72 protein-coding genes and 3 pseudogenes are annotated in these 84392 nt (G+C 56.8%); 36 read left to right on the top strand and 39 right to left on the bottom strand.

Annotated features, from left to right (window positions below):
• Positions 1 to 141 precede the first annotated feature (141 nt).
• A pseudogene (locus CAG47_RS21755) lies at positions 142 to 450 on the bottom strand (HlyD family secretion protein); the annotation flags it as partial.
• A 184-nt stretch (positions 451 to 634) separates the two neighbouring features.
• On the opposite strand from CAG47_RS21755, the gene CAG47_RS21750 reads away from it, so the two are divergent.
• From CAG47_RS21750 to CAG47_RS21730, 5 genes and pseudogenes are all read left to right on the top strand, one after another.
• Positions 635 to 1936, top strand: a complete 1302-nt coding sequence (locus CAG47_RS21750; RefSeq protein WP_158091329.1) for a tyrosine-type recombinase/integrase — start codon at positions 635 to 637, stop codon at positions 1934 to 1936.
• Entirely contained in the window at positions 1936 to 3744 is a 1809-nt protein-coding gene (locus CAG47_RS21745; protein WP_085727249.1) for a hypothetical protein, read from the top strand. Before CAG47_RS21750 ends, CAG47_RS21745 begins: the two co-directional genes overlap by 1 nt.
• 1 nt (position 3745) lies before the next feature.
• Positions 3746 to 5659, top strand: coding sequence for a hypothetical protein (locus CAG47_RS21740; RefSeq protein WP_085727247.1), 1914 nt, complete (start codon positions 3746 to 3748; stop codon positions 5657 to 5659).
• Between the two features lie 2 nt (positions 5660 to 5661).
• Complete coding sequence (locus tag CAG47_RS21735) at positions 5662 to 6114, top strand: hypothetical protein (protein ID WP_085727245.1); 453 nt, start codon at positions 5662 to 5664, stop codon at positions 6112 to 6114.
• 496 nt (positions 6115 to 6610) lie between these two features.
• Positions 6611 to 7477: pseudogene (locus CAG47_RS21730) on the top strand (plasmid partitioning protein RepB C-terminal domain-containing protein).
• A 23-nt stretch (positions 7478 to 7500) separates the two neighbouring features.
• On the opposite strand, the gene CAG47_RS21725 reads toward CAG47_RS21730, so the two are convergent.
• The gene (locus CAG47_RS21725; protein ID WP_085727243.1) at positions 7501 to 8379 is read right to left on the bottom strand and encodes a LysR family transcriptional regulator; all 879 of its coding nucleotides are present in this window, start codon (positions 8377 to 8379) and stop codon (positions 7501 to 7503) included.
• Positions 8380 to 8543: 164 nt separating this feature from the next.
• On the opposite strand from CAG47_RS21725, the gene CAG47_RS21720 reads away from it, so the two are divergent.
• Positions 8544 to 9530, top strand: a complete 987-nt coding sequence (locus CAG47_RS21720; RefSeq protein WP_085727265.1) for an NAD(P)H-quinone oxidoreductase — start codon at positions 8544 to 8546, stop codon at positions 9528 to 9530.
• A 57-nt stretch (positions 9531 to 9587) separates the two neighbouring features.
• On the opposite strand, the gene CAG47_RS21715 is transcribed toward CAG47_RS21720, so the two are convergent.
• The 5 genes from CAG47_RS21715 to CAG47_RS21695 are packed head-to-tail and all read right to left on the bottom strand — an operon-like array spanning position 9588 to position 13714.
• Positions 9588 to 10367, bottom strand: coding sequence for an SDR family NAD(P)-dependent oxidoreductase (locus CAG47_RS21715; protein ID WP_085727241.1), 780 nt, complete (start codon positions 10365 to 10367; stop codon positions 9588 to 9590).
• On the bottom strand, positions 10364 to 11539 hold the full coding sequence (locus tag CAG47_RS21710) for an acyl-CoA dehydrogenase family protein (RefSeq protein WP_085727239.1): 1176 nt from the start codon (positions 11537 to 11539) through the stop codon (positions 10364 to 10366). The genes CAG47_RS21715 and CAG47_RS21710 overlap by 4 nt, the downstream gene beginning before the upstream one ends.
• A gap of 27 nt (positions 11540 to 11566) precedes the next feature.
• Positions 11567 to 12286 (bottom strand): histidine phosphatase family protein, encoded by a 720-nt coding sequence (locus CAG47_RS21705; protein ID WP_085727237.1) that lies wholly within the window; start codon positions 12284 to 12286, stop codon positions 11567 to 11569.
• Entirely contained in the window at positions 12276 to 12659 is a 384-nt protein-coding gene (locus CAG47_RS21700; protein ID WP_085727235.1) for a DUF6285 domain-containing protein, read from the bottom strand. The genes CAG47_RS21705 and CAG47_RS21700 overlap by 11 nt, the downstream gene beginning before the upstream one ends.
• Positions 12659 to 13714, bottom strand: a complete 1056-nt coding sequence (locus tag CAG47_RS21695; RefSeq protein ID WP_085727263.1) for a phosphotransferase family protein — start codon at positions 13712 to 13714, stop codon at positions 12659 to 12661. The genes CAG47_RS21700 and CAG47_RS21695 overlap by 1 nt, the downstream gene beginning before the upstream one ends.
• Before the next feature lie 197 nt (positions 13715 to 13911).
• Here CAG47_RS21695 and prpR point away from each other — a divergent pair, with 197 nt between their 5' ends.
• The 6 genes from prpR (at position 13912) to CAG47_RS21665 (ending at position 23040) form a co-directional block, all read left to right on the top strand.
• Complete coding sequence (gene prpR, locus CAG47_RS21690; RefSeq protein WP_085727233.1) at positions 13912 to 15876, top strand: propionate catabolism operon regulatory protein PrpR; 1965 nt, start codon at positions 13912 to 13914, stop codon at positions 15874 to 15876.
• 251 nt (positions 15877 to 16127) lie between these two features.
• A complete protein-coding gene (locus CAG47_RS21685) occupies positions 16128 to 17729 on the top strand; it encodes a long-chain fatty acid--CoA ligase (RefSeq protein ID WP_256577510.1) in 1602 nt (533 codons plus the stop codon).
• A gap of 80 nt (positions 17730 to 17809) precedes the next feature.
• A complete protein-coding gene (locus CAG47_RS21680) occupies positions 17810 to 18139 on the top strand; it encodes a DUF485 domain-containing protein (protein ID WP_085727228.1) in 330 nt (109 codons plus the stop codon).
• Complete coding sequence (locus CAG47_RS21675) at positions 18136 to 19794, top strand: cation acetate symporter (RefSeq protein ID WP_085727226.1); 1659 nt, start codon at positions 18136 to 18138, stop codon at positions 19792 to 19794. The genes CAG47_RS21680 and CAG47_RS21675 overlap by 4 nt, the downstream gene beginning before the upstream one ends.
• Before the next feature lie 65 nt (positions 19795 to 19859).
• On the top strand, positions 19860 to 21632 hold the full coding sequence (locus tag CAG47_RS21670; RefSeq protein ID WP_085727224.1) for an acyl-CoA dehydrogenase C-terminal domain-containing protein: 1773 nt from the start codon (positions 19860 to 19862) through the stop codon (positions 21630 to 21632).
• A gap of 145 nt (positions 21633 to 21777) precedes the next feature.
• Positions 21778 to 23040 carry an OprD family porin gene (locus CAG47_RS21665; protein ID WP_085727221.1) on the top strand — a complete coding sequence of 421 codons (1263 nt, stop codon included), beginning with the start codon at positions 21778 to 21780 and terminating at the stop codon, positions 23038 to 23040.
• A gap of 15 nt (positions 23041 to 23055) precedes the next feature.
• Here CAG47_RS21665 and CAG47_RS21660 read toward each other — a convergent pair whose 3' ends face one another.
• The 13 genes from CAG47_RS21660 to CAG47_RS21600 form a co-directional block, all read right to left on the bottom strand.
• Positions 23056 to 23352 (bottom strand): putative quinol monooxygenase, encoded by a 297-nt coding sequence (locus CAG47_RS21660; RefSeq protein ID WP_085727219.1) that lies wholly within the window; start codon positions 23350 to 23352, stop codon positions 23056 to 23058.
• A gap of 99 nt (positions 23353 to 23451) precedes the next feature.
• Entirely contained in the window at positions 23452 to 24354 is a 903-nt protein-coding gene (locus tag CAG47_RS21655) for an acetoacetate decarboxylase (RefSeq protein WP_085727217.1), read from the bottom strand.
• 117 nt (positions 24355 to 24471) lie between these two features.
• Positions 24472 to 24894 carry a nuclear transport factor 2 family protein gene (locus CAG47_RS21650; protein ID WP_218190690.1) on the bottom strand — a complete coding sequence of 141 codons (423 nt, stop codon included), beginning with the start codon at positions 24892 to 24894 and terminating at the stop codon, positions 24472 to 24474.
• Between the two features lie 164 nt (positions 24895 to 25058).
• A complete protein-coding gene (gene hemB, locus CAG47_RS21645; protein WP_085727215.1) occupies positions 25059 to 26033 on the bottom strand; it encodes a porphobilinogen synthase in 975 nt (324 codons plus the stop codon).
• Positions 26034 to 26150: 117 nt separating this feature from the next.
• Entirely contained in the window at positions 26151 to 26924 is a 774-nt protein-coding gene (locus CAG47_RS21640) for an SDR family oxidoreductase (protein WP_085727259.1), read from the bottom strand.
• 13 nt (positions 26925 to 26937) lie between these two features.
• Positions 26938 to 27648, bottom strand: coding sequence for a PA1136 family autoinducer-binding transcriptional regulator (locus CAG47_RS21635; RefSeq protein ID WP_256577507.1), 711 nt, complete (start codon positions 27646 to 27648; stop codon positions 26938 to 26940).
• 8 nt (positions 27649 to 27656) lie between these two features.
• Positions 27657 to 28535 (bottom strand): glyoxalase III HchA, encoded by an 879-nt coding sequence (gene hchA / locus CAG47_RS21630; protein ID WP_085727211.1) that lies wholly within the window; start codon positions 28533 to 28535, stop codon positions 27657 to 27659.
• Between the two features lie 470 nt (positions 28536 to 29005).
• On the bottom strand, positions 29006 to 34531 hold the full coding sequence (locus CAG47_RS21625) for a DEAD/DEAH box helicase (protein WP_085727209.1): 5526 nt from the start codon (positions 34529 to 34531) through the stop codon (positions 29006 to 29008).
• Positions 34528 to 35298, bottom strand: coding sequence for a hypothetical protein (locus tag CAG47_RS21620; RefSeq protein WP_177409052.1), 771 nt, complete (start codon positions 35296 to 35298; stop codon positions 34528 to 34530). The genes CAG47_RS21625 and CAG47_RS21620 overlap by 4 nt, the downstream gene beginning before the upstream one ends.
• A 280-nt stretch (positions 35299 to 35578) precedes the next feature.
• Complete coding sequence (locus CAG47_RS21615) at positions 35579 to 37447, bottom strand: hypothetical protein (protein ID WP_085727205.1); 1869 nt, start codon at positions 37445 to 37447, stop codon at positions 35579 to 35581.
• The gene (locus CAG47_RS21610) at positions 37431 to 38867 is read right to left on the bottom strand and encodes a hypothetical protein (RefSeq protein WP_085727203.1); all 1437 of its coding nucleotides are present in this window, start codon (positions 38865 to 38867) and stop codon (positions 37431 to 37433) included. The genes CAG47_RS21615 and CAG47_RS21610 overlap by 17 nt, the downstream gene beginning before the upstream one ends.
• Positions 38868 to 39126: 259 nt before the next feature.
• Positions 39127 to 40356 (bottom strand): Druantia anti-phage system protein DruA, encoded by a 1230-nt coding sequence (locus tag CAG47_RS21605; RefSeq protein WP_085727201.1) that lies wholly within the window; start codon positions 40354 to 40356, stop codon positions 39127 to 39129.
• A gap of 438 nt (positions 40357 to 40794) precedes the next feature.
• The gene (locus CAG47_RS21600) at positions 40795 to 41070 is read right to left on the bottom strand and encodes a helix-turn-helix domain-containing protein (RefSeq protein WP_085727199.1); all 276 of its coding nucleotides are present in this window, start codon (positions 41068 to 41070) and stop codon (positions 40795 to 40797) included.
• 86 nt (positions 41071 to 41156) lie between these two features.
• Here CAG47_RS21600 and CAG47_RS21595 point away from each other — a divergent pair, with 86 nt between their 5' ends.
• Positions 41157 to 41606: a hypothetical protein gene (locus tag CAG47_RS21595; RefSeq protein WP_085727197.1), complete on the top strand. Its 450-nt coding sequence runs from the start codon at positions 41157 to 41159 to the stop codon at positions 41604 to 41606.
• Positions 41607 to 41732: 126 nt separating this feature from the next.
• On the opposite strand, the gene CAG47_RS21590 is transcribed toward CAG47_RS21595, so the two are convergent.
• Complete coding sequence (locus tag CAG47_RS21590; protein WP_085727195.1) at positions 41733 to 42695, bottom strand: HlyD family secretion protein; 963 nt, start codon at positions 42693 to 42695, stop codon at positions 41733 to 41735.
• 221 nt (positions 42696 to 42916) lie between these two features.
• Between CAG47_RS21590 and CAG47_RS21585 the strand changes: the two genes are divergently transcribed.
• A complete protein-coding gene (locus tag CAG47_RS21585; RefSeq protein ID WP_085727192.1) occupies positions 42917 to 43948 on the top strand; it encodes an IS110 family transposase in 1032 nt (343 codons plus the stop codon).
• 612 nt (positions 43949 to 44560) lie between these two features.
• Here the strand turns inward: CAG47_RS21585 and CAG47_RS21580 are convergent.
• From CAG47_RS21580 to CAG47_RS21570, 3 genes and pseudogenes are all read right to left on the bottom strand, one after another.
• Positions 44561 to 45208, bottom strand: a pseudogene (locus CAG47_RS21580) (HlyD family secretion protein); the annotation flags it as partial.
• A 4-nt stretch (positions 45209 to 45212) separates the two neighbouring features.
• Complete coding sequence (locus tag CAG47_RS21575; RefSeq protein WP_008001544.1) at positions 45213 to 45413, bottom strand: DUF1656 domain-containing protein; 201 nt, start codon at positions 45411 to 45413, stop codon at positions 45213 to 45215.
• Positions 45403 to 47538 (bottom strand): FUSC family protein, encoded by a 2136-nt coding sequence (locus tag CAG47_RS21570; protein ID WP_085727190.1) that lies wholly within the window; start codon positions 47536 to 47538, stop codon positions 45403 to 45405. The genes CAG47_RS21575 and CAG47_RS21570 overlap by 11 nt, the downstream gene beginning before the upstream one ends.
• A gap of 184 nt (positions 47539 to 47722) precedes the next feature.
• On the opposite strand from CAG47_RS21570, the gene CAG47_RS21565 reads away from it, so the two are divergent.
• Complete coding sequence (locus tag CAG47_RS21565) at positions 47723 to 48778, top strand: HEAT repeat domain-containing protein (RefSeq protein ID WP_085727188.1); 1056 nt, start codon at positions 47723 to 47725, stop codon at positions 48776 to 48778.
• Between the two features lie 351 nt (positions 48779 to 49129).
• On the opposite strand, the gene CAG47_RS21555 is transcribed toward CAG47_RS21565, so the two are convergent.
• The 6 genes from CAG47_RS21555 to CAG47_RS21535 form a co-directional block, all read right to left on the bottom strand.
• On the bottom strand, positions 49130 to 51997 hold the full coding sequence (locus CAG47_RS21555; RefSeq protein WP_256577506.1) for an RHS repeat-associated core domain-containing protein: 2868 nt from the start codon (positions 51995 to 51997) through the stop codon (positions 49130 to 49132).
• Between the two features lie 116 nt (positions 51998 to 52113).
• A complete protein-coding gene (locus CAG47_RS21550) occupies positions 52114 to 52491 on the bottom strand; it encodes a response regulator (RefSeq protein WP_085727185.1) in 378 nt (125 codons plus the stop codon).
• A 17-nt stretch (positions 52492 to 52508) separates the two neighbouring features.
• On the bottom strand, positions 52509 to 53750 hold the full coding sequence (locus tag CAG47_RS21545; RefSeq protein WP_085727183.1) for a hybrid sensor histidine kinase/response regulator: 1242 nt from the start codon (positions 53748 to 53750) through the stop codon (positions 52509 to 52511).
• The gene (locus CAG47_RS28330; RefSeq protein WP_256577505.1) at positions 53744 to 53887 is read right to left on the bottom strand and encodes a hypothetical protein; all 144 of its coding nucleotides are present in this window, start codon (positions 53885 to 53887) and stop codon (positions 53744 to 53746) included. The genes CAG47_RS21545 and CAG47_RS28330 overlap by 7 nt, the downstream gene beginning before the upstream one ends.
• Complete coding sequence (locus CAG47_RS21540) at positions 53884 to 54717, bottom strand: protein-glutamate O-methyltransferase CheR (protein ID WP_085727181.1); 834 nt, start codon at positions 54715 to 54717, stop codon at positions 53884 to 53886. The genes CAG47_RS28330 and CAG47_RS21540 overlap by 4 nt, the downstream gene beginning before the upstream one ends.
• Positions 54717 to 58208: a response regulator gene (locus CAG47_RS21535; protein ID WP_085727179.1), complete on the bottom strand. Its 3492-nt coding sequence runs from the start codon at positions 58206 to 58208 to the stop codon at positions 54717 to 54719. Before CAG47_RS21535 ends, CAG47_RS21540 begins: the two co-directional genes overlap by 1 nt.
• Positions 58209 to 58443: 235 nt before the next feature.
• On the opposite strand from CAG47_RS21535, the gene CAG47_RS21530 reads away from it, so the two are divergent.
• The 7 genes from CAG47_RS21530 to CAG47_RS21500 all read left to right on the top strand — a co-directional run bounded on the left by CAG47_RS21530 (position 58444) and on the right by CAG47_RS21500 (position 63931).
• Positions 58444 to 58806, top strand: coding sequence for a response regulator (locus CAG47_RS21530; RefSeq protein WP_085727177.1), 363 nt, complete (start codon positions 58444 to 58446; stop codon positions 58804 to 58806).
• A gap of 73 nt (positions 58807 to 58879) precedes the next feature.
• The gene (locus CAG47_RS21525; RefSeq protein WP_085727174.1) at positions 58880 to 60181 is read left to right on the top strand and encodes a glycosyltransferase; all 1302 of its coding nucleotides are present in this window, start codon (positions 58880 to 58882) and stop codon (positions 60179 to 60181) included.
• Positions 60182 to 60287: 106 nt separating this feature from the next.
• On the top strand, positions 60288 to 61157 hold the full coding sequence (locus CAG47_RS21520; RefSeq protein ID WP_085727172.1) for a phospholipase: 870 nt from the start codon (positions 60288 to 60290) through the stop codon (positions 61155 to 61157).
• A 337-nt stretch (positions 61158 to 61494) separates the two neighbouring features.
• The gene (locus CAG47_RS28325; protein ID WP_143515906.1) at positions 61495 to 61914 is read left to right on the top strand and encodes a hypothetical protein; all 420 of its coding nucleotides are present in this window, start codon (positions 61495 to 61497) and stop codon (positions 61912 to 61914) included.
• 78 nt (positions 61915 to 61992) lie between these two features.
• Positions 61993 to 62937 carry a carbohydrate kinase gene (locus CAG47_RS21510; protein WP_085727168.1) on the top strand — a complete coding sequence of 315 codons (945 nt, stop codon included), beginning with the start codon at positions 61993 to 61995 and terminating at the stop codon, positions 62935 to 62937.
• Positions 62938 to 63177: 240 nt separating this feature from the next.
• Positions 63178 to 63444, top strand: a complete 267-nt coding sequence (locus CAG47_RS21505; RefSeq protein ID WP_085727166.1) for a DUF2790 domain-containing protein — start codon at positions 63178 to 63180, stop codon at positions 63442 to 63444.
• 91 nt (positions 63445 to 63535) lie between these two features.
• The gene (locus CAG47_RS21500; RefSeq protein ID WP_085727164.1) at positions 63536 to 63931 is read left to right on the top strand and encodes a hypothetical protein; all 396 of its coding nucleotides are present in this window, start codon (positions 63536 to 63538) and stop codon (positions 63929 to 63931) included.
• On the opposite strand, the gene CAG47_RS21495 is transcribed toward CAG47_RS21500, so the two are convergent.
• Positions 63928 to 64194 carry a DUF1652 domain-containing protein gene (locus CAG47_RS21495; RefSeq protein WP_085727162.1) on the bottom strand — a complete coding sequence of 89 codons (267 nt, stop codon included), beginning with the start codon at positions 64192 to 64194 and terminating at the stop codon, positions 63928 to 63930. The two genes, CAG47_RS21500 and CAG47_RS21495, sit on opposite strands and share 4 nt — an antisense overlap.
• A 282-nt stretch (positions 64195 to 64476) precedes the next feature.
• Here CAG47_RS21495 and eco point away from each other — a divergent pair, with 282 nt between their 5' ends.
• Positions 64477 to 64959, top strand: coding sequence for a serine protease inhibitor ecotin (eco, locus tag CAG47_RS21490; protein ID WP_085727159.1), 483 nt, complete (start codon positions 64477 to 64479; stop codon positions 64957 to 64959).
• A 100-nt stretch (positions 64960 to 65059) separates the two neighbouring features.
• Here eco and CAG47_RS21485 read toward each other — a convergent pair whose 3' ends face one another.
• From CAG47_RS21485 to lpxO, 3 genes are all read right to left on the bottom strand, one after another.
• A complete protein-coding gene (locus tag CAG47_RS21485; RefSeq protein WP_085727157.1) occupies positions 65060 to 66211 on the bottom strand; it encodes a PQQ-dependent sugar dehydrogenase in 1152 nt (383 codons plus the stop codon).
• A gap of 67 nt (positions 66212 to 66278) precedes the next feature.
• Positions 66279 to 66620 carry a hypothetical protein gene (locus CAG47_RS21480; protein WP_085727155.1) on the bottom strand — a complete coding sequence of 114 codons (342 nt, stop codon included), beginning with the start codon at positions 66618 to 66620 and terminating at the stop codon, positions 66279 to 66281.
• A 202-nt stretch (positions 66621 to 66822) separates the two neighbouring features.
• Positions 66823 to 67722 carry a lipid A hydroxylase LpxO gene (gene lpxO, locus CAG47_RS21475; RefSeq protein ID WP_085727257.1) on the bottom strand — a complete coding sequence of 300 codons (900 nt, stop codon included), beginning with the start codon at positions 67720 to 67722 and terminating at the stop codon, positions 66823 to 66825.
• A gap of 475 nt (positions 67723 to 68197) precedes the next feature.
• On the opposite strand from lpxO, the gene CAG47_RS21470 reads away from it, so the two are divergent.
• Both CAG47_RS21470 and CAG47_RS21465 read left to right on the top strand, forming a co-directional pair.
• Positions 68198 to 69784 (top strand): ABC-F family ATPase, encoded by a 1587-nt coding sequence (locus CAG47_RS21470; RefSeq protein WP_085727153.1) that lies wholly within the window; start codon positions 68198 to 68200, stop codon positions 69782 to 69784.
• Positions 69785 to 70009: 225 nt separating this feature from the next.
• Positions 70010 to 71197 carry an MFS transporter gene (locus CAG47_RS21465; RefSeq protein WP_085727151.1) on the top strand — a complete coding sequence of 396 codons (1188 nt, stop codon included), beginning with the start codon at positions 70010 to 70012 and terminating at the stop codon, positions 71195 to 71197.
• Positions 71198 to 71327: 130 nt separating this feature from the next.
• Here the strand turns inward: CAG47_RS21465 and CAG47_RS21460 are convergent, their stop codons facing one another.
• Together CAG47_RS21460 and CAG47_RS21455 are read right to left on the bottom strand one after the other, a co-directional pair.
• Positions 71328 to 72365, bottom strand: coding sequence for a dienelactone hydrolase (locus CAG47_RS21460; protein WP_085727149.1), 1038 nt, complete (start codon positions 72363 to 72365; stop codon positions 71328 to 71330).
• Positions 72366 to 72533: 168 nt separating this feature from the next.
• Positions 72534 to 73145 carry an FMN-dependent NADH-azoreductase gene (locus CAG47_RS21455; RefSeq protein WP_085727147.1) on the bottom strand — a complete coding sequence of 204 codons (612 nt, stop codon included), beginning with the start codon at positions 73143 to 73145 and terminating at the stop codon, positions 72534 to 72536.
• Between the two features lie 131 nt (positions 73146 to 73276).
• Here CAG47_RS21455 and CAG47_RS21450 point away from each other — a divergent pair, with 131 nt between their 5' ends.
• A complete protein-coding gene (locus tag CAG47_RS21450; protein ID WP_085727145.1) occupies positions 73277 to 74185 on the top strand; it encodes a LysR substrate-binding domain-containing protein in 909 nt (302 codons plus the stop codon).
• Positions 74182 to 74541, top strand: coding sequence for an MmcQ/YjbR family DNA-binding protein (locus CAG47_RS21445; RefSeq protein WP_085727143.1), 360 nt, complete (start codon positions 74182 to 74184; stop codon positions 74539 to 74541). The genes CAG47_RS21450 and CAG47_RS21445 overlap by 4 nt, the downstream gene beginning before the upstream one ends.
• A 12-nt stretch (positions 74542 to 74553) precedes the next feature.
• Here the strand turns inward: CAG47_RS21445 and CAG47_RS21440 are convergent, their stop codons facing one another.
• Together CAG47_RS21440 and CAG47_RS21435 are read right to left on the bottom strand one after the other, a co-directional pair.
• Positions 74554 to 74982: a DUF1294 domain-containing protein gene (locus CAG47_RS21440; protein WP_085727141.1), complete on the bottom strand. Its 429-nt coding sequence runs from the start codon at positions 74980 to 74982 to the stop codon at positions 74554 to 74556.
• Complete coding sequence (locus CAG47_RS21435; protein ID WP_085727139.1) at positions 74979 to 75809, bottom strand: undecaprenyl-diphosphate phosphatase; 831 nt, start codon at positions 75807 to 75809, stop codon at positions 74979 to 74981. The genes CAG47_RS21440 and CAG47_RS21435 overlap by 4 nt, the downstream gene beginning before the upstream one ends.
• A gap of 233 nt (positions 75810 to 76042) precedes the next feature.
• Between CAG47_RS21435 and pnuC the strand changes: the two genes are divergently transcribed.
• From pnuC to CAG47_RS21395, 8 genes are all read left to right on the top strand, one after another.
• A complete protein-coding gene (gene pnuC, locus CAG47_RS21430) occupies positions 76043 to 76606 on the top strand; it encodes a nicotinamide riboside transporter PnuC (protein ID WP_085727137.1) in 564 nt (187 codons plus the stop codon).
• Positions 76603 to 77127 carry an AAA family ATPase gene (locus CAG47_RS21425; RefSeq protein ID WP_085727135.1) on the top strand — a complete coding sequence of 175 codons (525 nt, stop codon included), beginning with the start codon at positions 76603 to 76605 and terminating at the stop codon, positions 77125 to 77127. Before pnuC ends, CAG47_RS21425 begins: the two co-directional genes overlap by 4 nt.
• A 352-nt stretch (positions 77128 to 77479) precedes the next feature.
• Positions 77480 to 77917 carry a hypothetical protein gene (locus CAG47_RS21420; RefSeq protein ID WP_085727133.1) on the top strand — a complete coding sequence of 146 codons (438 nt, stop codon included), beginning with the start codon at positions 77480 to 77482 and terminating at the stop codon, positions 77915 to 77917.
• Position 77918: 1 nt separating this feature from the next.
• Complete coding sequence (locus CAG47_RS21415) at positions 77919 to 78497, top strand: adhesin (protein WP_085727131.1); 579 nt, start codon at positions 77919 to 77921, stop codon at positions 78495 to 78497.
• Positions 78498 to 78561: 64 nt separating this feature from the next.
• Positions 78562 to 79416 (top strand): heme utilization protein, encoded by an 855-nt coding sequence (locus CAG47_RS21410; RefSeq protein ID WP_085727129.1) that lies wholly within the window; start codon positions 78562 to 78564, stop codon positions 79414 to 79416.
• Positions 79417 to 79458: 42 nt separating this feature from the next.
• Positions 79459 to 80139 carry a C39 family peptidase gene (locus tag CAG47_RS21405; RefSeq protein ID WP_085727127.1) on the top strand — a complete coding sequence of 227 codons (681 nt, stop codon included), beginning with the start codon at positions 79459 to 79461 and terminating at the stop codon, positions 80137 to 80139.
• Between the two features lie 44 nt (positions 80140 to 80183).
• On the top strand, positions 80184 to 80927 hold the full coding sequence (locus CAG47_RS21400) for a hypothetical protein (RefSeq protein WP_085727125.1): 744 nt from the start codon (positions 80184 to 80186) through the stop codon (positions 80925 to 80927).
• Between the two features lie 46 nt (positions 80928 to 80973).
• Entirely contained in the window at positions 80974 to 82287 is a 1314-nt protein-coding gene (locus CAG47_RS21395; RefSeq protein ID WP_085727123.1) for a hypothetical protein, read from the top strand.
• A 58-nt stretch (positions 82288 to 82345) separates the two neighbouring features.
• Here the strand turns inward: CAG47_RS21395 and CAG47_RS21390 are convergent, their stop codons facing one another.
• Positions 82346 to 83671 carry a sigma-54 dependent transcriptional regulator gene (locus tag CAG47_RS21390; protein ID WP_085727121.1) on the bottom strand — a complete coding sequence of 442 codons (1326 nt, stop codon included), beginning with the start codon at positions 83669 to 83671 and terminating at the stop codon, positions 82346 to 82348.
• A gap of 342 nt (positions 83672 to 84013) precedes the next feature.
• Here CAG47_RS21390 and CAG47_RS21385 point away from each other — a divergent pair, with 342 nt between their 5' ends.
• Entirely contained in the window at positions 84014 to 84280 is a 267-nt protein-coding gene (locus tag CAG47_RS21385) for a hypothetical protein (protein WP_007970062.1), read from the top strand.
• Positions 84281 to 84392 lie beyond the last annotated feature (112 nt).

Here is an 84392-nt window from a genome sequence, read left to right as displayed (position 1 = left end):
CCACCACCACCACCACCACCACCACCACCAACAACAACAACAACAACTGTAGGAGCGAGCATGCTCGCGATGACGGACTAACATTCGAAGATGATGTCGACTGACACGCCGTCATCGCGAGCGTGCTCACTCCTACAGGGGTTATTTATGGTTTTCCTGGACGGTCACTGTAGCGGTGGTCCCCGCCCTCAAGTTGTGTTTACCGGCATAGTCGGCATCGATCTCGATCCGCACCGGCACCCGTTGCGCCAGTTTGATCCAGGTGTAACTGGGGTTGATGTTGGCCAGAAGGCGGCCGCCCGGCAGGTTTTCCCGGTCGGCGATGGCGAAGGCAATGCTCTGCACTTTGCCGCCGAACGTCTCGCCACTCATCAACTCGATCTTGACCCGGTCACCCTCCCCGATCCGTGGCAACTTGGTTTCTTCAAAGTAACCGCTGACATAGAACGATTTGGTTGACCGCTCAGACTGTCTCACCTGTCTGCGAGTGAACTGATGCCGACTGATTGCACGAGAAGGGAGCGGATAACCCAGACCAATTCCGTCACCTTGTGGATCAACGCTCCGCAGCTATTCTTTCCGGCTATGCGAGGAGTCGTATAACCCAATGCAACGGGCCGCCCGGGAGGGTGTCATGCATTTGTTTTACACTGATGTATCGCGTTTAAAAGACACCATCGAAATTGATGGATCACCTCTCTTGCTTGAAGGTGCACCGTACCAGTTAGCGGATGACCTTATAAAAGGCGCGATCAAAGTAATTGGTGTGTTCGACGGGCTCCCCTTTTATCTGGATGAAGCTGGGCACTTCGATCACGAATTGAGTGGATTTTTCAGCTTCGTATCTACAGATGGCGCTCGTAGTATCGGAACACTACGCGCCTATGCCGAGCAATTGGACATTTGGTTTCGCTGGTTGTTAGCACAGGGAAAAACGTGGCGTGAAGCCAAAAACCAAGACTTGCGCGCTTACTACCGAGTGAGACGTATGGTCGCTGGTGTTTCTCCAAGTACTTGGAACTTAGCTATGGCCGCCATTACCAGGTTCTATGATTGGGCGGTTTGGCAAAAGCTCATTTCCGAAACCCCGATTCCCTACAAGTGGAAACGAACGCTTTTGAATGGTGAGATCCACTTGGTCAAGCAAGGGGGCGCCATGCGCGACCGAGGCTCTGAGAATAGAGTCCGTTTTGTTACCGTCGAGCAGTTTCGAATCTTTGTAACAGGGCTACGCAATGTTGGTGGTTGTCGTTCAAGGACCTCCTCTCGAAATATTGTGTTATCCAAGCTTCTGATCCAGACAGGCATGCGCATTACGGAGGCATTAAAAATGCGCTATGACGAACTGCCTGATCCAGAGGATGCGCAGTTCACGCAGATGAAATCGGTACCCTTTCGGTTGAGGCGAGAAATAACCAAAGGAAAAAAGAGCAGGTTAATACGTATACCTAAACAGATACTTCGAGACATCCATCGTTACTGCCAGGACGAGAGGACTATTTATCTGGAGAGTCGCGAAGCGCATGACCCGCTGTTCAAGCCCCCAGAAGAGATATGGCTCAACGAAGAAGGTAATGCATTATCAAGGAATGCCGTCGAAAAGACATTCAAACGCGCGGCAATTGCCTCTGGTGTGGATTGTACTCCACACTTTCTACGTCACTCATTCGCGATCTATACCTTGTCAAAACTGATCCAGTTGATGGTGAACAAGACGCAAGAGGAAAACGTCTCTCTCGATAAACAGACCTACCTGCGAATCTGCGAGGACCCTGTCCGAAAAGTCCAACAGTTGCTCGGGCATGCTCAAATATCAACCACCTACAAATACCTTGATTACATCAATCTTCACGATAGGTTAACAGACCTTGCGATCAGCGAATGGTCAGCAGAGTTTTGCGACATCGAAGAATTGTTGTGCCAAGAGGAGGAGTGATGAAGGACAAGGCCGACCCACCCCTGCCTTCAGTACGTCAAAATCGGCTTACCTTCAAGGCGCTTCCCCAGGAAGATCCTTTGAACGCTAACGCGATCAGAGCGCTGCGTATCGAGCGCTCATTCCCGGACCGCGCCACGGGATGGATAGACCTCTCTGTGCTGGGCGAACGTTCCGGTTTAGCGCAGGCGCTTTTGATTGCCGTCGAACGGGCTGTCGACGTATGCCAGTCCCCATCCTCGATGCGCACCTACCACGACACTTTATGTGCATTCGCTAAGGTTATGCAGGCCCGCGAAGCGTCAGGTGCCAGCCCCATCAAAAAGCTTAGCGATCTTACGGTACCAGTACTGGAGGAACTGTCCGAAGGCCTCCTTTCTGTGACCGGTAGCAGCACCGGGTACCAGCGATTGAAACGGATGCAGCGATTCTTCCTAGAGATCGAGAACATTCATCCTGGTACTTATCCCGAAAATGTTCTTCAACACCTCTGTTTTGATTTTGGTAATAACAGACCGAAAAAAGCGGACCACAAACAACCTTATACCGATCATGAATTCCATCAAATTGAGAAAGCCTGTCGCGACGATATTAGAAAAACGGTTGTGCGCTTAGTTACGGATAAACAGGAACTTCGGCGACTGGGGAAAGACCCTCGAGAATATGGTTGGTCCACACTGGCGAATAAGGTCTGGTATCTGGAGAACGTGATCGCTGGGCGGTACGTTTCCTACAGTGAACTTCACAATCTAAGTAAAGGTGAATTTGGCAATATCACTGAGGCCTTTCGGGCAATTTACCCAACGCTGGAAGACATGCTGCCGTTCTATCTGTTGTTATGCATAAAAACAGGGTTGAATCCTGAGAGCGCTATGCGCCTTAAAAGAAACTGCCTCGACAAACAAAAGACCGCGGCGCATGAAACCCTGCTCCATTACGTTAAGTTGAGATCTGATGGGCCAATGACTCTACCCGTGCGAACCGAAGGAAACTTTAGTCCAGGAGGTTTAATACGAATGTATTTAAAACTTTCCCGTGACTGTGAATTCGTTAACGATAATTCACTATGGCTGGTAGCAAAACACAAGCGTGGTAATTTTATTTCATCACCCGCTGAAGTCACATTTGCCAGGGCTGTCTGCGCGTTTGCCAAACGACACAACCTTAAACACGACGATGGTACCCCTTTGCAGCTTCGCGCGGACCGACTGAGGACTACACGAAAGACACTTAGTTATCGGCACTCCAATGGCGATCTGCAGTTGGCAGGACACGACCACCGCAGAGACAGCACCACGGTTGAGTACGTCAATAACCGTATGAGTGAAGATGTCCATAATCGAGCCATCATGAATGGGCAACATCAGTTTCATGCATTTTTCTCGGGTGCGGTAGTGCCCGAAGGTAACAGCGCCGCCGAGGCAGCCTCAATCATTAAAACCGATATTGTTACAGCCGAAGCCATCCTCAACGGTCAACAGGAAATGCTAATTGCGGACTGTAAAGACATGTTTAACGCCCCGGGTGGTATACCGGGACAATTGTGCGGAAAGGTCTGGGCCTGTTTTGGCTGTCCCAACTCCATATGGACCAGTCGGAATCTCCCCAAAGTTCTATGGTATATGGATTTTTTCTTGGAACAGCGGCGTATGCTCTCGGAGCAAGAATGGGAAAAGAAATTCGGTTATCCCTACGCGCTTATCACCTCCTATATTCTGCCGGCGTTTTCCAACGAATCCATCACTTTGGCAAAGACTGCTGCAAAAGAGCTTAGCCCCTATGTGCCGCCTGAAATGAGGACATATTAAGATGGTTGTCAGCAGCGTTCACTCTCCTCTTCCCCGGGGTCAATCCTTGTCGCGACACGTCGAAGATTTGGCACCTGTTTCTAAGGTTTCACGATTTATCGATGATGTATGGGACTTCGAAAATGAGGTTCGATCCCCCAACGCCAGAACCCGGATCTATTGGCTCAAAATCTTCAGTCAGAACGAGAACGAAGTTATCGATACAGCGAATCATCAGTTTTACCGAACATTAAAGGAATTTGCTTATGCGCGAATTTTTGTAAGAGGTGCAGTATCAGGAGTAAAGAAAGTCAAAATTCAAACGGTCATCGAAGAGGTTTCATATCTCAGCATACTAGCTCGCTGGCTGGAGTCCGAGGGAAAATTGAGCTTTGCTGACACTACTCAACGTGATCTTGATCAGTATGTGGAGTGGCTGAAAAACGCACCCAAGCTTAACGGCGAAGGTACCCGGTCGTTCGCCTATGTGGTAACAGTAGTCCTTCCCATTCCAATTATGTTGCGTTACGCCCAATACATGGATTACGGCTTAAATTTCAGTCCTTGGAATGGCCGCGCGGTGACACGTGTCTTGGGTTATCAAAACACGGGGGAGAATCGGACTGAGATAATCCCAGACGAGGTAATGCAACCTTTATACAAGCTCTCAATACAGCTTACTCAAGCCGACGTCATTGACCCGCTCATCCGCGTGTTGCGCAAAGCGCCGCCTCGTCTATCCGAAAAGGTGTCCAACAAAGAAAAGAGTGAACGGTGCAAAAAATTCACTAAGCTGAGGTCTAAGTTAAAACGCCACCCTCTTTTCACTAACTTAGATGCAGGTGAAAGGACCAAATTTTACGACAACTGGCAAGATTTAGAAGCGGACATCGGAATTGTTTATGCCGCGTTTATGGTCATCATTGCCGGGTTGTCCGCCATGCGGGATAGCGAAGTGCGGTCGCTCGGTCCAAACTCGACGACCATCGAATACGACAGCGCAGGACAACCCAAAACCTATCGAGTCACGGGCCGCACGTTCAAAAATGCTGAAGAAGATATTTCCGATGAAATCGGCGGCGAAGAGCGGACGTGGGTGGTCATCAAAGAAGTTCATGACGCACTAAAGGCTCTGGAGAAGTTGGCGACCGCCGACCCCGCTTTTGATAAGATCCGATTGTTTTCCCGTTTTGGCGCCAACAGCACCACCACGAATAATCTGAGGCGCCTACTTGCCCTGGCCAAAAACAGCGATGGCTCTCCCGTGGTTAATGCAGATGGTAGCCAATGGGCACTTAAAACCTCCCAATTTCGGCGATCGCTGGCCCGATGGATCGTCTGGCAGCCGTTTGGCATCATCGCGGGCAAAAATCTATTCGGCCATGCTCGCATCACCACCACACAAGGCTATGCCGCCAGTGACCCCAGTTGGAACAAACTCGTAGCCCAAGAGGAGGCTGCCCTGATCGATGAGGTCATGACTGACTTGGCCTATGAGGTGTCGGAAGGTGCTGTCGCGGGGATCAAGTCCAAGGAAATCCTTGAATTGTTCGGTTCGGCAGGGGACCGGCGATTTGATGATGTCTTGTTCTATCTAAAGCACAATAAAAAAACATTTCACGTGGGACCTTACAGCTACTGTTTTTACGACCCCGATCGTGCAGCTTGCAAGCCGTATGCGCCGGCGGATAAGCCGAACCAACCGATTACTAGTTCTTGTAGCCCAGATCGGTGCGCCAACGCATGCATCTCTCGACGGCATTTACCTGCGTGGCAAGTGCTGGCGAGTGACCTTGGAGCGATGCTGCGCACAAAAGGAATAAACGATGCACAGAAAGAGGTGTTAGAACGGGAGCATAGGCGTATCGAATCAATCATAACTCCGTTGCTGCACGGATCAACGCCGCCAAACTCAGGTGATGCTATTGAGGGTTAAGCATGAAGAGGACAGACCAGACGAGGCAAAAGCTGATCGATGCGATGGATCGAATCATCCGCGGCTGCCCGGTTCGAACTGACGCCAAGCTGACGCCCAGTAACGTAGCAAGAGAAGCCAGTGTTGGCAGAGCCACGTTGTATCGTTTCCCGGACGTCTTGGCCGATATTGCTAGCGCCCAAAGCCATCTCTCTGAAAGCGAACCATCGAATCTCATGGACCAGATAAAGCGTCTCAAACACGAGCTTGAAGAACTGCGACGAACGGAAAACGCCAAGGCCAAAACATATAAGGAGGTGGCAGTACGGTGTGCACAGCATATTCAGGCATTGGCATTGACAGTGCGGCTGCGCGATGAGGAAGTGGCACAGCGGGATAAAATCATCGCTGAATTGCGAGCGACCCTACTTCTCGGTGGAAAAATGCCTTCAGTGATCAGTGGTCGGCCAGAGTAAAACAATTAGCAGGACAGGTTCTGCGATGGCAACATTGCAGCCCGAAGGCTGAAAACTGTCCGCAACCAATTCACCTGTTAGTCATTCCATAGCCCATTATCGCTGAGGCAGGTCCGCCATGATCCGAAAAGCCCCCATCCCATCAGCAGTCCACAATCTTGCAAAACCTGCATTGTTGTAATCCTGCTTTTAGCTTTGTTAACCACGGTGGTTAACAGCGTAAAAAACAGGGTTACAAGGGGCACTGATTCGAAACTGATGCGAGGGAGTCACTATTTGACTTGTTGATGGATACGCAAAGTCTCGCGTCCTCATACATCAATCAACAGCGACTACTGATTATCGTCACCGCGATGCGCAAACTGTTGACCGATGACTACTTCAGGACACTGCTTTGCAACGAAGATATTCCGGACATGCCCAAACCTTTGGCTAACCGGATTTTTGGAGATTCGCAGCGATGACTGAGGTCAAACAGGCATTCGAGCAATGAGTCATTGCAATTTCTCTGGAGCGAATCCTTCCCTCACGAAAGGTCGAGCAACTGATATCGGGAAGTAAAAAATACGCCAGCATTTTGAGTTCAATAAGGGAGCTAGGAGTCGTTGAACCCCTTGTGGTTCATCCCAAGCCGATCATCACCGGTGGATTATCTTCATTCATGCTTTTGGATGGGCACTTTCGCCTTGAGGCGCTCAAGGAACGGGGGGCCGTCAAGGCGCTATGCCTGACTTCTACCGATGATGAGGGGTTCACATACAACCGGCAAATCAACCGACTGACTCCGATCCAAGAACATAAAATGATCATTTCTGCACTGAAGAAAGGTATTGAAGCATCTCGAATTGCCGCAGTGCTTGGGATCAATGTCGATAGGGTTCACGAAAGAGAAAATCTGCTGAAGGGCATAGCGCCAGAAGTGGCTGAGATGCTCAAGGTGCGGATGGTATCGCAGGATGTGTTTCGGGCCCTTTGACTGATGAAACCAATACGCCAGATTGAAACTGTTGAAATGATGATTTCAGCCAACTGCTTCACACGGAATTATGAGCGAATGGTTTTGGCAGCATCGCGACCGGAGATGCTGGTTGAACAGAAGAAAAAACCCAGTGACATCAGTGCCGTTGATATCGCCCGTATGGAACGAGAAATGGAGAACCTTCGACATGATTACAAGCAGGTTGAAGATACGTTAGGTGAAACGATGCTGGTCTTGGTTGTGGCAAAAGGTTATCTCGTTCGGCTCCTTCGCAACGAGGCCATTGCTGGTTATCTCACTCGCTACTATGCGGAATTGCTTGAGGAACTAGTGTCCATCATGGAAGCGGTGGCTTCAGACGCCAGGCAGCTTGAACTGGAGTAGTGTCCGCCTGCTCCAACCAACTCTCAGTCAGCTTCCGATCCCGTGAAGGACTTCGCTAGGTAATTAATCACGAAGCGTAACCGCGCAGTGTGACGTAGATCCCTGTGGGTGACCATCCAGACTTCGTAGGGTCTGCTTCTTTTTCGTGAGGGCCATACTCGCTGGAGGCCATCACGCAGCCCCATCTCGATCGGTATCTCGCTGATGCCCAAACCCTCCGCTATCGAACGCCGGACCATCATGCTGGAATTCACCGCTACTACCACTCTGGCCTGATCTATAGGTTCGTCCACCAAAGTCGGATTTTGCCGGTCACGCCAGTACGGCTCATACATGACCAGATCATGACCTTTGAATCCATTACCTTCCTCTGGTATGCCATGACGTTGCAGGTACTCAATGGAAGCAAAAAGACCCATCGGCCAGTCCGCCAACTTTCGCAGAATCAGATCCGGATTGTCCGGGCGCTGATTTCTGATGGCGATGTCGGTTTCACGTTTCGACAGATTAACGACCTCGGAGGTGCTGTTGAGGACGATGCTGATGTCGGGATGTTCAAGATGCAGCGCCTTCAGCGCGGGTATCACGAAGTCGTAGGCTAAGGAGTCAGTGGTCGATATCCGGACTTCGCCGGCCAGCTCATTGTCCGCCCCACGCGTGCGTCGAGTCAGTTCCAGTGCCGCCTGCTCCATTTTCTCGGCCATTTCAAAGGCCATCTCACCAACGGTCGTCAATTGGTAGCCGGCGGGGGTCCGCAGGAACAACGTCGATCCCAGATCGGTCTCCATAGCGGCAATTCGACGCCCCACCGTAGCCTGGTCCACACGAAGCTCTCTCGCCGCCCGCCGTAATGTCAGCTCACGGCCCAGCGCAAGCAAGACCCGTGCATCATCCCAGTTCATCTGAATGCTCTCATGAAGAATCGTTGCAACAGAGCTTCGCAAAATCGCCGCGCGCCCCCGCTGCGAAGCTTGCGTACCCTTTGTGCAATCCAGCCAAAACGGCTGGAGCTCACATCTATCAGGATTATCCCATGAGTAGCTCCCGCAATAAGCAAGGTTCGCAAATGACGGCCATCGAGATAACTCAACCAGGTGGCCCGGACAAATTGAAACCCACTGAACGTCCGGTACCCACCCCCAACCCACGAGAAGTCCTGATCCGTGTTCACGCGGCTGGCGTCAACGGCCCGGATCTGCTCCAGCGCAAGGGGCTTTACGACCCACCACCGGGCGCGTCGGACATTCCGGGCCTGGAAATAGCCGGGGAAGTCATTGCTCTGGGCAAAGAGGTGACGCGCTTTAGGCTTGGCGACCCGGTCATTGCTCTGGTTCCGGGCGGCGGTTATGCCGAGTATGCCGTGGCGGATGAGCGCACCACCATTCATTTGCCCCACGGCCTGTCGATGAGCGAGGGCGCTGCGTTGCCCGAAACCTTCATGACTGTCTGGGTCAATCTCTTCCAGCGCGGCCAGTTCAAGGCAGGAGAGTCCGTCTTAATTCATGGTGGCGCCTCTGGTATTGGCACAACGGCGACGATGCTGGCCAAGGTATTTGGCGCCTCGAAGATATTTACGACTGTCGCCAATGCGCAGCAGCAGGCAGCTAGCTTGGCCCTTGGTGCCGATGTTGCCATCAACTACAACGAACAGGATTTCGTCGAACAGGTCATGCTGGGTACCAACAATCTTGGTGTAGATGTGATTGTCGACATCATTGCCGGGGACTACGTGTCGCGTAACTTCCAAGCCGCAGCCATGAATGCCAGAATCGTGCAAATCGGTGTGATCAAGGGACCGGCCACCCAGGTCGACCTGTTTCCAATGCTGGTCAAACGCCTTACCCATATTGGCTCTACGCTGCGCTCGCGTAGTCACGACGACAAGGCCAGCATCATTACCGAGCTCGAGTCCAAGGTTTGGCCCCATGTTCGTAGCAGAGCCATCAAGCCCTTGATATTCAAAACATTTCCCCTTAATGACGCCGCACAGGCGCATGCGCTGATGGAGTCCGGGCAGCACATTGGAAAGGTGGTGCTGACAGTGCCACATTAAGCCCGATGGCCAAGGTGAGGTTGCACACATCGCAACCTCACCTTTGCGCGACAGTCATCACAACCCTGAGCAGGCGTGGCCACCATCGACAATGATTTCCGCCCCAGTCATGCCTCGGCCCGCCCCAGAGGCCAACAACAACAAGGCGCCATCGAGGTCGCTCGCGCAACAGAATCTACGACTGGGTATGCGCGCTCGCAGGCGTTCACCGGCCTCGCTGCCAAGAAACGCCTCATTGATTTCCGTGGCAATGTAACCGGGCGCAATCGAATTTACGCGGATGCCATATCGGGCCAGTTCCAGCGCAAGGGAGCGTGTCAACTGACTGAGCCCGGCCTTAGCAGCCGAGTAAGGCCCAACACCTCCACCTACCCGGCTGGCCAGGATCGACGTGATGTTGATCAGGCTGCCTTCTCGTCCGCTTTTGACCATCCGCCTGGCAGCCTCCTGGGCCACCATCCAAGCGCCCCGCAGGTTGGTGTCAACGATTGCGTGCCAGTCCCGATCGTTATAGTCGAGCACCCGTTTGGTGTCGCTGACGCCAGCGTTGTTGACCACCACGTCCAAACCGCCCAGTTCCTCCTCGATAGCGTCCATGCACTCGATTACCGACTGCCTCGACGTAACGTCCAGCGCAAAGGCGCTAGCTTCATACCCTTGCGCGTTCAGTTCACCCACCACGTCATGCAGACGCTCAACTCGCCGTGCTGCGATGGCGACGCGGGCGCCGGCCGCCGCCAGGGTTTTGGCAAAATGCAACCCTAGGCCGCTCGAAGCCCCCGTCACCAGCACACGCTGCCCGGTCAGGTCAAACAGCTTCATAATCACCTCGCTCATTGCGCACCCCCGGCATCACGGGACAGGATTTTGCGCGCCAGGCTCATGCGGTGTACTTCATTCGGGCCGTCGTAAATGCGAAAGCCGCGGGCGTCGCGGAATATCCGGTCGACAATGGCTTCGCTGGTCACACCTTGGCCACCGAGGATCTGCACACTGCGGTCGATAACACGCCAGATGCCTTCGGAGCTGATGACCTTGGCCATACTCGATTCAAAATTGGCCCGCTCGCCCTGATCCAACACCCAGGCGCAATGCCAGATCGCCAACCGTGTAGTGAGCAAGTCCATTTCATTATCCGCGAGCATAAAGCCCACACCCTGATGTTCCCCCAGGCGCTTACCGAAGGACTCGCGTCGGTTGGCGTATGCACAGGCCACGTCGTGCGCCCGACGGGCCTGGCCCAACCAGCGCATGCAGTGAGTCAGGCGTGCCGGCGCCAGGCGCACCTGGGCATAGCGAAAACCCTTGCCCACTTCCCCCAGCACGTTGGCAGCCGGCACCCGCAGGTTCTCAAAGCGCAACACGCCATGCCCACCGGTGAAACAGGTGTCGAGCGAGTCCATCATACATTCGAGAATAAAACCCGGTTGATCGGTGTCAGTGAGAAACATGGTGGCGTTACCATCCTCGGTGCGGGCCATGATGATGGCGAAGTCCGCCCCCTGCGCACCGGTGATCAGCCATTTGTGGCCATTGATAACGTAGTCGTCGCCATCGCGTACGGCGGTGGTCGCCAGCATGGAAGGGTCGGAACCTGCACCCGGCGCGGGCTCGGTCATGGCGAAGCAGGAGCGGATGCGCCCTTGCACCAAGGGCCTGAGCCAGCGATCTTTCTGCGCCTCGGTAGCGACCACTTCCATCAGGTGGATGTTGCCTTCGTCGGGGGCATGGATGTTCATCGCGGTCGGCCCGAGGGGCGAATACGCCGCTTCCTCGAAGATCACTGCCTTGGCGGTGTGCGACAGACCCAACCCACCCATCTCGCGGGAGGCATGGGGCGTCAGCAGGCCGTGGACGCGAGCCTTTTCAACCAGCGCCTGCCGTAGCGCCTCGGAGGGTCCATGGGGGCTCTGGCGGCTGTCGTTCTCCATCGGGATGATTTCGTTGGCGATAAACGCCTGTACACGCGACTGCAGCGTGATCAGTTCATCGGAAAGTGCAAAGTTCATACTCGGGTACCTTGTCGATTCAAGGGATCAGGCCGCTGGCCCGTCCGGGTGGATGGTGTGGTACAGGCTCTCCATCACAGTGGCGTGGATACCTGCCTTGTGCGGGTTGTAGGGGGTGAAATTGACGGTGCGCAGAATCGCGCCCTGCACTGCACCATCGCGGGTGTCGAGGTCGAGGACATTGAGGCAGGCGTTGTCCTGCTCGAAGGCGGCAATCCCCGACAGGCCGACTCCGGCGGCCCAGGCCAAGACCATGCGGTTGACGGCATCGTGGCTGACGATCAACGCCGACTCCCAGTTGTCGTCCCTTGCCAGTTCAAAAAAGGTCGCCAGCACGCGCTGGTTGAAATCGCGCCAGCGCTCACCGCCGAGAAAGGTCGCCTCAGGCTCTGCGGCCTTGCGATATGCACCGACGACAGTGTCGCGCATGGCCTGTGCCGGTATCTCGCGCAAGCGTCCTGCACGGATCTCGCGTAGCTGCGCCAAGGATTCGACCGGCACCCTTCGGCCCATCAGAAGCAAGTCGAGGGTTTGCCGTGCGCGTGGGTAATCGGACACCAGAACCCGGTCAAACGGAGTGTCCTGCAATACCTGGCCAAGCGCCGACGCCTGTTCGACCCCACGAGAAGACAGGCACACCGAACGCGGGTCGAGCGGCCGACCCTGGCCGTCGAAGTACTCGACATGGCCGTGGCGCACCAGATAACACCGACGGCGCCTCGGTGTCTGCAGGCCTTCAGCGTTCATCGCGCAAGGCCTTTGGGTTGCTGATAGCGAGCCGTGCCCGGGTAATGTGCATCAGCGCGTCGAGCAACTGGGCCTGGGCCGCTGAGCTGGCATCGAAGACACCGCTGCGGATGAGTCCTGCCAGCCGCGAACGGTCATGCCCTGCCCCTTGGGTGTTGAGGCCAAAGTGGGCCATCACCTCGGACAAGGCGTTAGCCTCAACAACTTCGGCCTCGGCTCCGCTTTCGACTTCCCGGGCGGCAATGGACATGGCCCGGGCAACCATCTGGCACTCGTAGCCGTGGGTGGTGCGCAATTGCGGCAGCAGTGTTTCAAGCAACACCGTTCTGGCTGTCTCCAGCAGGTCGGTTGTACTGGCTTCACGGGTGTTCATCAGTGTTCTCCGCTCAGTAGAAGGATTTCTTGCTCAAGCTCAGGGAGCAGGTGTCCGGTAAGCGCCAGCTCCAGCGAATGCTGTTGACCAGACAGGTGACGCTGCGCTTGCTGCAAGGCCACCACCGCCCAGCGCAGGTGAGCCATCAACTGCCAGAAACGCAGGTCTTGAGCGCTGACCCGATACCCACAGACGGTCTGGTAGCCCTGCAAGAAGGCGCCTAGATCGCCCATGCCACCAGCTTCGCGGTCTGTGCGGGCGAAACGCCAACAGCGGGCTGTAAACCAACCGATGTCTTCCCTGGGGTCGCCCCAGCCGGTGAACTCCCAATCGAGTACACCCGTCAGCCCACCCGCGTCGACCATGTAGTTGCCGGTGCGGTAATCACGGTGCAGCAACCGGGAGGGTAACGGCGCAGGCTTGTTCGATTCGCACCAGCGCAGCCCCCACTCGATCACCGGGTAGTGGTCTGGTAACTCATCCAGGTAGGCGCGGTACTGGTCGATACTGGCCTGCGCAGGGTCCTCCACCGGCGAGGGCAGGAACCCCAGGCCCGGATGGTCCGGCGTTATCTGGTGAAGGTGGCCGAGGTTTTGGCCCAGCGCATGGCACAGATCGTTTCGAACTGGCTCCAGGGCTACGTCCGTCGTCAGCCGGTGCCCGTTGGAAAGGCCCTCGAGCTTGCGCATCAGGAAGAAATCGCGACCGATGACGGCCGGGTCGCGACATAGCCACAAGGGTTCCGGAACCTTGACCCCGGCCTTGTGTACCGCTTCGAGCACGGCAAACTCTTGCGCCCGCCCCATGCTGACGGCTAGCGAGGATATGGCGTCGGTGCGCAGGACCCAACTCTGTGAGTCGTGGCGCTCACCTCGACGTACAGTTGCGTACAGCAGCCAGTTTTCCTGGATAGCGCCTCCGGACAGGCGCTCGCCTTTATGGATGTTCACCTCATCCACATCTAGTTGTTGCTGCAGGTACTTGGCGAGTACGGGAAAGGCATCGGGAATGCTGATTCGGGGCGACCCGGAACCAGGAATAGCGGTGGTGTGCATCACGGCGGCGAACTCGCAAAAGTGGATGAGCAAGTCCTTGAGCAAGAGCCGCGCCAGCTTTCGATTGAATTTATAAATCCCTATAAATTCAATTAGATATATGAAATTAAAAACCGGATCGGGACTCAGGAAACCAGCTGCCATTGCAGATTTGAAATAGCTGTTTCAGCATAGAAATAAATCACGAGGCCCGAACTATGCTCAACGAACACTATCTGCCCAGGGTGGTCGCCCTGATCAGCCACCTGCGGATGCCGGAGCGTCCCAGCCGCATGGCCCGCATCGTGGAACAGGTGATCCCTGACTATCGTGATCGCGCCAAGGTGGAAATCATGGAAACCACCATCAGTGCATTGCGCGACACGGCGCGGGACCTAGAAGCCAGAGGCGACGTCGACGTCATCATCTGTTCCGGCGCCACCTCCGACTACCTCAGGCGCCACATCTCCACCGCGATCCTGTCGATCCGCATGGGCGAATACGACCTGATCCGTGCCCTCGACCTTGCCCGGGCGCGCGCCACCAAGGTCGGCATCGTGACCTACCAGGCCACACACCCGGAACTCGAAGCGATGGCCTCGCTGTTCACCGTCGACATCCACCAGGCCACTTACACCAGCTATGACGAAGCACGCCAACAGATCCACCGGCTGATCGACGAAGGTCATGGTGTGGTCGTAGGTTCTTCCACCGCGGTGGAGATAGCCGAGTCCAGCGGTGTGCAGGGTGTGCTGGCGCTCAACGCCGATACCGTCCGACGCGCACTGGAAGATGCCCTGGCAATCTGTCGCAGCCGGCAGCAGGTGATGATTCAGCAACAACGCCTGAACGCGGTGTTGCGCAACCTGTCCGATGGCGTGATTGCCGTGGACACCAACGGCAATATCCAATCCTTGAACCCGCGCATGGCGGCCTTGCTGGGCATTTCCAGCGAAGGGGCGCTGGAGCGACCACTCGCCGAGGTCATCACCGACCTGGACATCGGGTCGATCCTGAAAAGTGGCGAAGGTGAGGATAACCGCATCGTCAAAGCGGCAGGCCGAACCCTGTCGGCCAACATCGCGCCGATTATCGAGAACGGCAAGCCCGAAGGTGTTGTCATCACCTGCCAGGAAGCCAACGCCATCCAGCGGGCCGACCGGCGCATCCGCAGCCAGGTCAAACCGAAGCAGTTCACCGCCCGTTACCACTTCGAGCAGTTGCTGGGCGACACCGCGAACTTTCGCGCGATGCTGGAGCTCGCCCGGCGCTATGCCGGGGCCGATGCCACCGTACTGGTCTGGGGTGAAAGCGGGACAGGCAAAGAGCTGCTCGCCCAAAGTATCCACAACGCAAGCCCCCGGCGCGACGGCCCCTTCGTCGCCATCAACTGCGCCGCGTTCCCCGAGACGCTACTGGAAAGTGAACTGTTCGGCTATGAAGAAGGCGCCTTCACCGGCTCGCGCAAAGGTGGCAAGAACGGCCTCATCGAAAATGCCCATACCGGCACCCTCTTCCTTGACGAAATCGGAGACATGCCATTGACGCTGCAAACACGCCTGCTACGCGTGTTACAGGAACGCGAGGTCCTACGCTTGGGGGCCGCCGAGCCAACGCCAGTGGACATTCGCGTTATCGCCGCCACACACCGCGACCTGCGCGCACGGATCAGTGAAGGCGAGTTCCGCGAAGACCTGTACTACCGTTTGAACATACTGCGTCTGAGCATTCCCCCGCTACGTGAACGCGCCCAGGACATTCCCCTGCTCGCCAACGCGATTCTGGCCAGACTGTCGCACCCATCCGCCACCACCAATGCGGGCCGGCACCTGCTGGAAAGGCTCAAGCCCGACCTGCTACACCACCAATGGCCGGGCAACATTCGCGAACTGGAAAACATCGTCGAGCGGGCCGTGTTATCCGCCGATGCGCTCTCAGGCAGCGCCAGCACGGGGGCGCTGAAAGCACTTTTCACGGAGTTGTTCGAACCACAGCCCAGACTGGCGCCGGCCCCAGGGCAGACCAGCACCACCCAGGATTTGCGTAGCCTGAGTCGAGCCCAAGAAAGCACCCGAGTGCGCGAAATGGTCGCACAGTGCCAAGGGGACATGGACGAGGCCGCGCGGCGTCTGGGCATCAGCCGCACCACCCTCTGGCGCCGACTGCGAACCGATCAGGCCTGATGAGGGCGGTTTCAACTCTGAAATTCATTTCAACCATGAAACATAGAATGCCCCCGCTGCTGCTTGGCATGAGCCACTACGCGACTCGCTTCTATTGATAGGCATCTGATTAAAAACAACTTTTTTAGGGAGATTTTTGTCCGCCCTGATTTGGCATAGCCCTTGCTCCGCTCCTGCGCAGCGTTGCTGCCACCCGGCATGCAGTGATGAAACGCAAACAATAACAAGGCAGGAGATTGCCCGTGCAAGGCATGATGATGAACTTTAACCTGAGTATCGCCGCCATCATGCGGCATACCCTCACGGTTGCGGCACAAACCGAAATCGTCTCGCTGTTCAATGATGGCCGCGTGCATCGTTACACCTATACCCAAGCGTTTTCCCGCGCCCGTCGCCTGGCCAATGCCCTCGACGCCCTCGACTGCCCAGAGGACGCAAGGGTGGGCACCCTGGCCTGGAACGATCACCGACATTTCGAGTTGCACTATGCCGTGCCCTGTTCGGGTCGCATCTGCCACACCATCAATCCCAAGCTGTTCCCCGAGCAGATCAGCTACATCATTCAACACGCCGAAGATGACCTGCTGTTCGTTGATCCGCAGTTCGTCCCCTTGCTGGAAAGCCTCCAACCCCAACTCCCCAAGGTGCGCTACTACATCGCCCTGTGCGACACCGATGAGCTACCTGCCAGCACGTTGCCTAACCTGCTGAGCTACGAAGCCTTGCTGGCGAAGGCCGACGACGATTACTACTGGCCAGAGCTCGATGAGCATCGGGCCAGCGGGCTGTGCTACACCTCCGGCACCACCGGCCACCCCAAGGGGGTACTGACCAGCCATCGCAGTTGCGTCCTCCACGGTATGGCGCAGAACATGGCCGACAATGTCGGGCTGCGTGCGCACGATGTGGTCATGCCCATGGTGCCGATGTTTCACGTCAATGCCTGGGGCATGCCGTACAACGCCGCCATGGTCGGCGCCAAGTTGGTCCTGCCCGGCCCGCGGGTGGGCGATGCAGCCGCGATGGTCAAGCTGATCAACGACGAAGCTGTCACCTTTTCCCTGGCGGTGCCGACGCTGTGGTCCAACATCAGTCAGTACCTCGATGCCCGGGCCGCCACAATTCCCTCACTCAAGCGAGCCGTTAGCGGCGGCGCAGCCTGCCCCCTGTCGTTGATCGAGACCATGCAACGTCATGGTGTGGCCCTTGAAAACGGCTGGGGCATGACCGAGCTGAACCCGATGGGCAGTTACAACCGCCATCAGCCCTGGTATGACGGCCTGGCACCCGTCCAACGCGAGCAACAGTTGCTCAAATCAGGTCGGGCCTTGTTCGGTGTTGAGATGCGTATCATCGATGAAGCCCAAAGCCCGCTGCCCCATGATGGACAGGCGTGCGGTGCGCTGCAGGTGCGTGGCCCTTGGGTGCGCAGTGGTTATTTCGGCCAGGCCGCTGAAGCGGGCTGGTTCGACACCGGCGATGTGGCCAACATCGACCCCCGTGGCTACATACAGATCACTGACCGCATTAAGGACGTGATCAAGTCCGGTGGCGAGTGGATCAGTTCGGTGGAAATCGAGAATGCCGTCCTGGCCCACCCTCTAGTGGTCGAGGCAGCCGTCATTGGCGTCCCCCATCCGCGCTGGAGCGAGCGCCCGCTGCTGGTGATCGTGGCCAGGCAAAACGAGGTGGCGCCCACCCACGAGGCGCTAGTCGCCTTCCTCGAAGACAAAATTCCCAAGTGGTGGATGCCCGACGCCAGCGCGTTTGTGCAAGCCCTGCCACTCACCGCCACCGGCAAAGTAAGCAAGAAAGCGTTGCGCGAACACTTTACCGACTACGACTGGCGCTAAAAAAACCTTCCAACGCCTTGGATTGGCGTGCCGGCGGCACGCCAACGGGCAGCCTTACAACAAAAACAAGCGGAGGCTACATGAACAGTACGACCGACACCCATGCCGACCACTACCGTCGCATCCGGGAAAACCCCCGATTCATCGCCCTGATCCAGACCCGTTCGCGAATGACCTGGAAGCTGAGTGCACTGGTGTTGTGCGGCTACTTCCTGTTCATGGGGGTTGCCGCCAGCCTGCCTGAGCTGCTGCACCAGCCGCTCTACCCGGGTAGCCACCTGAGCCTGGGCATCCCGATTGCCACCTTGCTCATCGTGATCGCCTGGCTGCTTACGGCCTGGTACGTGTACCGCGCTAACACCCACTTCGATAGCCTCAGCGCCAGCATTGTCAAGGAGAGCCAAGTATGAAGCGCCTACATGTCCAGCTCCCGGCAACCGCCTTGCTATGCCAACCGTTGCTCGCCTCAGCGGCCGAGTCACCGCGACAAGAAATGAATCTGGGTGCGATCGGCATGTTCCTACTCTTTGTATCCATCACGTTGATGATTACATGGTGGGCCGCCCGCCAGACACGCTCGGCCAGCGACTTCTATACCGCGGGCGGTGGCATCACGGGCCTGCAGAACGGTCTGGCGATTGCCGGTGATTACATGTCGGCCTCGACCCTGCTGGGGCTTTCCAGCATGGTCTTCGCAAAGGGTTACGATGGATTTATCTACGTGATTGGCTTTTTCGTCGGCTGGCCCATCCTCACCTTTTTGATGGCCGAGCGCCTGCGTAACCTTGGGCGCTATACCTTTGCCGACATTGTCTCGTTCCGGCTCGACCAGCGGCGCATCCGAATGCTCGCCGCTTGTGGCTCCCTGACAGTGGTCTGCTGCTACCTGCTCCTGCAAATGGTCGGGGCTGGCCAATTGATCAAGCTTCTCTTCGGCCTGGACTACTCGACTGCGGTGGTCGTGGTGGGCTTGTTGATGCTGGTCTATGTGATCTTCGGCGGTATGCTTGCAACCACCTGGGTACAAATCACCAAGGCTATCCTGCTGCTGGTAGGTGGCACCGTGCTGATGCTGATGGCCCTAGCGCCTTTTGGTTTCAGCCTGGAAACGCTGGCCAACCGAGCAGTGCAAAGCCACGCCACCGGATGGGCCATCATGGGACCTGGCAGCATGCTGGCCAATCCGCTGAACGTAGCCTCCATGGCGCTCGGCCTGGTGTTCGGCCTGGCGGGGCTGCCGCATATCTTGATGCGTTTCTTCACCGTGCCCAACGCCCGTGAAGCTCGCAAGTCAGTGTTTTACGCCTCAGGCTTTATCGGTTATTTCTTCCTGGTGGTCTGCGTGCTCGGCTTTGCCGCCATCGTCATCGTTGGCACTGATGCGCAGTACTTTGTCGACGGCAAGGTCGGCGGTGTACTACTTGGCGGCGGCAACATGGTGGCGATGCACCTGGCCAAGGCAGTAGGAGGCAACCTGTTCCTGGGTTTCCTATCTGCCGTGGCATTCGCCACGATCCTCGCCGTGGTCGCAGGATTAACTCTGGCCGGCGCCTCGGCCATCTCCCACGATATCTACGCAACGGTCATCAAGCAGGGTACCGCTAGCGAGGCCCAAGAGATGCGCGTCTCGCGTATCGCGGTGGTCATCCTCGGGTTGCTGGCCATGGCACTGGGCATTCTGTTCGAACAGGTGAACATTGCCTTTCTGGTCGGACTTACGTTCGGCATCGCGGCCTCGGCCAACTTCCCGGTGTTGTTCATGGCCATGTACTGGAAAGGCCTGACCACCCGTGGCGCGATCTACGGAGGGCTGACCGGCCTGCTGTCGGCATTGACCCTAGTGGTCCTCTCGCCCACGGTCTGGGTCACGGTACTGGGTCACCAAAAAGCGATCTTCCCCTTTGACCACCCGGCGCTGTTCGCCATGCCTCTGACCTTCCTGGTAATTGTTCTAGTGTCCCGTTTCGACCGCAGCGTCAGGGCAGGCCTGGACCGTGAAGGTTTCGACGATCAACTCGTTCGCGCCCAGACCGGTGTCGGCATCGCCACCGCCACTGATCACTGACCCATCCGACACGTGTGCCTGCTTCACCGCGTGCCCGCCCCCAATGCACCAAGAGGTTTCGTTACATGCCCAAATACAGCGCTCCACTGCGTGACATGCGTTTCGTCCTGCATGAGGTCTTCGACGCCCCCGCCCTGTGGCAACAGTTACCTGAGCTGGCCGAGCGAGTCGATTCCGACACGGCCAATGCCATCCTCGAAGAAGCTGCCAAGATCACTGGACAGCGTATCGCCCCCCTCAATCGCAGCGGTGACGAACAAGAGGCTCAATGGCATGACGGGGTGGTCACCACCCCGGCCGGATTTCGCGAGGCCTATGCTGACTATGCTGCGGGTGGCTGGGTCGGCCTGTCCGGCAACCCGCAGTTGGAAGGGATGGGGATGCCGAAAATGCTCGCCGTGCAGTTCGAAGAAATGCTCTATGCAGCCAACTCAAGCTTTGCGCTGTACTCGGCCCTCTCCTCCGGTGCCTGTCTGGCAATCGATGCTCACGCCAGTGACGACCTGCGCGCCACCTATTTACCTGCCATGTACCAAGGGCGCTGGGCCGGATCCATGTGTCTGACTGAAGCCCATGCCGGTACAGATCTCGGCATGATCCGTACCCGCGCACAGCCTCAGGCTGACGGCAGCTACCGCATCAGCGGCACCAAGATCTTTATCACCGGTGGCGAGCAGGACTTGACCGAGAACATCATCCATCTGGTGCTAGCCAAGTTGCCCGACGCCCCCGCAGGCGCCAAGGGCATCTCGCTGTTCCTGGTACCCAAGGTGCTGGTCAACAATGACGGCTCACTCGGCGAGCGCAATGCGGTGAGCTGCGGCTCCATCGAGCACAAGATGGGTATCAAGGCTTCTGCAACCTGCGTGATGCATTTCGACAATGCCCGGGGTTACTTGATCGGTGAGCCAAACCGTGGCCTGGCGGCAATGTTCACTATGATGAACTACGAGCGGCTCTCCATTGGCATTCAAGGCATTGGCTGCGCCGATGCCTCCTACCAGGCCGCAGTGGCCTACGCCCGCGAACGCACCCAGGGCCGAGCGCCCACGGGGCCGGTAGCGCCTGACAAGATTGCCGACCCCCTTGTGGTACACCCCGATATACGCCGCCAGTTGTTGAGCATGAAGGCGCTCACCGAAGGTGGGCGTGCCTTTGCCAGCTACGTGGGGCAACAGTTGGACATCGCCAAGTACAGCGACAACCCTGACGAACGCGCCCGTGCCGAAGGCCTAGTGGCCCTGCTGACGCCTGTGGCCAAGGCCTTCTTCACAGACACGGGCCTGGAAAGCTGCGTGCATGGACAACAGGTGTTCGGTGGCCACGGCTATATCCGTGAATGGGGCCAGGAGCAACTGGTGCGCGACGTTCGTATCGCCCAGATCTATGAAGGCGCCAACGGCATTCAGGCCCTGGACCTGCTTGGGCGCAAGGTGATCGCCAACGGTGGAGTGGCGCTCCGTGACTTGTCCGCCGAAGTGCGCAAGTTCTGCCGGCTGCGACAAGCGCCCCATGCCAACGACCTTCTGGCAGCAACCGAGCGCTTGGAAGACGTCAGTCGCTGGTTAATGGATCGCGCCAAACACCATCCGCAGGAGGTGGGTGCGGCCTCTGTGGAATACCTGCATCTGTTCGGCTACACCGCCTATGCCTACATGTGGGTCCGCATGGCCGATGTCGCGCAGCAACGGCAGGGCGATGGCGACCCGTTCTACGCGGCCAAGCTGGCAACCGCCGAATTCTTCTTCAAACGCCTGCTGCCACGAACCCTGAGCCTGGAAGCCACTATCCGGGCAGGCAGCGCCTGCCTCTACGAATTACCAGCCGAGCAGTTCTGACCAACCTGCGAGAGTAGCGATAGGCAACGGCCAACAACCGCATCGTGTGACCCTCGACGCCTATGCCTTCCTCCCTACCCCACATCGGGCCTACGGCCCGGTGCGAAGCCTGCTGTTCCATCAATAACAACAAGAGAACCTGAACATGGACCGCACCACACTCACCCTTCATCTATTGCTGGGGGCAAGTACCCTGGGCCTAGGCCTGCCGACCCAAGCCGATATGCTCCAAGGGTCCAAGGCGTCACTGGAATTGCGCAACTTCTACATGAACCGAGACTTTCGCCAGCATGACGCACCACAGGCCAAAGCCGAGGAATGGGCGCAAGGCTTGCTGCTGCGTTATGAGTCTGGATTCACCGAGGGTGACTTGGGAATCGGCGTCGATGCTATGGGCCTGTTGGGCCTGAAATTGGATTCCGGCGCGGGACGCAGCGGAACGCAATTGCTCAAGCAAGACCGCCAGACGCGCCGAGCAGAGGACGAATACAGCGAGCTGGGCCTGACGGCAAAACTCAAGCTCTCCCAAACCCTGCTGCGCCTGGGCACCTTGCAGCCGCGCTTGCCAACGGTTTCCGCTAACGATGCGCGCCTGCTGCCACAGACCTTTCGTGGTATCCACTTGAACTCAAAGGAACTGACCGGACTGACCCTGGACGCCGGGCACCTTACCCAGGTGAATCAGCGCAACTCCTCCGACAACGAGAACATGACGGTAAGTAACGGTAGCGCCGGTGGCATCGGTGCCCGCTCAAGCAAAAGCAGCAATGCCTTCAACTTCGCCGGCATAAGCTATCAGTGGAGCGAGCATTTGAGCACCGGCTATCACTACGGCGAACTGCAAGACCTGTATCGCCAGCACATCGTCTTTGCTTCCCACCTGCTGCCCCTTGGCCCGCAGCAATGGCTAAAGACTGAAGTACGTGGCGCCAGGGCCAATGACGCCGGCTACAGCACCATCGACAATGGTGCTTATGGCGCGATGATGAACTACCGATACGGCGCCCACGGAATCGGCCTGGCGTTCCAGCGCATGAGCGGTGACACCGGGTACGCCTACATCGCCGGCAGCGACCCTTTCCTGTTCAATTACGTGCAGTTCGGCGACTTTGCCAACCGTGACGAGCGATCCTGGCAACTGCGTTACGACTTCGACTTCGTCGGGCTTGGCATACCCGGGCTGACATTCATGACCCGCTACCTCAGCGGCGACAACATTGACCTTGGCGCAAACAAGCCAGAAGGCAAGGAGTGGGAGCGCGACACCGACATTGCCTATGCCTTCCAAAGCGGTCCCCTGAAGAATCTGGGAGTGCGGTGGCGCAACGCAACTGTCCGGGCTAGCCATTTCGGCAATGACCTGGATGACAATCGCCTGATCGTCAGTTACACCCTATCGCTCTGGTAATTGATCGCCCGCGGATCAGCAGAAACGTCGATACTTGCTGATCTGCGGTGAGGCCTGCAACAACCCAGCGACCCTCGCAAGCGCGGTGGCCAGGTGTTCAGTCTGCCAGTGCGATGCCTCCGACTCCTCGCTTTTCCAGCGTTCGAAGGACGAGATCTGTAGTGGATTGTCAAGTGACTGGAAATAGCCGTATTCCAAGCATCCAGGCTCCTCACGCGTTTTCAAGCTGAGTGCAGTCAGATGCTCAAGTATTTCATCCAGCCCTTCAGGCTTCACCACGAAACTGGCAGTAACGTACAACGTGGCAGGCATCTACGTAGTTACTCCGAATCAAGACCACAGCATCAGGCCGAACAACAAACTGATGACGCTGCGGGAAGTCAAACCTCAGCCGCTGACTTCGAGCGACAATTACTTGAGGTAGTCGTGAACAACCTTGCCGGGAGCCAGTAGGTAATTGCCGAGGGTGTGGCGCACGGAAACTATTTCGCGAACAGGCAAAGCGGCGATTGGCACGGCCTCATGATCAAACAGCTCGAGGCTCGCGGCACCCGTCCAGGCTTCCTTGAGCTCGACGGTCGAATACTCAAACCTCACCAGTTCAGCAATACGTGGAGTCTTGCCGTCGACGTCCGGAATGACCTTAAGGACAACCCCTGGAGTACGCATGGATTTCGATGCTTCGGCCAGGTCAATTTCCTGATACTTGTAAGCCATGCTTGCTCGGGCTACCAAGGTTCCGTCATATTCGAGAGTACCTACATAGGATTCATTGTTCTGCCCCACCCGAGGATGGCCAAACTTCTTGGGTAACCCCCACACCTCCCGACCGAGCATGATCGCCGTGACATTCTCCGCCACCATTAGCGGACGAAAACTGACAGCTTCGTCCCCCAAATAGCACGAGATTCCTTGGGCAAACTCATAATAGTCTCCGATGCCCGGCGCAACCATCCAGAGGAAGGAAAGGCTGACGATGGGATCTTTCACCACCAGCGGCTCAGGCACCATCGCCCGTACTAACTCGATATCCGTGCGATAGCTGATCGTGAGCGAAGGACGATCTAGAAACCAGCTGGGTGGTTGTGGGTACGCTGGCGATACAATCGGCATCGCATAAGCCTTCTGGCGAACGCTTTCAGGGGTGAGTGGAGTACCTGCCGCAGAGTTTGGTAGATACAGTCCGCCCGTGGTGCGAGTGGAAGATTGCGTCCCACTTAGCGACTGCGCAAGCAATGGTGTTGAGGCTGCCGCAAGTCCGATACCGGCTGTGAGGAGTACTTGCCTACGCGAAAGATCAATTGGGCAGTTCATCGTGTTCCTCCTGATTCATGGATACAAAAACACCCACCTTGTTTACCGGCGTACATCATCGCGGCGCCAGGTGAAGCACTGCCGCTATCGACACTGCCGAAAAGATGCCATGAGCTGTTATTCAAGTTGAGTTTTACCCAATGCCTGGAACCACGTCACATTATCCCAATACGCCTTCATCGACTGGATGAGCCCGTCGTTAGCGATTTTAAGGATGAAGACATGAGGTAGCTCAAAGCTACGCCCCAGGTTGTCAATACCGAATGCATCCTTCGCCTGGGTACCGCGGATGGTGACCTCAAGCACAATTGCCTGCCCGCGTGCATCAACATAATGAGCAGTAACCTCGTTACTCAAATCAGGAAATGCATCAATCAGTGCGCTCCAGATTTGCAAGCCTGCAACACCTGCCGGTCCTTCCAGTTGAATAGGCAGATAATCAATTCGTCCATCTGCAGAAAAACACGCCAACATCCCTTTCAGATCGTGAGCGTGATACCGCATAAAAAAATGTTGCGCGATTTCCAAGGCTGCTTTCACCTTCTGACTCCTCGCTTCATCAATCGGCTGGTGCAGTTGTCACATTGCATGAGCAAGCCCCTCACCCGAATTTCACGACGTCGATAGTTCGACTCAAAATTAATTTTTTTAATGACTCAGCATCTGTTCAATGCGTGTATTGAAGGAGCTTCACCTTGCCCCCTTCAAATTCCGTCACGTGCAAGATCCATCGCAAAATACGTCAGGATCAAATCTGCACCCGCACGCTTTATTGCTCCAATACTCTCGCGTACAACCTGTTCTTCATCGATTGCCCCCGCCAAAGCAGCGAACTTGATCATTGCGTACTCACCACTGACCTGGTATGCAGCCAGTGGCAGGCGTGACACTCCACGTATGTCGGCGATCACGTCAAGGTAGGCACCCGCGGGCTTGACCATCAGTGCATCGGCACCCTCCTGCTCATCAAGCAGCGATTCACGCACAGCTTCGCGGCGATTCATTGGGTTCATTTGGTAGCTTCTGCGATCACCCTTAAGGACCGTGCCGCCAGCTTCTCTAAATGGGCCATAGAGCGAGGAAGCAAACTTGGTCGAATAGGCCATGATTGCTGTGTGATTTAAGCCGGCAGCGTCCAGCGCACTGCGGATAGCCTGGACCTGTCCATCCATTGCTGCCGACGGGGCGATGAAGTCAGCTCCGGCTGCGGCGGCCACTACCGCCTGCCTGGCGAGATTGACCAATGTGGCATCGTTATCTACATCACCGTTGTGCGCGACGCCGCAGTGACCGTGATTGGTGTACTCACAAAAACATGTATCAGACATCACCACCATTTCCGGCACGGCGTCCTTGCAGATCCGCGCCATACGCGCCACCAGACCGTCCTCACGCCAGGTGTCGCTGCCACTCTCGTCCAGGTGGTGCGAAACACCAAAGGTCATCACCGATTTGATCCCCGCTCGGGCATAACGCTCGACCTCGCGGGCTAGCATCCTCTCCGGAATACGGTTGACCCCCGGCATGCTGGTGATCGGTACGAAATCATCGACCTCCTCTTCAACGAAGATTGGAAGGATCAGGTTATCGAGGCGAAACTCGGTTTCCTGAAACAGCCTGCGTAACGACTTATTCTGTCGCAAGCGCCGCAGACGGGTAATGGGGAACAGATTTGACATTGGCGCTCCAGAGATTTGTGTAACCGGGTAACTAAAGTCCGCCCCCTTCGATCGAAGGCATACGGGCGAGAGACTCACTTGTATCAAGGACTACAAGTCCATACAGAGCCCTGATTTCTAGGCTCGCCGTACCCATACGTCTGCCTGCTCTTTTTTCACCATTTCCTCGGCACTCGCGGGTCGTACGGTACGATAGGCCGGTTTGTCCTGTTCAATTACCGCTACGATGGCCTTGATCATCTCGGCCGGATCATGCTGACGGTTGAGCTCACGCACCGGCCAATGGGTGACAACACGATCACCCTGATGCCACCACTGGTCCATGCTCTCCATGCCTGTATCGTTAAAACCTGTGCGATAGGCACCCGGATTGACGGTGACCACCTCTACACCGTAAGGCTCGAGTTCATCGTGCATCGCCGAGCAAATGCCTTCGACAGCATGCTTGGAAGCGGCATACGCCCCATCGAAAGGGACTTTGACCAGGCCGGCCACGGACGAGGTCCAGACAATCCGCCCGCTGCCACGCTGCACCATGGCGCGGGCAAAGCCTTGCGCTAGCTCAAGCGCGGCAAATACATTGGTTTCAAAGACCGAACGAAAGACCGACATGGGGATCTCGACAATCGGCCCTGACTCCATGATGCCCGCGTTGTTGAATAGAACGTCAATTTCGATTGCCAATGCATTGCTCCGGTCAATCTCGTTGAGTACGTCAAGCTTAATGACTTGCATCTCAAGCCCGGTCGCCATCGCAGCATTGCGCAGTTCCCAGACCTGGGGCCAGATTTGGCACCCAGCGACGACCTTGTGCCCCTGCGCAGCCAGCGCCCAGGCTACACCTCGCCCGAAGCCCGTTGCAGCGCCTGTCACTAGCACGGATTTACTCATCTTGCCGACCTCCTCAGTCGCCAAGGTCGCCATTGCGAATGGCGATCTTGATGGCTTGCGCTGTAGTTGCCACCCCAAGGCGGCGCCGTGCTGCGCGTAGATGGTTTTCCACGGTGCGCTCGGATAACCCGAGCGCTGCAGCAATATCAGCCTGACGTCGACCTGCAGCCGTCCAGGCCAACACCTCGCGCTCGCGACCGGAGAGCAGCCTGACCACGTCACTGCCAGTAGGCGACTCCAGCAATCGGCGAGCGGAAAAAAACGCCGCTGTGGCCACAATCCCCAACATCAGGCGAACGTCGGCGCTGCTATCCACCTTCTCCCCGCCCAGGCTCATGGCGCCCTCCAGACCCAAGGGACCAAAAACGGGTACCTGCAAACCGTGTGGACCGTTACCGACGGGACGGCGGACCACACGATAACTGCCCCCGCTTTCACATTGGGTTTTCGTCCAAAAGAAAGGTTCGCGGGCCTCCAGAATGTGACGGGTGACCGGGCAACGCCGAACGTAGGTCTCGGCATCGACCGTCTGGCCGTCGCCCAACCAATTCCCTTCGACCCAATAAATGCGCTCGACCACGTCGTCGCGTGCCGATGAGGCAGAAAAAAGGACGAATCGGTCATAGCCAAAGCGCTTGGTAAAGGAACGAACGGCTTTCTGGATCAACGAGAGTGTCGAGGCGCGCTCTATCTCCAGGACGATTCGCAAGGCTGCCTCAGCCACACCGGGGATCACCTTCCAGCGACCTCTTTCAACAGTGCAGCCGCCGCCAGCTTACCTAGTGCGTTACCCGCCAACGGGCTGTCTCCGGTCAGCATCTTGCGGTCCTGATGAACCGCACCGGAAATATCTTTGTTGATAATCTCAAAGCCCAGTACTGTAAGTTGCTCACCGAACCTCCAAGTCAGGTGACCCGGCATGTAGCCGATGTCGGGAGTCTTGTCGTCGAGGTCATCGGGGAACGCGCAGATCTTGTAACCGCTGAAGATGTAGGAGTCTTTGTTTTCACCCATACCCGCAGCGAGCAACGCCGCCGGTCCGTGGCACAACGAAATCACGAACTTGTCCTTGGCGGCCGCCCACTCAAGGACCTTTTTCACATCGGCACTCTCGGGCAAACCAATCAGTGCGCCGTGGCCACCTGGGATGAATACACCGATATAGTCAGAGTCATCGCCTAGTGCTTTGTCGATCACCTCAGCCAGCTTTATAGGTTGTTTGAATTGATCGCGATATTTGGCGTACAGCCCCTTCACCTCCGCATCTTCAGAAGGCATAGCCCAGAACTCGAACTTGACAGGGTTACCCGACAAGGTCGCGATATCAAACGCAAACCCGGCTTTGTCCAGGTGATACATGGGTAGTAGCGTTTCCACAGGATGGTTTCCTGTCGAGAACATCTTGCCGTTATCAGTCAATAGATAACGCTCATCAGCGCCGATCACCAGCACCTTCCAGCGCCCGCCCTTGTAAGGATCTGGATAGTCGGCACCACTAAGATCGGATTTTGGAGAGGTGAACTGGCTAAGCGAATAGGGCGAGGGGAAAAATGCATTGTCCTCTGCCGGATCCACGGTTGGGCGCTTGTCGTCAGCTTGAGTATTGGTCATGACTTACTCCGTCGTTCTGAGTGAATTCCGTTGTCATACTAGGTAGCTGTCATACCAGCAGCAATGAGGGTTTTCCCTCAATCGAACATGCTGATAGCACCACCATGATCTCAACGTCAGACGGAAAGTTTAGTCCAGCAAAAGTCGGGGCTAGCTGAATCCGACCGGCAGTTTCTATTGCTCGGATTGTGTCCTTCTAATCACCGACGATTCGATCAACTGACCAAGGACATCTTTACTGTACGCAGGGGATGAGGTCGATCTGTATGGACGTTGCGTGTGCCAAAGGGGCAACTGTTGGTCACTCAAGGCCCGCTGGATTGGGTTTCACCACAAGGGAGGATAGATCGTAGCTACACCGCTAGCGCAAGCCGATGTAGCCAAGATGAAGCTGAGCTTGTACAGACCTCAATTTGGACCAGGGACTAATCAATCAGTTAGAAATATCGCCAAACTAACCGACCACCCAGTTATTGAAACATTGCTCGTACCCTCTGATGTGTGTCAGGCAGGTTGGACCTGAGCAAGTACTCGTTCAGCTCAAGACTGTCGCTGACATCTGTGGCGTGCCTGACAGGATGCACAAACTCTGGCGTTCCAATAAGGCCTGGATAGCAGCCAATGGCAACACGCCGGCCGTCCCGCTCTACCAGCAGGGGGATCTCTGGGATCCCGACTGGCGTACAACGGAAACCATCCAATTCGAGGCTTGAGCGAAGTTGGGACAGTGTGGCTACCTGCTCGTCAGGAGAGGAGCAGCTAGGCTTCTCGCCCAACACTGCGTAACGGAGTAGCAGTGCGCCAAGTTTCCGGTCGAGTCTTTTCTGAAGGTGCTGATTGTGAAAATGGTTTAGGCATTCAGTGCAGGAGGTTTCGCACGTGCAGCCTTCCAAAAGCGCAAGAGTCGACTCGAGAATTTCAGGCAAATTCCTAGCTGCGACCTCGGCATACCCTGCTCCTCCTGAAAGGGTGTCATACAAAAAGATGTCGAGCATTCGAGCGTTGTCCTTAAGCGCGGGCTCAATGCGGAAACCAGAACCGAACTCAGCAGGATCCACATCCAATTGCCGGTGCCGGCTTGCAGCAAGTCGAAGCGCTTCCGCTATCGAGTGCAATGCATCTTCGAGCATCTGCAACACGACTACGTCAACCGTGTTTGTTACCAATGGCTCGGCAATCTTTAGCCTCAACAAGAGAAGGTCGGTGCTGAAGTCATGGCCCAGCAGGACTCGCCGGAATGTGCCAGAGCAGCGCGGCGGTGTCCCTTTTGGACCCAGTTGTCGGTATGGACGGTCATGCACTCCCGCCTGCGGTGCATATTGATCGAATACGGTGGCATGCCCACAGTCGACACAAACCGAAAACCCGCCAAGCTGCGAACCTTCCTTACCCCGGTTAACTGTTACCAATGTTCGGTCGGTCGCGTGAGTGAAGCTTGCGTTAGGTCCACACTCGGTGAAGGTAAACACCTCAGGGTCAACAGGTTGAGGAAATTGAGCCATGGTGGCAAAAGTAATGTCCTGCTCACGATCATCCTCTGGAAGATCTTGCGCATTTTCTGGGCCGAATACCTCCGGCAAAATCATGGTTTCCTCCTTTAGTTTGCCACCACATACCGGGCAAATTTCACCATTACCTCCAGCTTTGTTGGGGTCTCGTACAAATGAGCATGCTTCGCAGTGAACATGTTTTTTTGAGTTTTTGAAAAGTGGACGAGCGCGATTCACCTCACCGGCGGGCATATCTGCAAAAACACCTCCCGATCGGTAGGTCTTTTTGTCGATCACGATAAGCCGACCCGGCGCGTACTCGCTAAGGGCTTTAGAAATTGCCTGCTGGGGTCGTTGAAGCGTACGGATCTCCCAATTGCCATTCGAGTTTTTCTTCAGTTCTTCGACCAGGAAGCTGGAGAGACTCGTTGGGAAGGCATAGCTCGGCAACAGCCCATGGAAGAACAGGAACTCCAAAAGCTCCTTCTGCTCAACACCGGTTCCGGGATTTTCATCTACCTCGGCTTCCTCCTCACTAATCTCATCAGACGCGATGGGCGGCGGTACATCTGAAGTGAGCTCGCGCAGAGTCGACAGCAAGCCCTCAACCGTTTCCACTAACCAGTCACCAAGAGTAGAACCGCGAGTGTCCAAGTTAGGCGGCAACCAAGCCAAAACCGAGGCTTTCAGATCCGCATCTGATGCGAGAACTCGACGTGATACCCAGTTCTCGAAGCTCGCTAGATTGAGCCCCGTATCATCGGCACCGTAAAAAAAGTCCTGGGTTAATCCAAGCGCCTTTAAAAGCAATGAGGTTTTTTCTGCGGGAGGATTGGTGCCCTGAGCCATCACTTCATGAAAAAAAGTCTGAACCAGATAGGCATGCACGTGCCTGCGAGCAATCTTCGCATTGTCGACCTTGACCTCAGGAGTCCGTGGAGGGCCGGCGGCGATGTGCTCCGGGTTTAAGAAGTAATGGCTGTCGTGCGGCCCGTTTTGCGAATATGTCACCACGGTGGAGACAGAAGAACCTCGCCGCCCTGCCCGCCCGGCGCGCTGCTGATAGTTCTCGCGTTGAGGAGGCACGTTTCTCAGTGCGACCGCTACCAGTGAGCCAATGTCGACGCCTACCTCCATAGTCGTGGTGCAACTTAGAACATCGATGGGCCTATCCTTGGCGCCAACAAGAACGTCCTGGAACCTCAATTCGTACAACTCAGTGGTTGCATGGACTTTGCTACGGTCCCGATTCGACAGTTGCGCAGTATGCTCCTCCACGCTCAAGTTTGAGAGGCGTGCTCCCGGTTCAAGCGCCTCTTTTACTGGAAGACGCCAGAAACCTTTGCGTGCCGTGACATAGGCGCTCGTCGAGGGGTCGATCAGCACTGCACCTTCACTTCCACAGGACAGACAAATGTTTCCGCCTAGCGCAAATGGCATCAGCGCAGTGCAATCTGGACACTGAATCCAGACGTGGGAAAGATCAATCACGAGGCGCAAAGAATTAGGAGCAAGGAACCACGCACCATCGACTTCATCGGCTAGCTGCCCGCGGAAAGCGGCTTCCACAGCTTCATAGGTGGACGCATCCCAGCCCCAGCGGCTAGCGAGCGCCTCTCTCAAAGCCTTGTCGAACTGTCCCTTACTACCCCAAGCGGGCTTGTAGTATCCAGCGGCCTTATAGCGGTAACCCTTATCGATTGTCGCATCGAAGGCAAAATCCTGAAGCATGGAATCAATCCAGCCAACCGCAAGCGCAAGAAGATCCTCGTCCCCAACTGAAATCCCTGCGTTACTCAGGACCTCCTTCAGCTTTTTGAGCTTTGCTCGCGCAGGCACTACAAAGCCTACGGTCGTACCTGAAAGCGAGTAATAGCTGCCACATAAGAGCTTGAGTAAAGCGATTCGATAACGTGCAGGTGCCTCCTGTGGGTTGAACCTATCCTCCAACGCTTGACCCAAATCAGAGTCGTAGTCACGCTCAAAGACGCTACGCGCATCCTCAATTTTCTTGGCATCCATGCCATCAAATATAGCGAGATCGTGACCAGCTAAAATGGAAAGGAAGGCGAGATACAGCGTCGGCGTTGGTCGAGGTTCTAACCTTTGCTCATCCAATTGCCCACATGCCAGGGCGATAGCCTGACGAAAAACGTCGAGTTCAATATCTCGAGGAATATCTCGCGCCAGACGAGCAGCTTTCTGGCGACCGTCGGAAAAAATGAGAACTTTTCGACCACCATTGGGATGTCTGGCATCGTTAGCACGGCTCGCCGCCTGACGGGCCATCTGAGTCCGAACCAATGTCGTAAACGGTGCTTCGCCCTTCGTAACATGGTCCATGATCTTCGACGGTTCGTCTTTGGAGTTTCTGGTCCTACGGATGCAGACTGGGCAATTATCGAAAGCTACATCAGGACCAACTGCAACCTTATCTGCTACACGGACTTTGCGGAAACCGGTTCCTTCAGTTGGGCATGTCGCAGAAAGGATGCCAGTGGAGATGTGCAGCCACATGTCCCTGTGTCGACTGCGCGGGTGAGCAGTTTCCTCTACGAAAATTTCAACTGGCATAAGGTCCAAGGTTCCACCCTCGGACAATGGCCCGCTTGGCTGATGCCATACAAAATCCATTTCAGCGCTGACATACCCTCGGATAAAGGCGGCGCCACAATCACGGTGGGTTAACAACTCATAGACCCGACCATTGGACTCACAACCGCAATGACTTAATGGTTTAGTGTGAAGGCGGCCAAGAATGGTAGGCCCGCCATGCTCCCCCAAGCGCTTAGAACAGTTTGGGTCCACGCAAGCATAGAGTCCTGGCAATCCGCGATGAAATAAGTGCAGACGGGTCGGAAGCAACACGCGACCATCTGAGCTTCGCTGTGCATGACTACCCAAGGCGAGTAGTGCGTCGGTAGCTTTTTCGGCTGTTTCTAGAGGACATCCCTCAAAAAGAGTTTGGCTCAAAGTCCCTAGCTTGACCGCTTTACCCGACACTAAGGTAATAAGTTTTTCCAGCGGTCCGAAGTCAGTCAGGCTTCGAAACAGCCAGTCGCGAAATGATGAGTGATCGCTTGCATGTGGAGCTTCCCAACCAAGCTGTCCAGCAAGCGCCGCCGCGGCTTTTTGGGCAGAAGGGAGATCATTTGCTGCCTCTTGGAGGGCATCGAGATCAAAGCCCGCCAAGGCATCAATCTGTTCACGGGTAACCGTGTGCACCGAGGAACGCTGCTCGTTCGTCCCCTGAATAACTCTGACCTTGCGGGAGGAGCTTTCCACCAAACCGGTCAAGTCGCGTGCAAATCGTTCACCGTCCGCGACGGCGGTTTCGCCGGCGCCAAGACTCGCACTGGTGAGAATGCAACGCATACGTTCTCGTGGAATTTCCAGGCGGGCACATAGGCGGCGAATGAGAAGCGCGACCTCAGCACCTCCAGCCCCCCTGTACATATGCGCCTCATCCAGAACGAGTATGAACTCGTTCCGGATGTCTTCTTTTAGCCAGTCTCTCGTCTGCTCGAAGATCCCACGCTCAATCGGTCTCATGAGCATGTATTCGAGCATAGAGTAGTTTGTCACTAGCAGTTCAGGACAGCGTGCCTGCATCTCGTGCCGTGTCATGAGCTCACGATCACCAGGCTGAGTTAGCAGCCGCCCCTTCCAATTTTTTGAAACGAATTGATTGCCGATTTTCTTACCGGAGGCGTAGGTTTTGGTCTCAACCGCATCATCCGCGTAAAAAGCATCAAGATCTTTGCTTGGCCAACGGCCAATACGAGCCAGGTCTTTTTGAATGGCCGGGATCTTGGCCACTTTCTTATAAAACTCCTCGAAGAGTGGCTTGATGAACTTCTCGTCTCGTGTGGAAGAGCGCTGCCCCGGGTATGGGGTCCTGCCGGTATAGCTGCCGAAGCGGATCGGTGTTTTTCTGCCGTTCGACAGCATTTTCGCTGCATCAGGGTTACCGAGTATGCGACGGATACGTGCGAGTTGGTCATTCACCAGGGCGTTCATGGGGTACAGCAATATCGCCCTACAACCCGGCAAAGCAGCAGATTCAGGTCTCTCGGCGCCTTCTACTGCTAGTTTCCCAATGACCGGCATCAAAAAGCTCTCTGTTTTCCCCGAGCCCGTACCGGTTGCCACCACCAGGTCCGCAGCCTCATCGCCGAGGAATGAGGTGAGCGCCTGTGATTGGTGCTCATACGGCAGAGGGTAAAGGCCAAGTCCCATCACCGATAATTTGGTCAATGCGTCAGAGGCAGCCTGTGGTATTGGCAAGTCTTCGTAGGGAGTTCCCACTTTGTAGACCGGCGTTGACTCCACATATGGGGTTTGAGCAATAGTTTCATTCGTTTGGAGAAGCGCGCGTCGCTCCCTGACGAGACCTTCATCGAGAATATGATACTGAGCCTCGATATATTGCCTTAGGCTATCAGCCAAGCTGCTCGCGGTCTCATGGACGCCTGCCGCTTCAGTCAACGTGGACTTCACACTCATTGGTTCCCTCCTTCTGCGCCGCAGCGCTCATCCAAAACCACGCCTAACCCGTCGAGCGCAGCGCGCACGATGGATAGCATTTCTAAAGGTAAAACGTGATACGTCACGCCTGGGTGCTCGCCTTCAGGCGTAGGTATTTGCCAACCCAGTAAAAGCACTCGGGCTTCCTGGGGGGGTAACCGACGTTCTAATCGAAGTTTTACAAAGCCCTGAGAGGTCACCGCCTTGACTCTCATGGGCCGACCAGCTTGGGCGTCTAAATGAAAGCGGAGTCGTCTAGCATCCTGAAAGTCGAGAGAGGCCATTTTGCGAATGCGCCCACGGAAATAATCCCCAATGAAATGTAAAGCCACCGGACCTGTCTGGCATTTTGAAAGAAAAACCCCTCCAGCGTTGGGCAGTTCCGCCAAGGCGCCCCATCTACCTTTATCGTAAATCGCAATGTCACCCAATTCGCCGGGCACATCGGTGAACCGCAACTTCATCGTTTCTATCAGTCGGACAGACCAAGCCTCGAGCCCTTCGACAGGAGCACCAATCCACTCGCTAGCATCCCATACGTCGATCCAATCATTACAGGCGACTGCATCGACAAGTCGCACCCTGCCTGCGGCTTGCGTCTGGATGGTGTGAGGGAGAGTCTCTATGGGACCGCCGCCTAATATCACTGCGCTGTCATTGGCCGCTTTGATGGCATGTGCTGGTGGCGTCAGCCAGCTTCCGCCTTGAAGTCTGACCAAGTCACCCAACTCGCCTAAACTATTCAAGACCGACAGCACTCCAGGCCGCGCATCCTTATCCTCTGCGAGATCTGGCCAAAGTGGTGATAATCGCCTTCGGACCATACTGGTCAAACTAAGGGAGGCAGTGGGCTCCCAAGTGCCATTGCCAGCGACCGGTGCAGACGCGAGGTACGACGCCGCTCGCAGACACTCGGCTATCGCAGCGATACGAAGCCCTTCCCCCCCTACCCTGCAACGAATACTTACCGCGAGAATTTTTTGCGCTCCTTCGCGGGACATCGCCTGCCACTTCATCTGCGTCCCCTCAGGTCTCTGCCTCGGCTTGCAATTCGGCCAACATCCGGCCCGCGATACGAGCAATATCCTCAACGGGACCGGCTGCTGCCTTTGCCCATGGGAGAGCCCACAACGTCAATACCGAATGCAGGTCCTCTTCTGATGACCCGCCGGGGATAGTCCGCAGACGTGAGTAGGCACGGTCGGCCATCCTTTTCCAAAGATTGCCGGGGACAAACGAGCTCTCTTCTATGAGTTCCTTCAGCTCAGAGACAAGTGCCCGCGGTGAATCATCGTCAAAGCCGTCAATCTGATCCCAAGAATTGCGCACTAGGTGGCCAAACTTGAGCTCCGGTAACTTGGCGGATACCCCACGCATAGAAAAATTATCCGTATCAAAAACCGGACCGATCTCCGCGAGCGTGCCGCCATCGGGGAACGTGGCAGGGCCCTGTGTCCACGCGGCTATCAACGAGAGACGTTGGTAGCTTGGCAGTGAGAATTGGCGGCGCGTAACGACGTCTCGAATCGCGGTACCGTACACCTCAAAAGCTGAACGGTTTGCTCCCTTCATCAGCAAACAACCAGACGTTTCCGTGACCACTTCTAAACAATCAATCGCCGCCTCATCGGATACTAATCCGACCGGTACACGCCATTCATGAAACGTTTGACCGCCAATGGCTGCTGCCACGGCATCTGCCACTAAATCAGAAATCGAACCCGAGAACTGGACCATCTGCCCCGCGGACAGCGCTGCTAATATCTGGCGAGCTGTGGCAATTGCTGCTCCTTTCATAACTCCGCAAGCCTGAAGGTTGCATGCAATCAGCTCACAGGCGCCTTCTACAGAGTGGATCTCTACAATAGGTCCCGGTGACTCAACTTCAAAAAGCCGAACCTGTGGTTTGGTCGCCGTGCCATTGCCTCCCTTTGCAACGGCTGCTTCTAGAATATCGATCCGCTCAGCCAAGTGACCGACTGCCGTGACGGCGTGGTTCCACTCGAGCTCCTGCGCACAGAGAGCATCGATTGATTGCTTGAGCGCTGAAACCTCCGCTTGAGTTTTGTCCCACGCGCGGCTCTGTTCTGTAAGAGCCTCCAAACTGTGCTGGAACTGATCGGCTCGCGCGTCGGCGGCGGCGATTCCTTCTGTGATCTTTTGCCTTGCGGCGTCGACAACCTCTTCCAATCCACTGGCACGCTCAGCAATACGTTCGAGTGCAGCCCGAAATTCTTTAACGTCACCCTGACTTTTTTCGACACTCGAGACGACGTCTGCAATGCCTTTAGCCAGAGTGTCCGTCTCGGACTCAAGTTGATCAATTCGCTCCGCCACCTCTTCTGCCGCGGCTTCAGCAATTTCGAAGTAACCTTCAATCTTATGCAACCGCCCCGGAAGCGCGTCGATCATAAGGTCACGAGCTAGCGTCGATGCTGGACGAAAGCGTCCGAGTGCGACTTGGGCTTCGGGACTATCTGCAAAGCCACTGAAGTCCAACAGACGTTCCAGATTCTCCCTGGCTGCGTCAGGGAACAGTTCCGCCAGGCCGGTTAAAAAAACGGGGCCAGCGTCCGGTGTAAGCGATGAAATGTCACTTGCAGGAAAAGCTGGACCCAATCGGCTCTTTCCCCACGCCTCCCAAAGATTGGCGAACGTGTTCCAATCGGCAGCTCCTTTCTGCCCAGGCTGAGTGTGAATGAGGTGCCCGACCAAACGCTTTTGTTTTTCCTTGAACTCGGGGGGCGATCCTCGACGGAAACCCTGGATTGCCGGCTGGCGCTCATAAAATATTCTACGAATACCATGAGGAATCTCCTCAATGAATTCAGTAATCGCAATTTGTCCGAACGCAGAGATACGATCCCTTGCCTCCTGGCTATATTGGTAGCTCATATGAGACTCCTTCCCCTAGCTGTTTGAGCTCAAAGCCGCGGGCGAGGACGTCCTTCACCAGCGTACGGTAATTCGGAATAAGTTGTGGATGGGGTCTCAAGCTAGCGAAGGTTCTAACCAGCGCATAGTCATCGGAAACCGCAGCGATTGGGCCACCTGGTTGCAACTGAACCATAAAGCTGAGCAGCCTGGATCGAAGCGAGGGCCCCAGGGTAACGAAGGTCTCGCTGATAGGTCTGCTGGAAAGATCGCCGACAACGTGCAACCGCCCGAATCCACCGAAGTTGATGTCGACGTAGCATGTTGGGTCCACCAGGTGCGCAATGAGCAGGTTCTGCACTTCTGGTGGAAGAAGGCGCTGATGCTGGCTGTGTTCAGACACTGTGTCGCCGGAAAAAAGTAAGATCTCACTGCGCTGAGAGGACTTGTCGGCAATAAGTCGCCCATTACAGCCGGGTGGCATGGAGAGATACTCAAGCGTCATTGTCTGAGCTCTGGCAGCCATGACAAAGGTCCCGCATTTTTTTTGGTGCAAAGGGACTACGTGTCGTTTCAACTCCCGGTCTCTAAATGCAATCTCTACCGCCGGCAACTTTTGATTTCGGCGTAGCGAAAGTGTGCAAGAGACAAATTTCTCGATGTCGGGGTAGTCCGCCTTTGCGACTCGGAAGTCTTGGGTTTTCTCGGTTGCCAAAACAAAGAACGCTGGTGACTTTTCGATCCCAGTGGCAGAAAGGCGCTCTCCTCCTCCGTACACTTGCATTGTCGGCCCCCTGTCCTGCTGTCCGACCGGCATCATCTGTGTCGACAGCAGTACCCTAGGCGACTCAAGGCACTCAATAGCGTTAACGCTCGAATTTCTCGTAAGAAACGGCCATATCGGGGTAATGGAGGGGGCGGGTGGACTTACGAGCAGCCCCGTAAAATTGCGAAGCCATTCCATGCATTCTTCAGAGGGCTTTTCCGGGATGGTGGCAAGAGCCAGGCCCCAGCCCTGCCTGCTCTGAAACCTATCGAGTACGAGTTCATCAGGAAAAACTGGAGCGGCATTTTCACTCCACAAAAAAGCGTATGTTTCCCAACCTCTGAGCTCCTGCGCTCGGGGAAATCCAGTTGCGCCTTCGCGCCCTGACGCTGAAAAGACAGCAGCTCCCAAGGATGGTAGTCCAGGACACTCGCGATCCACACTGGCCATAAAAGTAGGATCAGCATGGTCGCTATAGGACACTATGCGATAGTTTTCGACGGACAATTCAGCCGTCACCCGAGACCCCTTGGCCATACCGCGCATATCTAAGTGCTGAAGCCTTCCTCCCACGTCGATTGTGACGGTGGCGTCACACACTCGACATGCAGGTATCGCCAACTCTAGCCACCAGGCAGCACGCTGCCCTCTGGTAATCATCAGGCGCAGATCCATCCGTCGCCTCATCACGGTGGCGAAAACACTACCTTCTGAGTTATGGCCGTATTGGCTCGGGATAAAGTTTTCGCACTCTGGTGATCCCCAACCGGGCCAGTGGCCAAAGTGTTTTTTTTGTTTGGCTCCCGAGCGAAAAATCACCATCGCTTTACAGCACGGGCAAATGAACAACCCAATCCCCGACGACTGAGCAGCGGACTCTAGCTTGTTCGACAGTTTATTAACGGCGTATTCCAACGCACTTCCCCTTGCGTCCCTAGTACCCGCAACTGTTGCCTAGCATCACTTCTCGCTTAACCTCGGTGCGAAGAATTTGAGCTTGACTACCAAACAAATCAATCAGGTCCGTCGGCGTCCAGCCTCGGTATTCCGGTGTACTCCTGGAGCGCGGGATCATCCATCGATCCAACGCCAGGCCGGAAATTTCGCTTACAGACAGAAGCGAACTTACGTCAGGCTTACCCTTCCCAGACTGCAAGATTTTAGTTGCATTGGATGCAAGCTGACAGATGAAGACCTCACGCTGAATACCGTGGCGCATCAAATCATCCTTGAACCCTAATGCCGTAAGCGCAGCGCGTGTGGTCCGCAAGCGCCAGTTGGGCCCCTGCCCATAACCATGCTGGTCGGCGTATGTATGGTCGATGTGACGCAGGTAGTCACGCATCTCCATGAACAACCAATCGGGGATGTGAAAATGCCCCCAGCCGCCGGTATAACCAATTGGCTTAAGATATTGAGTGCCATCCAGCTTCAGCCGGTTATAGACCGAGGATCGTCCCATCGATGATGTCGTGACGATAGACAGTAGGCGAGCCTTCTTTTCTGCCTGCGAGATGATCCCTGTCGAGGTGCCATAGGCCTTCGCAAAATCGTCGTAAATATCACGGCTACGAAGCAAGCACGCAATCAACTTCCCTCCAAGGAGCGAGTTGTAAGGTGGGATCGCCCCAAGAACATAGGCATCCATCAGATTGACTAGTCGAGCCCCCCTGTCATGGATATCCCAGCCAATGAATTTGTCTCTAACACCCAGATTGAAAACAGGATCACCGATCGCGATAAGCCCCATGAGCTTGCCGTTGCTTTCATCCCAAACCAGGTAACGCAGACGCCTGCCGAAACCGTTTGAAACCGGCACAGACCAAGACAAGGCCGCGAGCCTGAATAAATCGCCTTGCCAAGTCTCTGAGGAAACCCGCTCCAAAACAGGAGAAATCTTCTCAGGGTTCACATCTTTGCCCGATGCAAAAAACTGCATCAGCTTACCCCCAGCCCTCGACACGAATTTCTCACTCGCGAGAAGTCGCTCTTCACGCTGGGCGCTGTGAAGGGTTCGAATTGCGTCTTTGGTGTTACCCGGGGCACGTAAAGCCCCCTCATCCGTTTTAGTGAAGCCTAAGGAGTGCAGGTGTTCACGCAGCTTTCTCTTGAGGTTCGCTTCCCGGGGATTGACCCCAATGATGATTGCATCGCCTTTTGGCATTAGCTGCTTCCTGCTCAATACTCTTCCAATTGAGCTCTTTAAAAATAAAGGGCTCGGGTTCCGGTACTAATACACGAATGATGCTAGTGGTTTTAGCAAAACGTAGGTCGTGGAGTTGCAAAGCAATGTGTGCATGGACAGCTAGTGAGCACACACTAGCCAGCCATATCGATCAGCGTCAGCATGCCCGTTATGGCGTTCAAAATGTCACTGCCCCAAGCGTTCAAGCTGCAGTTCGCTAGGTCGGCAAATCGTACAGTTCTGTCGTGCTTATAGAAAGGCTACTGACGCTAAACACCCCGTAGTGGCAGCCCGAGCTAGTCGCTGGTGCGATTTGCTCTAGCGCCCTCGCCCCTTGATAAAGGCCACTTGCCATTATTTCACTTTCAAGGAAAAACTGCTCCCTATTCGACTACCTAAATCAGTCGGTTGGAGAATTTAGACCGACCGCGCTTCACGTTGGACGACGCCCAGCAATACCTCAAGCGTCTGGTTTGGCTCAAGGACCAGGAAACTCTCAGCGATCAACGTCAGCGGGTGTACTTGCAGAACGGAGGCCAGTTCCACCACTTTCTCGAGCGTTGGACATTTCTGTCCCCGCTCCAGGGTGCTGAGGTAGGTCCTACTGCTCACGTCCGAAAAGTCCTCTTGCGTCAGCCCGCACTCTAGGCGACGCGCTTTTAAAGCCTTCCCAAAGGCCTGTTTCAGTTCCATTTGCATCACTCACAAAAGGAACGATGAAGCCTTTTTGAACACTTTAGAGCTACAATCTATAGGGTTCGTTTTGTGAGGGCAGTACGATGTTTTTTACCCAGCCAGCCGCAGAACTCCAACCGCCATTACCGTTTGACCGACACATCAAGCGCTGGAGCGTCATCGAACGGGAACTCAGCGATCCCTGGTTTCATGTGTGCATCAAGATGACGGAAGAAAAAATGGAGTTCGAGCGAACCCTGCTGGTCTCCGACGTGGGGTATTTGGAGAGAGTACTCAATGAAGTCGCGCCGTTTGGCTCGGTGTTCTCGGTAATGGTCATGACCCCACCTTGGATGAATGCTTCGACACATTGGCGTCTGGAGCACGTGCTGGTCATCACCACCATACCCGGCGATCAATCAGGGCAACCCCACGTTCGCCTGACCGTGGAGCATGGGAAGACCTACGACCTGCTTCGTTGCAAGAAGGTCGAGAACGCGGGGGTAATGCCACAATGTATCTACTTAGCCCCACAGCTAGATGGCACTACATAACACTGATGAAACACTTTCGAACACCCGCCTCATCGATATCGCCTATTCAAAGGCCGTGCGGGTGATTGCACAGATTTGCCCAACCATCTGTCGGAGCCTCGTGAGCCTGCTCGCTCCCACTGGGGTTCAGTGTCGTTCCTGATTTTCCTGCACCGTCACCGTGGCCGTTGTCCCCGCGCGCAGTTTGTCTTTGCCGGGGTAATCGGCATCGATCTTTATGCGTACCGGCACCCGCTGCGCCAGTTTGACCCAGGTGTAGCTGGGGTTGATGTTGGCCAGCAGCCGTCCCCCGGGCAGGTTTTCCCGGTCGGCGATGGCGAAGGCAATACTTTGCACGGTACCGGAAAATTTCTCCCCACTCATCAGTTCGATATCGACCCGATCGCCCTCGCCGATTCGCGGCAGCTTGGTTTCTTCGAAGTACCCGCTGATATAAAACGATTTACTGTCAACCAACGCCACCAGCGGACTTCCTGCAATGGCGTAGTCGCCCTGGCGGGTCAGCAGATTGGTGACGTAACCGCTGATCGGCGATTCAACCCGGGTGCGTTCTAGGTCGTGCTCGGCCTCAGCCAGTGCGGCGATTGCCAGTTGCACATTGGCCTGGGCAAAGCCCAGGTTGGCCTGATTACGCAGCAGATCAGCTTGGGCTACCGACATTTCGGTGTTGGCTTTTTCCCACTCTTCGCCGGAAATCGCCGAGCGCTCCTTGAGAGTCCGCCGGCGAATTTCTTCGCTTTGACGTTGTTTGAGTAGCGCCTGGCTGGCAACAATGGTTGCTTGCGATTGCCCCAATGAAGCTTTCGCCACCTCCACCGAACGGGATGCATGGTCCACCGCTAAGGCGTAGCGCGAAGGATCGATTTCCAGCAGCAACTGCCCCTTGTCCACATACTGGTTATCTTGCACGTTGAGTTTGACGATGCGCCCCGCAACATCGGCGGATAGCGTTACCACATCGGCACGTACTCGCGCATCACGAGTCCAGGGCGATCGAGTGTAATACTCCCAAGCAAACCAACCGAGTAGGAGCGCCAACCCTACAACGGCTAACGTTACCAGTTGTGAAACGGTTCTCTTTAGATTCATGAGACACCCATCACCAAAATTACCACCGCGCACACCCAAGCATAGAGCGTCCCTTTAAACAAAGCTTAATGCCAGTCCAACCTCAGCATACCGATCCGACGCAACGACCTGTTTGGCGTAGGATCGACCGTAAGCAATGGGATGGACTCCTCCTCACCTCGGCATCTTGAGTGCCAGACTGAAGGTGCGAACCACAGTCAACCGTGAGAAGGAGTCCACACATGAAGCTTATGCGCATTGGGGTCGACCTGGCCAAGAACGTGTTTCAAATCCACTGCGTGGATTGTCATGAACAACCCATCTGGCGGCAATGCCTACCGCGTGATCGCTGGCTGCAAACGGTGCTGGAGAAAATCGAACCCGGCTGTGAAATCGGTATGGAGAGTTGCGGTGGAGCCCATCATTGGGCGCGACAACTACAGGCACGCGGATTTCGGGTGAGACTGATCGCGCCTCAGTTCGTCAAACCGTACGTCAAGAGCAACAGGAATGACGCCAACGATGCCGAAGCAATCTGCGAGGCAATGAGCCGCCCCAGCATGCGCTTCGTCGCCATCAAGACGATTGAGCAACAGGATATCCAGGCGACGCATCGCATCCGAGCCGGCTTGATCGAACAGCGGACGGCCAAAGCCAATCAGATCCGTGGCCTGGTTGCCGAGTACGGCCTCGTCGCTCCGAAAGAGTTGCTGATGCTACGTCGTGCCATACCGTGCTGGTTGGAAGAGGCGGATAACGGTTTGACGGTACGTTTTCGTCGTCTGCTGGATGGCTTGTGGGGCGACCTTCGCACACTGGATGAACGCGTGGGCGAACTCGACAGCGAGATATCGGCAATCGCGGTAAGTGAACCAACGGCCGTTCGCTTGCAGCAACTGCGCGGGGTCGGCCCGATGATAGCCACCGCACTCGTTGCTGCCATTGGTGATGCCCGACAGTTTGCCAATGGCCGGCAGTTGGCCGCCTCGTTAGGGCTGACGCCGAGGCAACACAGCTCCGGCGGCAAGGATCGACTGCTGGGCATCAGCAAACGTGGCGATGCTTATCTGCGAACGCTGATGATCCATGGTGCACGTTCGGCACTACGCACGGCCAAATTTAAAGATGACCGGCTCAGCCAGTGGGCTGTCCGTTTAGCTGAGCGCTCACATCCTAATGTGGCGGCTATTGCGCTAGCCAACAAAACTGCGCGCATGGCTTGGGCGATGCTACGCAACGGCACTGATTACCAACCGGATCGGGCAGCGGCCTGACCCATTTATCCAAGGAGAAGCACCTCTACACCACGATTGCGAAGCACCCCGAACAATGGCAAACCGGTCGAACCGGCGTCGGAAAAACCCTCTAATGACCAGGTGCGTAAAGCACGTAAAAGCAATTGGGAGCCGACGCGCGAATAGCCCATCATGGCCCTGCATCGAATCGATGCTGAAATCAGAGGCCGAATATACGTGTGCAGTCGGCACGGGCGCCAAAGCGAAGGGGGCTTGCAACGAGGAGGAGTCCATATACGGTCATTGGATTTCGGGCTTAGTTGCACAGTGTCCTAGCTTTGCTGCTTTTTATCTGATTGAGGGTGACACTCGGTGTCATGCACGCCAGTATGACCTCATTCAACTGTGCGAGAGTTATCCGCCACTGGTAATAACCTCTGTTTCATCGTCATGCGATCCACCATTCGAATTTCAGAAGCGAGCTGCCGCTCGTCGGCAAGTCACGTGGAAGGCAATCAACCGCGCCAAAGAACGCCCCAGCAAAAAATCGAGGAAATCCAATGTCGGCTCCTTATTTAAAAACTGTCTCAACGCGCATATCATTGATCTTTATATATTTTTTTCATTTGAGACAGTCGTAAGTCCATATAAAAAGTGGTCGCTGTCCACCAGCGCCAACAATGGACCGCCGGCCGTGGCGTAGTCGCCCTCCCGGGTCAACAGGTTGGTGACAAAGCCGGTCACCGGGGAGACGACCTGAGTGCGCTGCAAATCGAGCTCGGACTGGGTCAAGGCCGCGATGGCCAGTTGTACGTTAGCTTGCGCCAACACCAGGTTGGCCTGATTGCGCAGCAAGTCAGCCTGAGCCACCGACACATCGGTACTGGCCTTCTCCCATTCTTCGCCGGAAATCGCCGATCGGTCCTTGAGCGTGCGTCGCCGTAGCTCCTCGCTCTGGCGTTGCTTGAGCAACGCTTCACTGGCGCTGATCGCCGCCTGGGCCTGCCCGAGCGAAGCTTTCGATACCTCGACGGCACGCCTGGCATGCTCCACCGCCAGCGTGTAACGCGCCGCATCGATCTGCAGCAGCGTCTGGCCTTTGTCCACGTGTTGGTTGTCCTGCACGGACAGGCTGACGATTCGCCCCGAAACATCGGCGGACAAGGTCACCACATCGGCACGCACCCGGGCATCCCGGGTCCAGGGCGCACGGGTGTAGTGTTCCCAGGCGAACCAACCCAGGATGACGGCCAGCAGCACCACCGCTACGGTCGAGAGTCGGGAAAGGATGTTCTTCAAGGCATCAGGCTCCCATCACCAGAATCAACGTGGCGCAGACGCAGACGTACAACGCACCTTCGAACAACGCCTCATGCCAGACAAACTGCAGCACACCAAGGCGTCGCAACGTCCAGTCCAGCAGCAGAAATATCGGCAAGCCCAGCAGCAGCGCCTGGGCAATCGGGGGCAGATAGGCCCCCCCTACTTCCAGATCAATGGGCAAGGACAGGTTCTCCTTCAAGGCCTGCGGGTTGAAAGCAACCGCGATACCGCTCGACGAACGACACCACGATCAGCAGCGCCACGCGCATACGGAATACTGACCACAGGTGCTCATGAACATCGGTATGCAAGGCATCCAGTTCGTCGCCCAGGGTGCGCAGGCTATCGAGCACATGCGCCACTTCGACCCCGGGTCGACCGGCGACCAGTCTTCCTGTTTCCCGAACAGTCGAGAACAGGCGACTTTGCAGGTCCGGACTCAGCAGTGCGTTGTTCTGCCCCTGTTGCCTGAGCTGGTTCAAGGCAATACCCAGTGCCATGCAGCCCAGGCTGACCTGAAACCACTCTCGCGATTGTGGATCCCGGGTTGCCGGCAGCAGCCCCAGCATCATGGTCAGGCGATCGACCATGCGGCTCTCGAAAGCAAACTGCTGTTCATCGGTCGCCGAGGTCTTCAGCAAGGCATACACCTGCTCGCAGGTTTCTTTGTAGAGCCTGCCCATGCGCAGATCCGGCCGGAATGGAAAGATCAGCGCGTAGACACTCAGCGCCAGCACCGTCGCACAGGTATAGGCCCCGGCGAACTCGAACCACTGGATCGCGGTGTTTTGGCCGATCCCCACATTCAATGGGCCGAGCAACAGAAAGGTCGTGAGCCCCAGGCCAATGCCGGTTCCCGTAGTGGGTGGACTGGCAAGCCCCACCGCAACGGCGTAGAGCAAGGGTGCCAGCAGCAAGGCAAGCATCTCGAAATTGCTGATCATCGGCACAAACATGAATTGCAGCAGCGCCGAGGCCACCAGCGCCAGTCCGAATCCCCGCGCATAGCTTTGAACGGCCAGTAGCGGCCGGGGAAAGGTCGACATCAGCGAACAAAGGATGCCCACCAGCACCATCCCGCCTCGCGCACCGTCCCAGCCGGTTTCGATCCAGATCAAGCCAGCGATCAACAACGCGGAAAAGGCCCGGATGGCATTCATGGTCGCCAGGGTGAAATCCAGGTGCAGCGGGTTTTCCCGCCCGCGAAACACGCTGCTGGCGGGACGACCGCTCTGGATCGCATCACTCAGTTCCAGAATCTGTTCGAGTTGCTGCAGCAGGCGCGCCTGCTCCCACCGCAGCGACCAGGCCAGCGAGCGCAGGGTGGCCGGCAGCGGCTCGGTCAATTGTTCGGCCCGGTAGGCCAGTTCATCGAAGCGTTGTTGCAGCGACGTGAAGCGATGGCGCTTGTCGCTGGACAGCGAACGTCCTTCCTGTGCCAGTTCATCGAGAAAGTCCAGTTCTTCGGCCCGCAGCCGTTGAATCTCTTCAGGCAGCTCGCCTTCCCAGCGTTCGGTCAACAACAGGCGCTGGTGGCGCAAGGCGGTCAGTCGTGCGGTCAGAAGCACCAACTGGTTGCCCAGCAGTTGCACAAGACCGTTGGCACTGCGTAACCGTGGCGCATCGAAGTACATGTGCCGGCGCACGCCCTCCAGACCGCTGATCTGGCCCAACAGCTGCATTTGCCGCTGCTGGAAATCGGCTTCGCTCTCTTCGGTGCGGATGACGGCGCTGGCATGGGTGGCCAGCAGCCGGGTGATCTGATCGATCCTGGCGAAGTAGTCCCGGGCCACGGCTTGCGGCCTTGCGGTGAGCAGGCTGACCACGCATACACAGGCCACCGCCAGCAGCGTCTCGGTGACGCGGGTCACCGCCAGCAGGAACATGCCGTCCTGGTCCGGCACCGCCAGCAAGGCCACCACCACCGCGGTGTAGCCGCTGAGGACGAATGCCTGGGAACTGGTATAGCGCAACAAAGTGCCACCGGCGGTGCACAACGCCAGCCATAACGCCAGGGTGGTGATGAACGGCAGCGGCGCCTGGGGAAAGATCGCCATGATCAACACGGCCACGGCCGCGCCCAACGTGGTGCCGATCACCTGGCCAAAACTGCGCGCCAGCACCATGCCGCCCAGTGGCTGGCTGATGATGACAACGGCCATGATCGACCACTTGGGCTGGTCCAGATCGAACAGAAATGCCAGGTACAGGGTCAACAACCCGGCCGTGATGGTTCGCAAGGCAAACAGCAACACCCCGGGGCCGGGGTGGAGCATGGCTTTGAAGTATTGCAGTAGCGCTTGCATGGGAAGGCTCGTCCAGACATCTCCTGCAAGCGTAGTCATTGGGGCGACGCCTCGACAGGTTTTGCTGTCGACACCACTTGCAGGCCCTTTGAATCGTCAGTGCAGGTCGCCAGGGTTTGACTCAAAGCCCGACCTGACCGAAGCTGGCGCCTTTGCAAAAGCTCGTCTGCTTCCGGATTCCTGCATGCCCAAGTCCCGCCGCTATCTGTTTATCAGCCTCTCCGTCCTGCTGGTCATCGGCCTTGCGTGGTTTTCCCTGCGCGATACCACCCCGGTGGTGCCCGAAGCCATCAAGCATGGTTACAGCGAAGCGTTGGCGGCTGCCCGGGGCGGTCAACCAGGTGCCGCGCGGGTGCTCTATCAGCAATTGGGGCGTCCGGACCTGTCCCCCAAACGTCGTGTCTGGCTGCATGCCGAACTGCCCAATTATCCAAGCTCGGTGGCCCTGAAACTGGCGGATGCCGACTTGCAGAACGAATCGCCCGAGGTCCGTATCGCCGCGATCAAAAGCATCAGCGCCCTGGTGCCGAGCGGCCAGCGCAGTCTATTGCTGGGGCCATTGCTCGATGACAGCGAACAAAGCGTTCGGCTCGCTGCAATCAACGCACTGCTGGGACTGTCCCCGGATGATCTGGGTTTGTATTTCGGGCCGCTGGAGCAAGCCATCGACGCCTGGGAGCTAGTGCTCAAGAACGAACCGCAAAGCACTGAAAACCAGTACCAACTGGCCCGGCTGCACCTGCACAATGCCGAGCTCAAGGAAGCGCAACAGGCACTGGACAACACCCTGCGCCTGGCGCCGGACAACCTGCCGGCGTTGGTGCTGCAAATCGAAGTGCTGGATAAACAGGGCCAAAACGACGCCGCCCGGCAGTTGTTGGCCAAACAACTCCAGGCGCAACCCGATTCGGCTTACCTGCAACATGCCCTGGGGCTTTGGCTGCTGCACCACGACCAAAGCGAATTTGCCCTGCTCGGCCTGTCCAAGGCCGTTGAACTCGAGCCCAACAACCGGGATTACCGCTACGACCTGGCCACCACATTGCACGGTGAGCAGGAGCTGGATGCGGCGCAGAAGCAGTTGCAGGAAATCGTCCAGCGCCATCCGAACGATCGCAAGGCCCGGGTATTGCTGATCAATTACTGGAAAGAAAGCGGGCAGTTGCAAAACGTGCAGATCCTGTCTGCCCAGCTCGAACAGATGAATCCCGATGACCCGGCGTTGCAACAGGGGCTTTGACGACTTAAATCTCGCTGAGTTGAGCCGGAACGAATTGCGCCCAGACCTCAGGGTGCTCCGAGCACGTCGCGGTGCGCGGAGGGTTCCTCGGTCCAGGTATGCAGATGATCAATAAGCTGTTTACCTTTGATCTGTTGACGGCGAAAGTGAGGCAGATGATTTGCCAGCAGTCCCTTGGTAGTCCGAGTATATGACGACCATTACGAACATTTCTCGCAACTAGCTTCCGAGAACAAACTAGAGCAGATATTTAATACCCTTGAAATTTAGTTTTCCGAGATGAAACGCCCAGCATAAATTCAATCCACCCTTGACTACGCAGTATCACTACTTTGCACGACACGGAAAAATTCAATACAAATTTAATCCAGGGTAGGCCACATCCAGGACTTCAGTAACCGAGTGATATCCTGCACCTACAAGAAACGCAACAGCTGCCTTTGCCAAGGACCTCTCATCATCATCGCTCAGGTTGGGCTTTAAAATAGTCGCCCCTATCATAATGCAGGAAGTACTGCCGGAAATTGAAGCCAGCATGGGAGAATCATTATCAAACGTCCTATTAACAAAAGGCGAAGTAGATATTACTTCTCCGCCATCACGTTCATGTATGAACGTCCTGAACAATGGCCGAACCCTTGATAAACCAGGGACAATTAAAAAACCCTTTTCATCATCAGAAAGCGCGGAAAAAGTTTCTTTGTCGAGTATGCCGCTATCATCTCTACGCTCTTTTTTCTTAATACCAGTCCGTCCTCTCTTGTTAAATAAATCACCGGGCATGTACCAGGACATCAAAGAAGACACGTCCTTGGCACTTGCACCATTCAGCATGAACGCATGCTCATCGATAGCTTTCGATGCACGATCCACAACGTAGGCGCCATAATTTTTCAATGTTTGCACTTTTCGTATAAAGGAAACAGGAGATAACGGAGCATCGCTACCAAGTATGCTTTTGATCTCGCTTATTCCCCCACTGACTCTTCCATACTCTTCTTCACCACTTGCTCTATCTACAAGATTCGTAAGTAAAGGCAACGATCGAGGATCACTCTCCATGGTCAATATAAGATCATGCAGCTTTAAGGATAGCTCAGATATCGCTCCGGAAATCGAGGCGGGATTTCTGATCAGGCTCACCGCATAAAAAGTTTCTTTTTTTGCTTTTTCAATATTATTAAAGTTAGTGTCATGCCGAGGCACCCCATGAAATTCCACGGTATGCGATACACCTTTAGCAACCAAGCCAACTGGATCGCTGTAACTAACCGGGTTATTCCTGACCATCCTATACAGGTTCAAACCATCTATCGCTCCCGCTGGATCGGCATTCACCCAACGCTGTCGCCACGGCATGTAATACCGAAATCCGTAGTAATACAGCCCCGTTGCGTCCCGCTCCTTTCCTGAATAACGAATCGTCTTGTAACTGGCCTCAACCTTGTCCCTGCCTGCCCACCAGGCTGTGCCGCCGTACGGATAGTAGTTTTCCTGGCTGATGAGTCTGGCGTCTTTGTCCAGTTCCAGCGTGCTGGATTCCAGATGATCGGCAAGGCAGTAACGTAACTGATTCCGGGAACCTTCCGGTGGCGAACCCCTGTCCCAGTGCAGGATCCGCACGGTGCATCTACCGCACTGGACACTGATGACATGCAGGGTTTCATTGGGACTTGTACGAATCTCCACGCCCGGCAAGTAGCGGGTTTCATGGGTACGGATCAATGTTCCAGTATCAGTCGTACGGATTTTTCGCACGCGTTGATCTTCGCCATCATAGACATAGATCTCCGTGTCTGCCGGTTCGTCCTCGCGCACCACCTGATCGACCTGACTCAAGCGGTTGCGTGCATCCCAGTGCAGTGCCTGTCCCCGTTGCAGCACTTTGAGATTGCCGCAGACGTCATACGCAGCATCGATGTCATGGTCCCCTGGCGATTCGGTGCCATCGCCCCACGGCAGGCTTCGGTTGCTCAAGGTTGCAACGGACGTACGCTCGGTTCGACTTGCGCTGTCGGCGTGGTGCTGCAGGATCTGCAGGTTGCCACTGGCGTCGTAGCTAAACGTCTGGTGATAGTTCTCCAGTTGGTCAGGGGCCGGTGGCGAAACGAAAGCCGGTAAATGGGGGCCGCCCGGTGCATTGCACCGTTGCCTACCGTTGGCTTCGATGAGCTGGCCGAGGGTGTCGTACTGCCAGGTACTGATCGCGGCAACGCTCTGATTGCGCGAGTAGCGGATTGGCTGGGTGTCGTCAGTCATACGAATCGGGTTACCGATCGGATCATAGGCATACGTCAGATGCTGCAACGGCGGCTGGCTTGCAAGTTGCGTATGCAGCGTTGCCAACCGCCCATCCTCGGGATCGAAAGCGGCGCGACTGACCACGCCGTTGCCGGCCGATTGCTGCACGATTTGCCCGAAGGCGTTGTATTGAATGTCACTCATCAAGGTGATTTCGTCATCGGCGCCGGCCAGTCTGATCCGCGCTTCGAACAATTCACCGGCGACGGTCTGGCGCTGGTTTTGCTCATTGCCCAAAGCATCGATATGCCGCACCCAGTCACCGACGCTGTTAACGCTTATTTGCGTAAGCGCTCCTTGTGGCTCCAGCAATTTTTCACGCTCGGTTTCGTCCTCCGGCCAGTTGGGTGACTGAACCTGCACCAGAAAGCGACGGGTCTGTTGCAGGCGTGCACCCAATAAACTGAATTCGGTGAAGTGTTGGCTGCCAGCACAGTCGTCGTGGCGAATCAGTTGACCGCAGCGATTGTGGCTGGCGGACTCCTCCGAACCGTCACCGTATGCAAAACAAGCCGTGCACAGTTCATCACCCAACGCGGACTCAAAACCGCGCTCAGGGCGTAATGATGAGTCGTAAGTCATCCGCAGGCGATTACGTTTCTGGTCCCAGTCTTCCAGCCTTTGCCCGCCAGCACCGTAAAGACTCAACCGCCATCCGGCATCCACGTTGATGGAAAGCAGGGGCAGACCCGTCAGGGTGGTGACGATGGTTTGATTGGCGGGCACGGACCCATCGTGTTCGTGAAGAGCAAATAGTCGCGGATCGCGGCTATGACTGGCACGCTCCCGGATGCTGTAGATGTATTGAGTGATACGTGTTTGAGGGACTTGCTGGTCCGAACACCGATGATAGGCAACTTCACGTACGACGGCGCGACGCGGATCAATTACTGAAAGTGTCGGTGTATGTCTGTGCATGGCACTCACTCCGGATTGGCATGCAGGAATCAGTCGCATGACGTCCGAAGCATTTATCTGCTGATACAGCACCACGGTCAACTGTCAGAAATTACAGGTGCGCGTACGACCAACGCTTACGAAAGCATGTCCTGCATCAGCTCCTGCAACCTGTCCAGGTCGAACGGTTTGTCCAGGATCGGCGCCTTGCGGGTGATCGGGCTGTCGGTCTCACGGATTTCCTGGGCATAGCCGCTGATGAAAATCACCTTGAGTTCCGGTCGCAGCTTCACGGCGGGTTCGGCGATCTGCACGCCGGAGATGCCGCCGGGCAGGCGGAAGTCGGTGATCATCATGTCCAGGTGCGGTTTGCTCGCCAGGATATCGAACGCCTGTTCGCCGTTTTCGGCCTGCAATACGCGATAACCCTCGCCCGACAGATAAGCGGACAGCACCATCAGTATCGAGGGATCGTCCTCGACGACTAGTACTACATCTTGTGCATCTTCGCTCATGGGAAGCCTTAGTTCTGTCAATTGCTGCTGATACGACCGTGGGGTCGACCAGAGGTTGCGTTTACCCGGCTGTTTTCCTGCAGCGGCAGACAAACGCGAAACAAGGCGCCTTCGCCAATCCTGCTCTGGACCGTAATAGTACCGCCATGGGCCGCCACAATCTGCTCTGAAATGAACAGACCCAGGCCCAGTCCGCCGCCGGCGTTCCTGGCCGATACGCGTTCGAACTGCTGGAATATGCGTTTCTGGTTTTCTTCGCTGATGCCGATCCCATGGTCCTGCACATCAACCAGCGCCCAGCCGCCTGCACTGTATACCTTCACCGAGATCGGGCTCTTGGCCCCGTAGCGCAAAGCGTTGGTCAGCAGGTTGGAAATGACCTGTTCAATACGAAACTCGTCCCAGTTTCCGATCACCGGTTGTTCGGCATCAAGGGTGACCGACGCCTCGGCGGCGTCGATTTGCCGGGAAAAGTTGTGCAACACATTGCGAACCAGTGTCGAAAGATCGAATCGCGTCGGCCGGATCGACAACTTGCCGATGCGAATGCGCGAGACATCGAGCATGTCTTCTATCAAGCGAATCAGGCTTTTGATCTGTCGTTCGTCGCGTTCGACCATCGCGTGCATCTTGTCCAACGTGAAGGCGTCGGCGTTGTCCCGGGCCAGGTGCATCTTGCGCAACTGGGTTTCAAGGATCAGGCCATTGAGCGGCGTGCGCACTTCGTGGGCGACAATGGACATGAAGTCATCGCGCATGCGCACTGCCTGCTCCAGTTCCAGCTGGGCGTTTTGCAGTTGCTTGAGCAGGTCTTCCTGATCGCGTCGACTTTGCTCGAGGGCCAACACTTGCTCCTTCATCGCCTTGCTCTGGCGATACAGGTCGACGAACACATTGACCTTGCTCTTGACCGCGTGGGTGTCCAACGGTTTGTGCAGGAAGTCCACGGCACCGCTTTCATAGCCCTTGAAGGCGTAGTCCATTTCACGCCCGGCGGCACTGACGAAAATGATCGGGATGTTCCTGGTTTTTTTCGTGCCACGCATCAACTCGGCCAGTTCGAAGCCATTCATGCCAGGCATCTGCACATCGAGGATGGCCATGGCAAACTCGTGTTGCAGCAGCAGTGACAAGGCTTCATCGGCGGACAGTGCCTTGTACACGATCCGGTCCTTGCGCCTGATCAGCGCTTCGAGCGCCAGCAGATTCTCCGGCAGATCGTCGACGATCAGCAGTTTGGCCTTGATATTACTCAACATGGAGTTCGTTCCAACTCGACAAGCAGACGACCGATGACCCGCAGCGACCCGAGGATGTTCGGCAGCGCCTCCACGCCACCGGCGCAGGCACCGATGACATTGGCTTCGATCGCTGGCAATCCCGTTGCACTGTTCATGATTTTCGGTAAATCCGCTCCTGTTTGACCAACGGCTCGAACTGATTGCCGAAGGCCGAGAAATCAGGGGTTTCCTTGCTGCCCAACACCAGGAACCCGCGATGGCAAAGGGACTCGTGAAACAACTCGAACGCCCGATCCTGAAGTTTTTTATTGAAGTAAATCAATACATTGCGACATGAAATTAATTGTGTTTCTGAAAATACACTGTCCGTTGCCAGGCTGTGGTCGGCGAAGGTAACGTTCTCGCGCAATGTCCTGTCGAAAATCGCGTACCCATAGGCCGCCGTATAGTAGTCGGCAAACGAACACCGGCCACCGGCCTGCTGATAATTGGCAGTGTAGGCGCGGACATTCTCCATCGAGAAAATCCCTTGCTTGGCTTTTTCCAGAGAGCGCGGGTTGATGTCGGTGGCGTAAATGATCGTACGGTCGAGCAGGCCCTCTTCGCGCAACAGAATGGCCATTGAATACACCTCTTCACCGGTGCTGCATCCGGCGATCCAGATCTTGATCGAGGGGTAGGTGCGCAACAGCGGCACCACTTCCCTGCGCATGGCCAGGAAGTGCGAAGGGTCGCGAAACATCTCGCTGACGGGAATGGTCAGCAATTGCAGCAGTTGCATGAACGCGGCGGGGTCGTGCAAAACCTTTTCCTGCAACGCCGAGATGGTATTGCACTCGAACTGGCTCAACGCATGATTGACTCGGCGCTTGATCGATGCGCTGGAGTAGTCGCGAAAATCGTAGCTGTACTTGAGGTAGATCGCCTCGATCAACAAGCGCAATTCGATTTCGCTGTTTCGCTCAACTGAAAGGTTGCGCTCCACTAAATGCGTTCCATCTTCGGTAACCACACACGAATCAGTGAAAACAGACGATCCAGGTCGATGGGCTTGGCCAGGTAATCGTTGGCGCCGACCTGCAGGCAGCGCTCCTGATCGTCCTTCATGGCCTTGGCCGTCACCGCAATGATCGGCAGCTTGCGCCAGCGCGGGTCCTTGCGGATTTCGACGGTGGCTTCAAAACCATCCATTTCCGGCATCATCACGTCCATCAACACCACGTCGATGTCCTCGACCTCATTCAATCGTTCAATCGCTTCGCGGCCGTTGCGGCCAATGACCACGACTGCGCCCTTTTGCTCCAGCGCGCTGGTGAGGGCGAAAATGTTGCGCACATCGTCATCCACCAGCAGCACCTTGCGGCCCTCGAAGACCTTGTCGCGGCTGCGGGCAACCTTGAGCATCTTCTGCCGCTCATGGGACAACCGAGATTCGACTTTGTGCAGAAAAAGCGTGACCTCGTCCAGCAACCGCTCTGGCGAGCGTGCACCCTTGATGATGATCGAGCGCGAATACCTGCGAAGTTCCACCTCTTCATCCCGGGTCAGGTTGCGCCCGGTATAGACGATGACCGGTGGAAAGGAGCAGATGTCTTCGGTGGACATGCGCTTGAGCAAGTCGTTGCCGAGCATGTCCGGCAGTTTGAGGTCGATGATCATGCAATCGAAAACGGACGTGCGCAGCAGGTCCAGCGCCTTCTGAGCCAGGCCAACGGCAGTGATCTCGATGTCATCGTCGCCGATCAGGCGGGCAATGCTGTCGCGCTGCAAGTCATCGTCCTCGACCAGCAGCACGCGCTTGACCTTCTGTGTCAACTTGGCTTCAAGGCGTGCGAACACATCCTTGAGTTCCTCGCGGGTGGTCGGTTTGACCGCATAGCCGATTGCACCCATGTGCATCGCCGCTTCGACCCGGTCTTCGACGGAAATCACGTGTACCGGTATGTGCCGGGTTTCGGCGTGTTCCTTCAGGCGTTGCAACACGGTCAGGCCGGAATGATCCGGGAGGCGCATGTCCAGCAGGATCGCATCGGGGATAAAGGCCTTGGCCAGCTCATAACCTTCATCGGCACCGTGGGCCACCAGGCACTGATATCCCAGTTCGTGGGCAAGGTCGTAGAGGATGCGCGCAAAGTTCGCCTCATCCTCCACCACCAGAATGCAACGGCCGGTAAACGGCCCCTTGTTGCGGTCGTCATCGAACCGCGCAATGTCGACCTCGGCTACCAGCGGCGACAATGCGGGTGGCAATACACTCGGGGCAGCCGCCACTGGCGCCGCTCGCATCGGTTCGACAGGCACATCGCCCGGTTCCACATACTGCTGAGGCAGTACCAGGGTGAACACACTGCCCTGCCCCGGCGTGCTGGTCACGCTGATGGAGCCGCCGAGCAAGGCTGCCAGATCACGGGAGATCGACAAGCCCAGCCCGGTGCCGCCATAACGTCGATTGGTGGTGCCATCGGCCTGACGGAACGCTTCGAAGATGCTTTCGTGCTGATCCGGTGCAATGCCAATCCCGGAATCACCCACGCTGAAGGCGACGCCGTCGTTCGGCACTGTGGCGACGGACAGGCTGACGCTACCGCTTTCAGTGAATTTCACGGCGTTGGACAACAGGTTCTTCAGGACCTGCTCCAGGCGCTGGGGGTCGGTGAACAGCATCTGCGGCGCGCCGTCCTGTATATCGAGCCGGAAATCCAGCTGCTTGTCCGTGGCCAAGGGATGGAACATCCCGCGCAATCCCTCCACCAGTCGCGTGACGCTGGTGTTCTGCGGGCGGATGTCCAGTTTGCCGGCCTCGACCTTGGAAATGTCCAGGATGTCATTGATCAGGTTGAGCAAGTCATTGCCGGCGCTATAGATCGACTCGGCGAACTTGACCTGCTCGTCACTGAGGTTTTCCTCGGGGTTTTCTGCCAGCAGCTTGGCCAGGATCAACGAGCTGTTAAGCGGTGTGCGCAATTCGTGGGACATGTTGGCGAGGAATTCGGACTTGTACTTGCTCGAGCGCTGCAACTCTTCGGCGCGTTCTTCGAGCTGGATCCGGGCCTGGTTGAGTTCGGCGTTTTTCAGGTCCATGGCGTCGCGTTGCTCGGCCAGTATTTGCGCCTGATCGGCGAGTTGTTCGTTGGTCTGCTCCAGTTCCACCTGCTGGATTTCCAGGTGCGCCTGGGACTCCTTGAGTACCCGCGACTGCTCTTCGAGCTCTTCGTTGGCGGTCTTGAGTTCTTCCTGCTGAACCTGCAATTCTTCATTGAGTTGCTGGGTTTCGGTCAACACCTCCTGCAATCGCTGGCGATAGCGCGCAGCTTCGATCGAGGTGCCGATGTTGCCGGCGATCAGCTCAAGCAATTCAATGTCACGGTCCGTCAGTGGACGCAGAAAGCCCAACTCGATCACGCCGTTGACCCGGTCGTCGTCGCTGGTTGGCACCACCAGCACACTGCGCGGCAAACCATCACCGAGGCCGGAGCTGACCTTGAAATAATCCTCGGGAACCTCGTCCAGGCGAATCAGCCGAGCCTGCTGAGCCACCTGTCCGACAATGCCTTCTTCGCTGTAGATCTGCTGTTCACGTTCCTCCTGCTCACGAGAAAAACCGTAGGTGGCGATGCGCTTGAGTCCGCCGTGGTCTTCGCGCACATAAATAGCCGCCACGGCGCTGCCAAGGTACTGCGCGCAGAAATGCAGGATGTTGCGCCCCAGGAGGCTCAAGCTCAGTTGCCCCAATAGCTGCTCGGCGAGTTGGGTCTGGCCGTTGCGCAGCCAGGCCTGTTGCTCCAGGCGACCGGCGCTGGCTTGTTGGGCCGCGAGATTGACGCTGTAGTCTTGCGAAAGGTTGAGCAAATCGCGGCGCCCGACATACGCCAGCAAGCCACTGACGCCGGCGATGAACAACAGATAGAGGCTGATGCTCATGACCGTGGTACGTTGCACTTCACCATTGCGCGTTGCGCGCAGTTGCTGCTCGGTATCGATCACGTCCTCGAACTGCTGGCGAATGTCATCGGTCAGGCGTTTGCCGCGCCCGGCCTTGACCGCGGAGCGAACATCACCACCGCTGCGTTGTAGATCGATCATCGACTGCGCATAGCTGGCCCACTCCTGGTGCAATGCCTGCAAGCGCAGCAAACGGTCGGTTTGCACCGGGTTATCGGCGGTCAGTTCGAGCAGGGAGTTGAGGGCCACGGCAATCCGCGGCTTGGCGGTTTCGTAGGGATCGAGGAAATGTTCGTCGCCACTGAGCAGGAAACCGCGCATCCCGGTTTCCAGGTCAACGGTCAGTTTGACCGCTTCATTGGCGTTATTGATCACCCGGTCGGTGTGTCCCACCCATTGGATCGTCGACAGCAAATAGGTGATCAGCGACACGAAGAACACGGCACTGACAAGACCCAGCCCCAGCGGCAGGCTGATGTTGCGGCTCAGGAGTTTACGGAATCGTTGCTCATCAACCGAAGACACAGTGCTCATGGGGCGGTCCTTGTCGAGCTGTCAGGATGCGGGGAGTTTGCCCCAAAACCGCCACATTGATCCAATTTTCTGCCATGTTTTCGCGCCTGCGCAAAACCTCGGGTTATCTTTGCGGACCTGCACTGGTTTCTTTTTTTACATCACCTTGGGAACTTGTCGGGATTCGTCATTTACTGATGCAAGAGGCCGGTGATTTCCAGCGACCGCCAACGCCAACTTTTTCGGGAATTCGACCATGTCATCCGCCAACACCCCCGTCATCCTGATCGTCGAAGACGATGCCATCGTGCGCATGCTGATCGTCGATGTACTCGAGGAACTGGACTTCCAGGTGCTGGAAGTCGAAGGCAGCGAAAAGGCGCTGGAGAAACTCAAGAACGTGAACCAACACATTGACCTGATGATGACTGATGTTGGCCTGCCGGTCATGGACGGCCGCAAACTGGCCACCCTCGCCCGCACGATCCGCCCCAACCTGCCCATCCTGTTTGCCAGCGGTTATGCCGAAAGCCTCGAAGTCCCTGCCGACATGCACGTGATCGGCAAACCCTTCTCCATTGATCAGTTGCGCGACAAGGTCAACAGCATTCTCGGGTAACCCTGCGCTGCGCTGTGGTTTAATGCGCGACTTTTTGCCCCTATCCTGTCTTCGCTTCAAGGAACTCCCGTACATGATCGAGCCCCACGCAACCAAAGTCCTGGTCATTGGTTACGTCTGGCCTGAGCCCCGCTCTTCCGCGGCCAGCGGGCATGTCATGCAAATTCTCGAAGTTTTCCTGCAACAGGGCTGGGACATCACGTTCAGCAGCCCGGCGGGCTTCGGCGAACAACGTGCAGACCTGACAGCGATGGGCATACACGAAGTGCCCATCGAGCTGAACAACAGCAGTTTCGACGCGTTCATCAGCGAACTGGCGCCGGACATCGTGTTGTTCGATCAATTCATGATGGAGGAGCAGTTCGGCTGGCGTGTCGAAAAGCATTGTCCCGATGCCTTGCGCGTGCTCGAAAGTTGCGACCTGCAAAGTCTCAGGCATGGTCGGCACCAACGCCTCAAGGAGCGTTTGAAGGCCAGTGAGGACAACAATGACTTCAGCGACTTGTTCGCCCCGGCAGAGCGTGAAGAATTTGAACACATGGCCCCTACCGACCTGGCGAAGCGCGAGATCGCCTCGTTTTATCGTTGCGACTTGACGCTGATGGTTTCCGAAGTGGAAATCGAATTGCTGGTCGAGCAATTCAAGGTGCCGCGCACACTTTTGCATTGGTGCCCGCTGATGGTCGACCTGCCGAGCGAACCACCCCTGCCCTTCGAGCAACGCGAGCATTTCCTGCACATTGGCAACTTCCGTCACGCGCCGAACTGGGACGCGGTGCTCTGGCTGAAAACCGCGATCTGGCCATTGATCCGTGCGCAGTTGCCTGACGCGCAATTGCACATCTACGGTGCCTATACGCCGCCCAAGGCGACGGCGCTGCACAATGCGGCACAGGGGTTTCATGTAATGAACTGGGCCGAAGACGCCCTGCAAGTCATGTCGGCGACCCGAGTGTGCCTGGCGCCATTGCGATTCGGCGCGGGGATCAAGGGCAAGATCGTCGATGCAATGCTCTGCGGCACGCCCAATGTCACGACACCCGTGGGAGCGGAAGCCATGTACGGCGACGAGGCATGGCCCGGCGCCGTGACCCATTCGGCGCGAGAATTCGCCGATCACTGCGTGCAACTCTACAGCGACAAGACACTATGGCTCGATGCGCAGGCAACAGCGCAGGCACTGCTGACCGGCCGTTACCAGAAATCTGTTCATGGCCCGGCCCTGATCCAGAGGCTGCTCGATTGCCAACGGGATATGGCAGATATCAGGCGGGATAACTTCACCGGCAGCATGCTGCGGCATCACCATCACAAAAGCACTCAATACATGGCGCAATGGATTGAGGCGAAGAACCGTAATCAACATCCCGCATGAAGTTAATGATTGACCATGCACAACCGCCGGAAAAATAATTGATCGCTGCCAACCAATATCAGGTTGCTGCAACTTCTTACTCTTCAATCAATGCAAGGATGCATTCATGACTAATACGAGCCAAGACAATTATGCGCTCAACAACTGGATGAGCGCCACGCCGGAACTTGATAGTTTGTCGCTTACCGAACTTACACTTCCAGGAACACACAACGCAGGGTGCGACTTGCAAGCCAGTTATGCACTAATACCTGGCCCGCACTGGCTGGCCTGTCAGCACGACTCGTTCGCTGCACAGCTCAAATACGGCTCCCGGGCACTGGATTTAAGACTGGATTTCGACGGTGAGGCCATAGAGTTTGAAAAGTTTCGATTTCAGCACAATGGTTATCGCTCATCTCGTAACGTGCTGGCCTTATTCGCAGCGGTAAATCTGTTTTTGCGCGACAACCCTGACGAGTTTGTGGTTCTGGACTTTCACGAACTCAAGGACGGAAAACAACCATTCGATTTCGGGCTCTTCAACGAGATGATGCTGCGTTACCTTGGCAAGAGAATAATCCCGGCCAAAAATAGCGGCCTTACACTTGGCATGCTCAAGAAAGCCAGCAGCGAGCAGCGGGTTCTGGTAACGGCCCAAGAACATCCGCAGTTGGATCCCGACTGGTTCTGCAAGAAAATCGAACACAAATGGAGCGGCATTGACGACACGAACGTCAAGGAACTGGAGCAGCATATCTACAACGTATTGAAGTCTCCACCTCCCCGCTCCACCCTGTGGTCACTGTCCGCCACGAGCTACTCGAAGCTTGGAGGCCCCGTCGATATCCATGATGAGCTTGAAACCTGGTTTGATCCCGCTACCCATACTTCCAGCGAAAAGTGCAATATTATCAATGTCGATTTCATGGAGGAATCGAAGCTGGTTGCCTTCTGCCGGGTCGCTAGTTTGATAAAGGCGAGAAGAGCCAGTTAGTTCCAAAGTCTTCCGAGGGAAGTACGCTGAAAGCGTTATTGTCGAGTATCCCGGCATCGCCATCTGGCATTAATCTCTCCACAGGAGGCATGATCAGGCCACGATAACAGGAAACGTGTGCCGACATGACCCGCACCATCAGAGTCAACGACCCTTCCTGCGAATTGATGGACGACCACAACGGCTTGTCCATCAATTAGCAAGTCCTGATACAGCGACTATCTGAGCGAAACCAAGGATAGCCGCTGGTCGGAACTGGTAGTTTTGACAGTGGTTTGGCCGTAATGGGTTATCCAAGCTCGCAGCAACCCAGCCATCCACATCGAGACCTCTGACCATGTGCCCCAAGCCCTCGCAAGATTCCGTCACTCCAACCAACATCGACGAATACGCACGCTTCGACACGCCGGGAGAAACCCGGGGCTGGACGGGCGAAGGTGAAATAAAACACGATGAAATCAGCAACACGAACTGCTGGTTTTCAACCCATGCCCAGCGGGATTTTGGGCAGCAGCTGCCGCCGTCGGTTGGTGTACGGGTGCTGATCCGCCTCCGCGGTCTTTTTCCCGGTGAAACATTGATTGCTACGCATCCCGCTGGTGTCGGCGAGATCAAGGGGCTGCCCTTCCAACAGCACAGTTTGTATGTGATTGAAGGTGCCAAAGCCGATGCGAGTGGAAGATTCTTCGTGCAGTTCAGATTGGCCACCGAACAACCCATGTCGATCGAGTCAATCCAGGTACGAGCGCCTCATTAAGGTCAAGGGCTGGACCTGCTACGCCACAATGGCTTACAAAGCCGCAGCCTGTCGCAACCCTTTGAAGAGTGAACAACTATGTACCTGGTGTGTGGCGAAGCGCTGTTCGATTTTTTCAGTGAAAACGACGCCGGCGGTCTGGTGTCCAGAGTGAATTTCAAGGCCGTCGCCGGTGGCTCGCCGTTCAATGTGGCGGTGGGCTTGCGCCGGTTGGGCGTGGACTCGGCGCTGTTGGCCGGGTTGTCCACCGACTATCTGGGTCGGCGCCTGTTGCAGGTGCTGCAAGATGAAGGCGTGCGCCTTGACTACCTGCTGGATTTCGCCGCGCCGACCACCCTGGCGATGGTCGCGGTCGGGGCCAATGGCTCGCCGCAGTACAGTTTCCGCGGTGAAGGTTGCGCGGACCGACAATTGAAACCGGAACACCTGCCGACACTGGGATCTGAAGTGCGTGGCTTGCACATCGGTTCGTTCTCCCTGGTGGTGCAACCGATTGCCGACACGCTGTTGGCGCTGGTGCGTCGGGAAAGCGGCAAACGCCTGATCAGCCTCGATCCGAACGTGCGCCTGAATCCGCAACCCGACATTGACCTGTGGCGCGCGCGGATCGCAACGCTGGTAGAACTGGCCGATCTGATCAAGGTCAGCGACGAGGACCTGCATCTGCTGTACCCGGACCAGGATCCGGCGCAAGTGATAGAGGGCTGGTTGCAGTATCGCTGTCAGTTGGTGTTCCTGACCCGTGGCGGTGAAGGCGCGAGCGTGTTCAGCCGGGCTCATGGTTCGTGGTCGGCCCCTGCCTGTACGGTAAAAATCGCTGACACCGTGGGCGCAGGCGACACCTTTCAGGCGGCACTGATTACCTGGCTGACCGAACAGCAGTTGGACTCGGTGGAGGGTGCGAAGCAACTCAGTCGCGAGCAGATCGACAGCATGCTGGCGTTCGCGGTGCAGGCGGCGGCGTTGACGTGTAGCAAAACCGGGCCGGACTTGCCTTATCGGCGGCAGCTGGAACTTTGCTGACTTCGAAGGCCTCTTCAAGAGCAGGCTCGCGATAACTTTCCAACAGGCACCGGATGGTCTTAACTGATAACCGTGACCGCGCATTCGCGACAGTCGGCGTTCAGCCGGATTAACCCTCGCTTAACCGTGTGGTCCAACACTTCACTGGACCGCACGCCCTCAGACTGTTCTGACGCCCAGTGCGGCAGGTTCGACAAGCCACACATCGAACTGACATTCCGTCCGCACCGGAGATCGCTGATGAACACTCGCCCCCTGCTGGTTGCCGCCGCTCTCGCCTGTACCGCATTTGCCGGGCTGGCTCAAGCCAATGACACCACTACCTCTCAAGCCGTGCCTTATCACTACGGCATGCCGTTGCATGTCAGCAAAGTGATTTCACTGACCGAGCCCGACACGCTGGAGTGCAAAGTGGTGAGCGCCGACATGAAGTACATCGATGACAGCGGAAAACCCGCGGAAATCACCTACCGTAAACTTTCCGACGCCTGCGAGAACCAGGGCTGACGGAAAACGCTGAATTGTCACCTGGTGGTATTCCTTTGCGGGCCGGGGCGCTATGCTCTAGCGCGTCCCTCACTGCCCGCAAGGATTCGCCATGCAGTTGTCGTTTCGTACATTGTCGACGTTTGCCGCCGTTTTATGCTTTTTGCTGGCCCTCGTGTGGGGTCTTGCACCGCAGTGGTTACTGGCGTTCTGGGGTATGGATTTTTCATTCGCAGTGGGATTGATCGCGCGACGCACGGCGGTACTGTTTGCAGCGTTGAGCGTGATGTTTTATCTGGTTCGCCATGAACCCCCGTCCTCAACTCGAAACGCAGTGAGCCTTGCCTTCGTGGTCGGCTGCTGGGGCTTGGCTTTACTGGGCTTTGGCGAATGGCTGAACGGCCATGTCGGGCCGGGCATTTTGCTGGCGGTCGCCCTTGAGCTGGCGCTGGGTCTGGCATTCTTCCAGACCCGGCGAGTTTCACTGGAGCTTGATACCGCAGGCTAGAGCGCTTTGCCCAAGATCGAGTGCGGCTCGACCTCCATGTGATGCTGCCTGGAGCGCAGTTGGGCAATCAATTCGTTGATTTCCCGACATCCATTGAGCCCCGAAGCATCGATACCGGTGACCCATAGATCGAGGTGGTCGGTTTGTCCATCGGCGTAGACCTTGACGGTCATCGACAGATCCGGTGACAGCGTGCACTGGCAACGTTTGGGCAAAAAGCTGCTTTCGATGATGTTGCGAATTTCCAGGGCAGAAAGAAACATGATGACCCTCTCCTTTGTGAGACTGCCAATCGACGATCAGTGCTCGCTCATGTGAAATCCCGGCAAGCTTCAAGGACAGCTACAGCATAAAACATGCCCTGGGTTTCGCTGTGCAGCTCATCGGCAAATCAACAGGTTAGGCAAATCATCTTTAAAACCTGTCATGCAGATTGCAATACCCCCTCGTCACGAGCCTGCAATCTGCACGCTCGGCCCTGTGGGTTTGCATTCACTGCACACGACAGCGAAAATGCCGGCCTTCACTTCAAGCAAGGAGGCAACATGAATTCATTGACCGTCAATGCGAGCGCAGCGCTGTTCGCACTGGGGCTTGCGGGCGTAGCGCACGCCGCCAAACTCGAAGAAATCGCGCCCTTCCCGAAGGCCGAAAGCGGTTTTACCCGCCAAGTGATTCACCTCGCGCCACAAGCCCGGGAAGACGACTTCCAGGTCGAGATCCTGGCCGGCAAGACAATGACCACAGACTGCAACAACCCTCGTCTGGGCGGCATTCTCGAGGAGAAGAACCTCGAAGGTTGGGGCTACCCGTTCTATCGCCTGGAAAAAGTCATTGGCCCGATGAGCACACTGATGGCCTGCCCGCCCGGCACGAGCAAACCGGGTTTTGTCCCGGTGGTCGGCGATGGCTTCCTGCTGCGTTACAACAGCAAGCTGCCGCTCGTGCTGTACGTACCCAGGGACATCGAAGTGCGCTATCGAATCTGGTCGGCATCGAACAAGGTCGAGAAAGCCGTTCAGGAATAATCCGATCATCCGACGGACCCTTGCGACGTCCGCAGCCAGCTCCCCAGTACCCGCTCTGCAGCCGCTCGCTACGGCGGTTGCAGCACGAGGCAACGGTTGGCTACTTCAATCCCACCCTGTACAACCCACCGTTCTCCTCATCGGTCAATACATACAAGTAGCCGTCCGGTCCCTGTCGCACATCGCGAATACGCCTTTTCATTTCCCCGAGCAAACGCTCCTCGTGCACCACCTTGTCGCCCTCGAACTCCAGGCGGATCAGTTCCTGGCTGACCAGCGCGCCGATGAACATGTTGCGCTGCCAGACCTTGAATCGATCGGCATCGTAAAATGCCATGCCACTCAGGCCCGGGGACTTTTCCCAGACATGGTTCGGGGCAACGGTGCCTTCGACGCTATCACCCCTGGCTTCGGGAATCGGTTGACCGGAGTAGTCGATGCCATGGGTCGCCAGCGGCCAACCGTAATTCTTGCCGCGTTCGATGATGTTGATTTCATCGCCGCCCAGGGGGCCGTGTTCGTTTTCCCACAGCGTGCCGCTCCACGGATTGAGCGCCGCGCCTTGCGGGTTACGCTGCCCGTAGGACCAGATCTCCGGGCGGACGTTGGCCTGGCCGACAAAGGGATTGTCCTTGGGCACCGTGCCGTCCGGATAGATCCGCACCACTTTGCCTTGCAGCTTGTCGAGATCCTGGGCGGTCGGGCGGTCGTTGTTTTCCCCCAGGGTCACGAACAGGTAGCCGTCACGGTCGAACACCAGGCGCGAGCCGAAATGGTTGCCCACCGAGAGCTTGGGCTCCTGACGCAGGATCACCTGGAAATCCTTGAGCGCGGCCATATCGTCAGAGAGCCGGCCGCGACCCACCGCTGTACCGGCCTTGTTACCCTCACCGCCACCTTCGGCATAGGACAGGTAGACCATCCGGTCCTGCCTGAAATCCGGTGACAACGCCACGTCGAGCAATCCGCCCTGCCCCTTGGCCCAGACCGTTGGCACGCCATTGAGTGGGGCCGACAGCTTGCCGTCGGCAGTCACCAGACGCAGGTTGCCAGACCGTTCGGTCACCAGCATGTCTTTACGATCCGGCAAGAATGCCAGGGCCCACGGGTGCTCCAGCCCCGTCACGATGGGGGTGACCTCAAGGGTGCCTTCTTCGCTTTTCATCGTCTGGGCAGGCGCGGCAACCACAGGAACAGTGGCGGTGATCAATACGCTGGCACAGAGGCCAGCCAATAGGTTTTTTCGCAACATGCAGGACTCCTCTTCCGATCAACATGAGAGCGGGGAGAACACAGCGGCCAGATGAGAGGCCTGCTACTCAACGGTTGCCGGTGCCAGCGTCTCTCGGGGCAGGATTGGGGATGAATTTCGGAGGGCTGGCCGGAGCGCTTCGGTCGGGATAGCGATTGCCGATGCCTCCATTGTCCAGGGTCGGCGGGCGCGGAACCGGTACGGTGTTGGGTCCGCGTATTGCCGGGGCGCTGGATTGAGTGCCTTGCATGCTGTTGGGGTTGGCCCGGCGAATCGGACTGTTATAAGGGTTGCTGCTGCCTGGCAGGTTCTGGGCCAACTGCAACGAAGCACAGACATCGGCCTGGGCCAGTGGACCCAGGACGCCACTCAAGGCCAGCGCAACGACGCAAAATACGTATCGCTTCATGATGTGCCTCTCTCCATCGCGTGGATATGGACTTCGATACCACGCTACGCCGGGGGTTCGCATTTGTTAACAAATACCTCCCCGGCAAGATGTAACACGAGGTTGATCCGGGCAAAGGAATTGGCGCTGGGCAGCGAAGTCATGAAGCCGGCAAGTGATTCGCTGAATGCCCTGGCCTGCTGGCGAAGGCTTTACCGAAAACTCAGATCAGAATGAAGATCGCCAGCACCCCGGCAAAGATCGACCATTTTTGCAGGTAATAAAGCGTACGGTTGCGTTTTTTCAGTGCCTTGCCGCGCAGGCGAACCTTGTAGACCTTGCCGAACAGTCGATTGAGCCCGCCGGTTCTGTCGCCTTCCTCGTTCGGCGCGCCTGCCGCCGACATGACATTGCGGCTGAACCAGCGATTGAAGGCCGCTGCCCACCGATACTTCAGCGGTCGCTCGACGTCGCAGAACAGGATGATGCGATTGTGTGGCGTGGTGTTTTCCGCGTAATGGATGTAGGTCTCATCGAACATCACCGCTTCGCCATCGCGCCAATGGTAGTCCTGGCCATCGACATTGATGTAGCAGCCGGCATCGTTGGGTGTTTCCAGGCCCAGGTGATAACGGTACGAACCGGCGTACGGATCGCGGTGACGCACCAGCCTGGAGCCAGGCGGCAGCTCGGCGAACATCGCCGCCTTGATCGAGCCAATGCCCTGCACCAGTTCGGTGGTCCGCGGGCAGAGCTTCATGGCCGACGGGTGGCTGTCGCCGTACCATTTCAGATAGAAACGCTTCCAGCCGGTCTTGAAAAACGAGTTGAAACCGACGTCATCGAATTGGTTCGAGCGTTTGATCTCTCCGGCCCGGAGCAAATTCTGGCCTTCGGCGCGAATTTCTTCCCAATGCATCTGTAGCGGGCGCAGGTCGGGGAAGTCGGCCGGGTCAAGATACGGTTTGTTGGGGATTTTCGAAAACAGATAAAGAAAGCAGTTGATCGGCGCCAGAAACGTCGAGTGGTCACTCAACTGGCGCCCCAGCTTATGACGCACTCGGCCACGCAGATGGACATACGCAATAGAGACAACGTAGATAACGGCAATGATCAGTTTCACGAAAATCGTCACACGTCAGAAGTAAACAAACTGCGCCCTCTCGGGTCTTGTGCAGCGACTGATTGGCCAAACAGCGACCCCGTAGTGGCAACGAGCCTTGCCGATGGACGGCATCCGGCTGATGGATGGCATTTTAGCCTCAGTTTGTAACCAATAGTTAACCTGTAACTGTGAAAATGTGTCCACAAAAAGCCGCCCAAACGTTGCTGTGGCCTCAACGCCCTATCGTTTAAAGAGCCAGACCAGTACAATCGCCGCCAAACTTTACGCACCCCCAGGTTGAGAGCGGGAAAAAACCCCTTTCGGCGCACCTTGGCTCGGGCCAGGCGCGCCACATGCTGCTGTCCACTTAATGCCATATGGATCTTCCACTGTTCATCGGGATGGATATCCCGGGGGGCCTGACAGTGGAAACGGGTACTGAACCGGTACTGCCGCAACCCTGGCTACTCTGAATGCTTCGCAGGAAAAACCTTTGATTTCTACAGCTAACATCACGATGCAGTTCGGCGCCAAGCCGCTCTTCGAAAACGTTTCGGTCAAGTTCAACGGTGGCAACCGTTACGGCCTGATCGGCGCCAACGGTTGCGGCAAGTCGACCTTCATGAAGATTCTCGGCGGCGACCTCGAGCCGTCCGGCGGCCAGGTCATGCTGGAGCCGAACGTGCGCCTGGGTAAATTGCGCCAGGACCAGTTCGCCTACGAAGAATTCACCGTGATCGACACCGTGATCATGGGTCACGAAGAACTGTGGAAGGTCAAGGCCGAGCGCGACCGCATTTATTCGCTGCCGGAAATGAGCGAAGAAGACGGCATGGCCGTGGCCGAGCTGGAGACCGAATTCGCCGAAATGGACGGTTACACCGCCGAATCCCGCGCCGGTGAGCTGTTGCTGGGCCTGGGTATCCCCCTGGAGCAGCATTTCGGCCCGATGACCGAAGTCGCTCCGGGCTGGAAACTGCGGGTGTTGCTGGCCCAGGCCCTGTTCTCCGATCCGGAAGTGCTGTTGCTCGACGAACCGACCAACCACCTGGACATCAACACCATTCGCTGGCTGGAAACCATTCTCACGGCGCGTAACAGCACCATGATCATCATTTCCCACGACCGTCACTTCCTCAACAGCGTCTGCACCCACATGGCCGACCTGGACTACGGCGAATTGCGTCTGTTCCCGGGCAACTACGACGAGTACATGACCGCGGCGACCCAGTCCCGCGAGCAACTGCTGTCGGACAACGCCAAGAAGAAAGCGCAGATTGCCGAACTGCAAACCTTCGTCAGCCGCTTCTCGGCCAACGCCTCGAAAGCCAAGCAGGCCACCTCCCGCGCCAAGCAGATCGACAAGATCCAGCTGGCCGAAGTCAAGCCGTCGAGCCGCGTGAGCCCGTTCATCCGCTTCGAACAGACCAAGAAACTGCACCGCCAGGCCGTGACCATCGAGCAGATGTCCAAGGGCTTCGACGGCAAGACCCTGTTCAAGAACTTCAGCTTCACCGTCGAAGCCGGCGAGCGCGTGGCGATCATCGGCCCGAACGGTATCGGCAAGACCACCCTGCTGCGTACCCTGATGGGCGAACTGGCCCCGGACGCCGGCTCCGTGAAATGGACCGAAAGCGCCGAGCTGGGCTACTACGCCCAGGACCATGCCCATGACTTCGAAGACGACGTCAGCCTGTTCGACTGGATGGGTCAGTGGACCCAGGGCGAGCAGATGATTCGCGGCACTTTGGGTCGCATGCTGTTCTCCAACGACGAGATCCTCAAGTCGGTCAAGGTCATCTCCGGGGGTGAGCAAGGTCGCATGCTGTTTGGCAAGCTGATCCTGCAAAAGCCGAACGTACTGGTGATGGACGAACCGACCAACCACCTGGACATGGAGTCCATCGAAGCGCTGAACCTGGCGCTGGAAAACTACCCGGGCACGCTGATCTTCGTCAGCCACGACCGTGAGTTCGTATCGTCCCTGGCCACCCGCATCATCGAGTTGAGCCCTAACGGCGTGACCGACTTCAGCGGCACCTACGACGACTACCTGCGCAGTCAGGGTGTGGTGTTCTAAGAACACTCGCTGCACCTGTAGGAGCGAGCATGCTCGCGAAAAAACGCCTGGATAACGCGTTCATTCAGATTGCACGCGTTATCGTTGGCGTCCATCGCGAGCATGCCGCAAACGGGCACCCGCTCCTACAGTAGGTAGTTCCTGAAATATAGTTAGCCTGCTTTCTTTTATCGCAACGCCGCGCCATGATGCAGTTCTCCCACCGCCGCCCGCGAACGAGTCCTCATGTCTGCGCAGCAACAGCCACCGCAAAGCTCCATGGCGATCACCCTGCAGATCGTCTCCATCGTTTTCTATACCTTCATTGCCTTCCTCTGCATCGGTTTGCCGATTGCGGTATTGCCGGGTTATGTCCATGAACAACTTGGGTTCAGCGCCGTCGTGGCCGGGTTGACCATTGGCTCGCAATACCTCGCCACCCTGCTCAGCCGGCCCATGGCCGGGCGGATGTCCGACAGCGTTGGCACCAAGCGCGCAATCATCTATGGCTTGGCGGGGATTGTGCTCAGTGGCGTGCTGACCGGGCTGTCTACCCTGTTGCAAGACTTGCCTTTGCTCAGCTTGCTGATTTTGATCGCCGGACGCTTGCTACTGGGGATCGCCCAAGGGTTGATCGGCGTCGGCACCATCAGTTGGTGCATGGGCCAGGTCGGTGCCGAGCACACCGCGCGGTCGATTTCCTGGAACGGCATCGCGTCCTATGGGGCCATTGCCATTGGTGCGCCACTGGGGGTGGTGATGGTCCAGCAGCTCGGGTTTACAAGCCTGGGCTTCGCCCTGTCGCTGTTGGCCCTGGCCGCACTGTCGCTGATTCGCAACAAGCCCTCGGTACCCGTGGTGCGCGGCGAGCGCCTGCCGTTTCGGGCGGTATTCGGGCGCATTGCGCCGTTTGGCGCGGGCCTGAGCCTGGCGTCCATTGGCTACGGCACCCTGACGACCTTTATCACCTTGTATTACGTCAGTCGTGGCTGGACCGGCGCGGCCTACTGCCTGACCGTGTTCGGCGTGTGTTTCATTCTGTCGCGGCTGCTGTTCATTTCCGCCATCAGCCGCTTCGGCGGATTCGCCTCGGCCATTGCCTGCATGTGCATCGAGACGGTTGGCCTGGTGCTGCTGTGGCTGGCGCCGTCGACTGGGTATGCGCTGATTGGCGCCGGCCTGACCGGGTTCGGCCTGTCACTGGTCTATCCGGCGCTGGGTGTCGAGGCCATCAAGCAGGTACCTGACTCCAGCCGGGGCGCGGGTTTGAGTGCTTATGCGGTGTTTTTCGACCTGGCGCTGGCCATCGCCGGCCCGTTGATGGGCGCGGTGGCGTTGAACCTGGGTTACGGGTGGATTTTCTTCAGTGCGGCGTTGTTGTCGGTGACGGGGTTGGGGCTGACCCTGCTGCTCAAGCATCGTGCGATGGTTTAGGTGGACCAGATTTCATGTGTGGGCTTGCTCGCGAAGAGGGAGTGTCAGACTGCATCATTGTCGGCTGACCCACCGCCTTCGCGAGCAAGTCGGGACGCCGCACCGCCGCTCCCACAGAATATGTGGCGCATCACTGATCGGCGGTTTGCATCCCCGCCCGGGTCGCCCTGCCCAGAGTGCGCGTGAAGAAACTTCCGGCTTCAGAGATCAAATTGCGGTGAATGTCTTGCCGATCGACGCCATCGGCATCGGTGCACAGCGCGGGCATGATCACGATCTGTTCGTCATCGCACGGAGCCATGAACACGAAGTGCCCAGCCCCGGCCAGCAACTTGAAATCTGGTGCCGTCGGCAGTTTGCGCGCCAGTGCGGCGGCGTTCTTGTCGACCGCCACCAGTTTGTCGCCATCGCCGCTGTATAGCAGTACCGGCACATGCACATCGGCCAGGGTGTGGCGGCCGAACTTCAGGCTCAGCGGCGCCATCAGCATCAAGGCATGAACGCGAGGATCAGCCACCGGTTGCAGGTCATCACGGTCGACAATCAGTTCGCCCCGGGTGTTGCAGGCATCGTTGTCATCCGGACGCTCCTGGCAATAGCGGCGCAGGCGATCCAGGTCCGGGGTCGCGCCGGACAGAATCAATGCGGTCTCGCCACCGGCCGAATAGCCAATGACGCCCACCTGATTGGCATTGACGAATGGCGACAGCATAGGGTCGCCCAGGGTCGCGGTGATGGCCTCGGAAATCTGGATCGGCCGACCGTACAGGTTACTCAAAGTACCGAGGCGACTGTGGTCCCTGGAGTTGTCACCGGGGTGGATAACCGCTACCACGACAAAGCCTTTACGTGCCAGCGAGGTGGCGAGGTCGTGCAAGGCGAGTGGAGTGCCGGTGTTACCGTGGGACAGCATCAACATCGGGAACCGGCCAATGGCGACTTTGGCGTCCTCCCCGGCTTCGACGGTGTAACCCTCGAGTTTGCTGGTGTGCTCCCAATCACTGGAAGGATAGAAAGCGATGGCACGCATCGGCTGCAAGTCCAGCGGGTCGAGAAAGGTCATCTCATGGAAACCGACGCTCCAGTGAGGATGCGGCGCAGGCGCGGCGTGCACTGTATTCAGGCTGCTGAGCAGGCAAATCAGTAAAGCTGCACAAAGACGCCCCATGGGATGCCCCACCTTGTTACCGAACTTGAGACCTGAACCCTGGAAAGCATAAGTCGGGCCACAATTTGAAAAGACCAGAAACAAAAAACTCCGTAACTGGTACTTGCGTAACCAGAATACAGAGTTTTTTGGGGCATTACATGAACGGTTGTTCGGTTTACGCGAACCTTACGCGGCGGCGAACAACTGCTCGCTGATTTGTGCGTGGGCGGCGCTCATGGCTTTGTTGCGCACCTCGTCACCGTAAGCCAGGCCTTCGGCGCGAACGATTTCGATGTCGGTGATGCCGATGAAACCGAACAGGACCTTCAAGTATTCTTCGTGGGCTACACCGGTTGCCTGGCCAGCGTGCATGCCGCCGGACGTCGAGACGATCACCACTTTTTTGCCGCCGCACAGGCCTTCAGGGCCGGCTTCGGTGTAACGGAAGGTCTGGCCGGCAACGGCGATGCGGTCGATCCAGGCCTTCAGTTGAGTCGGGATGGTGAAGTTGTACATCGGTGCGGCAATCACCACGGCATCGGCGGCGAGGAATTCGGCCAGGGTCGAGGCGCTCAGGTCGGCTTCATGCTGTTGGGCGGCGTTGCGCAGTTCGGCGGTAGTACCGGCTGCAACCAGGGTGTTGGCCGAGAAATGGCTGATGGCGTCGGCAGCCAGGTCGCGATAGGTCACCACAGCGGTTGGCTCGGCGGCTTGCCAGGCTTTGACGACTTCGCTGCTCAACTGACGGGAAGCCGAGTTGTCGCCCAGGATGCTCGAATCGATATGCAGCAGTTTCATGTGGGATCTCCAAGTGAGGATCGCCCACAAGGGCGATCTGATGGGACTAATCCTACAGGCGAAACCAATAGCTGATTAGATGGCAACAATGCGATAGTTCGTCTCACAGATAGAACAATCAGGCTGACATCATGCAAGACCTCAATGACCTGTATTACTTCGCCAAAGTCGTGGAAGCCGGTGGTTTCGCGGCAGCCGGTCGATTGCTGGGCATCCCCAAGTCGCGGCTGTCACGGCGCATCGCCGAACTCGAAGAACGCCTTGGCGCACGATTGCTGCAACGCACCACCCGCCAGCTGAAGCTCACCGCCGTGGGTGAACGCTACCTCAGGCACTGCCAGGCGATGCTGCTGGAGGCGGAAATGGCCGACGAGGCCGTGGCCAGCATGTCCAGCGAACCTCGCGGGCGTTTGCGGGTGTCCTGCCCGGTCGGGCTGGCCCACGAAATATTGCCGGGGGTGATCAGCGATTTTCTGGAGCGGTTTCCGCAAGTCCAGCTGGAGGTCATGCTGCTCAACCGGCGGGTTGATCTGGTGAACGAAGGCATTGACGTGGCCCTGCGTGTGCGGGAACTGGGCGACGAAGACCCACTGCTGGTCACCCGCCGCCTGCGTCAGGCGCAGATGCTGATGGTCGCCAGCCCCGGTTTTCTCCTTGGCCGCGAGATCAACCATCCCGAGGATCTGAAAAGCCTGCCGGTACTCGGCGCCCTGGAAGCCGATCGCATGGTGCACATCCGCATGTTGGATCAAAAGGGCAAAAGTTGTGAGCTCGCCCTCGAGGCGCGGTTGGGCATCGATGACTTTATCGTGCGCAAGGCCAGCACCCTCTCGGGTCTGGGATTTACGATGCTGCCCATGATGTATTGCGAGCAGGAACTGGAAAACGGCTCACTGGTGCAGTTGCTGCCCGACTGGTCGTTGCCCGGTGGCTGGCTGCAAGCGGTCTATCCTCATCGACGCGGCGTGATGCCGGCGGTACGCGCCTGGATTGACCATTTGGTCGAATCCTTCAATGCCTGCGGGGAACGATTGTTATGAAAGCCGGACGGATGAGCGAAGAGGATGTCGCGAAATTTTGCCTTGCTTTGCCCGGCGCGCGGGAAGACTACAAATGGGGAGGTGTGCGGGTGTTTTCGATTGCCGGGAACAAGATGTTCGCCTTGCAAGGGTTGCGGGGTGATTCCCTGGCGTTCAAGGTCGACAGAGACTTGTTTCTCGGCCATTGCGACCGCCCGGGAATTCATCCGGCGCCCTATCTGGCGCGCGCGCAGTGGATCATCATGCAGACGCCCTACCCGCTCGGTAGCGAAGAACTACAGGGATTGTTGCAGCGCTCCCACCAATTGGTGGTGAGCAGACTGCCAAAGCGCACTCAAGTCGGACTCTTGCTTTAGAGGCTTCTTCAATCAGAACAAGGCGAACCCGTGTGCGCCGAGGAACAGGTGATCGATCCAGAACACCTGATGCATCAGGACGATGATCCAGAACACCAACTGAAACGAGACTTTGCGCGTTTTGTGCCGAAACGCTTGCTGGGCCACTAACGCCCCGGGCCAGCCTCCGGCGAACTCGAGCGCATGCAGGACCTTCTCCGGCGTCCGCCATTGCTCGGCGCGCGCCTTGCGCTTGTCGCTCCAGTACAGAAAAAACGTCACGACGCTGACGATACCGTAGGCCGCCAGGGGAATCAGGGACACCCCCTGCAGCCAGATCGATACCGAACCCGACAGCGGCAACGCGCACAGAAACGCAAACACCAGCCACTTCAACCGTGGATAACGAACCTGTCCCCCGGACTGGCGTCCGGGGTTATTGCGCGAGCGCGAGTCACTCACGGCTTCGCCGCGTTCCAGTCAACCCAGCCGAATTGCCAGGTCGCCAGGATGATCAGACCGAACACGATGCGATACCAGGCAAACGCCGCATAGCTGTGGTTGGCGATGAACTTGAGCAGCCCGCGAACCGCAACCATCGCAAAGATGAACGCCGTGACGAAACCAACCGCGAACACCGGGAAATCCGCCGGGACAAACAGGTGACGGTATTTGTAACCCGAGTACACCGCCGCACCGACCATGGTAGGCATCGCCAGGAAGAACGAGAACTCGGTGGCGGTCTTGCGCGACAGGCCGAACAGCAACCCGCCGATGATCGTCGAGCCCGAGCGCGAAGTGCCCGGAATCATGGCCAGGCATTGGGCGAAGCCAACTTTCAGGGCATCTTTCCAGGTAATGTCATCCACGGTTTCGGCGTGCACCTCATGCTGGCGGCGCTCGGCCCACAACATGATGAACCCGCCCACCACCAGCGCCGATGCCACGGTGATCGGATTGAACAGGTACTCGTGGATCAGGTCGGCGAAGATGACACCCAACACCACGGCCGGCAAGAACGCGATCAACAGGTTCGCGGTAAACCGCCGGGCACTCGGCTGAGTCGGCAGACCGAAGACCACGTCGAAGATCTTGCGCCGAAACTCCCACACCACAGCCAGGATGGCACCCAGTTGAATAATGATGTTGAACGCCATCGCCCGCTCGCCACCGAAGCCGAGCAAGTCAGCCACGATAATCTGGTGACCCGTACTGGAAATGGGCAGGAACTCGGTCAGCCCTTCTACAACCCCAAGAATCAATGCCTGAAAGGCAGTCCAAAGATCCATCAATCCCCCAAAAGGCTATGCGCGTCGGCATGCCTCCGTCAGTATTTTTCAAAAGCTTTCATTGCGACCAGCGTAACTGAAGCCCCGCGCGCCAAGGATCACCACAGAACCGTGAAAACCCTGTGAAAAACCACCCTGAGCCGGGTTTATCCGTGCGGGGCCGAAATCCTATCAGACAAGTCCGATCGGCGGTTACAATCCGCCCCCTTCTTCGCTATCCCCAAGGAACCTCCATGTCCGGGCTTGAACTGTTTGCCGCCGCCCTCGGTGTGATTGCCGTCTGGCTGACAGTCAAACAGAACCCCTGGTGCTGGCCCATCGGTCTGGTCATGGTGCTGCTGTATGGCTGGATCTTTTTTCAGGTGAAGCTGTATTCGGACATGCTGCTGCAGATCGTCTATGCCGCCTTGCAACTTTACGGCTGGTGCCAGTGGACGCGGGTGGGCGAAACGACCCATGGCCGCGAAGTCAGTCGGCTCGACACTCGATTCGTCGTGTCGAGCCTCACCATTGGCGCAGTCGGCAGTCTGTTGCTGGGGGCAGCCATGGCCCATTGGACCGACGCCGCGCAACCCTGGCTCGATGCGGCGCTGACCGGGTTCAGCCTGGTGGCGCAAGTCTGGATGGCGCAAAAACGTGTCCAGTGCTGGCCGTTGTGGATCACCCTGGATGTGATTTTCGTTGGGCTGTTCATCTATAAGGACCTGTACCTGACGGCCACTCTGTACGGCTTGTTCACCGCTATCGCCGTGCAGGGCTGGCGCGAATGGCGCGCCGATCCGGCATTGCGCGCATGAAAGTCCTGGTTCTCACAGGCCCCGAATCCAGCGGTAAAAGCTGGCTGGCGGCCGAGTTGCGACAGCATTTCGGCGGGATTCTGGTTGACGAATATGTGCGCTGGTTCATTGAGCAGAATCCACGGGATACCACACTGGCCGACATTACGCCCATCGCCCGTGGCCAATTGGCATGGGAAGACCTGGCGCGGGCGCAACAACCGCCGTTGCTCATACTCGACACGCACCTGCTGAGTAATATCCTCTGGAGCCAGACCCTGTTTGGCCAATGCCCCGCCTGGATCGAACAGGCACTCCTGGACCGGCACTATGACCTACACTTGTTGCTGTCGCCGGAACACATCGATTGGACGGATGATGGCCAGCGTTGCCAACCCCGCTTGAGTGATCGCCAGGCATTTTTCGACCAGACCCTGACGTGGCTCGAGCGCCACGCACAACCGGTTCAAGTACTGCGCGGAGATTGGGCGCAACGTCGACTCCAGGCACTGAACGCCGTGAATCGTTTGCTCGACGCCTGACCGGCGTCTGGGCGGTTTCACCCATCCCCCCTGTTTTCAGGGGAAAGTGTCCGATCCTGAAACACCGTCACTGCCTGAAACTGCCCATTTCAACGCACTTCTTCGTTTGCCATCCGATTTGTAAAGGTATTGATACAGCAACACTGGAGCCTCTGTTCCATAAGGAGGGGCGTCGGCATTTCCGGGCTGCCTTCGCGGGGTTTTGTCTCACCGTTGGAACATCTTCGGCAAAGGGTTCCCGGAAAAGACTGCAAGCCATTGAATCAACGCGATATTCAGAAATCGGCACAGCTTTCGCTCCATTCCCTGCACAACTGATCAGGGCCTGCCGATAAATGAAGGAAAAACCGTCGTGGGGATTTTCAACACAAGAGGATTAACGTGCCTCCTGCTGTTCGCGAGCGCTGGTGGCACGATTCTCGGTTTCGACGTTCAAGCCGAAGGCAACGGTGTCATCGTGCTTGATCGTTCTGTTCACCCGACTTTCATCGGTCACAACGCCGACAAGGATCCGAACCCGAACACCATCAATGCCAACCCATCGGCCCGCGTCACCGGCGAACTCAGCGACGCCGACATTGCCGGAGTCACTACCGGAACGGCCCTTCACCAAGGCAACGGGCAGAACCTGCGCGGCATGCAAGGCCTCAACGTCATCACCAGCCCCAACGGTTTGCCTGGCATGGCCGCCGACCACGGCACTGGCAGTGGCAGCGCCATTTCCGGAACCATCAACCGTGCCATGAGCACCGGCCTCGGCTCACTGGGCAGAATTGCGGGAGGCCAATGACATGAGTCGATCTCTCCTGTTGTTTGCCCTGCTCGGTTGCACCACTGCAATGGCCGACTCGGGCGGCCGTTCGGTAAACACCGCTTCCATCCAGGATTCCGGTGCTCAATACCACGGCAACTTCAACGTCAACCAGGCGGCCGGTGATCAACAACAGCAGGCCAACGTCCGCGCAATCGCCATTGGTACCCAAGCCGGTGCGACCACCAGCGTCAGGCAAAAAATCACCACGACCGCCAATCCATCGACTGACGCAACGGCCAGTATCGGCGGCAACGCTTTCAGTAATGGCAACGGCGTACTGGGTGTCAACCAGGGCGCCGGGGCGAACAACCAGATGGCGAACGCGATGCACATCAGCATCAGCGCTGCACCACAAGCGATCGACGATAGTGCCCTTTCTCAACAGAACGTGGCGTTGCTGCCGAACTCGGGAGCAACTGACACACCAAACGGCAGTCGCCAGGTCGAGACAAGCGACCAGGCCTTCACCGGCAGCCGCGGAGTGATCCAGATAAACCAAAGTGCCGGGGTGGGGAACCGGATGGCTAACACCCTGAGCATCCGGGTCTCTGAGTGACCCCCAAAAACTGCAGTCAGGGAAGCACCAACACTTGACCAACACATGAGCGCGGAGAAACACCATGAACCCGACAACTGCTCTCAAACCCCTTGCTTTCGCTCTGGCGGCAGTGATGGCATTCGCAGCTCAAGCAGGCGCTCTTGATAATGGTCAAGGCAACGGTCAGGGAAATGGGCAAGGCACCCCCCCCCAGCCTGAAGGCCCCACCCTGGAACAAATTCTGCAGATTACAGCAGGTGCCGGGGCCGCAGTGATGGACTCGCAGAACAGCCGTCACAACTCCGTATCGAACCAGGGCACCCAAAACGACGCCAAGGTCGATACCTCCCTGAACAACTCCAACGGCAACATGGGTGCCAACGTTGCTGCCGGTGACGGCAACCAACAAGACAACGCCGCCGCCCTTGCCACTGCTGACGAAAGCTTTATTTTCGGCACGGCCGTCGCCGCCTCCAGCGCGACTCAGCGGAGCAGCGGCAATACCGCCAGGAACCGCTCCAACACCAACAACACGACCCTGAACAACGCCGGCAACAGCGGGTCCGGCAACATCGGCATCAACGTGACCAGCGGCGCCTTCAACCAACAGAAAAACAACCTGGCGATTGCCGTTTCGGGCGGCCGTGTAGCACTGGCGGCGGCAGCGGCCAACCAAAGCACATCCGGGATGAAGGTCACCAACAACGGCAAGCCCGCGACTGATGTCGTACCCGTGGGTGTGTTCGGTCTGGCTGGCGTAACCACTCAACAAGTGATAACTCCAGAAAGCTGGAAACCCCCGGTAATCAACAATGCTTCGATAACGGGCTCGATGAACAACTTCTCGGGCAACGGCGGAGCGAACATATCGTCCGGCGTAGGCAACCAGCAAAGCAACTCGCTGTCCATCGCCGCTGGCTGCAAGACTTGCCAGTAATCGCGATCGCAATCGCAATGAAAGCCCCAGGGCCTATCGATCATGCGCAAGACTGTCCTTTTCGCCCTGCTCTGCCTGTCCGGCCTGACCCAGGCCGCCCAGATTCCGGTTGCCGCCCTGCCAGGCGGCGTACTGGTGTACAAGCACGTACAGAGTTTGCGTGAGCGCAAGTTCAGCGACATCGTCGAACAAAAGACCGATTTCAGCTGCGGTGCCGCCGCGCTGGCAACGATACTGCGCCAGGCTTATTGGCTTGACGTCGATGAGGAGCACGTCATCAAAGGCATGCTGCTCACCGCAGACCAGGACCTTGTGCGTACCCAGGGTTTTTCCATGCTGGACATGAAGCGCTACATAGAGCGTATCGGCATGCGCGCCCGGGGCTACAAGATACCCCCCGAAAGACTCGAGGCAGTGACGATTCCGGTGGTGGTACTGATGGAAATTCGCGGCTACAAGCACTTCGTGGTGTTGCAGAGGGCGGACAAGAACTGGGTCTACATCGGCGACCCGGTACTCGGACACAAACGCTACTCCCATGATGACTTTGTCAAAGGCTGGAATGGCATTATCTTCGCGATCATCGGTCCCGGTTACGACAAGACCAATGCGTTACGCAGTCCTCCGGAACCGCTGACTGCCAAGAACAAGATGGATAACTTCAACCCGGTCAAAGATGCTGAGTTGATGGATTTTGGTTTCATACAGAGCGACTTCTTTTAATCGCCAATAAGATGACAGGGGGCAGGACGCTCCGGGAGCAGCAAATGAAAACCTCGTATTGGGTGATCGTTGCCTGTCTGGCAGCGAACGCTTCAGGTTTTGCTGATGAGTTCAAACCCATCGAAATCAAGGACCAGGAACTGGCCGAGTTGCGTGGCCGGTATGTGATGCCGGGGCGGATCATCAGCTTCGGTGTTGTCATGAGCAGTACCTGGCGCAATGCCAGTGGTGATCTGATCGGGGCCTCTACCTCGATGCAGCTTCAAGCCGCAACGGTCAAACCCCAGTTCTATGTTTCAACCATCAAGCAATCCGGCCATGGCGGTGTGTCCAGGTCAGGTAGCGGCAACGTGATGGGGGGCGCTGCTCTGAGCACTTCTCGGGGCATCACCCAGGTTACGCGGGCCGCAGGCGATGGAAACAGCTCAACCAACAATATCGCCATCAACGTCAAGGAGGCCAGAACGGCCCCTGCACTGGTGCCGAGCCAGGGTCAGGCGCTGATAGCCGGTCAAACCGTTACCGGCAGCAATGCCGCAGGCAGTGTCGCGGTTTCCGAGACGAGCGGTGGGGTTCAGGTGGCCATCACCGCCGCCAACAATCAGGGCTCGAGCCTGCAACAAGTCGCCCGAGGCGGGCTGCTGCAAAACACCCGATTGCTGGGCAGCAGCAATGTGGTCGACAACATGACTCAACTCAACGTGGTGCTCAACAATAATGGCCCTGGCGCTGGTGTATCGGACGGCAATCTGAGCCAACTCGCGGCATTACGGACCTTGGGGTATTGAACTACGCTGAGTTACGACCGTTGGGCACAAATGGGCGGCATATTTCATGTACCAATCAGTATCACTGCGTGCAGTCGTATGCTTGAGTACCCTACTTTCGGCGACGACGTTGCAGGCAGCTCCTGACCCGGAACTGGAGGCACTCAAACAAGAGCTACTGGAGCTGAAACAACGATACGAAGTACAACAAAAAGCCATGGCGGTTCTCGAGCAACGGGTCCGCCAGGTCGAAGACCAGTCCGCTGCGCCGCCGCCCAAACGCCTGGCCAAGTCACCAGCGGACCTCAAGGGCAATCCAAACGTCGCTACCGGCACCGGCACCGGTGCCGCGGCGGCTTCAGGTGGCGCTGCCGGTGGCAGCGGCAGCTCTTATGGACAATCTCTGGCCGATGGCTCGCAACCGGCGCAAAGCGTTTCAAACCTGTATGACGAGGCCAGCGGATTCTTCGGCGGTGGCAAGTTCAGCTTCGAAACCGGAATTACCTACTCCCGGTACGATACTCGCCAATTGATCCTCAACGGTTTTCTCGCACTGGACTCGATCTTTCTCGGTGCCATCAACCTGGACCGGATCAAGGCCGACACCTGGACTCTCGACCTCACCGGTCGCTACAACTTCGACAATCGCTGGCAGTTCGACCTGAACGTGCCGGTGGTCTACCGTCAATCCACGTACCAGTCCGGTGGCGGCAGTAACGGCACGGCAAACGTCACGACCGAAGATACCGTCAAGGAAGACCCGGCCATTGGCGACGTCAACTTCGGTATCGCCTACAAATTCCTCGACGAATCGGCCACCACCCCGGATGCCGTGGTGACCTTGCGCGTCAAGGCACCGACAGGCAAAGACCCGTTCGGCATCAAGCTCATTCGGGCGGCCGACAACTCCAATCTCGCCGTGCCTGAGTCCTTGCCAACCGGTAACGGCGTCTGGTCGATTACGCCGGGGATCTCTCTGGTCAAGACGTTCGATCCGGCGGTGCTGTTCGGCAGCCTGTCCTACACCCATAACCTGGAAGACTCTTTCGACGACATCAGCTCCAATCCAGCAGTCAAGACACCGGGCAAGGTACGCATTGGCGACAGTTTCCAGATCGGTGCCGGCATTGCGTTCGCCTTGAACGAAAAGATGAGTATGTCGTTCTCGTTCTCTGACCTGGTGCAACGCAAAAGCAAGCTCAAGGAAGATGGCGGAGATTGGCAATCGGTGGTGAACAGCGATGCCAACGCCGGTTACTTCAACATCGGCATGACCATTGCGGCCACCGACAATCTGACCATCGTCCCCAACCTGTCCATCGGCATGACGGACGATGCCCCGGACTTCCAGTTCAGCCTGAAATTCCCTTACTACTTCTGATCCAGACAAAAAAACCGGCAACTTTCATCGCAGCGGGCTTTTCGAACGAGGTTGGGAATCAGCGAATCTGGTGCTTGTGCAGCAACCGGTAGAAGGTCGGTCGCGACACACCCAAGACCTTGGCGGCGACACTCAGATTATCGCTGTGGCGGTTCAATACATCGCACAACGCCTGGCGTTCGGCCCGGGACTTGTATTCTTCGAGGGTGCCCATTGGCGCAGTGATGGTGTGCTGACTGATCAACCCCAGATCCCGGGCCTCGATCTGCCGGCCTTCGGCCAACACCAGCCCGCGACGAACGCGATTGGCCAGTTCACGAACATTGCCTGGCCAGTCGTGTTTGCCCATGGCTATCAAGGCATCTTCGCTGAAACTGCGTGGGCGACGACCGGTTTCACGGCTGTAGAAATGAGAGAAGTGGTTGGCCAGCATCGACAGGTCACCATGGCGCTCGCGCAGCGGAACGGTCACCACCTGCAGTACGTTCAGACGATAATACAAATCTTCGCGGAAGCGTTTCTTCTCGATAGCGGCTTCAAGATCGACATTCGTTGCCGCCAGAATCCGCACATCTACCGCAATCGGCTGACTGCCGCCCACTCGCTCGATGTGTTTTTCCTGGAGGAATCGCAACAGATTGGCCTGTAACTCCAGTGGCAGGTCGCCGATCTCGTCGAGAAAGAGAGTGCCACCGTTGGCGGCTTCGATCCGTCCGATCTTGCGTTGGTGTGCGCCGGTAAATGCGCCTTTCTCATGACCAAACAGCTCGGACTGGATCAAGTGTTCGGGAATCGCACCGCAATTGATCGCAATAAAGGGTTTGCTGTGACGCAGGGACTGGCGATGCAGGGTGCGCGCGACCAGCTCTTTGCCAGTCCCGCTTTCGCCGCGAATCAACACTGCAGATTCGGTCGGAGCCAGTTTGCTCAACAGTTTTCGCAGTTCACGGATAGGTTTGCTGTCGCCCAGTAATTCATGCTCGGACTGGTCGACATGGACCGTACCCTGCCCGCGCAACCGCACCATGCCAAAAGCCCGGCCAAGCGTTACCTGAACCCGGGACACATCGAATGGCAAGGTATGAAAGTCGAAAAACCATTCACAGACAAAGTCGCCGACATTTTGCAGCCGCAGCGTTTCCTTATTGAGTACGGCAATCCACTCGGCGCCACTGCGGCTGATCAATTCCTTGACGGCTTCGGGGTGTTCAAGATGAACTGGCTGCAAACGCAACAAGCCCACGTCACAGGTTCGGTCCGCGGCATGCTCCAACATGCAGCTATCCACGTCCCAACCGATAGAGCGCAATCCAGGGAGCAGACGATAACAATCGTCACAAGGGTCCACCACTAATAGACGTCGTGAAACAGGCGTATCACTCATGACTGTTCCTTGGCGCCAAATTTAAGAAAATTTATTAAAAACAGTCGTTTGGCGGACCTGACTGTAACGTTAGCAAGAATTTGACAAGTCCTTGTACCGTTTGACTATAGGGTTGTTTTCAAACCAGTTATAAGAAGCGCTTTTGATAGTTACCTATCGACCCTTTCCTTTCATTCAGCTTTCAAGGCGCAGTTCATTCTTGAGCATATGAAATAAAGTGAAAATTTCTTTTGATTATGTGTGACCCAACCCCCGCCTGCGGGCATCAGTACAAGTAACCAGCCGAACGGTAAGCCCAACCGACGGCCTGTCACTTGATTGGGCATACAGAGAGAAGACCCTATGAACGCCCCGCTGCGTATCAACGAAGCACTTCTGATTGCCGACCGCGCGTTTAAACCATTCAAATGCGTGGCCTGGGCTCCACAAGACGGCAATGGCGAACTCAGCCTGACCGTTATCGACCGTACCAGCACCAGCATTGGCCGCAAGCAGATCCCAAGCAGCGCTTATTCCGATCCTGCACAACTCGAACTGCTGCTGGAACAGGCCCGCGCCGAATTGAGCGAGGAAGGTTACACACTGCAGTCATGGTCGATGCCGCACTAATCGTTTTGCGGATTACTCCGGGGTAATCCGCGCCCTCCCCCCGCTTTTAGTTGGGCTGCCCGCTCTGGCCCATTTGCACTCATTTCTCAGTTAGTTCGAACTTTTGTGCAAC

This window comes from Pseudomonas sp. R37(2017) (genome assembly GCF_002113375.1).
Classification (GTDB): Bacteria; Pseudomonadota; Gammaproteobacteria; order Pseudomonadales; family Pseudomonadaceae; genus Aquipseudomonas.
The sequence above is the reverse complement of the archived record's forward strand: the minus strand, read 5'-3'. Positions and strand labels throughout refer to the sequence as shown.

Excerpts from the sequence above, each read along its gene's own strand:
- CAG47_RS21660 (WP_085727219.1), bottom strand. The coding sequence starts at position 23,352 with ATGCCTGCCACGTTGTACGTTACTGCCAGTTTCGTGGTGAAGCCTGAA.
- CAG47_RS21585 (WP_085727192.1), top strand. The coding sequence starts at position 42,917 with ATGAAGCTTATGCGCATTGGGGTCGACCTGGCCAAGAACGTGTTTCAA.
- CAG47_RS21425 (WP_085727135.1), top strand. The coding sequence starts at position 76,603 with ATGAAAGTCCTGGTTCTCACAGGCCCCGAATCCAGCGGTAAAAGCTGG.
- CAG47_RS21530 (WP_085727177.1), top strand. The coding sequence starts at position 58,444 with ATGTCATCCGCCAACACCCCCGTCATCCTGATCGTCGAAGACGATGCC.
- CAG47_RS21545 (WP_085727183.1), bottom strand. The coding sequence starts at position 53,750 with ATGTTGAGTAATATCAAGGCCAAACTGCTGATCGTCGACGATCTGCCG.
- CAG47_RS21550 (WP_085727185.1), bottom strand. The coding sequence starts at position 52,491 with ATGAGCGAAGATGCACAAGATGTAGTACTAGTCGTCGAGGACGATCCC.
- CAG47_RS21510 (WP_085727168.1), top strand. The coding sequence starts at position 61,993 with ATGTACCTGGTGTGTGGCGAAGCGCTGTTCGATTTTTTCAGTGAAAAC.
- CAG47_RS21535 (WP_085727179.1), bottom strand. The coding sequence starts at position 58,208 with ATGAGCACTGTGTCTTCGGTTGATGAGCAACGATTCCGTAAACTCCTG.
- CAG47_RS21465 (WP_085727151.1), top strand. The coding sequence starts at position 70,010 with ATGTCTGCGCAGCAACAGCCACCGCAAAGCTCCATGGCGATCACCCTG.
- CAG47_RS21395 (WP_085727123.1), top strand. The coding sequence starts at position 80,974 with ATGTACCAATCAGTATCACTGCGTGCAGTCGTATGCTTGAGTACCCTA.
- CAG47_RS21595 (WP_085727197.1), top strand. The coding sequence starts at position 41,157 with ATGTTTTTTACCCAGCCAGCCGCAGAACTCCAACCGCCATTACCGTTT.
- CAG47_RS21715 (WP_085727241.1), bottom strand. The coding sequence starts at position 10,367 with ATGAGCGAGGTGATTATGAAGCTGTTTGACCTGACCGGGCAGCGTGTG.
- CAG47_RS28330 (WP_256577505.1), bottom strand. The coding sequence starts at position 53,887 with ATGAACAGTGCAACGGGATTGCCAGCGATCGAAGCCAATGTCATCGGT.
- CAG47_RS21750 (WP_158091329.1), top strand. The coding sequence starts at position 635 with ATGCATTTGTTTTACACTGATGTATCGCGTTTAAAAGACACCATCGAA.
- CAG47_RS21735 (WP_085727245.1), top strand. The coding sequence starts at position 5,662 with ATGAAGAGGACAGACCAGACGAGGCAAAAGCTGATCGATGCGATGGAT.
- CAG47_RS21390 (WP_085727121.1), bottom strand. The coding sequence starts at position 83,671 with ATGAGTGATACGCCTGTTTCACGACGTCTATTAGTGGTGGACCCTTGT.
- CAG47_RS21600 (WP_085727199.1), bottom strand. The coding sequence starts at position 41,070 with ATGGAACTGAAACAGGCCTTTGGGAAGGCTTTAAAAGCGCGTCGCCTA.
- CAG47_RS21460 (WP_085727149.1), bottom strand. The coding sequence starts at position 72,365 with ATGGGGCGTCTTTGTGCAGCTTTACTGATTTGCCTGCTCAGCAGCCTG.
- CAG47_RS21555 (WP_256577506.1), bottom strand. The coding sequence starts at position 51,997 with ATGCACAGACATACACCGACACTTTCAGTAATTGATCCGCGTCGCGCC.
- CAG47_RS21520 (WP_085727172.1), top strand. The coding sequence starts at position 60,288 with ATGACTAATACGAGCCAAGACAATTATGCGCTCAACAACTGGATGAGC.
- CAG47_RS21740 (WP_085727247.1), top strand. The coding sequence starts at position 3,746 with ATGGTTGTCAGCAGCGTTCACTCTCCTCTTCCCCGGGGTCAATCCTTG.
- CAG47_RS21570 (WP_085727190.1), bottom strand. The coding sequence starts at position 47,538 with ATGCAAGCGCTACTGCAATACTTCAAAGCCATGCTCCACCCCGGCCCC.
- CAG47_RS21485 (WP_085727157.1), bottom strand. The coding sequence starts at position 66,211 with ATGTTGCGAAAAAACCTATTGGCTGGCCTCTGTGCCAGCGTATTGATC.
- CAG47_RS21725 (WP_085727243.1), bottom strand. The coding sequence starts at position 8,379 with ATGAACTGGGATGATGCACGGGTCTTGCTTGCGCTGGGCCGTGAGCTG.
- prpR (WP_085727233.1), top strand. The coding sequence starts at position 13,912 with ATGCTCAACGAACACTATCTGCCCAGGGTGGTCGCCCTGATCAGCCAC.
- CAG47_RS21685 (WP_256577510.1), top strand. The coding sequence starts at position 16,128 with ATGATGATGAACTTTAACCTGAGTATCGCCGCCATCATGCGGCATACC.
- CAG47_RS28325 (WP_143515906.1), top strand. The coding sequence starts at position 61,495 with ATGTGCCCCAAGCCCTCGCAAGATTCCGTCACTCCAACCAACATCGAC.
- CAG47_RS21435 (WP_085727139.1), bottom strand. The coding sequence starts at position 75,809 with ATGGATCTTTGGACTGCCTTTCAGGCATTGATTCTTGGGGTTGTAGAA.
- CAG47_RS21665 (WP_085727221.1), top strand. The coding sequence starts at position 21,778 with ATGGACCGCACCACACTCACCCTTCATCTATTGCTGGGGGCAAGTACC.
- CAG47_RS21745 (WP_085727249.1), top strand. The coding sequence starts at position 1,936 with ATGAAGGACAAGGCCGACCCACCCCTGCCTTCAGTACGTCAAAATCGG.
- CAG47_RS21410 (WP_085727129.1), top strand. The coding sequence starts at position 78,562 with ATGAACCCGACAACTGCTCTCAAACCCCTTGCTTTCGCTCTGGCGGCA.
- CAG47_RS21590 (WP_085727195.1), bottom strand. The coding sequence starts at position 42,695 with ATGAATCTAAAGAGAACCGTTTCACAACTGGTAACGTTAGCCGTTGTA.
- hemB (WP_085727215.1), bottom strand. The coding sequence starts at position 26,033 with ATGTCAAATCTGTTCCCCATTACCCGTCTGCGGCGCTTGCGACAGAAT.
- CAG47_RS21415 (WP_085727131.1), top strand. The coding sequence starts at position 77,919 with ATGAGTCGATCTCTCCTGTTGTTTGCCCTGCTCGGTTGCACCACTGCA.
- CAG47_RS21670 (WP_085727224.1), top strand. The coding sequence starts at position 19,860 with ATGCCCAAATACAGCGCTCCACTGCGTGACATGCGTTTCGTCCTGCAT.
- CAG47_RS21695 (WP_085727263.1), bottom strand. The coding sequence starts at position 13,714 with ATGCACACCACCGCTATTCCTGGTTCCGGGTCGCCCCGAATCAGCATT.
- CAG47_RS21400 (WP_085727125.1), top strand. The coding sequence starts at position 80,184 with ATGAAAACCTCGTATTGGGTGATCGTTGCCTGTCTGGCAGCGAACGCT.
- CAG47_RS21615 (WP_085727205.1), bottom strand. The coding sequence starts at position 37,447 with ATGAGCTACCAATATAGCCAGGAGGCAAGGGATCGTATCTCTGCGTTC.
- CAG47_RS21710 (WP_085727239.1), bottom strand. The coding sequence starts at position 11,539 with ATGAACTTTGCACTTTCCGATGAACTGATCACGCTGCAGTCGCGTGTA.
- CAG47_RS21640 (WP_085727259.1), bottom strand. The coding sequence starts at position 26,924 with ATGAGTAAATCCGTGCTAGTGACAGGCGCTGCAACGGGCTTCGGGCGA.
- CAG47_RS21605 (WP_085727201.1), bottom strand. The coding sequence starts at position 40,356 with ATGCCAAAAGGCGATGCAATCATCATTGGGGTCAATCCCCGGGAAGCG.
- hchA (WP_085727211.1), bottom strand. The coding sequence starts at position 28,535 with ATGACCAATACTCAAGCTGACGACAAGCGCCCAACCGTGGATCCGGCA.
- CAG47_RS21480 (WP_085727155.1), bottom strand. The coding sequence starts at position 66,620 with ATGAAGCGATACGTATTTTGCGTCGTTGCGCTGGCCTTGAGTGGCGTC.
- pnuC (WP_085727137.1), top strand. The coding sequence starts at position 76,043 with ATGTCCGGGCTTGAACTGTTTGCCGCCGCCCTCGGTGTGATTGCCGTC.
- CAG47_RS21385 (WP_007970062.1), top strand. The coding sequence starts at position 84,014 with ATGAACGCCCCGCTGCGTATCAACGAAGCACTTCTGATTGCCGACCGC.
- CAG47_RS21655 (WP_085727217.1), bottom strand. The coding sequence starts at position 24,354 with ATGAACTGCCCAATTGATCTTTCGCGTAGGCAAGTACTCCTCACAGCC.
- CAG47_RS21500 (WP_085727164.1), top strand. The coding sequence starts at position 63,536 with ATGCAGTTGTCGTTTCGTACATTGTCGACGTTTGCCGCCGTTTTATGC.
- CAG47_RS21700 (WP_085727235.1), bottom strand. The coding sequence starts at position 12,659 with ATGAACACCCGTGAAGCCAGTACAACCGACCTGCTGGAGACAGCCAGA.
- CAG47_RS21455 (WP_085727147.1), bottom strand. The coding sequence starts at position 73,145 with ATGAAACTGCTGCATATCGATTCGAGCATCCTGGGCGACAACTCGGCT.
- CAG47_RS21680 (WP_085727228.1), top strand. The coding sequence starts at position 17,810 with ATGAACAGTACGACCGACACCCATGCCGACCACTACCGTCGCATCCGG.
- CAG47_RS21720 (WP_085727265.1), top strand. The coding sequence starts at position 8,544 with ATGACGGCCATCGAGATAACTCAACCAGGTGGCCCGGACAAATTGAAA.
- CAG47_RS21505 (WP_085727166.1), top strand. The coding sequence starts at position 63,178 with ATGAACACTCGCCCCCTGCTGGTTGCCGCCGCTCTCGCCTGTACCGCA.
- CAG47_RS21495 (WP_085727162.1), bottom strand. The coding sequence starts at position 64,194 with ATGTTTCTTTCTGCCCTGGAAATTCGCAACATCATCGAAAGCAGCTTT.
- CAG47_RS21675 (WP_085727226.1), top strand. The coding sequence starts at position 18,136 with ATGAAGCGCCTACATGTCCAGCTCCCGGCAACCGCCTTGCTATGCCAA.
- CAG47_RS21625 (WP_085727209.1), bottom strand. The coding sequence starts at position 34,531 with ATGAGTGTGAAGTCCACGTTGACTGAAGCGGCAGGCGTCCATGAGACC.
- CAG47_RS21705 (WP_085727237.1), bottom strand. The coding sequence starts at position 12,286 with ATGAACGCTGAAGGCCTGCAGACACCGAGGCGCCGTCGGTGTTATCTG.
- CAG47_RS21565 (WP_085727188.1), top strand. The coding sequence starts at position 47,723 with ATGCCCAAGTCCCGCCGCTATCTGTTTATCAGCCTCTCCGTCCTGCTG.
- CAG47_RS21525 (WP_085727174.1), top strand. The coding sequence starts at position 58,880 with ATGATCGAGCCCCACGCAACCAAAGTCCTGGTCATTGGTTACGTCTGG.
- CAG47_RS21445 (WP_085727143.1), top strand. The coding sequence starts at position 74,182 with ATGAAAGCCGGACGGATGAGCGAAGAGGATGTCGCGAAATTTTGCCTT.
- eco (WP_085727159.1), top strand. The coding sequence starts at position 64,477 with ATGAATTCATTGACCGTCAATGCGAGCGCAGCGCTGTTCGCACTGGGG.
- CAG47_RS21450 (WP_085727145.1), top strand. The coding sequence starts at position 73,277 with ATGCAAGACCTCAATGACCTGTATTACTTCGCCAAAGTCGTGGAAGCC.
- CAG47_RS21610 (WP_085727203.1), bottom strand. The coding sequence starts at position 38,867 with ATGGATCTGCGCCTGATGATTACCAGAGGGCAGCGTGCTGCCTGGTGG.
- CAG47_RS21405 (WP_085727127.1), top strand. The coding sequence starts at position 79,459 with ATGCGCAAGACTGTCCTTTTCGCCCTGCTCTGCCTGTCCGGCCTGACC.